Source organism: Longitalea arenae (genome assembly GCF_016924755.1).
Classification (GTDB): domain Bacteria; phylum Bacteroidota; class Bacteroidia; order Chitinophagales; family Chitinophagaceae; genus Niastella; species Niastella arenae.
Window position 1 is genome coordinate 115,343 of record NZ_JAFFJX010000005.1, and the last position, 115,343, is coordinate 230,685.

The 115,343-nt window shown below is 46.2% G+C and carries 86 protein-coding genes and 1 tRNA gene (2 of these 87 running past the window's edge); 54 read left to right on the plus strand and 33 right to left on the minus strand.

Annotated elements, in window-relative coordinates:
• Positions 1–2,176, plus strand: partial view of a putative LPS assembly protein LptD gene (locus JT717_RS13230; protein ID WP_205510957.1) — the 3' portion only. 587 nt of this gene lie to the left of the window's left edge; only the last 2,176 of its 2,763 coding nucleotides appear in the window; the start codon falls outside the window, past its left edge; it ends in the stop codon at positions 2,174–2,176.
• A gap of 83 nt (positions 2,177–2,259) precedes the next feature.
• On the opposite strand, the gene JT717_RS13235 is transcribed toward JT717_RS13230, so the two are convergent.
• Together JT717_RS13235 and ung are read right to left on the minus strand one after the other, a co-directional pair.
• On the minus strand, positions 2,260–3,003 hold the full coding sequence (locus tag JT717_RS13235) for a lysophospholipid acyltransferase family protein (protein WP_205510958.1): 744 nt from the start codon (positions 3,001–3,003) through the stop codon (positions 2,260–2,262).
• Positions 3,004–3,165: 162 nt separating this feature from the next.
• Positions 3,166–3,837 (minus strand): uracil-DNA glycosylase, encoded by a 672-nt coding sequence (gene ung / locus JT717_RS13240; RefSeq protein ID WP_205510959.1) that lies wholly within the window; start codon positions 3,835–3,837, stop codon positions 3,166–3,168.
• 165 nt (positions 3,838–4,002) lie between these two features.
• Here ung and JT717_RS13245 point away from each other — a divergent pair, with 165 nt between their 5' ends.
• The 13 genes from JT717_RS13245 (at position 4,003) to JT717_RS13305 (ending at position 26,271) form a co-directional block, all read left to right on the plus strand.
• Positions 4,003–4,578, plus strand: coding sequence for an RNA polymerase sigma factor (locus tag JT717_RS13245; protein WP_205510960.1), 576 nt, complete (start codon positions 4,003–4,005; stop codon positions 4,576–4,578).
• Between the two features lie 155 nt (positions 4,579–4,733).
• On the plus strand, positions 4,734–5,837 hold the full coding sequence (locus tag JT717_RS13250; protein ID WP_205510961.1) for a FecR family protein: 1,104 nt from the start codon (positions 4,734–4,736) through the stop codon (positions 5,835–5,837).
• 199 nt (positions 5,838–6,036) lie between these two features.
• On the plus strand, positions 6,037–9,531 hold the full coding sequence (locus JT717_RS13255) for a TonB-dependent receptor (RefSeq protein ID WP_205510962.1): 3,495 nt from the start codon (positions 6,037–6,039) through the stop codon (positions 9,529–9,531).
• A gap of 91 nt (positions 9,532–9,622) precedes the next feature.
• Positions 9,623–11,188 (plus strand): RagB/SusD family nutrient uptake outer membrane protein, encoded by a 1,566-nt coding sequence (locus JT717_RS13260; protein WP_205510963.1) that lies wholly within the window; start codon positions 9,623–9,625, stop codon positions 11,186–11,188.
• Positions 11,189–11,350: 162 nt separating this feature from the next.
• Positions 11,351–14,710, plus strand: a complete 3,360-nt coding sequence (locus JT717_RS13265; RefSeq protein WP_205510964.1) for a VCBS repeat-containing protein — start codon at positions 11,351–11,353, stop codon at positions 14,708–14,710.
• 158 nt (positions 14,711–14,868) lie between these two features.
• Entirely contained in the window at positions 14,869–15,471 is a 603-nt protein-coding gene (locus JT717_RS13270; RefSeq protein WP_205510965.1) for an RNA polymerase sigma factor, read from the plus strand.
• A gap of 97 nt (positions 15,472–15,568) precedes the next feature.
• Entirely contained in the window at positions 15,569–16,840 is a 1,272-nt protein-coding gene (locus JT717_RS13275; RefSeq protein ID WP_205510966.1) for a FecR family protein, read from the plus strand.
• Between the two features lie 82 nt (positions 16,841–16,922).
• Positions 16,923–20,243: a SusC/RagA family TonB-linked outer membrane protein gene (locus JT717_RS13280; protein ID WP_205510967.1), complete on the plus strand. Its 3,321-nt coding sequence runs from the start codon at positions 16,923–16,925 to the stop codon at positions 20,241–20,243.
• Between the two features lie 18 nt (positions 20,244–20,261).
• Entirely contained in the window at positions 20,262–21,551 is a 1,290-nt protein-coding gene (locus JT717_RS13285) for a RagB/SusD family nutrient uptake outer membrane protein (RefSeq protein WP_205510968.1), read from the plus strand.
• Positions 21,552–21,568: 17 nt separating this feature from the next.
• A complete protein-coding gene (locus tag JT717_RS13290; RefSeq protein WP_205510969.1) occupies positions 21,569–22,480 on the plus strand; it encodes a phosphodiester glycosidase family protein in 912 nt (303 codons plus the stop codon).
• Between the two features lie 20 nt (positions 22,481–22,500).
• A complete protein-coding gene (locus JT717_RS13295) occupies positions 22,501–23,820 on the plus strand; it encodes an IPT/TIG domain-containing protein (protein WP_205510970.1) in 1,320 nt (439 codons plus the stop codon).
• Between the two features lie 401 nt (positions 23,821–24,221).
• Positions 24,222–24,638, plus strand: a complete 417-nt coding sequence (locus JT717_RS28805) for a group I intron-associated PD-(D/E)XK endonuclease (RefSeq protein ID WP_205510971.1) — start codon at positions 24,222–24,224, stop codon at positions 24,636–24,638.
• Between the two features lie 460 nt (positions 24,639–25,098).
• Positions 25,099–26,271, plus strand: coding sequence for a DUF748 domain-containing protein (locus JT717_RS13305; RefSeq protein WP_205510972.1), 1,173 nt, complete (start codon positions 25,099–25,101; stop codon positions 26,269–26,271).
• 96 nt (positions 26,272–26,367) lie between these two features.
• On the opposite strand, the gene JT717_RS13310 is transcribed toward JT717_RS13305, so the two are convergent.
• Positions 26,368–27,360 carry a winged helix-turn-helix domain-containing protein gene (locus JT717_RS13310; protein WP_205510973.1) on the minus strand — a complete coding sequence of 331 codons (993 nt, stop codon included), beginning with the start codon at positions 27,358–27,360 and terminating at the stop codon, positions 26,368–26,370.
• 170 nt (positions 27,361–27,530) lie between these two features.
• On the opposite strand from JT717_RS13310, the gene JT717_RS13315 reads away from it, so the two are divergent.
• Positions 27,531–28,208, plus strand: coding sequence for a YceI family protein (locus JT717_RS13315; RefSeq protein ID WP_205510974.1), 678 nt, complete (start codon positions 27,531–27,533; stop codon positions 28,206–28,208).
• A gap of 103 nt (positions 28,209–28,311) precedes the next feature.
• Here JT717_RS13315 and ppnP read toward each other — a convergent pair whose 3' ends face one another.
• Together ppnP and JT717_RS13325 are read right to left on the minus strand one after the other, a co-directional pair.
• Complete coding sequence (gene ppnP / locus JT717_RS13320; protein WP_205510975.1) at positions 28,312–28,608, minus strand: pyrimidine/purine nucleoside phosphorylase; 297 nt, start codon at positions 28,606–28,608, stop codon at positions 28,312–28,314.
• Positions 28,609–28,748: 140 nt separating this feature from the next.
• Positions 28,749–31,148 (minus strand): ABC transporter permease, encoded by a 2,400-nt coding sequence (locus JT717_RS13325; RefSeq protein ID WP_205510976.1) that lies wholly within the window; start codon positions 31,146–31,148, stop codon positions 28,749–28,751.
• A gap of 237 nt (positions 31,149–31,385) precedes the next feature.
• Here JT717_RS13325 and JT717_RS13330 point away from each other — a divergent pair, with 237 nt between their 5' ends.
• Together JT717_RS13330 and JT717_RS13335 are read left to right on the plus strand one after the other, a co-directional pair.
• On the plus strand, positions 31,386–32,549 hold the full coding sequence (locus JT717_RS13330) for an alpha-hydroxy acid oxidase (RefSeq protein WP_205510977.1): 1,164 nt from the start codon (positions 31,386–31,388) through the stop codon (positions 32,547–32,549).
• Between the two features lie 478 nt (positions 32,550–33,027).
• Positions 33,028–34,359 carry an alpha-L-fucosidase gene (locus tag JT717_RS13335; RefSeq protein WP_205510978.1) on the plus strand — a complete coding sequence of 444 codons (1,332 nt, stop codon included), beginning with the start codon at positions 33,028–33,030 and terminating at the stop codon, positions 34,357–34,359.
• Here JT717_RS13335 and JT717_RS13340 read toward each other — a convergent pair.
• A complete protein-coding gene (locus JT717_RS13340; protein WP_205510979.1) occupies positions 34,356–35,237 on the minus strand; it encodes an AraC family transcriptional regulator in 882 nt (293 codons plus the stop codon). The two genes, JT717_RS13335 and JT717_RS13340, sit on opposite strands and share 4 nt — an antisense overlap.
• Positions 35,238–35,322: 85 nt before the next feature.
• Between JT717_RS13340 and JT717_RS13345 the strand changes: the two genes are divergently transcribed.
• Positions 35,323–36,339, plus strand: coding sequence for a quinone oxidoreductase family protein (locus tag JT717_RS13345; RefSeq protein WP_205510980.1), 1,017 nt, complete (start codon positions 35,323–35,325; stop codon positions 36,337–36,339).
• Between the two features lie 219 nt (positions 36,340–36,558).
• On the opposite strand, the gene JT717_RS13350 is transcribed toward JT717_RS13345, so the two are convergent.
• Entirely contained in the window at positions 36,559–37,173 is a 615-nt protein-coding gene (locus tag JT717_RS13350) for a hypothetical protein (protein WP_205510981.1), read from the minus strand.
• Between the two features lie 1,317 nt (positions 37,174–38,490).
• On the minus strand, positions 38,491–39,558 hold the full coding sequence (locus JT717_RS13355; RefSeq protein ID WP_205510982.1) for a Gfo/Idh/MocA family protein: 1,068 nt from the start codon (positions 39,556–39,558) through the stop codon (positions 38,491–38,493).
• 141 nt (positions 39,559–39,699) lie between these two features.
• Here JT717_RS13355 and JT717_RS13360 point away from each other — a divergent pair, with 141 nt between their 5' ends.
• The gene (locus JT717_RS13360; RefSeq protein WP_205510983.1) at positions 39,700–41,700 is read left to right on the plus strand and encodes an amidohydrolase family protein; all 2,001 of its coding nucleotides are present in this window, start codon (positions 39,700–39,702) and stop codon (positions 41,698–41,700) included.
• 61 nt (positions 41,701–41,761) lie between these two features.
• Here the strand turns inward: JT717_RS13360 and JT717_RS13365 are convergent, their stop codons facing one another.
• The 5 genes from JT717_RS13365 to JT717_RS13385 form a co-directional block, all read right to left on the minus strand.
• Complete coding sequence (locus JT717_RS13365) at positions 41,762–43,270, minus strand: glycoside hydrolase family 43 protein (protein ID WP_205510984.1); 1,509 nt, start codon at positions 43,268–43,270, stop codon at positions 41,762–41,764.
• A gap of 71 nt (positions 43,271–43,341) precedes the next feature.
• Positions 43,342–43,932 (minus strand): hypothetical protein, encoded by a 591-nt coding sequence (locus JT717_RS13370; protein ID WP_205510985.1) that lies wholly within the window; start codon positions 43,930–43,932, stop codon positions 43,342–43,344.
• Positions 43,933–44,070: 138 nt separating this feature from the next.
• Positions 44,071–46,884, minus strand: coding sequence for a SprB repeat-containing protein (locus JT717_RS13375; RefSeq protein WP_205510986.1), 2,814 nt, complete (start codon positions 46,882–46,884; stop codon positions 44,071–44,073).
• Between the two features lie 177 nt (positions 46,885–47,061).
• On the minus strand, positions 47,062–47,904 hold the full coding sequence (locus JT717_RS13380) for a polysaccharide lyase family 20 protein (protein ID WP_205510987.1): 843 nt from the start codon (positions 47,902–47,904) through the stop codon (positions 47,062–47,064).
• Between the two features lie 1,251 nt (positions 47,905–49,155).
• Entirely contained in the window at positions 49,156–49,551 is a 396-nt protein-coding gene (locus tag JT717_RS13385; protein WP_205510988.1) for a nuclear transport factor 2 family protein, read from the minus strand.
• Between the two features lie 243 nt (positions 49,552–49,794).
• On the opposite strand from JT717_RS13385, the gene JT717_RS13390 reads away from it, so the two are divergent.
• Positions 49,795–50,814 carry an AraC family transcriptional regulator gene (locus tag JT717_RS13390; protein WP_205510989.1) on the plus strand — a complete coding sequence of 340 codons (1,020 nt, stop codon included), beginning with the start codon at positions 49,795–49,797 and terminating at the stop codon, positions 50,812–50,814.
• 89 nt (positions 50,815–50,903) lie between these two features.
• Here the strand turns inward: JT717_RS13390 and JT717_RS13395 are convergent, their stop codons facing one another.
• Positions 50,904–51,353, minus strand: a complete 450-nt coding sequence (locus JT717_RS13395) for an SRPBCC family protein (RefSeq protein WP_205510990.1) — start codon at positions 51,351–51,353, stop codon at positions 50,904–50,906.
• 180 nt (positions 51,354–51,533) lie between these two features.
• A complete protein-coding gene (locus JT717_RS13400) occupies positions 51,534–51,926 on the minus strand; it encodes a DoxX family protein (protein WP_205510991.1) in 393 nt (130 codons plus the stop codon).
• 414 nt (positions 51,927–52,340) lie between these two features.
• On the opposite strand from JT717_RS13400, the gene JT717_RS13405 reads away from it, so the two are divergent.
• Together JT717_RS13405 and JT717_RS13410 are read left to right on the plus strand one after the other, a co-directional pair.
• Positions 52,341–52,748: a hypothetical protein gene (locus tag JT717_RS13405; protein ID WP_205510992.1), complete on the plus strand. Its 408-nt coding sequence runs from the start codon at positions 52,341–52,343 to the stop codon at positions 52,746–52,748.
• A 253-nt stretch (positions 52,749–53,001) separates the two neighbouring features.
• Positions 53,002–54,234 (plus strand): PQQ-dependent sugar dehydrogenase, encoded by a 1,233-nt coding sequence (locus JT717_RS13410; protein WP_205510993.1) that lies wholly within the window; start codon positions 53,002–53,004, stop codon positions 54,232–54,234.
• Between the two features lie 67 nt (positions 54,235–54,301).
• On the opposite strand, the gene JT717_RS13415 is transcribed toward JT717_RS13410, so the two are convergent.
• Both JT717_RS13415 and JT717_RS13420 read right to left on the minus strand, forming a co-directional pair.
• On the minus strand, positions 54,302–55,087 hold the full coding sequence (locus JT717_RS13415; protein ID WP_205510994.1) for a PI-PLC domain-containing protein: 786 nt from the start codon (positions 55,085–55,087) through the stop codon (positions 54,302–54,304).
• A gap of 201 nt (positions 55,088–55,288) precedes the next feature.
• Positions 55,289–56,404, minus strand: a complete 1,116-nt coding sequence (locus JT717_RS13420; RefSeq protein ID WP_205510995.1) for an AI-2E family transporter — start codon at positions 56,402–56,404, stop codon at positions 55,289–55,291.
• Between the two features lie 197 nt (positions 56,405–56,601).
• On the opposite strand from JT717_RS13420, the gene JT717_RS13425 reads away from it, so the two are divergent.
• Positions 56,602–57,423 carry an alpha/beta hydrolase gene (locus JT717_RS13425; protein WP_205510996.1) on the plus strand — a complete coding sequence of 274 codons (822 nt, stop codon included), beginning with the start codon at positions 56,602–56,604 and terminating at the stop codon, positions 57,421–57,423.
• Between the two features lie 2 nt (positions 57,424–57,425).
• Here JT717_RS13425 and JT717_RS13430 read toward each other — a convergent pair whose 3' ends face one another.
• Complete coding sequence (locus JT717_RS13430) at positions 57,426–59,375, minus strand: LTA synthase family protein (protein ID WP_205510997.1); 1,950 nt, start codon at positions 59,373–59,375, stop codon at positions 57,426–57,428.
• A 191-nt stretch (positions 59,376–59,566) separates the two neighbouring features.
• Positions 59,567–59,869, minus strand: coding sequence for a polyhydroxyalkanoic acid system family protein (locus JT717_RS13435; RefSeq protein ID WP_205510998.1), 303 nt, complete (start codon positions 59,867–59,869; stop codon positions 59,567–59,569).
• 263 nt (positions 59,870–60,132) lie between these two features.
• Here JT717_RS13435 and JT717_RS13440 point away from each other — a divergent pair, with 263 nt between their 5' ends.
• From JT717_RS13440 to JT717_RS13450, 3 genes are read left to right on the plus strand one after another with little or no spacing between them, the layout of a single operon-like run.
• Positions 60,133–60,864, plus strand: coding sequence for an ImuA family protein (locus JT717_RS13440; RefSeq protein WP_205510999.1), 732 nt, complete (start codon positions 60,133–60,135; stop codon positions 60,862–60,864).
• Between the two features lies 1 nt (position 60,865).
• The gene (locus tag JT717_RS13445; RefSeq protein ID WP_205511000.1) at positions 60,866–62,368 is read left to right on the plus strand and encodes a Y-family DNA polymerase; all 1,503 of its coding nucleotides are present in this window, start codon (positions 60,866–60,868) and stop codon (positions 62,366–62,368) included.
• Positions 62,369–62,382: 14 nt separating this feature from the next.
• Positions 62,383–65,562, plus strand: coding sequence for an error-prone DNA polymerase (locus tag JT717_RS13450; protein WP_205511001.1), 3,180 nt, complete (start codon positions 62,383–62,385; stop codon positions 65,560–65,562).
• 4 nt (positions 65,563–65,566) lie between these two features.
• Here the strand turns inward: JT717_RS13450 and JT717_RS13455 are convergent, their stop codons facing one another.
• Both JT717_RS13455 and JT717_RS13460 read right to left on the minus strand, forming a co-directional pair.
• Positions 65,567–67,165, minus strand: coding sequence for an alpha-amylase family glycosyl hydrolase (locus tag JT717_RS13455; protein ID WP_205511002.1), 1,599 nt, complete (start codon positions 67,163–67,165; stop codon positions 65,567–65,569).
• A gap of 24 nt (positions 67,166–67,189) precedes the next feature.
• Positions 67,190–68,683, minus strand: a complete 1,494-nt coding sequence (locus tag JT717_RS13460; protein WP_255552972.1) for an alpha-amylase — start codon at positions 68,681–68,683, stop codon at positions 67,190–67,192.
• 220 nt (positions 68,684–68,903) lie between these two features.
• Between JT717_RS13460 and JT717_RS13465 the strand changes: the two genes are divergently transcribed.
• The gene (locus JT717_RS13465; protein WP_205511004.1) at positions 68,904–69,797 is read left to right on the plus strand and encodes a bestrophin family protein; all 894 of its coding nucleotides are present in this window, start codon (positions 68,904–68,906) and stop codon (positions 69,795–69,797) included.
• Positions 69,798–69,878: 81 nt separating this feature from the next.
• Here the strand turns inward: JT717_RS13465 and JT717_RS13470 are convergent, their stop codons facing one another.
• The 6 genes from JT717_RS13470 to JT717_RS13495 form a co-directional block, all read right to left on the minus strand.
• Complete coding sequence (locus JT717_RS13470) at positions 69,879–70,523, minus strand: class I SAM-dependent methyltransferase (protein ID WP_205511005.1); 645 nt, start codon at positions 70,521–70,523, stop codon at positions 69,879–69,881.
• 125 nt (positions 70,524–70,648) lie between these two features.
• Positions 70,649–71,368 carry an SDR family oxidoreductase gene (locus tag JT717_RS13475; protein ID WP_205511006.1) on the minus strand — a complete coding sequence of 240 codons (720 nt, stop codon included), beginning with the start codon at positions 71,366–71,368 and terminating at the stop codon, positions 70,649–70,651.
• 92 nt (positions 71,369–71,460) lie between these two features.
• The gene (locus JT717_RS13480; RefSeq protein WP_205511007.1) at positions 71,461–72,390 is read right to left on the minus strand and encodes a helix-turn-helix domain-containing protein; all 930 of its coding nucleotides are present in this window, start codon (positions 72,388–72,390) and stop codon (positions 71,461–71,463) included.
• Between the two features lie 79 nt (positions 72,391–72,469).
• Positions 72,470–73,015, minus strand: a complete 546-nt coding sequence (locus JT717_RS13485) for a dihydrofolate reductase family protein (protein ID WP_205511008.1) — start codon at positions 73,013–73,015, stop codon at positions 72,470–72,472.
• 39 nt (positions 73,016–73,054) lie between these two features.
• Positions 73,055–74,092 (minus strand): aldo/keto reductase, encoded by a 1,038-nt coding sequence (locus JT717_RS13490; RefSeq protein WP_240348066.1) that lies wholly within the window; start codon positions 74,090–74,092, stop codon positions 73,055–73,057.
• 184 nt (positions 74,093–74,276) lie between these two features.
• Positions 74,277–76,382 carry a malectin domain-containing carbohydrate-binding protein gene (locus JT717_RS13495; protein ID WP_205511009.1) on the minus strand — a complete coding sequence of 702 codons (2,106 nt, stop codon included), beginning with the start codon at positions 76,380–76,382 and terminating at the stop codon, positions 74,277–74,279.
• Positions 76,383–76,779: 397 nt separating this feature from the next.
• Here JT717_RS13495 and JT717_RS13500 point away from each other — a divergent pair, with 397 nt between their 5' ends.
• Both JT717_RS13500 and trxA read left to right on the plus strand, forming a co-directional pair.
• A complete protein-coding gene (locus JT717_RS13500; protein ID WP_205511010.1) occupies positions 76,780–76,947 on the plus strand; it encodes a hypothetical protein in 168 nt (55 codons plus the stop codon).
• A gap of 71 nt (positions 76,948–77,018) precedes the next feature.
• Entirely contained in the window at positions 77,019–77,318 is a 300-nt protein-coding gene (gene trxA, locus JT717_RS13505; RefSeq protein ID WP_205511011.1) for a thioredoxin, read from the plus strand.
• A 96-nt stretch (positions 77,319–77,414) separates the two neighbouring features.
• Here the strand turns inward: trxA and JT717_RS13510 are convergent, their stop codons facing one another.
• Complete coding sequence (locus JT717_RS13510; protein ID WP_205511012.1) at positions 77,415–77,624, minus strand: hypothetical protein; 210 nt, start codon at positions 77,622–77,624, stop codon at positions 77,415–77,417.
• Between the two features lie 130 nt (positions 77,625–77,754).
• On the opposite strand from JT717_RS13510, the gene JT717_RS13515 reads away from it, so the two are divergent.
• From JT717_RS13515 to JT717_RS13525, 3 genes are all read left to right on the plus strand, one after another.
• Positions 77,755–78,423 (plus strand): FadR/GntR family transcriptional regulator, encoded by a 669-nt coding sequence (locus JT717_RS13515; RefSeq protein ID WP_205511013.1) that lies wholly within the window; start codon positions 77,755–77,757, stop codon positions 78,421–78,423.
• A 38-nt stretch (positions 78,424–78,461) separates the two neighbouring features.
• On the plus strand, positions 78,462–79,697 hold the full coding sequence (locus JT717_RS13520) for an MFS transporter (RefSeq protein ID WP_205511014.1): 1,236 nt from the start codon (positions 78,462–78,464) through the stop codon (positions 79,695–79,697).
• Positions 79,698–80,107: 410 nt separating this feature from the next.
• Positions 80,108–80,758: a GDSL-type esterase/lipase family protein gene (locus JT717_RS13525; RefSeq protein ID WP_205511015.1), complete on the plus strand. Its 651-nt coding sequence runs from the start codon at positions 80,108–80,110 to the stop codon at positions 80,756–80,758.
• Between the two features lie 52 nt (positions 80,759–80,810).
• On the opposite strand, the gene JT717_RS13530 is transcribed toward JT717_RS13525, so the two are convergent.
• From JT717_RS13530 to katG, 3 genes are all read right to left on the minus strand, one after another.
• The gene (locus JT717_RS13530) at positions 80,811–81,236 is read right to left on the minus strand and encodes a VOC family protein (RefSeq protein WP_205511016.1); all 426 of its coding nucleotides are present in this window, start codon (positions 81,234–81,236) and stop codon (positions 80,811–80,813) included.
• 74 nt (positions 81,237–81,310) lie between these two features.
• A complete protein-coding gene (locus JT717_RS13535; RefSeq protein ID WP_205511017.1) occupies positions 81,311–82,081 on the minus strand; it encodes a helix-turn-helix domain-containing protein in 771 nt (256 codons plus the stop codon).
• A gap of 115 nt (positions 82,082–82,196) precedes the next feature.
• Positions 82,197–84,473 carry a catalase/peroxidase HPI gene (katG, locus tag JT717_RS13540; protein WP_205511018.1) on the minus strand — a complete coding sequence of 759 codons (2,277 nt, stop codon included), beginning with the start codon at positions 84,471–84,473 and terminating at the stop codon, positions 82,197–82,199.
• Between the two features lie 173 nt (positions 84,474–84,646).
• On the opposite strand from katG, the gene JT717_RS13545 reads away from it, so the two are divergent.
• The 21 genes from JT717_RS13545 (at position 84,647) to JT717_RS13645 (ending at position 112,095) form a co-directional block, all read left to right on the plus strand.
• Positions 84,647–86,698 carry a kojibiose hydrolase gene (locus tag JT717_RS13545; protein WP_240348068.1) on the plus strand — a complete coding sequence of 684 codons (2,052 nt, stop codon included), beginning with the start codon at positions 84,647–84,649 and terminating at the stop codon, positions 86,696–86,698.
• A 454-nt stretch (positions 86,699–87,152) separates the two neighbouring features.
• Positions 87,153–87,365: a hypothetical protein gene (locus JT717_RS13550; protein ID WP_205511019.1), complete on the plus strand. Its 213-nt coding sequence runs from the start codon at positions 87,153–87,155 to the stop codon at positions 87,363–87,365.
• A 1,169-nt stretch (positions 87,366–88,534) separates the two neighbouring features.
• Positions 88,535–89,104, plus strand: a complete 570-nt coding sequence (locus tag JT717_RS13555) for a UpxY family transcription antiterminator (RefSeq protein ID WP_240348070.1) — start codon at positions 88,535–88,537, stop codon at positions 89,102–89,104.
• 17 nt (positions 89,105–89,121) lie between these two features.
• On the plus strand, positions 89,122–89,955 hold the full coding sequence (locus tag JT717_RS13560; RefSeq protein ID WP_369411703.1) for a polysaccharide biosynthesis/export family protein: 834 nt from the start codon (positions 89,122–89,124) through the stop codon (positions 89,953–89,955).
• A 2-nt stretch (positions 89,956–89,957) separates the two neighbouring features.
• Positions 89,958–92,345, plus strand: a complete 2,388-nt coding sequence (locus JT717_RS13565; protein ID WP_205511020.1) for a GumC family protein — start codon at positions 89,958–89,960, stop codon at positions 92,343–92,345.
• A gap of 24 nt (positions 92,346–92,369) precedes the next feature.
• A complete protein-coding gene (locus JT717_RS13570; protein ID WP_205511021.1) occupies positions 92,370–93,458 on the plus strand; it encodes an NAD-dependent epimerase in 1,089 nt (362 codons plus the stop codon).
• 10 nt (positions 93,459–93,468) lie between these two features.
• Complete coding sequence (locus JT717_RS13575; protein ID WP_205511022.1) at positions 93,469–95,064, plus strand: lipopolysaccharide biosynthesis protein; 1,596 nt, start codon at positions 93,469–93,471, stop codon at positions 95,062–95,064.
• A 12-nt stretch (positions 95,065–95,076) separates the two neighbouring features.
• Positions 95,077–96,207 (plus strand): glycosyltransferase family 4 protein, encoded by a 1,131-nt coding sequence (locus JT717_RS13580; RefSeq protein ID WP_205511023.1) that lies wholly within the window; start codon positions 95,077–95,079, stop codon positions 96,205–96,207.
• Positions 96,208–96,244: 37 nt separating this feature from the next.
• Positions 96,245–97,483, plus strand: coding sequence for an O-antigen ligase family protein (locus JT717_RS13585; RefSeq protein ID WP_205511024.1), 1,239 nt, complete (start codon positions 96,245–96,247; stop codon positions 97,481–97,483).
• A 31-nt stretch (positions 97,484–97,514) separates the two neighbouring features.
• A complete protein-coding gene (locus JT717_RS13590) occupies positions 97,515–98,687 on the plus strand; it encodes a glycosyltransferase family 4 protein (protein ID WP_205511025.1) in 1,173 nt (390 codons plus the stop codon).
• A gap of 9 nt (positions 98,688–98,696) precedes the next feature.
• Positions 98,697–99,887: a glycosyltransferase family 4 protein gene (locus tag JT717_RS13595; RefSeq protein WP_240348072.1), complete on the plus strand. Its 1,191-nt coding sequence runs from the start codon at positions 98,697–98,699 to the stop codon at positions 99,885–99,887.
• Positions 99,844–100,896, plus strand: coding sequence for a glycosyltransferase (locus JT717_RS13600; RefSeq protein WP_205511026.1), 1,053 nt, complete (start codon positions 99,844–99,846; stop codon positions 100,894–100,896). Before JT717_RS13595 ends, JT717_RS13600 begins: the two co-directional genes overlap by 44 nt.
• Before the next feature lie 22 nt (positions 100,897–100,918).
• On the plus strand, positions 100,919–101,899 hold the full coding sequence (locus JT717_RS13605; protein WP_205511027.1) for a polysaccharide deacetylase family protein: 981 nt from the start codon (positions 100,919–100,921) through the stop codon (positions 101,897–101,899).
• The gene (locus JT717_RS13610) at positions 101,896–102,915 is read left to right on the plus strand and encodes a DUF354 domain-containing protein (protein ID WP_205511028.1); all 1,020 of its coding nucleotides are present in this window, start codon (positions 101,896–101,898) and stop codon (positions 102,913–102,915) included. Before JT717_RS13605 ends, JT717_RS13610 begins: the two co-directional genes overlap by 4 nt.
• Before the next feature lie 5 nt (positions 102,916–102,920).
• On the plus strand, positions 102,921–104,228 hold the full coding sequence (locus tag JT717_RS13615) for a nucleotide sugar dehydrogenase (RefSeq protein ID WP_205511029.1): 1,308 nt from the start codon (positions 102,921–102,923) through the stop codon (positions 104,226–104,228).
• Between the two features lie 35 nt (positions 104,229–104,263).
• Positions 104,264–105,004, plus strand: a complete 741-nt coding sequence (locus JT717_RS13620) for a class I SAM-dependent methyltransferase (RefSeq protein WP_205511030.1) — start codon at positions 104,264–104,266, stop codon at positions 105,002–105,004.
• A 40-nt stretch (positions 105,005–105,044) separates the two neighbouring features.
• Complete coding sequence (locus JT717_RS13625; protein WP_205511031.1) at positions 105,045–106,421, plus strand: undecaprenyl-phosphate glucose phosphotransferase; 1,377 nt, start codon at positions 105,045–105,047, stop codon at positions 106,419–106,421.
• A gap of 39 nt (positions 106,422–106,460) precedes the next feature.
• Positions 106,461–107,483 (plus strand): NAD-dependent epimerase/dehydratase family protein, encoded by a 1,023-nt coding sequence (locus JT717_RS13630; RefSeq protein ID WP_205511032.1) that lies wholly within the window; start codon positions 106,461–106,463, stop codon positions 107,481–107,483.
• 16 nt (positions 107,484–107,499) lie between these two features.
• On the plus strand, positions 107,500–108,627 hold the full coding sequence (locus JT717_RS13635) for a DegT/DnrJ/EryC1/StrS family aminotransferase (protein ID WP_205511033.1): 1,128 nt from the start codon (positions 107,500–107,502) through the stop codon (positions 108,625–108,627).
• Complete coding sequence (locus JT717_RS13640; RefSeq protein ID WP_205511034.1) at positions 108,624–110,312, plus strand: GNAT family N-acetyltransferase; 1,689 nt, start codon at positions 108,624–108,626, stop codon at positions 110,310–110,312. The genes JT717_RS13635 and JT717_RS13640 overlap by 4 nt, the downstream gene beginning before the upstream one ends.
• Before the next feature lie 124 nt (positions 110,313–110,436).
• Complete coding sequence (locus JT717_RS13645) at positions 110,437–112,095, plus strand: GNAT family N-acetyltransferase (protein WP_205511035.1); 1,659 nt, start codon at positions 110,437–110,439, stop codon at positions 112,093–112,095.
• A 3-nt stretch (positions 112,096–112,098) separates the two neighbouring features.
• Here JT717_RS13645 and JT717_RS13650 read toward each other — a convergent pair whose 3' ends face one another.
• A complete protein-coding gene (locus JT717_RS13650) occupies positions 112,099–112,932 on the minus strand; it encodes a polysaccharide lyase family 20 protein (protein ID WP_205511036.1) in 834 nt (277 codons plus the stop codon).
• Positions 112,933–113,204: 272 nt separating this feature from the next.
• Positions 113,205–113,276: transfer RNA gene (locus JT717_RS13655), tRNA-Cys, on the minus strand.
• Positions 113,277–113,634: 358 nt separating this feature from the next.
• On the opposite strand from JT717_RS13655, the gene JT717_RS13660 reads away from it, so the two are divergent.
• A protein-coding gene (locus JT717_RS13660) for a carbamoyltransferase family protein (RefSeq protein ID WP_205511037.1) crosses the window boundary here: on the plus strand, positions 113,635–115,343 show its 5' portion. It continues 58 nt past the right edge of the window; 1,709 of the gene's 1,767 nt are visible here — the first part of the coding sequence; the start codon lies at positions 113,635–113,637; its stop codon lies beyond the right edge, outside the window.

A 115,343-nucleotide genomic window follows, 5' to 3' on the forward strand; every position in this document is an offset into this window, starting at 1 on the left:
CCAGCAGGGTGAGATGTATGTGCAGGGTGAAAAGGTAAAGAAGATCAATGAAAGGGATTTCTTTGCATACCGGTCGCAGTTCACTACCTGTAACCTCGATACGCCGCACTTTGCTTTCCGGGCCAACAAAATGAAAATGGTAAGCCAGAAGCTGGCGATCTCGGGGCCCATTCACCCGGAGTTTGAAGGCGTACCTGTTCCCATATATATTCCCTTTGGTTTCTTTCCCTTATCGCAAGGCCGTCATTCCGGTATCCTGCCCCCGCAGTTCTCTCAAAGTGAACAATTTGGTTTGGGCCTGGAAGGACTGGGCTATTATAAAGTGATCAATGAATATTTTGACGTGACCCTGCGTTCGAATTTGTATTCATACGGCGGTTATTCGTTGTTCTTAACACCTACCTACCGTAAACGCTACCGGTACAATGGAACCATGAACCTCTCGTACCAATCCTCAAGGATTTTATCAAGCGGCTCAAAGAATGAGTTCGACAATACCAAGACCTATAGTGTGAACTGGAGCCATTCGGTTGACAGCCGGGCAAGGCCGGGTCAAACTTTTTCGGCGAACGTGAATGTGGCTTCTACCCAATACAACCGGCTTATACCAAACAATCCTTCACTCAATTTTTCCAATACACTCACTTCGTCAATAGCCTACTCCAAAACCTGGGGTACAAAATATAACCTTACTGCCACCGCGAACCATAGCCAGAATAACCTGACGCGCGATATCAACCTGAGTTTGCCGAATATGTCCTTTACGGTAAACACTTTTTATCCCTTACAGCCGAAGGAATATGCCGGTGAATCGAAATGGTATCATAAACTGGGTATCGGGTTGAACAGTACCCTGGCCAACCAGGCAAGTTTTAAAGAGGAGAATTTCAGTTTCAGGACTTTGATCGATTCTTCGCAGTGGGGCGCACAGCACTCTGTGCCCATCCAGTTATCGTTGCCGCAACTGGGGCCTTTACAAATTGCACCGGGCATCAGTTACCAGGAGAAATGGTATCAGCGAAGAATGAAAAGAGAGTGGAACCCTAATACCTATAAACTGGATACCGTTGAAATGACGAAAGGATTATACCGGGCCAGCGATGTGTCATTCAGTTTAGGTATTAATACGGCCATTTTCGGGATGTTTGACAAATTTGGCAAGAACAGTCCGGTAGCAGCCATCCGCCACGTGATCAGGCCAACGGTTTCAGCCAGCTACCGGCCAGACATGGGCGCCAAGCACTACTATAATGTACAGGTGGATACTGCATTTGGAAAAAATCCGGGAGAAGGGCATTTCCAGCGCTTCTCGTATTTTGAAGGAAGCATTTATGGTCCGCCCTCCGAAGGAACTTTTGGCGGTATCAGCTTTGGTATCGATAATAATATAGAAGCCAAGGTGCGCTCGAAAAAAGATACTACGAACGGCGGCATTAAAAAGGTAAGGTTAATAGATGGTTTCGGTTTTACCAGCAGCTATAACTTTATGGCCGACTCCTTCAAGCTGGCGCCATTCAATCTCTATGTGCGCAGCACCCTGTTCGAAAAGATCAATATTACTGCCGGCGCTAACCTGGATCCTTACCAGGTAGATGCATTCGGTTACCGGGTCAATAAATACACCTGGCAAGGGGAGAAGTTCTCATTCAGTAAACTGGGCCGTATTACGAGTGGTAATATTGCCATTTCAACTTCATTCCAGAGCCAGGCAAAGGATAAAAAAGCAGCGCAGCAAAAAGAAGAGGCCCTGCGGGAACAGGGTATCATGACACCGGAAGAACAGCAGGCGCAATTGATGTATGCAAGGGCGAACCCGGCTGAATTTGCTGATTTCAATGTGCCCTGGTCGCTGAGCTTATCTTATTCCATGACCTTCACCCGGCAATTAAGGCCCGATTATACGGGGTGGGAAACAAATACCTATGCCAACCTCAGCTGGAACGGTGATTTCAACCTGACGCCCAAATGGAAGTTCGGCATGAACGGGTATTACGATATCAAGACCTCTGCCATACAAACCTTTACCATGTATATTTCCCGGGAGATGCACTGCTGGCAGTTAAGCATCAATGTAACCCCCGTAGGTTTATATCGTACCTTCAACTTTACGATCAGCCCGAAATCGGGTATCCTGCGCGACCTGCGGTTAAACAGAACCAGGTACTTCTATCAATAAGATTTCTGATTTCGAGATTTAGAGATTTTTATATGTTCAGCCCACTAATTAAATCTCAAAATCCCGGAATCGTAAATCTCGAATCATTTAGCATTATTGGTATAATGATCATACATTATTTGATACACTCTCTCTTTAAGCGTCTGCGTGGTGTCTCCTTGTTGAACCACAACTGGCGGCAGGAAATGCATTTCCATCTTATGCGGCAGCAGGAAGAAAGGTTTGCTGGCGGGTAATACTTTCCGGGTATTGAATATTAAGCTGGGAATAATGGCTTTGCCGCTGTCGAGCGCGAGGCGAAAAGCGCCATCGTGAAAAGACTTCAGCGGCTGATCGGTAAGGTTACGGGTGCCTTCAGGATACAGGCACATATGCAAACCCATATCCAGCACCTTGCGCATCTTCATATAACTTTCCTTGCGGCTCGCTTCGCTTTTTCGGTCTACCAGTACCGACCCGGTTGAATAGATCATCCCAAAGATGGGGATCTTCGCCATTTCAATTTTGGCAATGGTTTTATTCCCACCCGGAATAGCGGGATAGGAGATAGGTACGTCCATGAAGGAGTTATGGTTGCTGACGACAATATAAGTTTCACCGGGGACAAAATGGTTTCGTCCGCGTACTTTTAGCGGACAACCGATCAATGGCAGATAAATGCCCATCCATATGCGGGAAATAGCGGCAAAGCGCCGGGTCTTTTTGGGATCGCTGAACGGGTAGCTGAAAATAAGAAAGGGGATCAGCACTATTAATAAGGTAACCACAAATACCAGGGCCGCCCAGGCCGCACAAATTCTGCCTACTATTTCTTTGATGATTTTCATTCTAAATATTGCTTCGGTGTTCAAAGCGCAAGTTACAGGTTTCAGGTTACAGGTTAGAAGCGGTAAATGACAGCCTTGAGGCTCAACTGAAAGCTGAAAGCCTGGAACACCGCAGAGCGCGGCAAGTGCTGCAACTTTAACCTGAGACTGCCTTCCATACTTTTACAATGCCCAGTTAATTGGATCTATACCGTTTCTAACCAGGTATTCATTGGCTTTTGAAAAATGGCGGCAGCCGAAAAAGCCGGCATGGGCCGATAGCGGCGAGGGATGTGCCGATTTCAAAACCAGGTGTTTGGTCTCATCGATCAGCACCTGTTTCTCCTGCGCGAATTTTCCCCACAGGATGAAAACTACATGCGATTTCAATTCAGAGATCTTTTTAATGACATTATTGGTGAATTCTGCCCAACCGATCTGGGAATGGCTCATCGGTTCGGCAGCGCGTACAGTTAAGGAAGCATTCAGCAGCATTACGCCCTGTTCGGCCCATTTGGTGAGATTGCCGTGATTGGGAATGGGCACGCCCAGGTCGCACTGCAGTTCTTTAAAGATATTGACGAGAGAAGGAGGGGGCGGCACCCCATCTGCCACGGAGAAACAAAGCCCATGCGCCTGACCGGGCCCGTGATATGGGTCCTGGCCCAGGATCACCACTTTTACCTGGTCGAGCGGCGTTGTGTTAAAGGCATTAAAAATTTGAGGGCCCGGCGGGTAAATGGTCTTGCCCGCCATTTTTTCGGTCTTCAAAAAGGTAACGATATTTTGAAAATAGGATTTCGCAAATTCGGATTTTAACGCTGTCTTCCAGCTTTCCTCAATTTGTACGTCCATATTACATTTATTATTTGCGATAAAAATAAGGAAAGGGAACTTATTTGATATAGATAATTTACCTGTTATGTAACTGATACAGTTACTATAGGCTAATATTTTTTTTGCAAAGAATATCCAGGATGCCTTAATATTGTAAGCTTTGTAACCTATTCCTTACTGCTGATGTTGAATAATGACACACAGCTGGAAGCCAGCTGGCTGCAACGATTGCAACAAAACGATGAGCAGGCATTGGCTGCCATCATGCGAAAATATTATACCGCCCTGTACAATTATGGGGCACGCTTCACCAACGATGAGGCCCTCATAAAAGATTGTATCCAGGAGGTGTTTATCAGTTTGTGGCAAAGAAGGGAAAATGCCACTTCCATCTTATCTTCCCGTTATTATCTGCTGCGTGCTGTAAAGAACAGGGTGCTGAAATCATTGCATCAGCACAACCTGCACACCGGCTCCATGGAAGGAGAAGACGCCTATGATTTCTTACAGGAGTTTTCTGTAGAAAAGCTCATTATCGACCGGCAGATGTCGGAAGAACAGGCAACCATCCTGCGCAAGACCATGGCGCAATTATCGAAACGCCAGCATGAGCTCATCTATCTTAAATTTTATCAGCAGCTCGATCATGCGCAAATAGCCGGATTAATGAACCTGAGCCGGCAATCGGTCTATAATCTCCTGCACGAAACCATTCAGAAATTACGTAATCTGTGGCAGGCTGAGATCTTCAACCAGTAAGCCGCTGCCACTGCCATTTGCCAACTGCTGCTGCCATTTGCCAACTGCGAATTGCCAACTGCCGATCTCCGGGTTGTAAACTTTTTTTAAAAATTTATCCGATTTATACAGTAGAATTTGCCGGCAACCGGAACTTATAGGTATAACCGAGCTGTATGAAGGACTTCCGGCTTTATGATATAGCAGATTTTGTAATAGATGAAGACTTTATCCGCTGGGTACAGGAACAGCGTGAAGAAGATAACCTGTTCTGGAATACCTGGCTGCAACAACATCCCGACAAACACCTGGTAATTGCCACTGCCAGGCGTATCGTCAGTTCTATACAGTTCCAGGAGACCCCTATTAGCGCGCCGGAAGTGGAGCAGGAGATCACGCGCTTATTACATACGATCAATACCCAGCATCCGCAGGTTACACCGCGTACCGGCAGGCTTATTTCCTTTAAATGGTGGTATGCAGCGGCGGTATTGCTATTGAGTATAACAGGCCTATGGTACTTTTATTTTCGGAATAGCAGTGCCCAGCCTTTCGCATATGCTTCGATGGTGGCTTCCAAACATCTTATTGAGCATACCAATACTTCGGATCAGCCATTGGTATTGAGCCTGCCCGATGGGAGCCGCCTTACCCTTGCATCCAGAAGCCGCGTGAGTTATGCGCATACCTTTGGTTCCGACGATACCACCCGCTATGGTGCCAGCCGCGATGTGTATTTGCTGGGCGAGGCTTTTTTTGAAGTGACGAAAAACCCGAACAGGCCATTCCGCGTGTTTGCCAATGAAATAGTGACCAAGGTATTGGGCACCAGTTTTACGGTGCGGTCCTTTGAAAAAGACACCACCATCCAGGTTACCGTGCGAACGGGGAAAGTGAGTGTGTATGCTCAATCGGCAACAGTGGCTTCTGCCAAAATGAGTGAGATCATTTTAACGCCGAACCAGCAACTGTTATATGAAAGAACAGCGCAAAAGTTCCAGAAGGTTTTACTCAATAATCCCACCCCCATTTTACCACCGGGCGCTGGCCACACCCTGATCTATGATGATGCACCGCTCGATAAGGTCTTCAGCGACCTCAGTAAAGCGTATGGCATCAATATCGTTTTCGACAGTGAGCTATTGAAAAAATGCACGGTGACCGCCGACCTTACGAATGAGTCGTTCTACCAGCAATTGAACCTGATCTGCAGCGCCATTGATGCGCAGTATGAACTGATCGATGGGCAGGTGGTGATTGAATCGAACGGATGCCGCTAAGAGAAACCTATATAATTATTAATGATTGATAAACCCAGCAATATGATCAAGTTACCACCATAAAAGAACAGGCAAAAAAAGAGCCCCGATATTGTTCGCACCAATATCAGGGCTGCAGATGATTTGTCCTGCGGATCTTACGCAGCGGGACAAATATTGATTAAAACTGATTGCTTTAACCAACTAATAGTACAAAACTATGAAAAAAGTACTCGTTAACCAGTTAATCTACCGGTTTATGAGAATAGGATTGCTGCCATTACTATTGATCACCGGCTTTGCCGGCATGATGTATGCCCGCCCGGTACACGGGCAGGAAGTTCTGAATCAGCGAATTAACCTGGTTGCAGACAAAAAGGAAATGAAAACTGTACTCAGTGAGATCAGCCAGCTTGCTGATATAAAATTTGTGTACAGTTCGCAGCGCATACCGGCCAAACAAAAGATCTCCTTTGTAGCCCGGAACCAGCGCCTGGGTGATGTGCTGAACATTTTATTATCGCCTTTGAATATCCTGTATTTCGTATCAGGCAACCAGATCGTGCTGATGCGAAAGGGGGAGACCTACAATGTGGCGATGTTCCTGACCGATGATCCGCGCCAGCTTTTAATGGAAGAAGAAGCACCGGCGAAAACCATCACCGGCAAAGTAGTTAACGAAAACGGCGAACCGCTGAACGGTGTTTCCGTGCTGGTGCGGGGTACCAACAGAGGCACCAGCACCAATGAAAAAGGTGTTTTCGTGATCACCGCCGAAGTAGGGGAAACCCTCTCTTTCTCGATGGTGGGCTACCGCGAATATGCGGTGAAAGTAGGCGATGAAGACAATATCACCATCCGCCTGCAGGCCGAACAAACCAACATGAACGAAGTGATCATTGTGGGTTATGGTACGCAACGCCGGAGTACATTGACCGGCGCCATTGCTTCCGTGAACAACAAAACGATCAACGAACTGCCGGTGGCCAGCGTAGAGCAGGCGCTGCAGGGACGCGTAGCCGGACTTTCTGTAACCAATAACGGAACCCCGGGCACTTCACCACTCGTGCGTATCCGCGGCGTAAGTTCTATTAGTTTTGCTTCTGACCCATTGTATGTGATCGACGGATTTCCCACCGGTAATCTCATCCATTTCGACAGCCGCGATATTGAAACGGTAGAAGTATTGAAAGATGCCAGTGCTGCAGCGATCTATGGTTCAAGAGCTACCAATGGCGTCATCATCATCACTACCAAAAAAGGAAAGAAAGACAACAAACTGAAAGTACAGCTCGATTCATATATTGGCACCCAAAAGGCATGGAATACCCTTGACCTGCTGAATACAGAACAATACCTTCGGTATGAAAGAGCCCTGAACGGTGCTGCCAATATCGATCTTCCGCCTCGTTTGGAACCGGCTAATTTCAATCAGCCGATCTATAACGGCACTACACAAACCTATGCGCAAACGAATACCGACTGGCAGGATGCTTATTTTAAAAGCGGTATAATTACCCAGCATAACCTGGCTGTAAGCGGTGGCAATGACCTCTCGCGTTTTTATTCTTCAGCCGGTTATTTCAAACAGGATGGCATTGCGCAGGGCGTGTATTATGAAAGAGGCAATTTCAGGATCAATTCGGAGCACAGGATCAGCAAGGTATTCAGCTTTGGGGAGAATCTGTACACTGCTTATTCAAAGCAACGTTATGATGCTACAACCGATAACAGAACGCGACTGATGAATGTTATTCGCCAGTTGCCTTACATGCCCGTTTATGATCCTACCACACAAGGCGGTTTCAGAGACGCCGAGAACAGTGTAGATGGCGCCGACCCCACCAACCCGGTGATGGATGCAATACTACTAGGCAACTCCTATCGTAAGAACCTGAAGATCCTGGGTACTGCCTATGCCGAAGTGAATTTTACGCCCTGGCTTAAATTCAAATCCACTTTCGGGGTAGATCATGTGGCTCTTAACCAGCATAATTACGATCCCATTTTTAACAGTAAAGGAAGGTCGGCATCACTGGCTACGATAGCTGATGTGCGCACCAATTTCACTACATTATTATTTACCGAACAGCTTACGTTCGATAAGACCTTTGGCGACCACCATCTGGCGCTTACTGCCGTGTACGAACAGCAAACGACAAAGGCGTCTGGTTCACAGCAGGGCGGTAATCAAACTTCCAATGGTATTGAAACGCTGGTGGGTGCTATCAATGCATCGAGCTTTTCTACCCAAAGCGAAAATGAGCTGATCTCTTATGTAGGCCGCGTGAACTACGAGTTTGCCGGAAAATACCTGCTCAGTGCAGCCATCCGCCGCGATGGTTTAAGTGTTTGGGCGCCTGGTAATAAATTCGCAAATTTCCCATCGGCCTCTGTAGGCTGGCGGGTGAACCAGGAATCCTTCATGCAGGGTGTAAAGAATATCTCTGAACTGAAGATCAGGGCGGGCTATGGCGAAACCGGTTTAAATGGTATTGGCATCTTTGCCGCCTTGCCGAATTCGCAATTGCCCAACGATTATCCATGGCAGGCCGTGGTACTCCAGAATGGTGCTTTGTATCCATTCAATAATACCATCCCTACCGGCGGTAACGCTTCTTTTTATAATGCATTGGCTAACCCCGACCTGGAATGGGAAAAAACAAAACAATTGAATATAGGGGTAGATCTGGGATTGCTGGGTAACCGCATCAGTTTATCGGCCGATTATTATCGCCGGAAGACAGACAACCTGATGCTGAGCGTGCCAACACCTACTTCTTTCGGATTTGGCGGTGGTGGCGTACTGGCCAATGTAGGCTCTATGGAAAATAACGGCCTGGACCTGCAACTGACCTATAGCCAGAAGCAGCGCGAATTTAAATGGGATATCACCGGTAATATCAGTTTCATCAGTAACAAAGTGATCCATCTGAATACACCCAATGCTACTATCGATCAGGGTGGCGACCAGGATTTTGGCGGCGGGGCGCCCATAACCAGAACCATGGCGGGCCAACCGATCCAGTCTTACCTGGGTTATATAGTGGAAGGCATTTTCCAGACACAGGCAGAAGTAGATGCCAGTCCTTTCCAAACTACGGGTACCCGGCCTGGTGACCTGCGGTTCAAAGATATCAGCGGGCCCGATGGAAAACCCGATGGATTGATCACAGCTGACGACAGAACCTTTATTGGTAATTATCTGCCTGATTTTACCTACTCCGTAAACTTTTCGGGCACCTATAAGAACTTTGATGCATCCCTGTTCTTCCAGGGTGTACAGGGGAACAAGATCTTTAATGCCACCCGCATCATCACCGAAGGGATGGCCCGTTTATTCGGGGCTGGTACCGAAGTGTTGAATGCCTGGACGCCTTCCAACACCAATACCAATATTCCGAGGGCGATCAGCGGCGATCCGAACCAGAATGTTCGTCCATCTACACGATGGATCGAAGACGGATCCTATCTGCGGTTGAAGAATATTGTTATAGGATATACCGTTCCCGGTACTTTCCTGCAATCGGTGACCAAAGGAGCTGTAAGCAATATAAGAGTGTACATTTCATCACAGAACCTGTTAACCTTTACCAAATATAAAGGATGGGATCCTGAGATCGGGACAAAGAATACCACGCTTACCAATGGGATAGACTATGGACAGTATCCGGCTGCCCGTTCTTTCCAATTCGGTATCCAGGCAGGTTTTTAGGTCAATAGTGAATGACTCATTTGACTGATATGACCAATTTGACTTCTTTGACCGATTTGACTTCTTTGACTCATTTCAACAATTGCTTATTATGAAACGAACTACTTTTTATAAATACAGTGTTGCTATTGTACTGGTTTTACTGGGCATTATTGTAGCCTGTGAAAAAAGATTGGATAAGACCAATCCCAGTTATCCCGACCTGGGCAGCTATTTCAAGAACAGCGAAGAGCTGTTGCGCGGCACCAATTCCGTGTATTCCATTTATCATGGCGGATGGCTGGTAGGCCGCGAATGGTTCTTTGTAGAAGACCTGCGAAGCGATGAATTCGCAGCCGGTGGCGGTCAACTGGAAGTGCCCCGGGCGCAGATCCTGAACGGGAATACCACACCCGACAATGCGGTTATGGGTGATGTATGGAGAGGCTGGTATACCGTTATTCACCGGGCGAATACCGTTATAGCCAATGGTCCCAATGTAACCGATAATGCAGCCCTGCGCGACCGCTGTCTGGCCGAAGCCAAATTCTTCCGGGGCGTGGCCTATTTTGAATTATTGTATAAATGGGGACCCGTTCCCCTGTACCTGCAACCGGTTACTGCCGCCAACCAGTTTCAGCCAAGGGCACCCGAAGCAGAAGTATATAACCAGATCATCAGGGACCTGAAAGAGGCGGCAGCCGTTTTGCCATTATCATATGGTACAGAAGACCGCGGCAGGGCCACCAAAGGAGCAGCCAATGCCATGTTGGGCAGGGTATACATGCAGAAAGGAGATTATGACAGCGCCAAAACCGCCTTGCTGGCCGTGGTGAACTCCAATCAATACTCGATCAATATTCCTTATTTGAACAATTTCCTGGAAGAAACGGAATTCAATCCCGAATCGATCTTTGAAGCCGTGTATTTTCAGAATATTCCCAACCAGTTTAACTGGGGCGGAACCGGTGATGACCCCAGCCAGTCGCAGGGAACCGTGCGCAACCAGGAGTATTCGCCCATTGCCTGGCGTAATTTGATCCCCAGCAACAAATACCTGGAAGAGTTTGAAAAGACCAGCCAGGGCGCAGCCAAGACCGATCCGCGATTTAAAATGTCGGTCTATGAGACCGGCGACTTATTCAATAACAATGAATCGCAGATCACCGATGCCAATCAGAATGGCAACTCATCTGTTGTTCATGGGGTTCAACGCAAGATCAGCTGGCGTAAGTTCACCATCATTTATAAACATCCGGTGGCCGACCGTGCCGGTGGCGGAAATAATCAACGCATCATCCGCCTTGCTGAGGTCTTACTGATGCTGGCAGAATGTGAGAACGAGCTGGGTAATTTCAGCGCCGCCGTAGGATATTTGAATCAGGTACGCGACCGGCCGGGTGTTGAGATGCCGCATTATCCCACGGCACAGTTTCCAACCGGCAATAAACAACAGATCACCAGGGCCATTATGCATGAGAAAATGGTAGAGCTGGGTGGTGAGGAGATCCGTAACCGCGACATCATCCGCTGGCGGAAGAAAGGCTATTTTACAACGGATCCGCTACCTTACTTCAGGGCTAACCGCGATGAATTACTACCCATACCACAAGCAGAAATCGATAACAACCCCGAACTCGGTGCAAGGGGTATAGCCAGGCAAAACAGAGGATACTAAGTAAGAAGACCTGTAAGGTGTGCATTTAGAGCTAGCCAATGGGTAAGCTGATGCACACCTGACAGGTCTTCTTAAATTTGACCTGTCAGGTCTGTTAATCAACTGTCTCGGCCAACCTCTGAGACAGACCTTACAGGTCTATATAAAAAAATTAACACGCCTATGGGCTCACAAAAGCGCATTGCTTTTTGGTTACCGGTATTATATTCCTTCCTTACGTTCAACTGTACAACAAAGAAACAGGATGGCTTATTTACGTCACTGCCGGCAGCAGTTTCGAACATTGATTTTATTAACCAGGTGAATGAAACAGATTCTACCCATTCTTTTATCAATGAATTTGGCTACATGGGCGGGGGCGTTGGCATTGGAGATTTTAACAACGACGGATTAAAGGACATTTATTTTACCGGTAACCAGGTGAGTTCAAAGCTGTATATAAATAAAGGCAATAACCGCTTTGAAGATGTAACTGCAACAGCCGGATGCGGTACCAATACCTGGGCCACGGGGGTCAGTATTGTAGATATCAATAGCGATGGCTTCGATGATATTTATGTTTGTGTATTTGGAAAGAACCTGCTCGAGCGCGCGCCGAACCTGCTGTTCATCAATCAGCAGAATGGTACATTCAAAGAGTCGGCAGCCGCGTATGGACTGGCAGATACCAGTTACAGCACGCAGGCGGTCTTTGTAGATTACGACAAAGACGGCGACCTGGATATGTATCTCACCAATTACCTGCTGAGCGCGGCCAATGCCAATACCATTTACCCGCGAGACAAAAGCGGCCGCTCGCCGGCCAATGACCGCTTATACCGCAATGAAGGTGTAATCGCACAGGCGGGGCATCCGGTATTTACCGATGTAACGATGGCAGCGAATATCAGGGAAGACGGTTATGGATTAGGCGTTGTAGTAAGCGATCTCAATAATGACGGCTGGCCCGATATCTATGTGGCCAATGATTTTTTAACGAACGATGTATTGTGGTTGAACAACCGAAACGGAACGTTCACCAATTGTATTGCCCAAAGTATCCAACATCAAAGCTACTCAAGCATGGGCGCCGATGCGGCCGATCTGAACAATGACGGCTGGGCCGATGTAGTGACCCTGGATATGATGCCCGAGCACAATGAACGCCGCAAGCTGAGCTGGTCGGTGATGAACTATGAGCGGTACCAGGCAGAAAGGGCCTATGGCTATGAGCCGGAATATATGCGAAATATGTTGCAGCTTAACAATGGCATTATGAATAGGGGCGACAGTTCCATCCCTTTCTTCAGCGAGATCGGCCAAATGGCCGGCATCTCGAACACCGACTGGAGCTGGAGCGTACTCATGGCCGACTTTGATAACGACGGCTGGAAGGATCTGCATATTACCAATGGCATTGGACGCGATTTTATCAATGCCGATTTCCTCGAGTTCAGTTCCACTGTAATGGGCCGGATAACCGATCTGAAAGAACAAAGAAAACGGATCAATAAGAAACTCGAATCACTAGATCATGTAGAGCTGGGCAATTATTTATACCGCAACAATGGCAACTATACGTTTACCGATGTTTCGCAACAGGCCGGCGTTAATGAAGCGTCTATGTCGAACGGCGCGGCCTGGGCCGACCTGGATAATGATGGCGACCTCGACCTTGTAGTGAACAATATCAATAAAGAAGCATTTGTACTCATTAATAATACGAACGAAAAAGAGAAACCGCTCACCCAACACTTTCTTAGTATTGAATTAAAAGGGAAGGGGGCGAACCCGCATGCTTTCGGCGCGAAAGTAAAAGTGTATACAGGCCGGCAGGTGCAGGTGCAGGAGCAAAACCCGGTAAGGGGTTATTTCTCCACCAACGATACGAAACTACTCTTTGGTTTGGGTCAGTCTGCATATATCGATTCCATTGTTACCATTTGGCCCGACAATACATACCAGGTATTACGGCAGGTGACGGTGGATTCGTTATTGGTTATTAAACAACAGCCGGCAGGAGTATGGAATGAAATGGTCGCCTCAGACCAGCCGGCTGTTTTTTCCGATGTAACTCGGGCCACACAAATGTTTTACAAGCATGTGGAAAGTAATTATAACGACTTCGCGGTACAACGTTTGTTACCGCAAAAATTTTCGCAGTTGGGTCCGTATATAACGACGGCCGATATCAATCACGACGGCCTCACCGATCTGTTTGCAGGTGGGGCCTTTAATTATTCCGGCCAGTTATTCCTGCAAGAACCAAACGGAGCATTTACCGCGCAGGCGCTGACAGACAGTATAAAAATGGAAGAAGACCAGGATTGTATCTTCTTCGATGCCGATAATGATGGCGACCCCGACCTGCTGGTGACCAGTGGCAATGTCCAGGTAGATGAACATTCACCCTACAATGCGCCCCGTTTATACAGCAATGATGGCAAGGGCCATTTTACATTGCAAGCCAACGCTATTCCTGCAGCTGTTCGCATCATTGCCGGTTGCGTACAAAGCGGCGATTATGACAGCGATGGCGATGCCGATCTCTTTATCGGCAGCAGAGTGACCAACCGATACCCATTACCCGGGCGCAGTTATCTTTTGCGTAACGAGAAAGGCGTATTTACGGATGTTACCAGCACAGTATGCAGGGAGCTGGTGCAACCGGGGATGATCACAGCGGCTGTGTGGACAGACCTTGACAATGACCGTCAACCCGACCTGGTGATCGCAGGGGAGTGGATGCCGGTGCGGTTCTTTAAAAATGATCGCGGCCATTTACGCGAAGTGACGGCAGGTACCGGCCTGGGTAAGATGAGCGGCATGTGGCGAAGCCTCGCCGCTTCTGATATCGACCAGGATGGCGATATGGATCTGGTGGCAGGCAACCTTGGTTTAAATTGCGATTACCAGGTAAGCGACTCCACGCCCATGGAATTGTATGCAGCCGACCTGGATGGCAATGGCAGTATTGATCCCATTCCTTTTTATTATATAAAGGACCAGACAGGTGTTAAACGTTTATACCCCGGCATTAACCGGCGGCAGTTTGCCGACCAGGTGCCGGCCATTAAAAAGCAGTTCCTGCATCATGCAGACTATGCGAAAGCCGGTTTCAATGAGATCTTTAAAGGTAAAAAAGACAGTTTGCAGCGTTTTACCTGCACCGAAACGCGCAGTTGCTGGTTTGAAAATCAAGGTGGTGGACGTTTCCGGCCGCATTATTTGCCGCAGGAAGCGCAGTTTGCCCCAGTAAATGCTATATTGTGTGAGGATATTGACCAGGATGGCCTCACCGATCTGCTGCTGGCGGGAAATGAATATCAGAATGAAGTGATGACAGGGCGGTACGATGCCAGCTATGGTTGTTTTCTGAAAGGCATTACCCGGAAAAACTTTTCAGCCATACCGCCTGCACGTAGTGGCTTTTTGGTCCGGGGCGATGTGAAGGATATGGCCTTGATAAAACAGCGCAATGGAAACCGGCTGATCGTTATCGGGATAAACAACGACGCCTTGAAAGTCTTACAGGTGCGTTAAGCGCCCGTTGCCTTTGGCAGATTTTGCGCCTGTCCGCCATTAGCGGATGTAGCCTCTCGCCTTGCTCCTTCAGCATATTAAGTAAATATTAAGAACAATGCCTTGGAAGAAAACATAGAAAATAAAATTGATAACTTGCAGGAACAAGTAGCGGTTTATTGGAACATCATTTCTTGCATAACGATAAAGAATTATTGCGGCAAATAGCTGAGGGAGACCAGGATGCGTTTGCCAGACTCTATATTGCCTTCTACGATAAAGTGTATTCCGTGGCCCTGATGTACCTGAAAGTGCATGAACTGGCCGAAGACAGCGCCCAGCAGGTATTTTTACAACTTTGGGAAAAACGCAGCTCGCTGCTTGCTGTAAACGATCTGAATGCCTTTATTTTTATTACCGCCCGCAATCAAATCTTCAACAGCCTGCGCAAAAGCGCCCGGCACGAAACACACCGGCAGCTTATCACTGAACGTTTTTTACAGGAAACAGGCTCACCCGAAGATCTGCTGATCCTGAAGCAAAGAGCGGGAATAGTACAGGAGGTCATTGGCCGCCTGCCCGAACGTCAGCAGCAGGCTTTCCGCCTCAGCCGGGAAAGTGGCCTGCGGCACAAGGAAATAGCGGTCATTATGAAAGTTTCGGTGACCACCGTAAAAGAACATATTTCCAATGCCCTGCAACATATAAGAACTGCCTTATCGGTACGTAAAGACGAATTGTTGCTACTGCTTGTGTATCTGCTTGCTAACATGCCTGATTAACCACCCTTCCGATTTTCTTCAAATTTTTTTTTCGGCATACCTACCTTTTTTCAAGTCGCGTGTCTTTATATCTAAACAGAACCCTTTTCATTCAAACATGACTACAGAACGGTTCAAACACTTATTGCAGCAATACCTGTCACAGCAGATGACGGAAGCGGAATTGGAAGAATTCCTCGATGCCGCTGTTTTGCCTGAATTTGAACCGGTTCTCAAAGCGGCCCTCGAAAGAGATTGGCAGTCAACCCGGGTAGCGGGAAGCAGCAGGGAAGGGCAGGCCGAACAGTCCTTTGAAAACTTCAGGCAGTTGATCGGCCAGCAAGAGGGCGCAGCTGGTAAATACCGCCGCATGCAAACGGGACGCAGCAGCTGGTTGCGTTATGCCGCAGCCATCCTGATACTGGCAGGCGGTACCGCGACCTGGATGCTGGCGAAAAAAGCGCCTGAGCGTGAAGGGCAGCCGCCAATAACACAGCAAACAACGCCGATAGATATTGCCCCGGGCGGTAACAAGGCCATGCTTACTTTGAGCGATGGTTCTGTGATCGTTTTAGACAGTGCCGCCAATGGCACGCTGGCTGAACAAGGCAACGCAAAAATTGTAAAGTTGAATAATGGGCAATTGGTTTATGCGCAGGAAAACCAAGAGAGTGGTAACGCATTGACCCCGGCGCAGCGGGCAGGCATTGACCATTCACCAATGACCTTTAACACTTTGACCACTCCTCGTGGGGGACAATATCAGCTTACCCTGCCCGATGGTTCAAAAGTTTGGTTGAATGCGGCATCGAGTATAACCTATCCCACTTCATTTGCATCCAACGAAAGAGTAGTGACTGTTACCGGTGAGGTTTATTTTGAAGTGGCCAAACAGGCAACACGTCCCTTTATTGTAAAAAAAGGAAGTACCAGTGTCACTGTGCTGGGCACGCATTTCAATGTGAATGCGTATGAAGATGAAGTGAACTTAAAAGTGACCCTGCTCGAAGGAAGCGTGAAAGTCAATTCGGCAATTGACAATGGGCAATCGGCAATGGACCCTCGATTTGCAGCAATTTTAAAACCTGGCCAGCAGGCCATAGTTTCGGCACATTCACCATTGACCATTGACCATTCACCAAACGTAGATAAAGTAATGGCCTGGAAGAACGGCATCTTTAATTTTCATAAGGCCAGCCTGCAGGAAGTGATGCGGCAATTGTCGCGATGGTACAATGTGGATGTAGTGTATGAAAAAGGAGTTCCGAATATGGAATTCGGCGGCGAGATGGGCCGCGACCTTACTCTTGCACAGGTACTGCAGGGTTTTGAAGACATGGAAATTCATTTTAGAATAGAAGCCGGCAACCGGCTGATCGTTATGCCATAGGGAAATTACCCAGCCTATCCTTTTATTGTTTTTTTCTTCATCGAATTTATTGGTCCCAACATTTAACCGTAAATGTGCATTTATGAAGTTAACTGCTTTATTATTAGTCCTGTTTGGTTTACAGATAAGCTTAGCCGCGAGTCCGCAGACCATTACCTTTTCTGGTAAGGACGTCCCGCTTGAAAAGATCTTTGCCGAGGTGAAAACCCAAACCGGTTACCTGGTGATGTACAATTACAAAATGATCCGTAATGCACATCCTGTGACCATCACCGTGCACAATGAGCCCTTGCCTTCTTTTATGCAGCAGGTGCTCAACCGGCAATCGCTCGATTACAGCATCCTCAACAAGACCATCATCATCAAACGCAAACCCGAAGCACCCGACGTTTCGGTAATCAGGCAGGCGGCCCCTGAACAGCCACTACCCATAGATGTAAATGGAAAGGTGACCGATGAAAGCGGTGCACCGCTTTCGGGCGCTACCATTAAAGTAAAAGGCAGTAACCAGGTCACCAGTTCGGATGCCGCCGGAAATTTCAGTTTTAAAAATCTGAAGGCAGGTGCAGTGTTGGAGGTGTCGTATATAGGCCATATTACCCGCGAGATCAGGCTCGATGAAAAGAACAGCATGCCGGTGATCACGCTGCAAAAGGAAGATTCGAAATTGGGCGAGGTAGTGGTGATCGGTTACGGATTCCAAAAGCGCAGGGAAGTTTCGGCAGCCGTGGCATCGTTCAAACCAACGGAAGAGAACAGCCGGCCGGCATTGAGTGCCGATCAATTGATCCAGGGAAGAATGCCGGGTGTACAGGTGAGTGCCGGTTCAGGCAGTCCGGGCAGCTCTAACCGGGTATCGGTGCGGGGTATTGGTTCGCTCAGCGCTACCAACGAACCGCTGTATGTGATCGATGGAATTCCGGTGGTGCAGCAAAATGCGGCCCTCATTAATATGGGTGAGAACATGAACCCCCTGGCCTTGCTCAATCCCAATGATATTGAGTCGGTAGAAGTGTTGAAAGATGCGGCCTCTGCCGCCATCTATGGATCCAGAGCTACCAATGGCGTTATCATCATTACAACTAAGTCAGGACGCGCAGGTAAATCAAAATTCACGGTCGATTATACCACCGGCATTCAGAATGTGCCCAACCTGCATAAAGTAGAGATGGCCAGTTCTGAACAATACCTGCAGGTGATCAATGAAGCGATCGATAACTTCAATATGCAAAACAATTACCTGCCCGGCAGCACCAATTATATGCTGCGCAAAGAAAATCCCTACCCCGGCTTGCCGGATACCGACTGGATGGACCTTGTGTTGCGCACCGCCAGAACACAAAGCGTAGGCTTTTCCGTTACGAGCGGTACTGATAAGACAAAACTGTATATTTCCGGCAACTACCTCAACCAGGAAGGCGCTGTAAAAACACAAAAGTTTGAGCGGTATACCGGCAAGCTTAACCTCTCGCATAAGTTGAACAGCTGGCTGGAGTTTGGCGCCAATACCAATTTCAGTTATTCGAGAAATGACCGGGTGCCCGGTTCCAACCTGGGCTCTACGATCATGGCGCGTTCATTACCACAGCGGCCCTTTGACCGGCCTTATAAGCCCAATGGCGAATATTATGTGGGTGGAACCGAAGATCTGGTGTACCACAACCCGGTGCAGATCCTGAATGAAGAGAATACCTTCATCAATTCTTATCGCATGCTCGGCAACTTTTACGGCAGCCTGAACCTTGCGAAAGGTTTGGTGTTCAAATCCGCTTTTGGCGCCGATCTTACGTATACGGTAGATAATGTGCACTACAATGAAAAACATCCCTACGGAACCGGTGTAGGCAGTTTAACAGATGCCCGCCGCCTTGCTTCCAACCTGTTGTGGGAAAATACCCTCAACTACAACAAGACCTTCAATAAGCTTGAATTCGGCGCCCTCGCAGGTTACTCATATCAGAAGCTGAACAACTCAACTTCGTCGATCGAAGGGCGCGGTTTTCCATCACCCGCTTTCGATGTATTGTCGGTAGCTTCTGAAATTACCAGCGCATCTACCGGTCTTTCTGAAAGCGCCCTCTTGTCGCTGTTCGGCAGAACCAATTTCTCCTGGGATGGCAAATATTTGCTTGCGCTTTCATTGCGGGCCGATGGTTCCTCAAAATTCGCACCCAATAATCGCTGGGGTTATTTCCCCGCGGTATCGGCAGGCTGGAATATTTCCAACGAGAACTTCTGGAACTGGCAGCATACGCAGGCAAAGCTCAGGGCCAGTTATGGCGCCACGGGTAACCAGGATGGCATCAGCAGTTATGCCTACCAGGCACAAATGAGCGGCGGCATGAACTATGGCCTCAGCAGCGGGATTGGCGTAAGCACCAATGGCAATATGAACCTTACCTGGGAAACCGCCCGCCAGTTCGACATCGGTATCGACCTCAGCCTGCTGAAAGGTAAACTGAATTTCACCGCCGATTACTTCGTAAAGAACACCGACAATCTCTTATATAGCAAACCTGAACCGGCTACCAGCGGTTTCACCAGCATCATCAGCAATATTGGTTCTATGCGGAATACCGGATTTGAATTCCTTGTAGGCACCAACCTGAATATCGGTAAAGTACAGTGGTCATCCGATTTCAACATCTCTTTTATCAGGAATAAACTTACCTCGCTCATTGGCAACGACGCCTTATTGATAGGCGATAACCGCACCCTGAAAGTAGGCGAGGAAGTAGGCAGTCATTATCTGTATAAACAACTGGGCATTTACCAGGATGATAAAGACGTACCTGAACACTTTTATAAGAACGGCGTGAGGGCCGGAGATGTCATTTACGAAGACATCGACGATAACAAAGCGATCGATGTGAACGACCGGCAGATCGTGGGCTCTTCCAATCCCGACTTCTTTGGTGGTTGGAACAACAGCTTCCGCTATAAGAATTTTGATCTGAATATTTTCTTCACCTATTCTTCCGGTGCAGAAGTATATGCCAGCTACCGGCTCACGGTCGATCGACTCGGGAACAATTTCGCCAACATCACGGAAAGAGCGGTGAATGAAAGATGGACAGGACCAGGCACCAGCAACAGCACACCTAGAGCCATTTATGGTTCTACCTGGAATACGCAGAACTCATCGCGATTCATTGAAGACGGGTCCTTCATCCGCCTGCGTTCCCTTAACCTCGGGTATACATTACCGGCGAATGTCATCAGCCGCCTGAAAATGACCCGCGTGCGTATATACGCCCAGGCAGATAACCTGTTCCTGCTGACCAGGTATTCAGGTATGGATCCTGAAGTGACCAGCAATTTTGATCCCCAATTCATGGGGCAGGACAACCTGATCCTTCCGCAATTACGGGTGATCAATTTTGGCCTGAACATTAGTTTTTAAAAGTTAAATCGGAATACAATGAACCGGCATACACTTATAATATTCGTTTTTTGTGCGATCGCTTTTACCGGCTGTACGAAACTGGATTTTTATCCGCACTCAGCTGCCTCACCGGATAATGTATCAGAAAAAGACCTGGACCCATTAATGAAAGGAATGTATAATGCGGTGCAGAACTTTCCGGGCAGGGAATCTTATATCATGTACGACCTGGTAGGCGGTAATCTTACCGGCGCTTCCGGCGGTAATACGCTGGCCTTTATCAACAATATTCTGCGCACCGATTATTCACTGGTAAGGCAGGATTGGAATGGTTATTTCCGCGCTTTGTACCAGGTGAACAATGTGCTGCAGATCCTGGAGAAAATGCCTGATTCGGATAAAAAGACCCAGGTAGCCGGCGTAGCGCATTTTTTAAGAGCACATATCTACTATAACCTCACTACCCGCTGGGGCGATGTACCGCTGATAAAAGTTACCACCTCAGCGCTGGTCTCGCGCACGGCGCAGGCGGAGATCTGGCAATTCATAGAAGAGGAGTTGCTGGCCGCCATGAACCAGGCGCCTGCATTTATTGCCGGCTTGAATGGTGATTATTATCTGGCATCAAGAGAGGCGGCCCAGGCGCTTATGGCGCGCGTGAAACTGGCGCAGGGAAAAAACAGCGAAGCGGCTGAGTATGCAGAAAGACTTATCAGCTCGGGTTTATTTCAGCTCGACCGCTTTGAAAAAATATTCAGGAAGCAGGATAATAAGGAAGTGATCTTTGCATTTGAAAATCTGACCGAAGAATCCAGTATTACCCTCAGTACTTTATTTTATACCTACGCACACCCGGTGAAAGGGTCTTATGTGTACAAGCCCACAGACGAGGTAATGAACCTCTACGAAGCCGGCGATAATCGCAAGGCCATCTCGATAGACACCTATACAAATCTCAACGTGATCAACAAATACCCGAGCGGACAGGCTGGTACTGATCCGGTGATCATCATCCGGCTCGCTGAGATGTACCTGATCAGTGCGGAGGCGCAGGGCCTTAATGGACTGAACCGGCTGAATCAGTTGCGTGCTGCACGGAATTTGTCAGCGCTCAATCCGTCCTCACTGGAAGAATACCAGCAGGCAGTGGCGCTGGAAAGAAGGCGTGAGCTGTTGGCGGAAGGATTTCGCTGGTACGATCTCGTACGTACCGGCAGGGCCGTGAATGAGTTGGGCATAGAATGGTTCCGGCAGAAATTTCCCATTCCCGATTATGAAAGGCTGGTGAATGAAAACCTGGGCCAGAACGATGGTTATGTTTTTTAAAAGAAAAAAAGACACACATGCTGCTGAAAAATTATAAAGCATTTGCAATAGGATTATCGCTGCTCGGCTTTGTGGCCTGTAAAAAGGACGAGCCGGTGGAGACCATACTCGACAACAACCTGAGTGAAGTATCGAAAGCCCTGCTGGAGAAAACGCAATTGGTAGCCCGGGTTTTTACCGATACAGTGATCGAGGTACATCCCGGCGTACAAAGTACCGAAATACATTACCTCAGCCGCGAAGGGTATTCCATGCGCTTGTTTGTAATGCGGGTGGATATGAAACAACCCGGATTGGCATTGAAACCGATCACGCCATTCGGCGGTACCGGGTATGCACGGCAAACGGTTCCCGACATGCTGAAATACATTCAGGGCCCGAACAGTAAACCACTGTTTGCCGCCAATTCCGATTTCTTTAATGGCAATACCGGTGAACCCAGGGGTATTGTGTATTTGAATGGACAGGCAGTGCGCACTATCATTCCGGCTGCTGATTGGGGTTATTTCGGGGTGAGCAAGACCGGTCAGTTGATGCTGGGAGATTCATTGGATTATACACAAAGAAAAGGGGAGATCCTGCATGCGCTGGGCGGGCATCAACGCCTGGTAAGAAATAAGGTGCTGGAACCGCAAACCGACCAGACCATAGAACCGCGCACCTGCGTAGGGTTTACGGCAGACAATATCCTGTATTTTATGGTGGTGGATGGCCGCCGGTTCGATTATTCGAATGGCGCTACCTATCAAAAGCTCGGGCAAATGATGCTGGCCGTGGGTGCTGTAGAAGCCATCAACCTCGATGGAGGAGGTTCTTCAACCTATATGATCAACAATCCCCGCGGCAACATTATGCAGGTACGCAACTGGTCATCAGACGGCGCGCCGCGCGCAGTGGCCAATGGATGGAGTATTGTATCAACCAATTAAAACATCAGATCCTTAACTATATGATTGCAGTTAAAAGATATCAATGGCTGTTTCTGCTGCCCCTGTTAATTCTCGCAGCAGCCTGTGAAAAAGACAGCGATACGAATAATAATCCGGTGGATCCGGTGATCGTATCGGTATCACCAGAAAGCGGAACCGGCGCTACCATCGTGAGCATTTTAGGAAGAAATTTCAGTCCGGTCGCCGATGAGAATAAAGTACAGTTCAATGGACAGGACGCGATCGTGCTGGATGCCAGTAAGGGCGAGCTGAAAGTAGTGTCGCCTGCCAATGGGCAAACAGGCAAAATCACTATTACGGTCGGCGATGTTACCCTCGAAGGGCCTGTGTTTACATATAAGGAGCCGGCTAAGGAGTACATTGTGTCTACGGTGGCAGGCAATGGTACCGCAGGTTACCAGGATGCGGTAGGGCCCGACGCCCTGTTTGCGGCGCCTGAAGGCGTGTGCCTCGATGCGCAGGGTAATCTCATTGTTACCGATCGCACCAATAACCGCATCCGGAAGATTGCATTGAACGGAAGCGTTAGCACTATTGCCGGAACCGGCGAAAAAGCATTTGCCGATGGACCGGCAGCGGCGGCCAAGTTCAGTTTTCCCTGGCGTTCTGCCATCGACGCACAGGGCAATATTTATGTGGCCGACCGTGATAATCATAAGATCAGAAAAATAACACCCGATGGAACGGTGAGCACACTGGCAGGCAGCACGGCCGGATATGCAGATGGACAGGGAGTGGCCGCCAAGTTCAACCAGCCCCTGGATGTGGCCGTTGATGCCAATGGGAACGTGTATGTAGCTGATAACCTCAATCACCGTATCCGGAAGATCACGCCCGGCGGAGCAGTGAGCACGCTGGCGGGCAGTGCCAGTGGATATAAAGACGGTAGCGGTACGGCAGCCGCTTTTGCCAATCCATCAGGAATAGCCGTTGATGCAGCCGGTAATGTGTTGGTGGCCGACCGGTTGAACCACCGCATCAGGAAGATTAGCGCTGCCGGTGAGGTGAGCACCCTGGCAGGCGCCGGCACGGTAGGGGCGCTGGACGGCGATGCTACTGCCGCCAAATTCAACCAGCCTTATGGAATAGATGTAAACGCGAAAGGCGTAATTGTCGTGGGCGATCTTACGAATAATATGGTGCGGATGATTGATCAGGGCAAGGTGAGCACACTGGCGGGAACGGTGAGTGGTTTTACCGACGGAGTGGGGACGGCGGCCCGTTTTAACCAGCCGGTGGATGTGGCGATCGATGCAAACGGTACTGTGTACGTGGCTGACCTGGGCAATAACCGGGTACGGAAGATTGTGCCGATGTAGTGGGTGGTAGAACTGTCAAAAAGGGCCTTTTTAAAAGTGTATCCGGTTGACGGCGAGCCTGATTTCGGTGATAAATAGTGATTTCCTGAAGGTTATGGGGCTAAACCCGTTGAAATAGTTGAATGCGATAGGAGAAAATATCGATAAAAGACCTATTTTTGCGCTCCCGATGAAAGTCGGGAGGTGTGTTTTGAACCGGTAAGCAATTATTGGTTCAAAATAGGACCGGTAGCTCAGCTGGATAGAGCAGCTGCCTTCAAACTTAGGAGCCTTATAAGGGAAACGAAACCTTATAAGTGGATGCCACTATATCGGTGAAACCTTCCTGTACAATGCAGATGGCAATACCGAGGAAACTTGAAATCATCTGGTGAAAGGTAAATTCTGATGGTAATAGTTTCATGATTTATCATCATACCAAGAACAAAGGTGATTTAGGTGTTTTGAAGGTTAAACTGGACCTGTACCTGCAAGGATTTTTGATACTAGCACCTGAAACTGAGCATGCACCATTCGATGTAGTGATTTACAAAGATGGTGTTTTTAAGTCCGTTCAGGTTAAATTCAGAAATCTTAACAGAAATGGAGTTCTTCAGATCCCTTTTAGAAGTTGTTACAGCACTTCCAAAGGAGTAATGACAAAGCTTGTAAACAAGGCAGTTATTGACATTTATGCAGTGTATTGCCCACAAACAGATTCTTGTTATTATTTTGATCCAAAGCATTTCAACAGGTGTATAAGTTTAAGGGTAAAAACATCATTGAATAATCAGCAACAAGGAGTTTGGATAGCTGATGATTTCAAAAAGGTTCCGTAGAGACTACACGTGGCACACCTGAAATGGTGAAGATATAGTCCAGACCACAAATTCTGACGCGAGTCGGAAGCAGGGAAACCTGTAGCGGGTAAGCTAAGCAGCAGGTCATTGGTTCGAATCCAATCCGGTTCACAAGAAAGCTTCACTTAAAAAGTGGAGCTTTTTTTATGCCCGTACAAGAGCATTTGACTACGGATCAAGAAGTTCAATCAGTCAGCCGTGGCTCATGCACGGGAATCATCGTCCAATATACGTATTACAGCTATCGCCTGTTGAATGGCCCTTGCTCCCTTGCTGCCCCTGGTGTTCCCGGGATTTTACAAATGCCTTATTTATAGAATGCTGCAATTGGCTGCTGATCTCTGGTTGCTTCCTAATTGCTCCTTGTAACTGCCCGGCACAGGCTTTGAAAGTAGTTTTTGGTAAACCGCTAAGACCTGTTAATGAAAAACCACCCACCATGGCAAACACTCCCCAAAAATCACGAAAAAGGCGGAAACTGTTCATAATCCTGGGCAGTATATTGGTATTGCTGGTTGCCCTGCACCTCGTGCTTCCTTATTTTCTGTTGAAGTATGTGAACCGGCAACTCACGCTCATTGATGGTTACACAGGGCATGTTGATGATATTGATGTGGCTCTATACCGAGGTGCGTACACGATTAAATCGATCCATCTCGATAAAAAAAGTGGAAAGGTGCCGGTACCGTTTTTTAAAGCAGAGGTCATCGATCTTTCGGTTGAATGGAAGGCTCTGTTTAATGGACGGATCGTAGCTGAAATAGATGTGAACCGGCCTGTACTCAATTTCGTGAAAGGACCGAGCGCCGCGACTTCTCAAACGGATATTGACAAGGACTGGACGGTGGTGGTAGATAAATTAATCCCTTTCAAACTGAACCGGTTCACGATCAATGACGGAGAAATTCATTTTAAGGATTTTCATAGTAATCCTAAAGTAAATATCAAGGCGACCAACTTACAGGTAACGGCGCTGAACCTGACTAATGCAAAACATGTAAAGGAAAAACTTCCTTCAACCGTAACAGCCTCTGCCGCCGTTTATGACGGAGAGGCCAAACTGGCCATGAAGATCGATCCCCTCGCGCCTGAACCCACTTTTGATATGAATGCCCGCCTTACCACGTTGAACATAACCAAACTAAATGACTTTCTCCAGGCTTACGGAAATTTCGATGCAGAAAAAGGAACCATCAGCATGTACTGTGAGGCTGCTGCAAAAGATAAAAAAATTACAGGTTATGTGAAACCGATCATAAAAGACCTGAAAGTAGTAAGTTGGAAAGAGGATAAGGACAACCTGGGCAAACTTGCCTGGGAATCGGTCGTTGGCGCCGTCGCATGGCTTTTGAACAACAAACCGAAAGACCAGATTGCCACCCGGGCATCTTTTACTGGCAATATTGATAATCCGGATGTCAATCTATGGTCCATTATTGGCCAGTTGCTGCGCAATGCTTTTATCCAGGCATTGTTCCCTTCCCTTGAGAATTCGGTGAACCTGAATACTGTTGATAAAAAGGAAGAAAAGAAGGGACTTTTAGGTCGCATATTTGATGGTAAAGAAAATAAAGAAAAAGAGAGTGACAAGAAAGAAAAGAAAAAAAAGTAATATAGGCAGGTGTTGATCATGCATCTGCTACCAGTATTTTTTTGACCAGGGTCAACGATTTGCTTCGTCCGGGCAAATGGGGGAGCCTGACGATACTCAGCCCGCCTTTTGACCAATGACCAGCTTATACCCTTTGCCATGCTCATTCAGGATGCTTATGCGCGGATCCGCCTGCAACTTTTTCCGCAATTTCGAGACGAACATATCCAGGCTCCGGCCAACGATGACGCCTTCATCTTCCCACACTTCTTTCATCAACTTGTCACGATCAATCAATTCCTGCTGGGCATTGGCAAATACGTGTAACAGTTTGGCTTCTTTGGCTGTGAGCAGAATGATGGAAGAACCAGCTACCAGTTGCTGACTTTCCCGCAGGAAAAGGAGGTTACCAATAGCAATGCCTGATGACGCCGGAACTTCCTGTATAACTTCATCCGATGGCAGATCTGGTTGAATGTTTTGCGGTCCCGCACCATCCATCGTTATCCCGGTTGAGGCTTCCAGGGCTGGCATATTGCCTTGCCTGTCGGCAGTTCTTCTTTTTCTTATATACAATGCGCGGAATAATAAACTTACCAGAATAGCCATCAGGCTACCTGCCAGCAGGCCCTTTGAAAACGGGTAGGTGCCGGCAGCTTCGGTTTCTGTAAACCTGATCCGGATATTGTAACAGGATTTTTCCTGCCGGCGACCCAGGCAGGGTACTATATCGCGGGCACTGTTTTTATATATCCGGAATCCATAGACCACTTCGGCCGAAGGGGCGCAACGGATCACCTCCACGAGGTAACTGGAGGGAAGGCCGTTAGCCGCTACGACCCGGCGCACAGTAGCCACTAATGTATCGGTCAAAAAGGTAAAAGGCGCCGCAAACCGGATCAGGTATTCCTTGTTCGCCCTTTCCTCCACAGGGAGGATGCGGGAGGAGGAATCGCCGGCCTGTAACAGTAATTGGTGACCGATCTGCCGGATCACCAGCTTTTCAGTCGCCTGATCTGTAGTGGGCAGTGCAGCCCCGCCACGGATGGCATTCCAGCAAACGATGACTATAACGGCGGTGCCTATTGCCAGCAAGGCTTTCCAGCTCATACCTAAAATTACAGCATTCCCTGCGAGCTCCGGTGGCGCCAGCCAGATTTTACATTCGTTTACAAAGTTTTTACTAGGCTTTTACCACTCCAGCAAATGGACATTATAGGTTTGTATCAACAACGCGGGTTTCTTTTTTCCGCTTTCATCATCACATAAATCAACATCTTATGCGGTCAATCTTATTGTTCGTTTGCTTACCTCTGTGCCTGACCGGTGCCGTCGCCTGCCGGGATCGTTCAACGGCGGCTACCGCCCCTGCACCGGCTATTGCATTGCCGGCGCTTTCCTCCCCGGTGGGAAGTGTAGTGGGTTATTCCCTTGTTATACCAGAAAGTTTTATCAATTGGAAAGGTATGCATGTAATGGGAAGAAATGGTCATCAGGGCTATATCAAACCCCTGGCGGGCAACCTGGCTTTCGATGCCGACGGCAATATTGCAGGGGGCTATTTTGAACTCGATATGAATACAATTACCACTACCGACAAAAAAGACACTAGCAGCGATAACGGGCTGGTATCGCATCTGAAAGACCCCGACTTCTTTGATGTGAAGAAGCATCCCAGGGGCACGTTTCAATTAACCAAAGCAATTAAAGGCTCCAGCGATTCTTCTTATGATATTACCGGGCAGCTGACCTTGCGGGCCATTACAAAAGAGATCCATTTTCCGGCCACGATCGTCAAAAATGGGAATGATATTGTTGCCAAAGCGTCGCTTACAATAGACCGTACGAAATGGGGCATCACTTACAAGTCAGGCAGTGTATTGGCACTTGTGAAAGACGAGTTGCTGGAAGACAGGGTACCGGTGTCACTGGCTTTACGGTTTCAGCGGCAGCAGTAGGCTGTACAAATGACGAAGGGCTGCTCCAACCCGGGGCAGCCCTGTTATCATAGATGCGGTATTTTTTCATTCCGTAATAAGGCTTGGCCAGTAGCAGTATTTTTCAGCTATAGTAACAGATATAGGCTACATCCGTAGCACACATTACTTCAAATGATGTGTTTGCGGCTATTTCAAAACTATCACCTTGCTTGTGCGTGAGCCAGTCGCCGCCGCTCAGCTTTGTGCTCATGTCGCCGGAAATAACTACCATAGTTTCAAGAGAAGTGGTGTTAAATACATAATTCCCCTTTTTCATAACGCCAACTGTTGCTGGCCCTTTATCTGTTTCCATACCAAGGCTTTGCACTTTTCCATCAAAATATACATTGTGCGATACTTTGTCATTTGAGCTGCTCATACATTGTTTTATTAAACGTCATTGTTTTCTGGGGCTCTAAGTTAATTGATTCCCTCAGACCAGTGAAAACCGACGAAAAAAAATTGACACTTGACAGTGGCTATGTTGCAGCATGGATCTTTTACAAACCAGTTGAAAATTTATTCACTTCTCAGACTGTTTACCGGGTTGGCCACCGCCGCTTTTATGGCATGCGAGCTAATGGTAAGCAATGCAAACACAACAGCCGTTATACCTGCAATAACAAATGCCCACGCACTTACATGGATCCTGTAGCTGAATGACATGAGCCATTTATTCATGAGATACCAGGCAATGGGGGAAGCAATGAGGATGGAAATGAGCACCAGTTTAAGAAAATCGCCCGTTATCAATCTCGTAATGCCAGCTACACTCGCGCCCAGCACTTTGCGGATGCCTATTTCTTTTTTTCTTTGCTCGGCCATAAAAGCAGTTAATCCAAACAATCCTAAGCAGGCCACGAATATGGCTAAGATCGAAAACACGGTAGCTGTTCTTGCTGTATGCTGTTCAGACGCATACAGGTTCTGGATATGACTATCCAGAAATTCATAGTCAAAGCTTGCATTTGGCATATCTGCTTTAAACAGCTCCTGCATCTGCTCAATAAAATGGGGTAACTGTTGGGAGTTGTACCGGATCAACAAGGTTCTCTTCGCTTCCGGTGCTTTATTCATGGCATAATAAACATAGCCACCTACCTCGTTTTTGAGCGACTGGTAGTTAAAATCCTTTACCACCCCGACAATGATAGATTTATCAAGCATTTCGGTGTGAACATATTTCCCAACGGCATCCTGGGGAGTTTTGTAACCAAGGTATTTCAGCACGGTTTCGTTGATCAATATATAACAACTGGTATCGCTCGCAGCAAGGGTTAAAGGCAACGAACTTCCTGCCAGTAACTTCAGTTGCAGGGTCTTTACTATTGAACCATCTGTATTGCAGGTTTTCACGGGTAAGCCCTCCTTATCTGTGGATAGTTTTCTGATGCTTCTGCTGCTTTCCACATCACCGGGAATGGATTGAACTGCCGAAATACCTTCAACGCCGGCCATCCCGTATAGATCATTCGTAAGGGCAGCAACCTGTTGCTTATTTTGTGCTGCTTTTATGTTAACAGCAACTACGCCTTCCGGATTATATCCCAGGTCTTTATTCATGATATAGTTTATCTGCTGAAGGATGACAATGACCGAGATAATGAGGATAATGGAAGATGCAAACTGAAATACCACCAGCAACCGGCGGATGAAGTCCGCCACAGCGTGTTTTAACTTCAGTTTGTTCATTAAAACAAGCGGCGAAATGCGCGACATAGAATAAGCAGGATAACTTCCGGCAATGATGGTTACCATTAACCATGTTGCCAGTAAGCTTAATATAATAGGGGTGGAGAATAAGACTGAACGATTGACAACAATACCTGTGATATTTTGGAATATTGGTTGAGCTGCAAAAGCCAGGATATAGCCAATAACAATGGCAATCAATGAAAGTAAAGCCGTTTCTGCATAAAGAAGGGCAAGCAAATGGCGTTTATCTGCGCCTAAAACTTTGTTAACGCCTATTCCCTTTGCCCGTTTTTGTGAGCGTGCAGTCGCCAGGTTCATGTAATTAATACAAGCAATGATCAATACCAGCATCGATAAAAACAGCAATGCTTTTACTGTGCTGATATTGCCCATTCTGCTGGAATAGCCTTCACGTATATCTGCAGAATACAGGTGAATATCGGAAAGTGGCTGAAATATGAAATTGGTAAAATATTTATCTTCTTTTTCTACGCTTTTATCTATAAGACTTGTGGCCAATGCCTGTACCTGCTTTACATCTGCGCCAGCTTGCAACTGACAGTAAGTTTCATAACTGGCATTGCTCCAATAAACATCTTTGCCGGCCCATGAATCCATGATGTGATAGATCATGTCGCAATCAATGGTGCTATTAGCCGGCAGATCGGCATAAACACCCGAAACATACATGGTGTCATGATTATTTACGTAAATGATCTTTCCTGACGCCGGTTCTTTACCATACAATCTTTCCCTGGCTGATTGTGAAATAACTATTGAATTAGGTTGTGCAAACGCCGATTGTGCGCTGCCCTCATTAAATTTGATATCGAACATCTTAAAAACCGTTGAGTCGGCCATGTACAATCGCTTTTCCGTGAAGTTCCGGTTGTCGGTTTTTATCGAGACTTTGGCGCCAAAATCATGTTTGATAAGCCTGGTCATGGATTGTACCTGCGGAACGGATTGAACAATTGCAGGTCCAACTGCGTTGGGTACCTGCGCCCATACCTGGTAATTGTATTGTGCGGTAGCCTGCATGTTTACCCGGTAGATATTTGCTGCGTTTTTGTACATGCGGTCAAAACTCAGTTCGTAGGAAATGCAGGCAAACAGCGTAATACAGACATACATTCCGATACTTAGTCCGGCTATATTAAGTGAAGTGAAAAGCTTGTTGGCAACCATGTTACGCAAGGCTATTTTCAGATAATTCTTTATCATAATATTCATTGAGTAGTTAATGGCCCCTTACCGGCTGCAAGTACTGATCCCTTTCACAATCTGCTGCAAATCATTTCATTATTAATAATTCAAATTCAATTGTTGTCCGTTTTCGATACATTGTACTGTTCATTTTCGATTGCAGGCACTACTAATCGAACATAACAGAATGCCTATAGAGCAGGATGCCCTCTTCAACAAATGGACTATTTTTACGCATTTGAAATCAAACAGTCGATGAGTAAACAAGTTCCAGTAGTTAGGTATAACACCAGTTATCCTTCCATTGAAGATCTGCGCAACAAAGCCAGAAGAAAGATCCCAAAATTTGCCTTTGAATACCTCGATGGAGGATGTAATGAAGATGTGAATCTGCATAAAAATACGGCAGAGATCAGAGAGGTGGAACTGGCCCCATATTATTTGAGCAAACACAAAGGGTCGAGCCTTCAAACCGAATTGTTTGGTCATGTATACGATGCTCCCTTTGGTATTGCGCCTGTTGGGCTGCAGGGGCTCATCTGGCCCAATTCGCCGCAGATCCTTGCCAGGGCCGCAAAAGACCATAATATCCCCTTTATACTGAGCACAGTTACTACGGCCGATATTGAAACCATCAGCCAGATAACGGAAGGCCGGGCCTGGTACCAGTTGTATCATCCTGCCGAAGATGCAGTACGCGATGACATTTTAAAGCGGCTCGAAGCCGCTCAATATCCCGTGCTGGTGTTGCTGAGTGATGTGCCATCGTTCGGGTTCAGACCAAGAGATATTCGAAACGGGTTGGCCATGCCGCCCAGGATGACCCTGAGTAATATTCTTCAGATCATGACGCGGCCGGAGTGGGCATTAAAAACATTAAAATATGGTACACCTAATTTTGCCACACTGAAGCCCTATATGCCGAAAGGACTAAATATGAAACAGCTCGGGCTTTTCATGAATCGCACCTTTGCCGGCAGGCTGAATGCCGATAAAATAGCACCCATTCGTGATAAATGGAAAGGAAAAATTGTAGTTAAAGGAATTGCCACCGAAGCCGATACCGAAATGTGCATTAAGTTGGGCGTAGATGGCATCATAGTCTCTAATCACGGCGGCAGGCAGCTTGATGCGGGCCAGTCGGCTATAAAATCGATGCACCCGATCATCGATCGCTATAAAGGAAAAATAAAAATTATGATGGATAGTGGGCTGCGTTCAGGTCCGGATGTAGCGCGGGTAATGGCCAGTGGCGCCGATTTTACCTTTATGGGCCGGTCGTTTATGTACAGTGTGGCCGCACTTGGCGATGAGGGTGGTAACCATGTGATCGCTATGCTGAAAACACAATTGCAGCAGGTAATGGAGCAGATTTGTTGTGAGCAGATCTATGATTTGCCGAAGCATATTATTAGATAAAACCGTACCATTCCGGTTCACGAGTTGAAAAAGGCGTTCGTAAAGAATGCCTTTTTTGCGTTAGAGAACTAACCTTGATCGGCATCGATCGTTGCTAGGCCAAGCAATAGGTTGAGCACCGGATAGAGCAGCTTTTTACACTGAAATATCCCATACATCTTTCCACCTTTTGAACTCAGCAGGCGTTATCCAATAACGCGCAAAGTTACCCTCATGCAATGACATAAGTTCCGTCTCCACCGTCTCAACGAATTTGGCCCGATCATGTGAAGGTAATTGTAAGGACCTGTCATTTATTAAAGCTATGGCAATTTCTCGCCCAAGCGGTATTGAAATTATCCCTGTTATAGGACTCGGCCCATTTGTGCGACAATTTGTGTGGACTCGAAACAGCACCGAAAACCCATTTTTTTTCACGCAACCGTTTGCATTTTGAATGCACTCATGAACGCACGGATCCCGGCCTTATATTTACGCAATGAAGAAAATGCCCCTATTGCTTGCCCTTGGGCTGTTTGCTTTTGCCCCGGCAGTTTTTAGCCAAAAAAATATCGATCCCAAAGAAATTCGTGAAAAGATGCAGTGGTTTGCCGATGCCAAGCTGGGCATCTTCATTCATGCCGGAATTTATGCAGTTAATGGCATTGATGAGTCCTGGAGCTTTTATAACAAGAAGATCAGCTATGCAGATTACATGAAGCAACTAAACGGCTTCACGTTAAAAAAATACGATCCTGCTTTTTGGGCTAACCTCATCCATGAAAGCGGCGCCCGGTATGCTGTTGTTACCACCAAACACCACGATGGGGTGGCTATGTACGATACCCGCATGAACGCTCTCAGTATTGTAAAAAAAACACCGGCAAAACGGGATATGATCAAACCCTTGTTTGAAGAGTTACGGAAACACAACATCAAATGCGGAGCCTACTATTCGCTTATCGACTGGAGCGATTATAATTATCCCGCCTTTCTGAAAGACAGTGCCCGGTATGTAATATCGAAAGATTATGATCGCTGGAACCGCTTCCGTAATTTTTTTCAGGGTCAGATCAACGAGATAGCCACTATGTTCAATCCTGATCTCTGGTGGTTTGATGGAGATTGGGAACATAGTGCTGAAGAATGGGAATCACAGAAAGTAAGATCCATCATTCTGTCAGCTAATCCCAAAGCTATAATCAACGGTCGGCTCCAGGGCTATGGCGATTATGAAACGCCCGAACAGAATTTTCCGGTTACACGCCCTAACTATCACTGGTGGGAACTTTGCATGACCAGTAACGACAACTGGGGTTTCCACCATGACAACAACTGGAAAACTCCTTATGAGATAATCACCATTTTTGTAGACGCTGTCGCAAACGGAGGTAACCTGCTGCTCGATATAGGTCCTAAAGAAGATGGCACCATTCCGGATGAACAGGTTAATATTTTGAAGGAATTGGGCGCATGGAACAATAAACATGGCGAAGCCATTTTCAATACAGTAGGAGGGTTGCCTCAGGGACATTTTTATGGCCCTTCAACGCTTTCAAAAGATTCCACAACCTTATACTTGTTCCTGCACGGAAAAATGAATGGTCCGGTAATGATCAAGGGTCTTAAAAACAAAGTGGAAGAAGTGACTGTATTGGGCAGTGGAGCAAAGTTGCAATCGAAAGTAGTGGGAAAAATTTCCTGGAGCCCTGTGCCGGGACTGGTTTATATTGATGTACCCGCATCTGTTGCAGATAAGTATGTAACTGTATTAAAAGTGAAGCTCGATAAGCCGCTTAATTTATACAAGGGAAGCGGCGGTTTAAATTAATTAACATTTTGTGATACCCGCTTGCTATTCTTCCGGTATTCGAGCGGACTAACACCGCCGCTGTGCTTCCTGAACTGTTTGTTCAAATGGCTTTCGTCGGTAAAACCGAGTTCATCGGCGATCTGGCTTACGGTAAGCGTACTGTTCGCCAGCCGGTGCTGCACCAATTGTATCTTATATTGGCTTATATACTGTTGCAAACTTTCACCTGTAAGCTTTCTGAAATATTCACCCACATAGGTAGCCGACAGATTAAATGCTTTTGCGAGGTATGGGATACGTAGTTTATCGGGATCATTAATGTTTGCATGCACATGTAATAACATCCGGTTGATGAGTGGTTCCGGTTCGGGATCCTCGTTCGCCGTTAACTTTCCATCGGCCACATTGCGGGCAATTATATTCAGCACCATAGTTATAAAATGCTGCAGGTTCTCTTCATAATAAGATTGTTTTCTGTCATACTCCTGCACCATATTGTTGAGCAAAGCAGCAATCATTTGGCAGTCGGCTGATTCTTTGATCAATACCCGCTCAAAACGGTTATGATGGTAAAAAATATGTTCCAGCTGCCTTAGCCATGATGATATATGTTCACGGTCCTGCGCATTTTTGCATTTGCTTAGAAACACTTCTGAAAACCGGATGGAGCAAAACCGCGTAGGTGATTGCATTTCAAAGCCGCGGCAATCGAGTGGCGTAAACAGGAAAATGCTGCCCTTACTATAGGGGAAACGATTGCGGTTTACCACCCGCACCCCTTCACCTTCGAGAATTTGCACGATCTCAAAAAAATGATAGATCAACGGTCGCGATTGCCACTCTTCCATATCCGACACATACAACTCAAAGGGTCGTTGTAACATTTTTTGTTTCATAACCTGTAAAATTACAGAACAAACCTTTTATTATACCTGTTTGGGCCTTCGGGGCGCTGTTAATTTTGACGAGAAATATTTGACTATGCATGTAACTGAAAAAACGTCTCGGGCAGCCGGATCTGCAATGATAAATGCCGTCCGTGTTCACCAACATGGAGGGCCTGCTGCGCTGACTTATGAAAAAGTTTCTATCGGTGAACCCGGTCCGGGTGAAGTACGTGTGCGTAACAGGGCGGTAGGACTGAACTTCGTTGACATTTATTTCCGCAGCGGTGTGTATACGCCACCGGCGCTGCCATTCATCCCGGGCAATGAAGGGGCTGGCATAGTGGTGGCCGTGGGAGAAGGTGTAACAGATTTTGTACCAGGAGACAGAGTAGCGTATGTCATGACGCTGGGGGCTTATGCGGAAGAAAGCATTGTGCCGGCCCACTATATGGTTCAGCTTCCCGATGCCATTGATTTTGAAACGGGCGCTGCTATGCTCCTGAAGGGACTTACGGCACAATACCTGCTTCGGCGCACTTTCCCCGTGAAAGCAGGGCATACTGTTCTCATTCATGCGGCGGCGGGCGGGGTAGGGCTTATTCTTACGCAATGGGCGAAACATCTGGGCGCTATTGTGATTGGAACAACAGGTTCGCCGGAAAAAGCGGAGCTGGCTTTAAAGAATGGCTGTGATTTTGTGATCGATTATCGGAAGGAAGATTTTGCCAAACGGGTGAAGGAAATTACGAATGGCGAAGGCTGTCATGTCATTTATGACGGCATTGGCAAAGCAACTTTTCCTTCTTCGCTCGATTGTCTTCGCCCTTTCGGTTATTTTGTTAGTTATGGTTCTGCTTCAGGCGCCATTGAGCCGTTCGATATTATGCTGTTGATGAAGAAAGGCTCCGTATACGCCACCTGGCAATTGTTGTTCGATCACCTGGCAAAACGGGAAGATGTGCTTGCCATGAGCAGGGAGCTTTTTGAAGTTGTTGCAAGCGGCGCTGTAAAAATTCCTATCCATACGCGCTTACCGCTGACCGAAGTGATAGAAGCGCACCGGCGGCTGGAAGCCAGGGAAACAACCGGAGCAACGGTACTGGTGCTGTAGGTACACAGCTAGATATATTCACTTTGGACGCACGATTTACCAAACGACTGACATGTTTCCGGGAGCAGCTGCCTGGCTTATAGTTGGATGCTAAATACGATTTTTCAGCATCAGTAATGTACAATAAAAAACAACCAGCTCTCTGCAGAAGAGCCGGTTGTTGGTTGGCTATGCAGGATCCTAAAGAAATGGCATCACTGCTGCTCGAGTGGGCTCACCTTACTGGATCACCCTCGAAACAAGTCCGGAGTATACCGCTTGTTTACCCTTGCCGATAGCGATCACGCGGAACCAGTATTTAGCGATAGACCTCAGGTTGGTGAAAGTGTTCTCGCTTTCAGTAATGGTTTCACTTGTCCATTTGCTATCAGCGGTGATCGGGTCGGGCGTACATTCGTGAATGTATGCCTTGGCGCCGGTCACCTTTTTAATACGGGTAGTTGCCTGCCCCGGTGGGCCGATCTCTACATCCAATTGCTCGATAGGAGCAAGTATCTGTGATACGGTTTTTGTGCCGCTAAGATCGAACCCACTGCTTAATAGCATGGTATTATCCCCGTTACTGGTTGCTGTAATATAGTCGGCCAGATTATCCATCATCCCGCTCAACAGGGCTTTTTTGTCGTTTTTTGCGGATGACAGGGTTCTGTCGTTCCTGCCTGCTATTGATACAGCCATTTGAAAGTCTTGAAAAGCCTTCTCCACGTCTGCTAATGCAGGTTTTGGATCGGGGAAATAAGAATTCCCTTTAAGGCTTTCCTTTACGCGGTTACATATCTTAAGCAGATAAGTATCGCTGCATTTTCTATGCGAACGCTTGATCCTGAGTTTCATAAACCAGAAGTTTAAAGAGTTAAGAATACTTGTTTCGAACAGTGCTACAAAAAAGAGCCTTTACCCCTTCATTGGCCAATGAAAGTGTGCCCAGGCAGGTGAAGCCTGGTGAGACAAATGAACCCCGGTTTATTGGGATGCACTTGTTGGGTCAATTGTACTTATTACAAATGGGAGTTGCATTTGCGTCCATCGCATCCTGGTTTCCGCTTGGGCGGTTGGCAGTTGCAATGGTTACCGGTTGCAAGCTGCTACTTCATCTTTGGAGCGGGAACGGTAATGAACCTGGTCAATTGTAAGTATACCTCTGTTTGGTTATACATCATTGTTTATTCGTTCAATCGATTGACAAGTCAAATGTAGGGTGCCCGGATGAAATCTGTATACATGGTGGCCATTTTGGCCAATTTGGCCATCTTATTTCGTTTTGGCGTCTTTATCGCGTTTGTTTAATTACGTCGCTTTCTTCGCTTATTCATATCGATCGGTTATATGGCACAGTTTGTTTCGTTCAATACAAATATAACTTGCTACCTCTGTGCAATCCAAATGGCGTAACATTGAGTGTGGTCTGATCTGGTCTAATGTGGTCTGATTTTGTACAAATAGTTCTTTTTAGATCAACGTTTTTGAAAATTGTCAAGAGGTTTTGATGGAATAAGAAAGTAACGATAGTGCGGTACTGTTCCGTTTGTCTTAGCGCAAACCGTTGAATGACCGGAATTCGTTGGTATTTGACATTACTATCAAATATATGGCCTCCGCCTATTCGGCATTTGACAACTCCAACCAAAGGATTGCTTCAACCAGTCAGAAATTGACATCGCCGGTCAAATTAAAGCGTCAGCCAGTAGGAGAGAAGCCTCCGCCAATCAGCGCTTGCCCCGCCCTGGCAGGATTCGTGTTTCGCCGGTTGGGCGAATGACTCCGAAAATTGGATTAACGGTTCCGCTCATCCATTCAATGCTCTCTCCAAACTGGTTGAAGGGCCATCCCATCGAGCATAAGCTATCGCCGATCGGGAGCAAGCTATTTCTAAATAGCGGAAGGCCAACTCCCCGCAGGATATGGCTTATTTCCTGGGGGAGAAATGGTCATCTCAACGGGTTGACGCAGAGAACCGATTTGAAATGTCAAAAACCAATTTGTCCTAAACTATATTTCCATCGGAATGCGGGATTTCTATGGGAGAAATATGATTTGAAAGATTGGGACATCCAAAAATCGTTCGGCGCTTTCATCTCCCCGATGAGCGTTTTTTTCATATTGTATGGCCCTTTTAAAAATCGAACACGAATGACCGCGATTAGGAAATGCCTACAACACGACCCGTTTTCCCTCCCTGGCCGACCGTTTTGCCGCTTCCAGTATTCTTACTACAATAATGTTGTTCTCCAGGGATGAAAGATCATTGCCGGGCTGTACCTTACCATGCAGTACATCCGACAGGTACTGCAAGTTATCCGTATATACAGGTTGTTGCTGGGGAACGGAATCATAACTGTTCTTCAATCTTTGTTGAAGCGTATTCGGATTTAACGCATGCAAATACCCGCTGGTACCAAAGACTTCCCAGTCTTTAATACTGAATGGCCAGTTCCAGGATGCTTCAATAATACCGGTGGCATGGCCATAATCCAGTACGATCGTCGCATCGTCATCTACTTTCGGATAAATGTGCGGTTTGATCTGATGCGTAACTGCGGTCACCGCAACAGGCGCCTTCCCCTTCATTAACCAGGTCATCAGGTTAGCGCCATAACAGCCAAAGTCAGTAATCGCCCCGCCGCCATTTTTCACGGGATCGGTTAGCCACTGTAAGAATTCCTTGCTGCAACCGATCTCTTTCGGGCCTTCATGGCCATCGTGCACCACCATTCTTCTTACATCGCCAATACGGTTCGATTGTACCAGCTGATACAATTGCTGGTTGCTGGCATACCAGGTGGTCTCATAATTTGTCAATACGTGAATATTGTATTTGTGCGCCAGTTCGGCCATTCGATTAGCCTGTGCTACGGTGGTAGCCAATGGTTTTTCCACCATTACCGAAATGCCTTTGGGCGCAGAGGCTTCTACTACATCTATATGCTGATACACGGGGTTGTAAGCGAGCACAGCATCTGGACGGATCTTTTGCAACATCACCACAAGAGAAGGGTAGAAGATCGAATCGGGCAGTTGGAATCTCCTTTTATATCTACCGATCAGAATGGTATCGGCTTCAGCAATGCCCAGAATGATCACTTTGCCGTTCTTGTACTGGTGCATCAGCCCCAATGCATGGTCGTGGCTAAGACCGGCTACGCCTACTTTCAGCGGCTGCTGACTTATTACAGGCAACATAAATGCAAGTGCAGTCAGTGTGAGGAATGTCTTTTTCATATCGTTCAATGTTCGGAATATGATAAATAAAATTAAAGTTTTAGCAGATAAGCTTCATTCTTCGCCTGTATTTGTTGTAGTTCATCATGCGATTTTTGCTGCCGGGCCGCTTACATATCTCGATTTGCGTATCTTTAATACATGACAAAGAATACCTTATCCATCATCTGCTCTTTGCTCTCTCTTTTACCTTGCGTAGCCCAACAGTCGACTCCCGTTTCATCAGACAGCGGGGTTTTTATATTACACAAGTTTCAGCAAGCCATAGGACGTGAAGTATACCACCTTACCAAATCGAATGGTATTACTCAATATGATGTCGATTTTAGATTTGTCGACCGGGGCAGTCCTGTTCCGCTCACCGCCAGCATCCGCGTAAATGCCGGCGGTGAACCGATGTCTTTTTTGATGAAAGGAAAGACCTCGCGCTTTTCACAGGTGCACGATTCCGTTAGCATTACCGGTCAGCAGGCATTTGTCCGTACAGCCGATACCTCTTTCCGGCAAGCTCTATTGCCGAATACTTTTACCATCGAAGGGTATTCTCCGGCTACCGTTCAGCAGTTGCTGTTAAAGTACTGGATGCGAAAGAAACAACCCGCCACAATTCATACACTTCCTGCCGGCTCACTGCAAATCCGCCGCGAAGGCATCGACACCTTAACCGTGAACGGAAAAGACGTTATTCTTAACCGGCTGGGCATCCGCGGCCTGATCTGGGGCAGTGAAATGGTATGGACCGATCAGCAGGGTGATCTTGTATGCATTCTCACCATCGATGCGGAAGGAGATAAAACGGAGATGGTTCGGGAAGCCTATGTTTCCCTGCTGCCCTCTTTCATCGCTTTGGGCGCTCAATACGGCATGGCCGCTTTTGCCGCTTCCGTACAAGGGAATAAACGGTCGGCACAGATGCTCGCCATAAAGGGCGGCCAGTTAATCGATGTGGAGAAAGGCATAGTTGTTCCCAACGACATGCTGCTGATCAAAGACGGCAAAATTGCTCACATCGGCAAGCACCAAACCCTGCCTCCCAACATACGGGTCGTCGATGCCGGGGGAAAAACTATTGTGCCCGGCCTTTGGGATATGCACGCCCATTTTCAACAAACGGAATGGGGGCCGGCCTATCTTGCCGCCGGCGTAACCACCGTGCGCGATTGTGGCAATGAACTGGATTTTATTACGGCAACGAAAAAAGCGATCGACAGCGGCAAAGGCGTAGGCCCTCGTATCTTAATGGCCGGCATCATCGACGGCAAGGGGCCGATAGCGCTTGGGATCATCCAGGCCGATACACCGTCGGCTGCTATCAAAGCCGTTAACCATTATAAATCCCTGGGTTTCGATCAGATCAAAATATATAGTTCCGTAAAACCGGCGATCGTCAAAGTGATCTGCGATGAAGCACACCGCCTTGGGCTTACTGTTACCGGACATGTCCCACGCGGCATGAACCTTCGGGCAGCTGTTGACTCGGGTATGGATATGGTGAACCATCTGCCTTTTTTGATCGACCTGATGAAAGCTGATAAATACCGGAATGTTGATTTTAATGATGCGGCGACCCAGGCAGCTATCGATTTTGTCATACAGCATCGCACGGTAATAGACCCCACTATCGGCGTTTATACCCTCGCAACCCGGAATATTAAGGAAGATGTTTCCAGGATGGAACCGGCTTTTTATACCTTGCCGCTTACCCTGCAGATCCAGTTTAAAAGTATGGGCTTGGATCCGGCCACTGCAGCGTTGTATAAACCTGCGCTTAAAAGTATGGGCATATTGGTCAATAAGCTGTATAAAGCAGGTGTACCCATTGTAGCCGGCACCGATATGGGTTTCCCTGGTTACAGTGTGGCCCGTGAGTTGGAACTGTATGTAGAGGGTGGCCTCACGGCTGCCGAGGCGCTTAAAACAGCTACGATTATTCCCGCCCAGGTCATGGGCAGGAGTACCGTATCCGGCTCTATTGCAGCTGGCAAACAGGCCGACCTCTTTATCGTGGACGGCAACCCGCTTACCAATATCAGCGACCTGCGTAATGTAGAAGTAGTGATCAAGGACGGCCAGTTGTATGACCCGCAGGTATTGCACCGGTTAGTTGAATTCAGCAGTAAGAAAGCTAAACCAAAAAATTGACACAAAAACCATCTCGCTTTGAAAGGCAGGCCTGTCAAATTTTAAATGTCAATGATCCTTGTTACCGGTTGATCAGTTCGAAGCTGGAGAATGCCGCATGTTGATCCGGAGCTCCTTTAAAATGCAAACCAGGCCGCGGACTTCGGTCCCATTGTGGCAAAAAGCCCAGGTCTTGTTTTATGCCTGAACCAATTTGCTGCCAGCCGGCTTCGGCCTGCTTGTAAAAGACTTCACAGCTAAGGTCGGGTTTCATGGTGAGCTTTAATTGCACAGGAACACCGGCCTTTATATCTTTAGTAGCCAAGATTGTTCTTTTATCGTCATTCACCATCCAGAATTCTACTTTATTGCCGATAGCGCCTATTCCTATGGCTGCTTTCGCATCCCCATAAAATACCAATCCTTTAAGTGCTTCATTGCTGTTTACTACTGTAGTGGTAACATCAAAATCATGGCTAACCGGCCGCACCGTCAATGCCACACCTGTTTTATTACTTTCTTTGAAGGTTCCAGACAGGTAGAACGCCCCTTTTTGCTGTTTTACAACGGGCGTGCTGTTGCGGAAATCCCATTGCCAGTAATGCCCTGCCTGCTTTTCCTTAAATGTGGTAGCAATATTGTTAGGGTTGGTATTGCTTGTTGCCTGAGTTACCAGGGAAGGCCAATCATTTTCATTTCTCCAATCCAATACTGCCAGCATTCCCTCCCGGCCGGTGAACACATTGCTTTCTTTGTTGTAGGCATGGTGAATGTAGATGTGTTTACCATCGTCCTGCTTTACAAATGTTCCATGTCCCGGGCATTTCCAGGCTTCATTGGATGCTAAAATAGGATTCTGGTTATAGTCTTCGTATGGACCTGTAAAGCTCTTTGATCTGGCCACCCGTACATTATAACTGCAACCACTGCCACAACAATTACCTGCAGAATAGAACAGGTAGTAATAGTCGCCGTTTTTCACAATACTCTGACCTTCCATTCCGATACGGTTATTATCTTTCAATAAGGAGAACACTTCACCCTCCAGCTTTAAACCATCCGCAGACAGCCTGCTGCCGAGAATTTCGATCGGACGGTCATCAAGGCCATAGGCTTTAAAAGTGATAAATAATTGTCCGTTGTCGTTATAAACAAATGCATCGATCGCTTCTTTCCCATAGCTTACAATAACGCCCTGGTCTTTGAATCCCCGGTCAGGATATTTTGAGGTAGCAACGCCTATACAGGAGATATTGTCAGCTTTCCGGCGGGCGGTATAATAAATGTAATACGTGTTATTATGGAAATAATACTCAGGCGCCCAAAAAGACCCGGAGGCCCATTCAGGTGTTTTGTCAAAAACATAACCGGTCTGTTCCCAATGCCGCAGATCTTTCGAGGTATAGATGGGAAAGTGCGGCGCCCATTCAGACGAAGTTCCGGTGGCATAATAGCTACCCTTTGTTTTAATGGCCGATGGATCGGCAAAATCGCCGGCAATAAAAGCGCCGGAGCCGGCTTGCGCCTGCAAGGTTTTAAATGAGGGAATGAAAAAAATGCCTATCAATAAACTGACGAAATGATATTTCATCTTTTAAAAATAAGCTTTTTGAACGATGGTTCTTATTTTTCAATTGTACAGGTGACCTTATCTATGTAGCATCAATTACCCTCATACCCGAACAGCACATGTTCGCGGTTCACTTCAAAGCCTTTCAATTTGGCGGCTAAAAGGGATTTGTGCAGTGCTTTAGAAATGAGAATTTCATCAACACCGAAATACATTAAAAACAGGTCGAGTTCAAACAGGCTCTTATCGTTCAGAAAAATTTTCCTGCAGAATATTCTTCCGGGATTTGTGTCATCCAATAGCTGTCCTGCGAGGTCCTTTGCATTTGTAGCCCGGAACTCCTTAGTGGTTTCATTCAGAAAATCATATTTACTGAAAACGGTCTTTTCATAATGTATGGCAGTTTCATAATCTTTTGTGGGATTGAGCCAAATGTAATCCATGACCTTATCCTTATGCTCGATCTTCACCTGGTACACTTCATGATCCGGTTGAATGTTAAATGTCGAAATGACCTCATATGCTTTTGGACTGATGAGTAATCCCCTTGCCCGGATACAGGATTGCGAAACAAAATCAGTTGCAACAGTCCGCGGATCCATTCTAAGGATAAATCTTTCAGGCGCTTTATTACCTTTTTTATTGCTGAGTTGCATCAAAGGATCAAATTCTATAGGTATCATACTGGCAAAAATTTGGGGGTAGATATTCCTGGTATGAGTATGGGGCATCCCTGAATGAATGATTAAATATTCTTTTTCCATAGTTAAAGCTGGCAATAAAAATAGTGCTATAATACGTATTTTCAGCCACACCCTCATCTACCACTTCACCACCTGCACGGCCGCCTGTTTGCCATTCTCCATATACCGCACGAAATAACTGCCATTCGCCAGGCCGGTGGTGGGTAAGAGCGTTGACGTGCTGCCTGCTGCTACCGGCCGGCTCATCAGCACCCTGCCATCGATGGTAGTGAGCTGTACATGGGCCGCTTTCCACACGGCGCTATGGTTCACCCGGATCTCGCTGTTGCCGGTAATTAACCGGGGAGTTACTGTCAACATCGGTTCACCGGCGGCATTCACCGTTACAATGGTGCTGTACCGGCTGCTGCCATCTTTATCTGCCATCAATAAGCGATAATAAAGTTTGCCGGTAGGAGCCTGCTGATCTACCGTTGTATAAATGCCCGGTTTAGTGCCAGTGGCCATTATCCGATGTAAAGCGGTAAAATGCCGGCCATCGGTGCTTCTTTCTACAATAAAATGACTGGCGTTTTGTTCATTGGCCGTCTTCCATTGCAATACGACTTTATCATTTTGCCTGTTACAGCTGAAGTGCAGCAAATGTATTGGTAACGGCAACATCACTGAGCAATAATTTACCTGTACGGTGCTGCTCTTACTGTCGGTGCAGCCGTTGATATTGCTGGCAACCGTTATGGTATAGCGGCCTGTATCGGCGTCATTGACCGCATTCAGGGCAAGGGTATTGCCAGGAACAATACTACCATCCGGCCGTTGCCAGCTATAGCTATAATAAGCATTGCCCGGTAATGTAAGCGTGAGGGGCGTTCCCTGGCATGCCGTGCCCTGTACATTTATAGCAGGTACAGCCAGTGAATCTATTGAGATATTGCGTGAATAACTGTTGCCGCAGGCATCTGCCATTAACACATTGTAGGTGCCTGCAGGCAGGTTACTAAATACTGGGCTTGCCTGGGAGGCCCGGGTTACCGGTCCGCCGTTGATCATGTATTGATAAGGCGCTACGCCGGCGCTGCTATCGGGCAGCATGGCCATCGTTCTGTTGCTGCCGCAAACAGCCACGGCTGCGGGCAACGATGCGAAGGTGGGCTGGGTATAAGGCAGTACCGTAAAGCGCTGTGTAATAGTGTCTGCGGTATAAGCGCTCATGCCTTTTAAATGTCTGACCGAGTTCTGATATTCAATATCTGAATACAGATATTGGAGGGTATACGTACCGGGTGGAACATTCAGCATAGAATCGGTCGTTTCCGATGTATTAAGGTATCTCCAATAACCGCGTTCCGAAACGGAAACCATTGCATGTCCCAATTGAAGCGCGCCGATATTGGTGTTGGCGGTATACACGATCCGGTTGTCATCAACGCATCCTTTTTTAAGGGTGGCAGCCAGGGTGGAATGCCGTAAATCACTGCTGTCGATGGTAATGCTGACACTGTCTTTATTACCACAGGTATCCAATGCATAGATCTTATAATTGCCGGCTGTCAGATAATTTATGAACAGACTGGTATATGCAAAAGGGATATCAGATAAAGTGTCGGGGTAGCTATAATGGTGCACCGTACCGTCTTTGAACGTGACCGAGGGCGGACCGGATTCTATTATTACATGGCCGTAAAATGCATTAAAGATAACCAGATGCAGTGCCGTTGTGCCTTCCTTGTTCGTGTAGGCGGGCACAAGTCCGGCACTTGCAATATCGATCGGGGGTACCTGCTCCCAGTCAAAGTAGATGGAATCTTTTTGACAACAATCTTCTCTTACCAGTTTATAGCCATTGCCTGCCGGGTATCCCTCGAAGGTTGAATTATTGGTTTGCGTGATCAAATGCGCCCCGCCGGGATCGTATAAGCTGTACGTCACCGTGGCACAATGCAATATAGATGGGTCGGTTCGCGACGGATTGTTATCGCCTTCATCAAAGGTATACCTGTACTGACCTCCACAGCCCGACAATTGAATGAATTGCTTCCACATATCGAGGGGAGTAAAATAGCCCCAGGTGGAACCGCTGGCGCCGCAATTATTAGCCGCGTCTATTGTCCAGCTTTCCATGCTATATGGTGTGTGGTGAAACCTGAAATAAAAAGTATCCAGCAGGTAACCAGAACTGTTCTTCGGAGTAGAAGCGTCCAGGGTATGGGTTATGGTAACATTATTGGGCAAGGTAAAAGTAACAGTATATGGATAACGGTAATGACCGTAGGTAAATGGGCGGATATAATAAGGAAGGTAGAAGGAGTCGCAATCGATGTAACGGAAACGTTGATAGCTGACCTCAAACGGTGCATTGTCTCCCTGTATAATGGATACCGTGCGTGTTTGAAAGTTTCCACAGGAATCGGTTACCTGGTAGGTATAATTGCCTGCGGGCAGGTTATTGAACACATTGCTGGTTTGTACGGGCACAGTTACCGGGGAAGGGGCAATCAATGCATAAGTGAAAGGACCACGCCCGCCGGTTACCATGATATCCAGCTGGCCATCCTGTTCACCGGGACAGGAGGTATTGGTGATATACGCACTTACGTTCGGCGTGCCATAGGATCCGGCAATCGTAAAATTCCGTACAACCGATGTATTGCAATTATCCGTTATGCGTACGGTGTAGTAGCCGGCAGCTAATGATTCGAAGATGTTTGATGATTGTGGCGGTGGTTGTACGGGTCCATGCGTGATAGTATATACATAGGGGGCCGTACCACCGCTTACTGTAATAGTGGCCGAACCAGACGACTGGCAACGGCTTTCCGTGGTAGCTACATTGGATATGGTTAAGGGAATGGCTGCGGGGCACTGCGCTTTGCCGCGGAATGTGGTGCATAACAAAATTCCCGCTAGCAAGGCTGGTACGAGATATCGCATAGGACGGAAAGGATATTTAGCGGCTATAAACGGTTAGTAATGACCGCTTATTGAAGACAGCCAGATAGAAATATTATCTTAATATGACCGCTAAAGCATAGTATACTAAAAAGAGCCCTTCCGTTTACCGGAAGGGCTATGTATAATTGAGGTTTTGTTCTGTCAGCAGCCTGCTTATTACATCGGCGCCATCACGGAATAGCTGGCGTATTCATCGCCCATTTTTACGTCATCAAAGTAAATGACTCTTTTGTTGGTAGCCGATGTACGGCTGCCATTCCAGTATGATTTGTAGATCCCGAATTTCCAGAAAGGCAGGTGAAAGCTACCATTGAGCGGATAGCTGTTAGCACCCGTGTAATTCACGATCAGCGCACCATCGCGCCAGATCTCCACCACACCGTCTGACCCCGCTGTATGGTTCACATGCATTACATATGAATGCCATCTGTCTTTATCGAGCGGCCCCATATCGATCCAGGTTTTGGCAAGCACCCGCAGGTACAGCCGGTCATTTTTTATCCGCAGGCAAAGTGCCGGAGTAGCGCCGCCGCCCTGGTGCCATTGGGTGATCACTTCCTCGGTGGCATCTGGTGCATATTCAGCGCTGGGAATATACATGGCATAAGAATACCAGCGGTTGCTGCTTGTTGCGATGGGAAAAGTGATCTCGGCTCTTGTTCCGCCTTGTACTTCGGGGTCATTCTCTCTTAATTCGAAGCGAATTGAATTGGTACCACTAAAGCGTTGGTCGGCAGAAGGTGTAATTGAATGGGGGGCTGCTGCCTGCAATTTTGCATACGTATTATTAAACCAGATCCCATCGGCATTCTCCTGCCAAAGTACATTGCCAATAGCTTTGATAGAGACCTGTTCGGTCATAGTATTGTCTATATCGCTTTCAATGGGAGCTGTCACAGCTTCTTTTCTGCAAGAGTATAAAGACGCTACTAATAAGGGAAGGGCCAGCAGTTGCTTGTTCTTAAATAATTTGCCTGAATTACGCATGGATGTCTTCATTTGAGTTTTTTAATTAATTGTTTAAATAGAGCATCTCGCTTTGCTTCGTGGTCAGCGGATGGACAAAGAATTCCCTGTCGCATCACAAGCCTTTTTTTTAAGCTGTGATCCGTTAACCGCGAAGGCATTTCATTACTGTTTCAGTTTACTTTTTCGTTGTATGGCGTACTTGAAGTACACGATACATCCTGGTGCACAACTGTAAACACGGCACACCGGTACGACGCTTACTTTTGATGATTAGCTACAGGTACGACTTTAACCAAATAACAACCTTGTGTTATTATGCTTTCTATTAGTCGGATAGATTGGCTTCCAATACTGCACGGGATAAAATAGCTTAAGCTGTAGAAGTTTCACAAGGGACAATAGGGCAGGGTTTACTAACTCGGTGTTAGTATCATGTTGTTTTTTAACAATACTCTTGCAATGATAATTCAACTATACGTTCTCTTCCAGCTGCCTGATCAAAATAGCAGCACCATTCCATTTGCCGTAAAACAGCCCTCAAACAGTTTTGAATAGTTTCAATACTGTTTCGGCCAGTTGAGCACTGTCTTCTGACAACCTAAAATCAATCTTTGTGTAAATGGAACTTTTCGGGCATGCTGAAATAAGTGTCTGGCATGCATTTCACCGGTGTTGGCACGGATTCCTTTTGTTTAACGCCCGGTTGAGATCTTTTGGCTGCGATAGGTGACGCACCCGGGAAGAATTGACTCAAAATGATGTTTCGCATAGGTCCTTTGTTTTTCTAAAGAGTATTTGTGCCTAGGTTGACAATTATGGTGCCTTAAAAGCCAGGGAAAAGAAGCAAATGAGCTCCGTCAGTAAATTTGGGTAAGGGTTGATAAGGGTTTCTGCTTACTGAAGTACATAAAACAGCCGTTTAAGCGGAGATAAAATAAGCGTAACAAAAACCACAAGCCTTGAGGAGAAAATGAGGAATGAATGCAGCACTGCCAAATTGAGTGTTTGTATTACAATTAAATGACTGCTCCTCTGCCGGCAAGCGCTGTGTAGGTTACAGCGCTAACCAGATCGGCCAGCGCAGCGCTAAGTAGTACAGATGCGAATTGTTCAGGACAAATGCAATTTTTCATGGTATTTTAATCAGCATGAGCAGACCAATTTATTGCTAGCTGCAAAGACAAAACATCTTCACGTCGTAAGTAACAAAGCCGCGTAGATCAAATGATGTACGCGGCTTTTAACAAATTAATACCAGAAATGAAATGCGGTATGGGTGTCTTATGACCAAAATGCGTTCTCTGCCGCTATATCGGAAGTAAACACTTTAGCGCTTACGATCTCGCCATTGTTGACGGTATAAACATCTATATTCTCTACATCGAGTGTAGTGCCATCCGCTTTAGACGCCTGCCATTGCAGCAGGCAGGCTACTTCATTTCCGTTGACGGTAACTGATTTAATATTCGTTAAGCGCAGGCTGTTTCCCGATAGCTCAAACATTTTTCCTACCATGCCAAAAACTTCGGCTGATGAATTTTTGATCCCTGATACCAGATTATCACCCGGTTGCTCCCAGCGAATATGGGGGCTCAAAAGCGCAGCAAGTTGTCCGTTATTACCGGTTTGAACAGCAGTCAGAAATTCGGTCACAATTGTTTTTGCCTGATTTTCCATATTAAACGTTTTTGAAATGATGAATCGATTTTTGTTTTATGATCAAAGTTTGTTTGTTCGTTTGACGGTTCAAAGGTGGGAAGAAAAGTACGGATCGTTGTTACCATTTGACGACCATGACTTGTCATATCGCGCCATTTTGCGTTTTTGCCATTTTGCGACAATATGTATACCTTTCGCGCCAATACCTGATTTATCTCCCCGTAAGCGCTTACCTTAGTGCTGTTATTATTATCTATAAGCATGGAAACGCCTGCAACTAACTTTATACTGGGCCTTTTGGCTTATGCCGCACAACGGGATCTGAGACCGGATCAACTTTGTAAGCTGGCTCATATCGATGCAGCCTGGTTAACTGCCGCCAATAAGCGGCCTTTGTCGGAAAAACAGGTAAACGATCTTTGGCTGAATGTGCTGCACCTTAGTCAGGACGCCCGGTTCGGTTTACACCTTGGCGAATCACTGCAACTGGCTGCGCTGGGAATAGTAGGCGAGATCATTAAAAGCAGCACGACAGTGGGCGAAGCAGTAACGAATGCTGCAGGGTTGGTAGAACATGTGACCGATTGGTTCAATATGACCGTCACCAGGAACAGTAGATCATTTACCATACAGATCAATCCATTGAAGGCAGACTGGAAGTCTTCTGTTCCCGCAGTTCAAATGCTGGATGTATTGATGGTCCTGACCATCCACGAGTTGGATGGGCTGTTATTGCATAAGATCACCCCGTTATCGGTGAGCTACATGCCTGATATTTCGAACCCCGAAGAATATGAACGCGTGTTTCGCTGCAAGCCTGTAGCTAAAAGCAGGAAAAACGCCATCAGCTTTGACAGCTCCTTTTGGGCCGAACCGATCATCACGGCGAATTACGAGCTACAGCATTTTTTGAAAGAGAAAATGACTGCTGTATTGCATACGGTGAAAAGGAAGGAGCGGTTGTCGGATAAGATCTACCGTTATCTTATCACCAATGCCTACCTCGGCATAGTGTCGCTGGAGGAAACGGCTGCTAATTTTCATATGAGTCCGCGCACCCTGCAACGCCGGCTGAAAGAAGAAGCGGTCAATTTTCAGCAGCTTGCCGACAATGCCCGCCAGTATCTCGCTGTACAAACACTTAAGCAGGGAAAATATACCGTGAAGGAAATAGCCTATATGATGGGGTATAATGAATTGAGCGCGTTTTCAAGAGCCTTTAAACGCTGGACAGGCAAGAGCCCTGAAAGCTACCGGTTAAAATATAGCGCAAGCTCTTAAAGCACACCAACTGCGCACAGGATATAAAAGCCGCGTACAACGAATGATGTACGCGGCTTTCCTTTTATTGGGATCTGGCAGCACCTGCATTATGCGTCGGGGATCTCGGGCTCTACTAATTTGGCCAGCTTTTCCAAAGACTCCTGCCAGCCTAAATAACACATTTCAGCAGGTATAGCAGCAGGAATACCTTCCTGGTTGATCTTTATTTCTGTACCAGCGATCGTTTTCCGAAGCGAAACAGTGGTGATGATCTCTCCCGGCAGGTTAGGATCGTCGAATGTATCGGTGTATTTCAAATACTCATTAGGTTTCAGCTCCAGGTAGCTTCCGCCGAATGAATGGCTATTGCCGGTTGTAAAGTTCATGAATGACATCTTAAAAGTGCCACCCGTTTTTACATTCATTTCGTGAACGGTGCAAAGGAACCCATAAGGAGGCAACCAGGATGCAATGGCAGGCGCTTCGGTAAAGGCGCGGTATACTTTTTCAGGTGATGCTTTAAGCATCCGGTGTAGCGAAACAGCATTGTTCGACATAAGATTTGTTTTTGATCCTACTCGTTTGGCTTTTCGGTTCCGCCCGTTTTTTGAGTGGTCGCTGCTCCACTTACTATTGTTTTATGCTGGAACAAAAATAAAACGGACAGCGGTATCCGAGCGGGGGTGTTTGCGCCAATATAAGGGCAGTTTGTGACTATTTGGAAACGTGAAGGATCGTCAGACCCGGTCGATGGCAAATTTACCCGGTCCGGTAAACAGCAATAACACCGCACCAAAGAACATAGCCAGGGCAGGCGTCATGGTTTCTACTGAATCATTCCGGTGAACAACGATCACGGCAACGAGAAAATTAATGATCAGCAATAAAGATGCGATCCGCGTCATCCAGCCCACAAGCAGCAATAGTGCGGCTATCAGTTGTGCATATACGGAGAGAATGGCAGCGATGACCGGTAAGGGAAAATGGAATGCTGCCAAAAAGCGGCTGAACTCGATCATCCTTTCCCAACTGAGTACGTTATCAACAACTCCGTACAGAATGCGGAGGCTGATAAACAATCTGAATATGCAAATACCCAGGTCTGCATGTTGTTTAAACCAGCTGTTCATTGGCAATTTTTTATTATTGAATCGTTAGCGTTAACAGTAGTGGTATTGTAAAAGAAGAAGGTTCCAGCAATTTACAATCCTCCCAGGGTTTCAAATATAGGATTTTTGGAGAGGAGGTGGCTGTACTATAAAGCACGCTTACATTATATAAATGGCTCTTTAAAAAAATAATAACAGGCGTTCGTTTGTTATAACTATTTGCAACAATTGCCGAATAAATTATAGTTTTTTACCCTGTTTTTTTAGTCTTGGACATCATGTTGTTTATTTTATGAAATCCGCTTCCAGAGCGGATTTTAACATTTAATACGGGGTTTTAGTATCCTAAAAATGCCCTTGAGTTGATTTCCATAGGCTCAAAACCCGCGCTATGTTTGCATCATCAAACGCAACAAACTCTTAAAACATACAATTATGAAAACTGATTCGAGGAATTACGGAAAATTAGCTATCGTAGCGCTGGCTTTTACCCTGGCTTTTACTACTCCTTCAATGGCTAATGATGGCGGAAAAGGTGATCATAAATCTGAATTGAAGTTCATTGGGAACGTAGACAATCAACCGGTATTCGAATTGAACCTGGACAATAAAGTGGAAGACGAATATACAGTGATCTTCCGCGATGAAAATGGTAATGTACTGTTTAATGATACATTCAAAGGCGCTGGTCTTACCAAAAAGTTCTTATTGAAATCAGATGAGCTCGGTGATGCCGCCCTGAAGGTAACGGTAAGATCTAAAAAAGGCAATACTACTGAAGTGTATTCTATCAATAGAAGTCATAGTTACGTTGAAGAAACACAAGTTAACAAGGTTAAATAAGAAGCTATTCAGTCAATATCCTACATTAGTGTTTTATAGGCGCCCCGTTCACCGGGGCGCTTTTTTGTGTATTTATAGAACCTTGAAAGTAGATACGCAGTACAAAAGATCAAAATTATCCCTAATGTGTCCGCGTCCGTTACACTTTCACGATCACGGGCAGGTGAATAATTTTTTTTGATAAAGCAGCTATCTGGAACGATTTTTTAGCGGGTAACAGCACTCTAATTATCCACCACAAAAATGAAGTTTCATGAAATCTGTTTCCTGGTTTATCACCCTTGCAGTTGCATTGACCGTGTTGAATGGCTGCTCCAAGGATGATAAAGACAAAAAACCTGAGTCGCCCTCTACAGGCAAACCTGTGGAGACCAATCCTCCCAATACCAATTACCCACCCGCATTTGCCGGTCAAACGCGGGTAAATGGTGTGAAGACTGCTGCTGCCTACCAGGCAACCGTTCTAACGTCTGCACTGGCCGCTCCCTGGGGCATCACCAGCCTGCCCGATGGTCGTTTACTGATCACCGAAAAAGCCGGCAGGATGCGTATTGTTACCAACACGGGCCAGGTGGGTAATCCCATTACCGGCATTCCTGCGGTGAATGCTTCTGGTCAGGGTGGTTTGTTAGGTCTTTGTATCGACCCGCAGTTTACCTCGAACAGAATGGTATACTGGGTGTTCGCTGAAAACGTCAGCGGCGGTACCGTTACCGCAGTCGCCAAAGGCCGGCTGGCCGACAATGAGGCCAGCATAGAAAATGCTACCGTGATCTATCGCGCCAATCCACCATTTAATGGCAACCTGCATTACGGCGGCCGTATTCTTTTTGACAATACCGGTCACCTGATCGTGAGCACCGGCGAACGTTCCAGTTTAACCACACGCTCCCTGGCACAGTCGGTTACGGCTGCATTGGGAAAAATAATCCGCATAACCACCAGCGGAAGCCCGGCGCCCGGAAATCCAGGCTTCAGTCAATCAGGTGCGTTGCCGGAATTATACAGCATCGGTCATAGAAACCCACAGGGAATAGCCATACACCCCAAAACCGGTGATCTTTGGGAGAGTGAACACGGTCCACGCGGCGGCGATGAGATCAACCGCGTGCAGGCAGGCGCTAATTATGGCTGGCCGGTAATTACCTATGGCATCGAGTATAGCGGACAGCCCATTGGTAACCCACCCATACAGCAGCAGAACGGTATGGAGCAACCGGTGTATTACTGGGATCCGGTTATTTCACCCAGCGGTATGACCTTTTACAAAGGCAACCGGATCCCTGAATGGGAAAACGATCTTTTTATCGGTGCATTAAGCGGTACGCATATCGCACGCCTGGTGATCGAAGATAATAAGGTAGTAGGGGAGGAAAGATTACTGGCAAGCGAAAATCAACGTTTCCGGGATATTACGCAGGGAAAGGATGAAGCCCTGTATGCCATAACCGACGGCGGCCGCTTATATAAGATCGATAAGCAATAAACAAGACGGATACCATGAATAAACGATGCCATCCGCTCGAGCGGATGGCATCGTTGTTTTATAAAGATTATGATTGCCTTACTCCATTCTTTTTTAAGAACTCCGCAAGGGCTTTAATGCTGTCTGTGTTAATATAATCAACCCCCAGTTCTATGAGCTTTTTCCAGCCTTCAATGAAATCAGGCGTATTCCACAATCTTATTTCTTTGCCTAAAGCATGGCCTTTGTCCACCGCCTTCTTTAATTTTTCCCAGTCATTCTCCGGCAAGGGTTCGTGCCCGTTCCATTTAGAATAATTAATGAAGTTCTCGCCCAGCAAAGCGATGCGGGAAAGGGCTTCCTTGCTGTAATTGGCGCTTAATAAACCATCGAACCACAGAAAAGAAGGATAAGAACCATAGGTAGTATGATGGGGTTTACTGCCGGTTACCAATATAGTCAGGGACGGACATTTTGTAACGGCCGGGTATTTCATAAACAGATCTATCAGCTTATTGATGGTGGTAATGGCTTCCGTTTTTACGTCGAGCATTAATATCAGCTTCCTTGTTGTATCGGCATATACATAACCGCCGTTCTTTTGAATGATGTCTGCCAATGGGCTCAGATACAGATTTTCAAAGGTGCGGTTTTGTGCTACATCCTTTATCGTATGCGCCACATACAGCTCATTGTCGTTCAGGCTTAGATATACATCTACTTCAATGGAGCCGTACTGCAGGTTATATGCCGAATAAAAAGGAGCCGATTGTTGGTAGTCATTGTGTGAATGCGCATTGGCCGTGGTATAAACAGCAGGTTGGGCATACACATGCAAACATGGTAGCAGGAAGCAAAGCAATAGGGTTTTCATACGAATGTATGTAAGGGTTTAATTAAGTGCTTTTCTCAGGAATTGATCTCCAGGGGCTATAATGGTTGGCTGATAGTGTAAAACAAATAAAGAAAAATTAAGTGAGAAATGCAAGGTTTTTACAGATTCTCTGCAAAAGGAAGGCGTTTTCCGCTGATAATCATACAGCTTAAAATGTTTTAATAACCTTTTTCGTTTGGGTCACTTCTTTTTTTTCAGGGCAGCCGCTGCGTTTTTAAAAAAGGTCTTTACTTTCTTTTTAACTCCTGTGTCCTCTTTTTTCTCATTGCCGATGAGGTAAGCATAGGGTTTAAGCGGGGGCACATGCTCGCAGATGATTTTGGTGATGCCTAACATCGGTATGGCCAGTACCATTCCGGGAATGCCCCATAGTACTTCTCCGGCAACCAATCCTATAATGGTAAACAATGGATTGATCTGCACCTCGGCGCCTACGATCAAAGGCTCCAGCAGGTATGATTGAATAAACTGTACAAGTACGTAGGTAACAAGAATACCGATCAATACATTGGAACCTCCGCCCTGTACAAGCGACATACTTAAGGTGAGCGCTGTTCCTATGAGGTTGCCCACAAAGGGCACTATTTCAAGTAAACCGCAAATGATGGCGAAGAACAAAGCATTTTTAACGCCGGCAATGGTAAACCCGATGGTATACATGATCCACAGGCAAACGATCATCAAAAAAAGACCGGTTAAGTATTGCTGCGAAACTTTCTGTGCTTCATTCACTGTCTTCAGCGCATCTTCAGCGCGCGCTGGCGGCACCATTTTAACAATAAAGCCTTTCAGCTTTCTGCGGAAAAAAAGAAAAAGGAAAATATACACGAGGGTCAACACGGCGTTTGTCAGAAAGCCGAATAAACCGGTCAAAAAACCAGTCACGAATGAACCGGTTTTACCGGAGCCGGATGATTGTTGCTTTTCAATTAATTGTTTTTGCTTCTCCTGTGAAATGTTGAACACCTGTTCTATATACTGGCGAACGCTATTATATTTTTTAGTAACCTGTTGTTCCAATTTGGCGCTATCCTGGCCGATACTGGCCATTTGCAGGCTGGTAAATAAAATGATCCCCGCAAAAAAAGCCACTAATGTGAACATGGCAAGCAGGATCGCCAGCACATGAGGGACCTTCTTTTTTTGCAGCCATTTAACCAGTGGCAGGAGCAGCATTGCCAGGAGGCCTGCAAATGTCAATGGCATTAAGAAGGGTTTGGCATAGACCAGGATCACCACTATCAGCGCGGCGATGCCTAAAGCAAGTGTGGGTTTTAATAATTGCCTGGTGGTCATACTTAGCCTATAGAAATAATTATACCTATGGGCTTCAATGCTTTGAGGGCGATGTTCCCTTTCCCTGCAGCTAACCGTTATCTGTTCTGCATTCGTTTGTGGAAGAATGTCTACAGGTAAATGTTTAGCTTTCAATTGAACGAATGTGGTAATATTGTTCCCGGTTAACAAAAGCTGGGATATATAAAAACATTCGAATGAAATTATTACCATTCCTCCTTCTTTTCCATGTAACCTGCCTGCAGGCACAGCAAACTTATGTAACTGAAAAAGATATCAGCTATTATCCTGCATCGGTTGCCAATAAGGATGCCTATATGAATAGCCAATGTAAACTGGATCTTTACTATCCTAAAGGTGCAAAGAACTTTGCCACCATCCTGTGGTTGCATGGGGGTGGTATTACGGGTGGAAAAAAAGAAATACCCGCAGCCCTGATGGAGAAAGGGTATGCGGTGGTGGGGGTAGCTTACCGTTTGTCGCCAAAGGTAAAAGCCCCGGCCTATATTGAAGATGCCGCAGCGGCCCTTGCCTGGGTATATCAGCATATTCAAAGCTATGGTGGTAATAAGCGGCTGATCTTCGTATCCGGTCATTCAGCAGGCGCCTACCTGGGAACGATGATCACCCTGGATAAAAAATATTTGAAGCATTATGAGATCGATGCCGACAGTATTGCCGGTCTAATTCCTTTCAGCGGCCAGGCGATCACGCATTTTACTATCCGCAATGAACGAGGCATCAAGGGTACACAACCGGTTATCGATGAATATGCACCTTTATATCATGTCCGGAACAATGCACCGCCCATGCTGCTGATTACCGGCGACCGCGAAAAGGAACTGCTGGGGCGATATGAAGAAAACGCCTATTTATGGCGCATGATGAAACTGGCCGGCCATACCAAAACAAGATTATATGAACTGGATGGGTTTGATCATGGTGGTATGGCACAGCCTGCCTTTCCCTTATTGCTTAAAGAAGTGGCTGCCATCAGCAAGGAGCATATGAAGCAGTAAGCTTATTCTTTCAACCCTCCGTGTTTATACAGGTAATAAGCCGTTTGATAAGAAGCCACGGCATGTTTCAACAGGTTTTGATCAATGCTTTTTTGGGGCACGAGCTCATCTGTTTGTTTATGCCATTGATAGGTGGCATTTTTTTGTTGCGGACTTAAGACCGCCAGTTTGTCGGGCAGCAGATAACCCAGTTTTTGATAGGTGGCCACCCATGCTCTTGGCTGGTAACCTGGCAACAGCACGTTTTGTCCATACCAGTTGCTTTCATATTGCCAGTTGAGTAATCCAAATAAAGTGGCGAACAGATCGATCTGGGAGCAATGCTGGTCAATAATGCGGCCGTCTTTTGCCAGATTGTAGATGATACAGGGAATATGGTATTTTGATACATTGATCTCATTCTTGCCGGCGCTGCTGGCGCAATGATCCGCCACAAATATGATGACCGTATTATTGAACCAGGGGGCTGATTGTATCTTCTTCAGAAATTGTCCAATGGCATAATCTGTATATTCCACTGCACCTTCTCTGCCTGAACCGGAGGGAATGGCCACTTTCCCGGAAGGGTAGGTATAAGGCTTATGATTGGAGGTGGTCATTACAAAATCAAAAAAAGGTTGATGATGTTGGTATTTCCGGTCAGCATCGCGAATAACCGCATTGTACAGGTCTTCATCACAGATACCCCAGGCATTCTCAAAGTGGATCTCCTCTTTTGGGATCACGGCGCGTTTGGCGTGTATGGCTTCATCAGGGATCATACGCCCGCCTTTGTCGCAGATATCGAAGCCGTTGTTGCCAAAATAATTATTCATATTATCGAAGTAGCCATCGCCGCCATAGAAAAAAGTACTTTGGTAACCGGCTTTTCTGAAGATGCTGCTTACGGTAAACAGGCTATCATTATCGGTCCTGCGCACAATGCTGTTGCCGGGCGTTGGTGGCACACACAAAGTTAATGCTTCCATACCGCGCACGGTGCGGGTGCCTGTTGCATACATGTTGGTGAAGAGGATACTTTTGTCGGCCAGGGAATCCAGTACAGGTGTAATGCCTTGTGTATTCCCGAAATGTTGCATAAAATCGGCGCTGAAGCTTTCGATGGTCACGAGGATCACATTGGGCCTTTGTGCTGTACCCGGATTATTAATACGGCGGCGAATGCTATACCCATTGGATACAAATTGCGTTAGCTCGTCTGTCAGATCTGTTCTTACGGTCTGAAAAACCTTTTCTTCGTTTTCTTTTGCATAAAAATCATAATAGTTCAGCTCATTACTTTTGAAGGCGGCAAAAAAAGAAAAAATGCCAGCTTTTGCTAATTCATTCTGGTAGTGATTTGGACTGGTATCGGCCCAGCTGTTTGACATAAAGCAGGCTGCGATCGCTGCGGCCAGTAAACTGCCTGTGATGATGAGCCGGTGTTTTACCGGGGTAAAAGCCTTGAAACTATCGTAAAAAATGTTTCGTTGATAGAACAAGAATAAGACCAGTACCGTGAGGGCTACCATGGCGCTGATCAACCAGGGGAGGGGATAAGACTGGTTGATATTATTGATCACTTCGAAAGTGTATACCAGGTAATCAACCGCAATAAAATTGAAACGGCTTTCAAATTCATCCCAGAAAGCAAACTCCGCAAAAAAGGCGAACAGGACAATGAGCACAACCAGGAAAGAGCCGGTATACGTTATTACTTTGTTAATGGCAGACCTGTTCCATTTTTCCGGCAGCAGTAACAGGTAAACCCCATAAGCGCTCGTGAAAAACAAGGCAACCGCGGTATCGTATAGCAGTCCCTTGCCCAGGATCAGAGGTATGGCCAGGACGGTGGTGATGCTGGCTTTATGGAAGTAAAGCCCCAGGAAGATAAGCCTGGTAAGCAATGAAATAATAAGGAAGAACACGATGAAGCTGAAGAGGACCGAGTACCGGGTTTTGAAAAGTCGCATAGTTTCTTAAAATGTCAAAACAACACGGCGATTCTGAAAAAAATCTGAAGTGGCCCCAATACTACATGTTACCAATGGCTATGCTATAATGCCGTTAACTGGCTGATCGTGCCTGAATCTTTTTCACGGTAGACTCTTCCCGGACAAACTGGTGCGCTTTCCAGCATCACATATTTAACATAAGCTCCACTTTATGCAAGCAAGGCCTTTGCTTTTTCTGTAATTATAGATGCAATTTGTCCTTTAAACAACGCTACTGCAAAAGGCAGGTCTGAATCCAGTTGCACTTCATTTTCCCTTACCTGGATAGTGCCAGCAATATTAAAACCCTTGGCAGAAAAGCTGAAATCGCCGTTCGGGCCATTCCAGTTCTCCTGTACATTGGTCACTGTGCCTTTTTGTTCTTCCTGTAAACGGCCCAGCAATTGTTTTATGCGGCTCAATGCTTCTTCCTGGGTTTGTGCATGTGGTATATTCAAAGATAATTTCGACATATTATATTGATTGATAAGATTATGATAATCGGCACAAATGTATAACATCTGTCCTTTAGTTTTTTCTTTTACAATTCCTGCCAAAAGTATCAATTGATGACAAAAAAGTACAGGATGTAATTTTCTAAGTACGATGTATCCTTTTTTTGTTATGTCAGCAATTTATATTCCAATAGTTTATCGTCACCATTATGTATTATTCATTCTTTCTGCCTATTGCCTTTAGTATAGAATGCTAAGTATTTTAGTAGGTTTGCTTTTGCATGAATCAACCAAATTCCGATATAATCCGGCAGCTTCAGCATGAGATCTTACCGCTCCAGGGCTATAGATCTGCATGGGGAGAATCGTTTATAAAAATTGATCTCGGCCCTGTGAATGCCGCATTCCCGAATGCCCGTTTCCCGGTGGGTGCAATCCATGAATTTATGGTGAACAGTCCGGAAGAAAAGGCGGCAACATCAGGATTCATCGCTGCTATCCTTTCCTTTTTAATGCAGCGCGAAGGAGTGGTGTTATGGATCAGTGCAGGCCGGAACATCTTCCCACCCGCGCTTGCCTTTTTTAATATCGATCCGCACCGCATCATTTTTATTGATCTGCATAATCAAAAGCAGGTAAGCTGGGCGGTGGAAGAAGCATTGAAACTACAGGGGCTCGCAGCTGTGATCGGCGACCTCCGTGAACTTGATTTTACGGCAAGCAGGCGTTTACAACTGGCGGTAGAAAAAAGCCGGGTCACCGGATTCCTGCTGAATGCCAGTAGAAACAACAGCAATACCAACGCCTCTCTATGTCGCTGGCAAATATCGCCGGTGCCCAGTATACCCATCGATGAGCTGCCAGGACTTGGTTATCCATGTTGGCAAGTGAAGCTCTTAAAAGTTCGGAATGGCCGGCCAGGTTCCTGGGAGATCGCCTGGATGAACAAACAGTTCGTTGCTAAGCATAATACCCGGATAATGATTCCTGAATGGCACAAAAAAACAGGGTGATATGAAAAAGCGTTTTGTGGCTCTGTGGTTCCATCACCTGGAAACAGATTGGTTTATTGTACGTCAACCTGCATTACAAACGGTTCCTTTTGTGCTTGCTGTGAAAGACCATGGCCGGCTGGTAATTACAGCCGCCAGCAACCCGGCAGAAGAGCAGGGCATCAAAAAAGGAATGGTAGTAGCAGACGCCCGCATGCTGCTGCCTTCCCTGGAAGTGCTGGACCATATCCCTGGCCTATATGAAAAATTATTGGGCAAACTGGCGGAATGGTGTATCCGCTTTTCTCCCTATGTGGCTATCGATGCGCCGGATGGACTTATCTTCGACGCTTCAGGATGTGCTCATTTATGGGGTGGAGATATAGATTACCTGTCAACCATTATAAAGCGGCTGCATGGCCGCGGTTATCAGCTGCGGGTTGGCATGGCCGATACCATTGGCGCTGCCTGGGCCATTGCACGCTATGGAAGATCATCGCCGGTTATTGAGCCGGATATGCAATCGACCGCATTGCTGCCATTGCCGCCCGCTTCCCTGCGCATTGAACAGGAACTGGTGGAACGGTTCTATAAATTAGGTTTACATCAAATACAGGACTTTATCAGTATGCCGCGTTCTTCGCTGCGGCGGCGTTTCGGCCAGGCTTTTTTGCAAAGACTGCACCAGGCCCTTGGTATGGAGCCCGAATATATGCAGCCGGTTCAACCGGTAGAACTTTACCAGGAGCGCTTGCCCTGCCTGGAACCCATTGTTACCCGTTCCGGCATTGAGATCGCATTACAACAGCTATTGGAAAAATTATGTAAGCGGCTCGAGCAGGAAGAAAAAGGCATCAGGACCCTGCGCCTGCATTGCCACCGGGTAGATGATGCCATTATAACAATAAGCATTGGTACTAATTTCCCTTCCCGCCATGGTGAGCACCTCTTTAAATTATTTGAGAACAAACTGCCCACTATTGAACCTGCATTAGGGATTGAACTATTTGTACTGGAAGCGGTAAAAGTAGAAAATCATGTTCCCATCCAGGAAAAGTTATGGGAAAAGCGCAACGGCTTGCAGGATACCCGCCTCGCGGAGTTGTTAGATCGCTTCACCGACCGTTTTGGCGCCAATTGTTTTCACCGGTACCTGCCTGATGCGCATTACTGGCCTGAACGAAGCATACGATTGTCAACTTCATTGCAGGAACCGCCAACTAACAACTGGCGAATGGATCTGCCAAGGCCCATACATGTACTTGCCCATCCACAACCTATACAGGTTACAGCGCCCATTCCGGATTACCCACCTATGTTATTCCGGTATAAAGGCCGGTTGCATAAGATCGTAAAGGCCGATGGGCCGGAACGGATTGAGCAGGAATGGTGGCTGACAGCAGGCGAGCACCGCGATTATTATTGTGTGGAAGACGAGGCGGGACAAAGGTTCTGGCTGTTCAGGAGTGGTCATTACGATGCGGAAAAAATGGTTGGTTGGTTCCTGCATGGATTTTTTGCATGATATAAACAGGTGTTATGGAGTATACAGAACTACAGGTAACCAGCAACTTTAGTTTTTTACGGGGCGCCAGTCATCCGGAAGAAATAATGGAGCATGCGGCGGCTTTAGGGTATAAACAAATTGCCATTACCGATCGCAATACGCTGGCCGGCATCGTACGGGCGCATGCAGCCGCTAAAAAAGCAGGCCTACGGTTGATCATTGGTTGCCGGCTCGACCTCCAGGATGGCCCATCCCTCCTGGCTTATCCAACCGATGCTGCTGCCTATTCCAGGCTTTGCCAGTTATTGAGCCGGGGTAACCTGCGTGCTGAAAAAGGAGAATGCCATTTAAATAAAACGGATGTATATGAACTGTCAGCGGGTTTGCAGTTTATTGTTGTGCCGCCCGATGCCCTGAATGAGCAGTTCCGGTTTGATGATGCGTTTATAGCAGCACTGCATGAGTACAAACAGGAAATAAAAGACCAGCTATACATCGCTCTTTCCCGCCGCTATTATGCACATGATGCAAAATATATGGTGAGGCTGGCACAACTATCCAGGGAGGTAGGGGCGCCAATGGTAGCCGTGAATGATGTGCACTATCATGAACCCGGGCGGCGCGAGCTCCAGGATATTGTTACCTGCATCCGTGAGAAATGTACGATCTATACAGCTGGTTTCCGCTTACACGCAAATGCAGAGCGCTACCTGAAACCAGCAATCGAAATGATGCGGCTGTTCAGGCAATTCCCGGATGCTATTGAGAATACGGAAAAGATAGCCAGGACCTGTACCTTCAGTCTCGACTCCCTGAAATACGAATATCCGCAGGAGATCACCAGTGAAGGCCGCACGCCGCAGGAAGAATTAACGCTGCTAAGCTGGCAGGGCGCGCATGAACGTTTTGGTGAGACCATCCCTGAAAAAACAGTAGCTGCCATAAAATATGAGCTCGCCTTCATTGAGCAGATGAAGTATGCTTCCTATTTCTTAACGGTATATGATATAGTTCGATTTGCGCGCTCAAAACAGATCCTGTGCCAGGGCAGGGGTTCTGCCGCCAATTCAACAGTTTGTTATTGTTTGGGCATCACGAGTGTAAACCCTACGAAATTCGATCTCTTGTTTGAACGGTTTATCAGTACCGCCCGCAATGAGCCGCCCGATATTGATGTTGATTTCGAACATGAGCGCAGGGAAGAAGTGATCCAGTATGTGTATGAAAAGTATGGGCGCGACCGGGCCGCCATTGTAGCCACGGTTACCCAGCAACATCAGAAAGGCGCCTTACGCGATGTAGCCAGGGCCATGGGCATTTCTGTGGATACCATCAACCAGTTATCCGGTTCCATCTGGGATTCCATCACAGAACGGATTGACCATAAAACACTCCTGCAGCAGGGCCTTGATCCGGGGGATCAACATTTGCTGAAAGTGTTGCAGCTCACCAATCAATTCATGGGTTTTCCGCGGCAGCTGGGCCAGCATACGGGCGGCTTTGTTATTACCAAAGGCAAATTGACAGATCTCTGTCCCGTGCTCAATGCCCGGATGGAAAACCGTACCTGCATAGAATGGAATAAAGACGATATAGATGCATTGGGATTTATGAAAGTGGATGTACTTGCATTAGGCATGCTGACCTGTATTCGTAAAGCATTTGATCTGGCTAAACGGCATTATAACCTCGATTGTACACTGGCCAATATTCCGCAGGATGATCCGGCGGTGTATGAAATGATCTCCCGCGCCGATACCATCGGTGTATTCCAGATAGAAAGCCGGGCGCAGCAAAGCATGTTGCCGCGGTTAAAACCCAAAACATTTTATGACCTGGTCATAGAAGTGGCCATTGTTCGTCCGGGCCCCATACAGGGCGATATGGTGCATCCTTACCTGCGCCGCCGCAATGGGGAAGAACCGGTTGTGTATCCATCTAAAGAACTGGAGGAAATATTAGGACGTACTTTAGGCGTTCCTTTATTCCAGGAACAGGCCATGAAGATCGCCATTGTAGCAGCGGGTTTTACCCCGGCAGAAGCAGATGGATTGCGCAGGAGCATGGCTACATTCAAGTCGCAGGGGATGATCACCCGGTTCCAGGAAAAACTGGTCAAAGGAATGACTGAAAGAGGGTATCCGATGGAATTTGCACAAAGGGTATTTAAACAGCTGGAGGGTTTTGGATCTTATGGTTTCCCCGAAAGCCATGCCGCCAGTTTTGCATTGCTGGTATACGTGAGCAGCTGGCTGAAATGTTATTATCCGGATGTGTTTGCATGTGCATTATTGAATAGCATGCCGATGGGGTTTTACCAACCGGCACAGATCGTCATAGATGCAAAAAACCATGGGGTAGTTGTAAGACCGGTGGATATAAATCATTCCGGTTGGGATAATTCCCTCGAAGAGCCCGATGGCAAATACCGCGCTTTGCGTATCGGTTTCAGGCAAATAAAGGGAATGCGCAGGGAAGATATAGAAGTATTGGTGAGTAAGCGAAATACTGGTTTTACAAGTATTCATGGGCTGCGGGATACCGGATTGTCGCAAAGCTGTCTGGAAATGCTGGCCGATGCAGATGCTTTCCGGTCACTGGGGCTCGACCGGCGCCAGGCCTTATGGGAGCTTTCGGCAAAGGACAGTTCCATTGAACTGTTCAGGGGACAGCCACCTGCGGAAGCAAAAGAAGAACAGGTGCAATTGCCTGCCATGAGTGAAGGGGAACATGTGGTACAGGATTATGCGTCGGTATCGCTTTCATTGAAAGCCCATCCCGTAAGTTTTATCCGCGAAAAACTGGAGCAGTTACATATTACACCGGTCAATCAGCTCGCTTCAATGAAAGATGGCGACCTCGTTAAAGTATCAGGCCTGGTATTGGTACGCCAGCGGCCGGGAACCGCCAGTGGGGTTTGTTTTATGACCATTGAAGATGAAACGGGTTGGGCAAACCTGGTGATCTTTCAAAACCTCTTCGATCTGTACCGCAAAGAGATCCTGCAATCGCGGTTGATCATGGTGGAAGGTAAACTGCAAATCGAAGGCGATGTGATCCATATAATTGTTTCTGCCTGTTATAATTTTTCCAGGCTGTTAAAACATTTGACTGCCTCGCAAAAAGAGCAGGCTGCATTATTGACCCTCTCGCGGGGCGATGAAAGACCTGCGCCTGCAAAACTATTTGGTGAAGCAAGGAATTTCAAATAAGCCTTTAATGCAAACGTACCAGTATACCCTCATCTCCCCCTAAACTTATGGCCCCTTTCACAAAACTGCCTTCCAGCTCGGCGTGTGTCGAGATCTCGATTTTTCCATGTACCGGCATCTGCGGCTCAAAATAACAAACGCCATGGCTCAGGTTCAGCACAATGAGAAAACGCTGTTCCTGGTATTCCCGCAGATAAGCGATCATTTTCTGATCGGTGTACAGCGGTTTGTAGCTGCCGATCATTAAAGCCGGGTGTTCCTGGCGGAAATGAATGAGCCGGCGATAAAAATTAAGTATGGAACTTTCATCCTGTTGCAGCAGATTGACATTCTGGCCTTGAAAATTTCTGGATACCCTTAGCCAGGGTTTGGCTGTTGAAAAACCGGCATGCTGACTATTATCCCACTGCATAGGCGTACGCTCGGGGTCCCTGCTTAAATATTTTCCCGGCATATTCAAACCCTGCGGGTCCTGCACTTCATCGAGTGGTATGGGAACATCCTGCATACCGATCTCATCACCGTAATAGAGGGTTGGCGTACCGCGCAGGGTTAACAACAACAAGGCGGCCACCCGGGCCTGCTGCAGTCCGATGCGGCTGGCTATGCGCGATTGATCATGATTGCCAAGCACCCAGTTTGGCCAACCGTTGGCCGGCAATGCCCCTTCATAGGCATCTATGGCCGATGAGATCTGCTGTGCATCCCAGGGCAAACTGATCAGCTGAAAATTGAAAGGTAAATGAGCACCTTTGTTGTCGCCGATCCCATAATACACCACCAATTGCTCGATAGGCAAATAAATCTCACCGATCATTACTCTTTCATCATAGGCATCCAGTAAGCCGCGCATTTGCTGAACAATTGTATGCACCTCGGGCTGATCGGTAGAATACACGGGCAGGAGCTTACTGTAATCCGGCATATGTTCCCTGAATTCAGGGTTATGCGGATTGTCACGCAATTGGGCATCTTTGATCATATGCCACATCACGTCCACCCTGAAACCATCCACGCCTTTATCGAGCCAGAAACGCATCACATCGAACATGGCCTTCTGCACTTCCGGGTTGCGCCAGTTCAGGTCAGGCTGCTTTGTAAGGAATGCATGGTAATAATACTGCCCGGTGTGTTCGTCCCATTCCCAGGCAGGGCCACCAAAAACCGAGAGCCAGTTATTTGGCGGATGTCCATCTTTTGCATCTTCCCAGATATACCAGTCGCGTTTTGGATTGCTGCGGGAAGAACGGGATTCCAGGAACCAGGGATGTTCATCAGAACTATGGTTTGGCACCAGGTCAAGGATCAGTTTCATGCCGCGCTGATGCACTTCATGAAGCAGTTCATCAAAATCTTCCATACCGCCAAACAGGGGATGGATCCCTTTATAATCTGAAATATCATAGCCGAAATCAGCCATTGGAGAGGGATACACAGGGGAGACCCAGACGGCCGTTATACCCAGCCATTTCAGATAATCCAATCTTTGCGTGATCCCTTTCAGATCGCCTACGCCATCTCCATTACTATCCTGAAAAGAGCGGGGATATACCTGGTAAATGATCCCTGTCTGCCACCATAAATGCTGTGCTGCCTGTTCCATGAAATGTAGTTTAAATAGGAATATTTAGTGGGGCTGCCCATGCTGCACCCAAACAGATACCGACCCCGGGCTTACGGGAAATTCAGCCCATCCATTATCACCGATCCTGATCTGCGCCGGATGGTTGCCAAGGAGGTCGCTAAAAAGCCGGCCTGCATGCGAAGCGCCTATTTCCATCGATTTCGCAGTGGCGTCGCCGTTGGTAAGTATAACGGCGCATCCCGATCGCGGATGCGCGGCATCTCCCTCCCTTGTCCAACCGATACAATTGGGATCATCGAAATAATCACGCTGAAGGCCATAAGCATAACGTTGCCGTCCGATGAGCAGTTTATCGAGGTTCGCGCACTTTTCCAGCCAGATCTCATGCTCATTGCCATCGGGCCCTTTGTTGAAATAGTGACCGCCGTAGAGGTCTCCGTAGAACACACAGGGATAACCTTTATCACGCAGCAGGATCAGCGCGTACGCCAGCGGTTTGAACCAGCTTTGAACCGTAGCCTCGAGCAGTTCAAGCGGCTGCGTATCGTGATTGCTGACAATGGTCACTGCAAGCTCCGGCTTTTTCTCCAGGATGCAGTTGTTAAGCACCTGCCGCAGATCATAGTCTTTACCCTGGTTGGATGCCGTGAATAAGTTATTGTGCAGGGGTGCATCGAACAAGGCTATACGCGCACCGGTTGCTTCCATGAATTGCATCATGATCGACAGGTCTTCCGGTGCCCAGTATTCGCCGACGGCAAAAAGGTCCTGTTTCAGGTTTCGCATAAAATCGAGCCACTCGGCAATGAAACCGGGTGTCATATGCTTCACTGCATCCAGCCTGACGCCCGCAAAGGGTGCTTCCTGCAAAAACCAGGCGCCCCAGTTCCTTAGCTCTTCCCTCACGTAGGGATTGCGAAACTCGATATCTGCACCCATAAGATAGTCATAGTTCCCTTTTTCCCGGGCCACCACCGGTTGCCAGCCGACTCCATATTCATTCACGATGGTATAAATGGCTTGTTCATTCAGATTGTCGGCATAGTCTACACCCGAAAAGCAACGGTGATCCCAGATAAATTGGGAATATTTGCCCTTACGGCCGGGAAAGGTAAAGCGGGTATACGCTTCGATCTCGATAGGTTCACCCATCAACTCTTTCCGGTTTTCAGGATTAACGCGGTAAACCTTGATCTTTTCTTTTTCGTCGGCGCCCGATTTGTGGTTCAATACAACATCAGCGTAAACGCCAATATTTTTTTCATTCAGTGTGCGGATGGCATTCTGCAACTCCGCTTTGGTACCATACCTTGTGCGCACCGAACCCTTTTGATCGAATTCACCCAGATCATAGAGATCGTAGGCGTCATAGCCGCTTGCATTGGCACCTTCACTTCCTTTACTGGCAGGTGGCAACCAAACGGCGGTTATCCCGAGATCTTTCAGTTCCGAAGCCTTTTCGCATGCATGATTCCACAAGCTTCCGTCTGCCGGATAGTGTGCGTAGAAGAATTGCATCATCGTTCCGTTTACCATCGCTGTTCTTTAGGGGGTATTAATAGAAGTCAGTTATGCAAAAGATAAGCCATCACAGGCCTGGCTTACTGTAACAGGTGTGAAATATTAACACGGTCATGCCAGGAATGATATATCAGGCTGTCAGAAAATAAGAAAATTTTTCAGCATCCTGCCGTTCCTGACGACCCCGGCCCATACTTTGCAATGCGCACACTCAGGTCCTTTAAAAACTACTGGTATGCTTGTAGAGAACAAATTTCCTTTAGGTTACATGGTAAAAAAGGTATGGTTCGACCTGACCATGGTTGTACTGGTGGGCCTTTGCGCTCATTTTATCAGTCAGCGATATGAGAACCTTTTACCTGAGATCCCACTTAACATTCCCATCTTTTTGGGTACCGCAATATCCGTTTTGCTATCTTTTAAAATGAACCAGTCGTACGACCGCTGGTGGGAAGCCAGGAAGATCTGGGGCTCTATTGTGAACGATTCCCGCAACCTGGTCATTCAATTACAAACATTTTTGAGCAGAAAACATGGGGCATTCATCCGGACGATCGCTTACCGGCAAATTGCGTGGTGTTATTGTCTCGGACAATCATTGCGGGGTTTATCACCGTTAGAAAATATGCATGCGTATTTAAGTAAAGAGGATATAGAGGTCTTAAAAGCGCATAATAACAAGCCGCTTGCCATTGTGCAGCTCAATGCACGGGACCTGCAGCAGGTGAAAGAAGCAGGTGAAGTGGATGTGTATTGTTATGTTGAACTTAACAATACGCTTTCTTCCCTTGTAGATTATATGGGCATGGCCGAAAGGATCAATAATACGGTGTTCCCGGTCACATACAGGTACTACCTGCATCTCATTATCTATATTTTCGTGGTCACTTTATCCATTGCCCTGGAAGATGTGAACGCTTTGTTCAAGCTGCCGCTCCTGGTGCTTATTTGCGGCTGTTTTTTCCTGATAGAAAAAAGCGCTTATCACTTACAGGATCCGTTTCGTAACCGGCCCAGCGATACGCCGGTGACTTCCATTGCCCGCACCATCGAAATAAATATCCGGCAACTGCTGGGCGAAAGCAAAGTGCCTGCACCGATGGTAGCCAAAAGCTTTTATGTGACATAGGATAGTGCGGCTCGTCTTACATCGCCTTCGAGATGATGTATATGATGTTGGACCGGCGGGATAATAGCCGGAGTTTTTCGGTCAGCTGCCATCGTTCTGTAAACGCAGTAAGCTGATGGGGGTGTGCTGCTGTAAATGATAAATATTCATTTCATATTGTTCGCTGATCCAGGGTAAGAGCTTTTCAATAAAAGGTTTGGCCATGAGCCGTTGGGGTGTGGTTAAGAGAACAATTGTTCCCTGTTGCAGGAATCGTTGCAAGACCCTGTAAAGCTGGTCAAACTGGCCGGGGTCGTAATTGATATCACTTAGCAGCAATACATCTGCAGTGAGATTGGCAGGCAAATGGTTCCAGTTCAGTAAGCGGCAGCTGACATTCAAGCGTTGTAAATGTTCAGCAGACCTCGCCATGGTGGCAACGGCTTCTTCCTGGTAGTCGCTGCAACAGACAGTTTTTGCATAGCGGGCAGCCACAAAAGAGGGAAGGCCCAAGCCGGCAGCCAGCTCCAGCACATCTTTGTTTTGGAACAGTTCGGGGTGCTCGTGAATAAAATCAGCCATGGCCAATGCCGCAGGCCAAAGCTTGGTCCAATGAGGAAAAGACACTTGTACTTCTTCCTGCTTTTGCTGCAGGTACTTGTCCTGTACTTCCTGTGCATTGGGCACAAAAAGGTCTATATTATAACCTGGTCTTTCCAGGTGCTGTAATTCCAGTGATACTGACATGCATGTTGCGTAAACCGCTAAAGTAAACGATTTTTTTCTGGCTTTTCATAGAAGCAAAAAAGCCATTCCTGCTGCTGGGCAGCATGGAATGGCTTCTGATCATTAGTACTAAACGAGATTAAGTATTATGGATGTAATTTGGCAAATTCCTTTTTCAATTCTTCAGCGCCTATTTTCACCCGGTCGGCACTGCTGCCATAACTGAGCTCTGTCTTGCCTTGCGCCAATTGCTCAAATATGCTTTCGATGAATGGACCAACAGCCGGTGCATGATCATGCAGGCCTTTGCCGCCGAGGTCGGTATTCAATGCCGGTGGCACAATTTCCACTACGTTGATGTTGCGGTCTTTTAAGAGATAGCGGAGCGAGTGGGTAAATGATCTGAAGAAAGCTTTTGTAGCCGAATACACGGGCACTTTCGCAAAAGGCGAAATGGCCAGTCCGGAAGTTACATTCATAATCGTATCCAATGCAGGCAGTTTCATGAACAGCGATATGAGGTGCAGGGGCGCTTCAATATTGATAGCGATCTCCTGCCGGGCCCGGGTAAAAAAGTTTTCATCTGTGGGCGACATCCAGTTTTGAATACCGGCATTGTTCACGAGTACATTCAGATCATTGTGTTCGGCAGCCACCCATTGGTACAGGGCTTCTCTTTCAGCCACATTTTCCAGGTCGCATTTTCTGGTAATTACAGCCGGATGGCGGGCGGTTAATTCCTGTAATACATCTTCCCGCCGCCCACAAACGATCACGGTATGTTTTTCTTTTAATAAGCGTTCAACAATGCCCAGTCCGATACCGGATGCGCCACCGGTCACAAGTATTTTACTATTAGGTTTCATGTTCAGGTATTTTTTACTTCATTAATTGAAGTGTAAAGGTAGCAGGGAGCGGAGTGGGGAATTTGCAAACAACAATCCAATATTTGCAAAAATCAAACCTTATCTAATTGTTCGCGGAAGGGGTTTGGCGAAAGGCCGGTATGTTTACGGAAGAAATTGCTGAAATGCGCCAGCTCTTCAAAACCCAGACACCAGGCGATCTCAGAGATATTCCAGTTGGTATGCCGCAGCAGGATCTTCGCTTCCTGCAGCACCCGCTGGCTAATGATCTCGCTGGTGGTTTTGCCCGTTGATTCTTTTAATGCCTTATTTAAATAATTGACATGAACTGATAACCTGTCGGCATATTCGCCCGGCGTGCGCAGTTCCAGTTGCTGGTATAAGGTTTCAATGGGGAATTGCCTTTCGAGCAGTTCAATGAACAATGAAGCAACACGGTCAGCCGCGGTATGAGCGGTTGGCAGGGTAGAAGCGGGTTGTAACTTTTGTCCGTAATGGATCAATTCCATCAGGTAATTGCGCAACAGATCGTATTTATAGGCGTAGTCGGAAGCCAGTTCTTTCATCATCTTTTCAAAGATGTAAGCTATTTCCGCATATTCTTCATTGGTGAGCTGAAAGACCGGGTAACCGCCGGGTTTAAAAATAGGCAGTTCATCCAGTACGATGCCGTTTTTGGCCGATGTAAAATAGGTATCGGTAAAAATGCAGAAAAAGCCTTTCTGATTATCGTTTTGCGGAACATAGTGATAGGGAATGCGCGGTGTACCAAACAGGAGAGCGCATTTTTCAATTTCAATCACTTTATCGGCATATTCCACATGGTTACGCCCGTTTATCAAACTGATCTTATAATAATTCCGCCGGTTATAGGGCATAACGCCTTTAGTAGCGCGAACCCGGGCAATGAACTCATCGATCCTGAACACATTAAAATGGCCTACCGCTTTATCAATGCCGTCGGGCATATTGGCGGAAATGCTTTTATAAAACGCTGCCAGGGTCTTTACTTCTTTGGCCATATACCGGGAATTTGCAAAAATCAAATATACATAAAGTTTCTGACGGCGCTATGGGCTATGGCTGTGGCGGTATTCCGGCTTATTGGATCGGTTCGTAAATAAGCTGCACCACACCCGATTTGAAGGTGTTGGCTTTGAGCAATCTTAATGCTAACCGTTCCTGAAGATCTTCAAATAAGGGTTTGCCGGTGCCCAACACGGTTGGATGAACGGATAATCTATATACATCAATAAGCCCTAATTGAATAAAGGTTTTGATGAGTTTTGCGCCACCGTATAACCAGATATCTTTTCCGCCCTGTTTTTTGATCTCATTTACCTCAGTGGCAATATCAGCACTGATGTAAGTGGCTTTGCCGCCCTCTTTGTCCTGGGCGGAAAAAACATACTTTTTTTTGGCGTGGATCGCTTCCCAGATCGCTTGTTCTGCAAGAGGCGCATTACTGGCTGGCTGATAATTGCCCCAGGCATCATAACTTACCCTGCCATAAAAAATGGTGTCGATACCAGATAAAAAGCCATTAAAGTCCATATCCTCATCCATGATACACCAGTCAATTTCACCTTTGGGGCCTTCTATAAATCCATCCAGGGTCACTGCCAGGTCTAAAATTACTTTTTTCATGCCGTTTATTATTTGTGAGGTATTTAATAAGTGGGTATATCACAGGCAGGTATACGCTGCACTGATCAATCCTTTTGAGCGCAGGGTCTGCCAGAATGCAGCGGGGATGCCGGCATTCACCAGGTCCACATTTTGTTTCACCCTCGCCGGGTTGGTCGTGTTGAGGGCCAGGCTGCCTACTCCGGGCGCACTGAGGCTGAAACGGGCGCAGGCTTCCGCCGGCTTTACCTTAAACTGGTTGCATATCTCAAAGAACTGCTCGCGCCAGGCAAAGATCGCTTTGTTCTCTTCGGTATCTGGGTGGATCAGCTTATAATCGTAATGGGTACCCCCCATTAAAAAGCCTGCATGAAAAATGGCTGAATTGATAATGTACACGCCTTTGTTTTTTAACTCTTCCATAAAGGCCAGCAACTCTGCGGGATGATAGTGGATGGTCATGCTGTTCGCGATCATTACCCAGTCGAACTCAACATCCGCCGCAATTTTTTGTATAATGCGCCAGTTCTTGGCGCCCACCCCAATGGCCTGTACTTTTCCCGCCGCTTTAAGCTCGCTCAAAGCTTTGTAGGCATCGAGGATATCCTGGTACAGCTTTTTTTCTTCCGTTGCATTGGCGGCGGTAGCGAGGTATTCATCAGGATCATGTACAGAAACCATCTGTGGATTGTATCCACCCAGCAATTCATTACCCTGTTCATAACATTCAATGATGCCGGTATAACTTATTTTTTGTACGGCATCGTACTGCAGGTTTTTCCATACACCCGGTTCAAAGCTTGGTTCCGGGGTGGTAAGCGGCACCCGGTACCAGCCCAGTTTATTACTGATGACCACAGCTTGTTGCGGAACCTGCAGGGTGCGCAAACAGCGGCCGATGGTTTCCAATGCCAGTCCGGCGCCATATTTTCCGGCAGAATCAAATACCGCCGGTACGGCAGATTGCGTTACACTTTCTTGTACGATCTGGAGTTTGATCTCATCATCGAGTGCGGTAAACAGATTTCCCAATCCACTTGTGCCGAATATGACCTTCGGTAAATGCAAACCCATTGCTGCCAGTTTATTGTGCGCCATTAATATTCAGGTGTTTTATTTCTATTAAGCGATGTGCCCAATCCTTTTTTGCGAAAATACGGCTCGGCGTGCAATAAAAAAGTTTCCTGGCAAAATGCATTGATAAAAATCACCTTTGAATACGTAGGAGAACTGGCTATATAAACTAAAAAGGGTGAGCTGTTATCTGGCTCACCCTTTCTCTTTACCGCTTCAACAATTTGATCACTTCATTCGTTTTCGATCCCTTTATTTTCAGGAAATACAGGCCCGGCTTCAGCGCCAGTGGCGAAAGGTTCAGCGGTTTCAAATTACCGCCGGTAAAAGGATGTCTGGCTTTATACAGTAATGTGCCTGATTCGCTCAGCAGTTGTACTTCTACATCCTCATTGCTGAATGTACTGCCAGTCAGTCCTCTCTTTTGAATATACAATTGGTTTTGTAATGGGATGGGAAAGGCAAGCAGGCGGTTATTGCCAGTCACCGGTGCTTCGGTTTGGCTTAGTAACTGCCGGGCGGCTGAATGGGCAGCAGATTGTACAATGGCAATGCCATTGATCTGCGGATTACCTGTTACGGCTGCAAAATCAAGATCGAGCACCCCATCATTCACCGTCACTAAAATAATTTCTTTATGCGCATTGCGATAGCCGGCAGCTGCGTAAATATCGAAATTATCGAGGCGAACAGCGCCTTCAGCGCGCACATCAAATACCCGTAGTCCGGAAGCCTGGTTCGTGTTCTCGGCAAAGTACAAGCGCACTTCATAGGTTCCATTGCTTACTGGAAAATTATAGCTTACCTGGGTTCCACCGAAAGAGGCATAGCGGTTCGTGCTGAAGATTTGTGAGGGCGCATCCGTGGTATTCGTTCCATTCCATGGCTGGTCGCTGCCCGTAGTATAATTGGAAGAAGCAGGATTGAGCCAGGGACAGGGATCTGTTTGTTTATCTTTGTGCCAGGCAATAGGCGTGCCGGGCACTTCAAGGCCACCTGCATTAACGCGATATAACACAGTGTCTGCCGGTGCACCCTGGAATTCATAAGCGCCCGCATCATAAGCAGCTACTGGTCGGGTCAGGTTCTCAAAATCGAAGGGGATAGTAAATCCGGTAGGATTCACCCCCGCATTTATAGCCACTGAACCCGGCAGCAGATCATAATTACCAGCAGCGGCGTTTTCAAAATTAAATGGTGCTGCAGTCGTTCTGATCACATTGCCGCTGACGACCATGGTGCCGCTCATTCTGTCGAATGCCGTATCGGTGGCCGTACGTACAATGGCATTGTTTTGAATGTAGGCGGTGCTGGCAACGGTTGGGTCAAAGCGGATGACCGGCTGGGTATTGCTGCCCATCAAAATGGTGTTGTTTACGTAATAGAAATTTTTTCCGGCTTCGGAGGTGGGGTGACCGCTGTAAATGGCCATCTCACCGGGATTAACGATCACATTATTGTACACATAAACATTTCCCACGCCCAGGACCGTTATGCCATTCGCCAATGGGTCTTCTATATAGTTATTGTAAAATGAGCCGGAGAAACCATTTCCCAATTGTACGCCGCTGCGCTGGTTGGTTAAATTTAAAAGGCCGGGATCAATAACCCGGTTATTATAGATCCTGGCTTTTCCCGAATACGTGCATCCTACCTGTATGCCTTCGCGGCCGGTACGTTCGGTGATATTGTCATAGAGTTCCAGGGTGTCGATGTCATGTTGATTGCCATCTACAGCCCAGTTGAACTGTCCTATATAAAAACCCTCTCCGGTCCGCTGGTCATGCATGTAATTATGGTGGAATCTTACATTGCGCATCACAAAGGGGCCCCGGCCGGAATTATCTGTTTTAGCCATAATGCCGGCGAAGCCGGAGTTTTTGATCTCGATATGATCTACTTCAAAATTGGTGCTCTGGGCTTCCAGCTGCATACCCTGTGCAGCGCTGTCTACTACAATACCATACTGGTCGCTGCTGCCGGTGCCGGTGATGCGGAAATATTTCGACCCCTGGAATTTGATGCCGTAAGAGAGACCGGAAGCCAGCCTGAAGGTGACCTTTCCACCGCAATTGATAAATACAATGGGATTGTTGTGCGAACCAGTCACGTTGGTGATCAACAGATTTCTGGTACGGATACCTGCCTCCAGGCATACTGTATCACCCGGCTGTACCGAGGATGCATTGAAAGATTGCTGCGTAAGGGGGATGGTAACAGCGCAATTACAGTTCTGCGCATACGCCGTTCCAGTACACAGCAAACCAGCCAGCAAGGTTATGCCGGCATTTCTCCACGTAAATTTCCTTGACATAGAAGTTGATTTATTAATGAAAAATAATAAAGCGATCGACCGGGTAGGAACCGATGGAGTGTTATAAGGTTACCAGGAATGACATTGAAAATTTGAGCGTAGCGGGAATTGCCTTGCGGCAGAGCGAACACATAAAATCTTATGCCTGTACCAGCGCTCCGGCGTTTGCTAACCAGGAAGCATAAGTGTTGGAAATAATGTATAATTAAGAGCCAAGATAATTTATAACACTTAAATTTTTGATATCAATGTTTACGCGCTGCCTTGCACAAATTCACTGTTACCCATATCCCACCGGCCAGGTAAAAGCTTTCCCAATCTGGCGCGTCTGTAGGGCCCTAAAAAAATATGGTGAACTGTTTTAAATTTCGTAACTTATGTATATAAATTTCAGTTTATGAAAAGAATTGTGGTGGTCATAATACTAATTGCCTTTATAGGGGCGGTTGCTTTTGCCAGGCTGAGCCGGACAAACAGAACTGATAAAGAAAAAGCGCCTGTTAAGCAGGAGCAAAAGAGCGAAAAGAAAAAAGAATACAAGCGACACTGTATGTTCTCTTACTAAACAAAAACAGTAAAGAGCAGGGTGCACCTGCTCTTTTAATATCAGTGCCTGGATCAATAAATGATAGATATATGAATGAGAATTTGCAAACTATCCTTAATGACAGTAAACCCGTATTGGTAGATTTTTTTGCGGAATGGTGCGGTCCCTGTAAAATGCAGGCCCCCGTGCTTAAAGAAGTAAAATCTGAAGTAGGGGATAAGGTGCGGATCATCAAGATCGATGTGGACAGATCGCCGGCAATTGCCCAGCAATACCAGATCAGCGGGGTGCCTACCCTGATCCTGTTCAGGAATGGCCAGCCCGTTTGGCGGCAGTCGGGACTTGCTTCCAGAAAGCAGCTGGTTGATCTGTTACAGCAACATGTTTAAAACGGTGGAGTGGGGACTGCCTGCGGAGCTTACCAAAGGAGCTTTTTTTAGTGCAGCAAACCCCCACATATATGATATTGTGTTAATAAATTCTCCTTACAGAGTTGGTGATGGAAACGCTGAATGCGTAAGCCGCCAAAGGCGGGGCAGGTGTAAAACACAGAACTGCGAACGGGTAACCGGCAACCGGTAACTGGCAACCGGTAACTGGTAACCGGAACCTTCACCGTTATATCCTGCAAAAGAATGACAACCATGATCATCCGTTGCAGGCGTATTCGACAGATACCTTATTGAGTGCATCATATAATATGACGTATAAAAGAACATCCCGCTGACCGCTTCTCCGGCAAATTAAACGTCATTAAAACAAATTAATTCAGCAAATATTTCAGAATCACCAGCACGCCTTATATCTTTGCAATCATCTGATGATATGATGACTAATATGATTCCCCGCAGGTCACTGGCTGATGAAGTAGCTGCCCAATTGCAACAGCAGATCACCCTTGGAAAATTCAAAACCGGGGAGCAATTGCCAATTGAGCCGGAATTGATGAAGAGCTTTGGGGTAGGGCGTTCTACCATCCGGGAGGCCATCAAGATACTGGTAAACTCGGGTCTCCTGCGCGTTCAGCAGGGACTGGGCACCTTTGTAGAAGGCGCTGACGGCATTAAAGAACCTTTGCCTCAGCGGCTGAAGCGAGCCGCCTTTAAAGACCTGGATGAAGTGCGGCAACTGATAGAAATGAAGATCGCTGAAAAAGCAGCCGCCAACCGTACCCAACAGGACCTGAAAGAGATCCGCCACTGGCTGGCGGCACGAAAGAAAGCAGCTACTGAAAACCTGTTGCTGGAAAGTATTGAGGCCGATATCCGGTTTCACACCGCCATTGCAGTAGCCTCCAAAAATGAGATCCTGGCCGACCTTTACAAAACATTCTCATTGCAAATAAAAAAGGGCTTCTTAACCATTTTTACAGACACTACTGATTTCCGGGAAACACAAAACCTGCATGAACAATTGTTGAAAAGCATTGAAGCTAAAGACACCAAAAAAGCCTGGAACACAGCTGCAAAAATTATAGGACATACTGCTCAGTAAAAAAATTTGTATTTAAACATCAGATGATCTGACTAATTATGATGAAAACAACCAATTCCACCGCAGTTGTCGATCCCAAAACATTGGCGCAAACTACTGTATACTCTATCCTGTTCACTATCAGCTTTACCCATCTGTTAAACGATATGTTGCAGTCGGTTATCCCGGCCATCTATCCGCTGCTGAAGGACGATTTTCATTTGTCGTTCACTGAGATCGGGCTGATCACTTTTACCTTCCAGCTTACGGCTTCATTGCTGCAGCCTTTTGTAGGACACTATACCGACAAAACACCGCGCCCTTATTCGTTGGCCATCGGCATGAGCTTTTCATTAACAGGGCTTATTTTATTGGCATTTGCCTCCAGCTTTTTAGCAATACTGGTTGCTGTAAGTTTGATCGGTATGGGATCGTCTGTGTTTCATCCTGAATCTTCCCGGGTGGCGCATCTGGCTTCCGGCGGTAAAAAAGGACTGGCGCAATCTATTTTCCAGTTAGGCGGAAATGCCGGCGCAGCAATAGGGCCTTTACTGGCAGCCCTGATCGTTGTTCCTTATGGTCAATTCAATATCATCTGGTTTGCCTTCATAGCGATATTAGGCATCGTTGTGCTGCTTAAAGTAGGAACCTGGTATAAAGGCCATTTAGCAACAAAGAGCAGGAACAGGCCGGTTGCCCTACCGGCTTCGCATAAGGCATTATCGAAGGCAAAAGTCATCACTTCTTTGGGCATCCTGTTGGTGCTCATCTTCTCCAAGTATTTTTATATGGCCAGCATGAGCAGCTATTTCACTTTTTATCTGATCGACAAATTCCATGTAACGGTACAGCAGTCGCAGATCTATCTGTTCATCTTCCTGGCATCTGTAGCCGCCGGTACTTTATTGGGCGGCGCCCTGGGCGACCGTTTTGGACGGAAATATATTATCTGGATCTCTATTTTGGGCGCGGCGCCATTTACCTTACTGTTGCCTTATGCCAATCTGTTTTGGTGTGGTGTGCTTTCAGTCATTATTGGGCTTATCATTTCCTCTGCGTTCTCTGCCATTTTAGTGTATGCAACAGAACTGGTGCCTGGAAAAGTAGGGATGATCGCCGGATTGTTCTTTGGTTTTGCCTTTGGGATGGGCGGGCTTGGTTCAGCCGTATTGGGAAAACTGGCTGATATAACCAGCGTAGGTTATGTCTTTAAAGTTTGCGCATTCCTGCCGCTGATCGGTATTGTCACCGGTTTTCTGCCGGATATTGAACAGCGAAAAATGTCAAAAGCATAACACAAATGGATCTAAGCAATTTAGTGAACCCGCTTGCAGAGCGGGTTTTTTTGTGGTAAGCTGGTCGATGGCAGTGGGCATATTACATTATATTATGGTGCCTGGTATACAGTTGTATACGATTGCACGTGGCCGGCATCTTGCACAGTTATTGCCATGCTTATTGCTAAATCTTCACGAATATCAGAAATATGATTTGATGAATGTCAAATATGCTACTTTTGAAAGGACTATTAACAATAATTGCAAAGCAGGTTCCAAAAATGAATTTTTGCGCTTAAGTTCAAAAATCCTGCTGTTCGACCAACAAGGAAAGCGCCGCTGTAGCCTGCGTTTTATTTCATCCAATCTATAAATGTGATCAATCAACTGCTGAAGCGCTATTTTTGCTATTGAACCATACCGTTTCTATGCAAAAGACATTATTGTTAAGTCTGGGTATATTGTTATGCGCTATCATACAAGCGCAGCCGGCCGCAAAGTTTGAAAGTGAAATTAAGAAGTTTGAAAAGGCGGACAGCATTACTCCTCCGGCTAAACAGCAGGTGCTTTTTATCGGCAGTTCATCCTTCCGGCTCTGGAACGATTTTTCGCAACGCTTTAAAGGCTATGCGGTCATCAATCGTGGATTCGGCGGGGCAGAACTTGCTGATGTCACCCGCTATGCGCGCCGGATCTTAATTCCCTATCGCCCTTCGAAAGTATTTATCTATGCCGGTGAAAACGATATTGGCCATGATCAGTCCGCCGAAGCCGTCTTTAAGCGTTTTTTGGAATTGTTCGAGCTGTTATCGGCCGAATTGCCCGACACCCGGTTTTACTTTATTTCTGTAAAACCCAGCCCCAGCCGTCTAAAATACAAAAGCCAGCTGGAGGACTTCAATAAAAAAGTGAATGCGTTTATTAAAGAACGCTCCTGTAACTGGACCTTCATTGATGTGTATCATCCGATGCTGGCGGAAGACGGTTCGCCGAAAGCCGATATCTTCCGGCCCGATAAACTGCACATGAACAGCAAGGGCTACGATATCTGGGAAAAATTAATTAAGAAACATATGTAACTGCATATGCTGAAAGGGCTGGCCTTATGGCCAGCCCCGGCGTTATGTCGCTTTATGCGTTTTTCAATTTCTCTATATCGAATTTTTTCATCTTCATATACACCTGGATCACATTTTGTGCTTTGGCGGGGTCGCTTAAGAGCTTCGGTAAAATGGTTGGCACAATTTGCCAGCTCACGCCAAACTGATCTTTTAGCCAACCGCACTGGCTTTCAGTGCCGCCATTCGCCGTTAATTTTTCCCAGTAATAATCGATCTCTTCCTGCGTTTCGCAATCCACCACAAAAGATACAGCTTCATTGAATTTAAAATGCGGGCCCCCATTCAATCCCATAAATTTCTTGCCATTCAGTTCGAAGGTGACCACCATTTGATTGTCGGCAATGATCTTTGAATTTTTAAATACGGAACAATAGAAGTTGGCGGCGGCCTGTGCCTGTCCATCGAACCAGAGGCAGGGATAAATTTGATTAGTCATGATCTTTGTTTTTTGCTTTATTGATAACACAAAGTAACAGCCCCTGAAAAACCGGAAATAGAACAAAGCCGACATTATTCGACCTGGCCGAATTTCAGGTATTCTTTGGGTGTAATACCGGTGAATTCTTTAAAACTGCGGATAAAATGGCTTTGATCGGCATAACCATGGGCAAAAGCGATATCGGTAAGCTTGTTGAACCGCCGGTTGTTAAGCTGCTGAAAGGCATTATTGAACTGCCAAATGCGCCTGAACAGGCTAGGCGCCACCCCAATGTTCCTTTCAAACAGCCGTTGAAAGCTGCGCTCAGTAATATACAATTCCTTCTGTACTTTGATAAGGGCATCCTTGCTGGCATTTTGCACAATGGCCTGGGTGGCGAACCGGATCAGTTTTGAATCGACCGTTGATTTTGTGATCAGGCTGAACACGTACTCGTTCAGCAGGTCAAGCATTGCAGATGTGGTGGTGGCGTTCAATAATCGTTCCTGTAACTGACCGGTTTTGGATGCCGGCAACAGATTAAGATCAATGGGGTTGTCGGTCAGCTCCCGCGCAGAAACGCCAAATAAGGCAAATAACGCAAACGGCTTAAAGAAATAGGCGATCAACGTAAAGTTGTCGCGGATGGTGAGTGTTTCGGGGAAAACGGTTTGGCCAAACAGCGTGAGGTTATTGGTGTTATTCTTGATAAGTCCGCGGGCCGTTTGAAACAGCAGGGTAGGCGCTCCATTGGCATATAATGGCAGCGTAAATGGATTGGTGACCAGTACATCTTCAATGACCAGGATCCTGTCCACATAATTACTGATCTTTTCGCATGGTACAAGGTTACTCACTTTCATTGTTCTTGCTTTGACCAGGTGGCGCCAAAGATAAGACTAAAAAAGCAGGCCTTATAAAAAGCAAAACGTTCCGGCAGGCACCGGAACGTTTTTATTATACACACATCTGGTAATGTTATATATCGAATCTGTCGAGGTTCATCACTTTGTTCCATGCAGCTACAAAGTCTTTCACAAATTTCTCTTTGCCATCGGCGCTGGCGTATACTTCTGCAATGACCCTAAGTTCTGCATTGGAACCAAAGACCAGGTCAGCACGGGAAGCTGTCCATTTAGGCTGTCCGGTTTTACGGTCGCTGCCCAGGTACAATTCCTTGTCTTCCGAAACCGCTTTCCAGGCGGTGCTCATATCGAGCAGGTTAACAAAGAAATCGTTGGTCAACACGCCGGGGCGGCTCGTGAATACGCCGTTCTTGGAACCATCGAAATTGGTGTTCAATACGCGCATGCCACCCACCAACACGGTCAGCTCAGGTGCTGTAAGCGTGAGCAGGTGCGCCTTATCGATCAGCAACGCTTCAGTAGCAACGGGCAGTTTTGCGCTGCGGTAGTTGCGGAAGCCATCGGCAACGGGTTCCAGGAAGCCCATCGATTCCACATCGGTTTGCTCCTGCGAAGCATCCATACGGCCAGGTGTAAACGGAACGCTGATCTCATGTCCGGCATCTTTGGCTGCCTTTTCAACAGCAGCGCAGCCAGCCAGTACGATCAGGTCAGCCAGTGACAGTTTTTTACCACCCGATTGAGCACCGTTAAATTCTTTTTGAATGCTTTCCAGTTTGCCCAATACTTTCTGCAACTGGGGCGGATTGTTTACCGGCCAGTCTTTTTGCGGGGCCAGCCGAATACGGGCGCCATTGGCGCCGCCGCGTTTGTCGGTACCACGGAAGGTAGAAGCCGAAGCCCAGGCAGTGAAAACGAGTGCTGAAACGCTTAATCCGGATCCCAGTATTTTCGCCTTCAGATCAGCAATATCTTTATCATCGATCAAATCATGGTCAAGAGCCGGGATGGGGTCCTGCCAAAGCAGTTCCTCCTGCGGCACGTCGGGGCCCAGGTAACGGGCGCGGGGGCCCATATCGCGGTGCGTTAATTTAAACCAGGCACGGGCAAAGGCATCTGCAAAAGCATCCGGATCTTCCAGAAAGCGCCTGGATATTTTTTCGTATACAGGATCAAAGCGTAAAGACAGATCGGTTGTAAGCATCGTGGGTAAACGCTTTTTAGAACCATCAAATGCATCGGGAATGATGTTCTCTGCATTTTTTGCTACCCACTGGTGTGCACCGCCCGGACTTTTAGTTAATTCCCATTCGAAAGCAAACAGGTTCTCGAAGAAGTTATTGCTCCATTTAGTAGGTGTTTTGGTCCAGGTTACTTCGAGGCCGCTGGTAATGGTATCAGCACCTTTACCGGATCCAAAACTATTGCTCCAGCCCAGGCCCTGCAGTTCCAGGTCTGCAGCTTCCGGTTCTTTGCCTACATGTATATCAGCAGGAGCGGCGCCATGGGTTTTACCAAAGCTGTGCCCGCCTGCAATGAGGGCCACTGTTTCTTCATCGTTCATAGCCATCCGGCCGAATGTATCACGAATATCTTTAGCGGCAGCAAGAGGGTCAGGATTACCGTCGGGGCCTTCCGGGTTCACATAGATCAAACCCATTTGTACGGCAGCCAAAGGTTTTTCCAGGTTGCGGCTATGGATCTTGCCATCTGCATCGTCATCTGAAGAAACCACGCCATGCTCTTTAGGTACACCAGGTGAGCCATGCGCATACCGGATGTCGCCACCCAGCCAGGTGTTTTCAGAACCCCAATACACATCTTCATCTGGTTCCCAGGCATCCACCCGGCCGCCGGCAAAGCCGAATGTTTTAAAGCCCATTGATTCCAGCGCCACATTACCCGTGAGGATCATGAGATCGGCCCAGGATATTTTATTGCCATATTTCTGTTTGATCGGCCAAAGCAGCCTGCGCGCTTTGTCGAGACTCACGTTATCGGGCCAGCTGTTCAGCGGAGCAAAACGTTGTTGACCCGAACCACCGCCGCCACGGCCATCAAATACGCGATAGGTACCGGCACTATGCCAGGCCATACGTACGAACAGCGGACCATAGTGACCAAAATCGGCCGGCCACCATTCCTGTGAATCGGTCATGAGTGCATGCAAATCTTTTTTTACTGCTTCCAGGTCAAGGCTTTTGAAAGCTTCGGCATAATTGAAATCCTTTCCCAGCGGGTTCGATTTCTCTGAATGCTGCCGAAGGATACTTACCTTCAGCTGGTTAGGCCACCAGTCGCGGTTGCGGGTACCACCACCGGCCACATTTTGCTTCAGGCTGCCATTATGAAAGGGACACTTACTGATGTCGTTAGATCCTTTTTCCATTTTATAAGTTGTTTATGGTATTTAGTGAACAATCCCTGCAGTATGTATGCAGGGTGGTAAAATTAGGCTTTTGAGTACATAATTATAATCAATTGCTTCTATAATTCAATAGCTAAAATCTATGATGCAGAATTGCTTATATTCGGTTACACAATTTAACTGTATTGGCCATCATGAAACATGCCCTCACCATTATTAATTGGCTATTCTTTGCCGATTGCTGCTTTTCCCAGGATCCCTGGAAAATTTCCGCCCCGTCCATTGATCCATCCAATTATTACGGGATTACTATTGCCAATGGAATGATCGGGATTGTATCATCGCCCGAGCCGTTTAAAGTAAAAGATATAGTGCTGGCCGGCGCATATGATCTGTACGGGCGCGGGCGGGTAAGTAATTTCCTGCGCAGCTTCAACCTGCTGAACATGCATCTGGACATTGACGGCCGGCGAATCGATGCTAAAAGTATCACCGGCTTTAGCCAGGAGCTCGATATGCGGCGGGCGGCCTTTACCGCTTCTTTTGATCATGGCGATAAAGCTACCATCAGTTATACATATTATTCATTGCGCCATCTGCCTTACACCGTTCTCATGGATGTAAACATCACTGCCAGAAAAGATATTGCCATCACCGGCGCCAGCGTAATGGAAGCGCCCGATGCGTTGAAAGACGTACAGAACTATTACAATGAGATCGACCGGCCGCATGTGGTGCTTAGTTTGCTTACATCAACCGCCAGATCGCCCACCGGCAAATTACTGATGTGCGCCTCCAACACTTTCTTATTTGATGAAGAACATGGGCATGAGCCTCGGGTCATTCATGAAATGTGGGACAACAATATGCACCTGATGAAATTTTCAAAACAGCTGAAAGCCGGGGAGCGCTATCATTTTTCCATAGCAGGTTCTACCATCACTTCCGCCCATCACGACGATCCGTTGAATGCGGCTGAGCGCCTCACCATATTTGCAAAACTGGAAGGGCGGAACCGGCTCCTTCAATGGCATCAAAAAGCATGGGATAGTTTATGGCGAAGCGATATTGTGATCGATGGCGATGCACAGGCGCAACAGGATGTGCACAGTATGTTGTATCACCTGTATTCTTTTGTTCGGGAAGGAACGGCTAATTCCCCTTCGCCCATGGGGTTGAGCGGACTGGGGTATAATGGCCATGTATTCTGGGATGCGGAATTATGGATGTATCCTGCTTTGCTGGTATTGCATCCTCCGTTGGCCAAAAGCATGATGGAATACAGGTACCAACGACTGGAAGCTGCCAAACGAAACGCATTTACCAACGGATTTAAAGGCGCCATGTATCCCTGGGAGAGTGCTGAGACCGGCGTGGAGGAAACGCCGGTATGGGCATTGAGCGGACCTTTCGAGCACCATATCACCGCTGATGTGGCTATTGCCGCCTGGAATTATTATGCCGTAACACAGGATAAAGAATGGCTCCGCGAAAAAGGCTATCCTATACTTTCCGCCACGGCCGATTTCTGGACAAGCCGGGTGGAAAGAAATGGTGCCGGCCGGTATGATATAAACAATGTGGTAGCAGCCGATGAATGGGCCGAGAATGTAGATAATAATGCTTTTACCAATGCCGCAGCCAAAGCCAATTTACAATATGCCACCCAGGCTGCTACCGTGCTGGGCATACAACCCAACCCTGACTGGATGCAGGTGGCCAACAATATTCCCATATTAAAAATGACCGACGGCGTTACGCAGGAACATGCTACTTACAAAGGCGAGGGCATTAAACAGGCCGATGTGAATTTACTGGCCTATCCCTTAAAAGAGATCACTGATCCCAGGCAGATCAGAAAAGACCTTGCGTATTATGAAACCCGGGTGCCCCAGGAAGGCACGCCTGCCATGACCCAGGCTGTTTTTGCCTTGCTGTATGCCCGGCTGGGCGACAGCAGTAAAGCCTTTCATTGGTTTAAAGATGCGTATCTGCCGAATCTAAATCCGCCATTCCGGGTGATAGCCGAAACCAAAGGCGGTACCAACCCTTATTTTGCAACCGGTGCAGGCGGCGTGTTGCAGGCGGTATTAATGGGCTTCGGTGGACTGGAGATCACCGCAAAAGGAATTATCCAGGGCAGATCTGTTTTACCGGCAAACTGGAACAAGTTGACGATCACCGGCGTTGGGGTGGGGAAGAAGACCTATACCCGGAAGGGAATAAATAATGGAGCGCCTGAATGAATGCAGCCCGCCTCGGTTAATGTAAAACAACAGGCAATAAAAAATCCTATACCAGTATACATTTCCACATTGGAAAGTAAACTATGGGTAAACCGATGGGCAGATTGAAACTTCTTTACTAACAGTTTATACCATCGATCGCATGAGCGGCATGGCGCCCGACGGGTAGCGCACCCGGTCTGTTGTAAAAGTTCGGGCGGTGCTTGCGGGGTGGCTGGGGTAACCAACGGCCTTGCCCATCCCGAAGTTGAACCAACAACTTTCAATTTTTCATTTGATTGTGAATACCTTAATGGAAAAGCCTTACTGGTAGGGTTCTTGTAGCGGTTACACATATTTTCTATCGTTACAGGAAAGCTTGTGGATGCACATCCATTTTTCGGGGAATGTAGAACCACAGATGAGGAATGTTCACGGTGGCATAATTTTTCATACATGAATAGAAAGTTTGACTATGGACAAAAGGGATTTAAAAAAGGATTTAAACAAAGACCGTCAGCAGCTTGAAGAAGAAAAGGATAATACTGTTTCGCAACCCGATCCTGAAACACTTCACAAAACAGATCCTCAGGAGAATATGAAGGGGCCCGTTAGTTCCCTGGTGAACAAGGCGAAGGATAGTGCTGAGGAAAACGATGAAGAAGACAATAGGGATAAAGATGAATAAAGCGTTCAGACAGTAGTTGTTCTAAATACACATAATATAAAAAAGGGCTATCAAAATTTGATAGCTTTTTTTACCGGCAGTTCAAACAAACAAAGCACAGCTATAATATAGTACCTCATTTAAACAAATTAACGATGGCACAAATGTTACATTTTGAAGTATCATACAGCAAAATACCTTCGGTGGATTTGAATTTCACTGGTGAATTGATCGCGGAAAAGTTTTTATTGAAAACGTGCATTATTGAAGAAAAAACGTTACAATTGTAGCCTGAATTATTTGGTGGTATTAAATAAATATCTTTAATTTTGAGTGATATTCATGAGCGGTAAGTTCAATATAATTAATACCACAGCGCTTGTCGAATGAGTGTAATAAGTTGATTCCTGTTGATGTCATTCTTTTCTTTCGTGCTTATTTTTCTATCCAATTATTCTTGCTAATACTTTCATCCATTATCCAAACATAGTGATGTCGGAAATGTCTAAATCTCATTAATACGGGATTATGATTGGCGGAGCCCTTGTTTGAGCAGGACCTTTTGTGTAAGAGCCAGTGAAGCGTTGATGAAAACCGGGTAGTCTTAAAAAAAATCTTTGTGTTTATAACGAGTATTCTCTTATCCTCTTTCGGTCCCCTTATTCTTTCATAATGTTAACCTTTAGTAGCTAAATCCAGCATAATGGGATTTTGATTGGCGGAGCCGTAAGTGCGAGTGTAGCAATGAAGCCATAATGTAAAGGTTAATGAATTGGTTAAGCGCTCTGTTGCCCTGGAAAGCAACCGGTTTAAAAATTAGTTCGTAAACACATTAAAACAACCAATTCTGATTATTACTGACTCCCTGATATTGTAATAATTGAAAAAAAACAACCAGCGATTTTCTTTTTATTCCGTATACCTTACTCTATTGAATAAAACAGACTCCATTCAATTAGTTCTTTAGTTTCATTCTTCTTTCGTTTCTACATCCATTATTCATGGTAATTCTTTCTCTATCCATTATCCAATTACACTATTTCGTTTACGGCTAAACCCGTAATGGATTTTCATGACCGGAGCCAGCCCTGTACGAATGAAAGCGCAATAGCCAATGTAATGGCTACACGAAAACCTGCCCCTGTTTATAGCGTATGTTTTTACTTAATCCAAAACTAAATCATGGGATTATGATGGGCGAAGCCTTTGCACACAAAAAAGAAGATCCGAAAGCAGTAAAGAAATGGTATGCTGTATATACACATGCCAAATGGGAAAAGAAAGTTGCCTCCTTATTTACCCGCAAGAACATTGAAAATTATTGTCCCCTCAACCGCGTGCTGCGTCAATGGAGCGACCGCAAAAAAATTGTGTATGAACCCTTGTTTACCTGTTATGTATTTGCCCGCGTAACGGAGAAAGAGCGAATAAGTGTATTGCAAACGGATGGCGTTCTCAATTATGTTACCTGGCAGGGTAAACCGGCTGTTATCCGCGACTCTGAAATAGAGGTGATCAAAAATTTCCTGCTCGAACACAGCAATGTAAGACTCGAGAAAATTGATGTGGACGTAAATGACAGGGTGCGCATTAAATGCGGCCTGTTCATGGAACAGGAGGGGTTGGTAATGGAAGTACTCGGTAAAACAGTGCGGGTTTGCTTGCCAACGCTCGGATATGCCATGCTGGCCGAAATACCAAAGTCGCACGTTGAGGTGGTAGACAGCAAAGCGAGGGGAGATGAACATTTAATTTCCTAATTAATATATATATTACCGTGAAGTCACTGCACCCAAAAAACAAAACCTTAATTCACAGCAAGCCGCCGGGGCGGCTGTTCAATGAAACCTGGCTATGGATGGTACTGCTGGCCGGCGTCTTATGTGCATCCTGTACGAACACAAAGAAAGTGGTATACTTTAATGGTATCAGCGACACAGAGATCAGTAATGCCATTGACAATCTGGAGCCTGTTATTCAAAAGAACGATCTGCTTAGTATTACTGTAAGCAGTCCGAATGCAACCGCCAGCCAGCCTTTCAATACAGCAGTAACAGTATCTACCCAGGCGATAGGATACACCTCCACCCAGGCAACCGGCTACCTCGTTGACCAGGATGGTTTTATCGACATGCCGATGCTGGGCAGGATCAAAGCGGCCGGTTTAACTAAAAAAGGCCTGAAAGAAAGTATTACAAAGGTTATTACCGACAACAAATACCTCTTGTATCCGGTAGTGACCGTTCGTTACCTGAATTTTAAAGTAACGGTGCTCGGCGAAGTTGCCAAACCGATGGTGATCAATGTGCCTGACGAAAAGATCAACATTCTCGAAGCATTGGGCTTTGCAGGAGATATGACCGTGTATGCGCGGCGTGATAATGTTACTTTGATCAGGGAAGAAAAAGGATCGAGGATCGTTAAAAGGCTTGACCTCAATTCAGGCAACTTGTTATCCTCGCCCTACTATTACCTCAAGTCGAATGATATTCTTTACGTAGAACCCAATAAACAGAAAGTTGCCACTGCTGGTAACACCCGAATTTGGCTGCCGGCTATTTTGAGTGCTCTTTCACTGGCAGTTGTGATTATTGATCGATTAACAAGGTAGATATGCAAACTAACAAAAAATCAGGCAATGAAATGAACATCGTTTCAGTTGCCATCAACTGGTACCTGCCATACTGGCCATTGTTCGTTCTGTTGATCATTATTGGCCTTGCAGGCGCATGGGCTTATCTCAAGTATTATGCTACTCCTGTTTATGAAACGTATGCGACCATCATGGTAAAAGACGAAAAGAAGGGAGTGGATGAATCAGGTGTACTGGAAGCCCTTCAGATCTATCCCACAAAGAACATTGTTGAAAATGAAATGGAGGTCATTCACTCCAGGAAGTTGATGGAAAAGGTGGTGGACCAACTACAGTTGTATGCGCCCATCTATGAAGCCCCTTATAAAGGGAAAATGAAAGCTACTTCTGCTTACACGAGTTCGCCTATTACTATTTCTGTAAAAGATCCCCAGGAACTGAAAGAAACGGGCGAGCTGGATGTGCCTATTTCAGTTACTTATTATAACGACAATAATGCCGGGGAATTTAAGGGCCTTTACACAGGAAAGCCCAAGGAAGTAGTTATTGATGGCAAAGTGTATCCATTGGAAAAATGGTGCTCGACCCCATATGGTGAGCTGAAATTTGATTACAACGAACGGCTGGCGGAACCGGCAAAGGGGCCATTGTTCTTCCGCCTGTATAAACCAAAAAATATAGCGCCCAGTTTCATCAGCAATCTGGAAGTTCGCGCGGCCAGTAAGTTATCTACCACCATCACGCTGGTATTCAAAGATGAAGTGCCTCAGCGCGGGGAAGATATTTTGAACAAATTACTGGTAGCTTATAACCTCTTATCGATAGAAGAAAAGAAGGGAACTGCTTTTAATACGCTCGAGTTCATAGAAAGCCGGTTAATAAAAGTTGAAAGGGAACTGGACTCTATCGAGAATAAGATCCAATCGTTCAGAACCAGAGAAGATGTGGTGGATCTTAGCCAGCAAAGCAAACAGTATCTGGATAATGTGGGCAGCAACGACCGTAAGATCGCCGATCTGAGCATGCAGTTGGCTGCTTTGGACGAGATGGAACGTTATGTTAAATCCAACAAAAACAATGCAGACGATGTGCCTGCCGCAGTGGGTATCAACGATCCGCTATTGAGTGACCTGATGCAGAAATTATATAATGCCAAAGTCGAATACGGTAAGCTGATGAATACAACTGCCGAGAACAATCCATTCGCTTTAGCAGTTGCCAAGGAAATTGAACAAACGCGCCCGCTCATTCTTGAGAAATTAAGATCACACCGGATCAACCTGGAAGCCAGCAAAAAAGACCTTACCGCCATTAGCGGTAACTATAATTCCATGCTGCGGTCCATTCCCCAGAAAGAAAGGGACCTGATGAATATCAGTCGTGAGCAGGTGATAAAGAAGAGTATCTATAATTACCTCCTCGAAAAAAGGGAGCAAACGGCGCTGGCCAGTTCATCTGCCGTTTCCGACAGCAAGATCATCGATTATGCAAAGTCGAACCTTACGCCCGTAAGTCCGAAGAAGTCGCTGGTTTATTTTGCGGTGCTGGCCGGTGCTATCGGTTTGGCCATCGGGTTGGTATCAGCCCGCGAAATGCTGAACAAGAAGATCCTGTTCCGCTCTGAAATAGAATCTCTCACTTCGGTTCCGGTGATCGCAGAACTTGCGGCCAATAAAGAAAATGAATCCCTGATCAAGTCGGGCTCCAAAGTATCAGTGGTAGCAGAACAGTTCAGGCACCTGCGGGCCGCCATCGGATTGATCGGCCGGCAAAAAGAAATGAAAGTGAAGCGGATCCTGATAACCTCCAGCATTTCTTCAGAAGGAAAGACCTATATAAGCACCAACCTGGCCAGAAGCCTGGCCCTGGCGGGCAATAAAGTGGTGTTGGTTGACCTCGACATCCGCAAGCCAAAAACATCTACGATCATGGGTGTGGTTGATAAACCAGGTGTAGCCGATTTCCTGGAAGGAACAAAAGAGCCGGAAGAGATCATCGGCAGCAGCATGGATTCGAATTTATACATTGTGAGCGCCGGCAGCGGCATAGATAATGCCAGGGAGCAGATATTGAGTGGCCGGTTGAGTGTTCTGCTGAACTACCTCAATGCCAATTTCGATTATGTGATCCTGGATGCCTCACCCATTGACCCGGTATCTGATTCTTATGTATTGTCTGATTACTGCGATATAACCCTGTTTGTAATGCGGCATGGACGCACACCTAAAGCCATGGTGCAGATCCTTGACAATAACAGCAAATTCAAGGCACTGAAAAATCCGCATATCGTCTTTAATGGCATCCGCTCGAGGGGCATTAAAGGTATGTATGGTTACAGCTATGGTTATGGCTATGAAAACGTATACCGCGAAAAGCCGAGCAGGAAATCAAAATTGCAACGGGTATAATATTCTATTTCCAAAAAAACAGGTATGAAAATATTGGTTACAGGAAGCGCGGGTTTTATTGGTTACTTTCTTACCAAAAAACTCCTGGAACGGGGCGACGAAGTGGTAGGTCTTGATAATATCAATGATTATTACGACGTGAATTTAAAGTATGCCCGTTTGGCTCAGAATGGTATCGATAGAACCGGTATTGAATGGAATGTAGCAGTACAAAGCCATAAATACCTTAATTACCGGTTTGTTAAAATGAACCTGGAAGACAAAAAGAACATCCAGCGGCTTTTCAAAAAAGAAAAATTCGATATGGTGGCGCACCTGGCTGCACAGGCAGGGGTACGAAATTCCATCAATAACCCGGATGTATATATTCAGTCGAATGTCGCCGGCTTCCTCAATATTTTAGAGGCCTGCAGGCACAATAACATCCGCCACCTGGTATATGCAAGCTCTTCAAGTGTATATGGTTTAAATGAACAGATGCCTTTTTCTGTTAAACATTGCACCAATCACCCGGTTTCAATATATGCCGCTACCAAGAAGTCGAATGAGCTGATGGCCCATGCATACAGCTACCTCTTCAATATGCCCACCACAGGTATGCGCTTTTTCACCGTGTACGGTCCCTGGGGCCGCCCCGATATGGCCTATTATCTTTTTGCAGATGCCATTATGAAAGAACAGCCCATCGTGGTGTTCAATGAGGGCAAAATGAAAAGGGATTTTACATATATCGACGACGTGGTGGATGGTATTGTACATGTATTGGATCAGCCGGCTACGCCGGCTTCCTCATGGAGTGGGCTCAGCCCTGATCCTTCCTGCTCACCGGCGCCCTACCGCGTTTATAATATCGGCAACGACAGTCCCGTGGAGCTAATTGATTTTATTGCGGAGATAGAAAAGAACTGCGGTAAAAAAGCAATTATTGAAATGAAAGAGCAGGAGCGAAGCGATGTGTTAACCACCTGGGCAGATATAAACGAACTGGTAAACAATTTTTACTACAGGCCTAACACGCCGATACAGACCGGATTAAGCAAATTCATTCAATGGTTCAGGGAATACTATGCATTTGAGCAGTTGGAAATGAACCAGGTTAACACCATTTATTAATAACGCTGCAATGATTGAAAAACCGATAATAAGTAAACCCTCTGAAGATCTTGGAATTAATGGAGGAAAGCGCAGGGAGAACCTGAAGCAACGTGCCTATCTGAATACATTATCCAGTGTGATAGATTATACAGCAAACCGGCTCTCCGGTTTGCTTGTTAACCCATTTATCATTACCGGGTTGGGAACTTCTTTATTTGGCATCTGGCAAATGTTAGGTCAGTTTACCGGTTACGTAAACATTGCCGATACAAGGTCGTCGCAGGTGCTCAAATGGACGGTTGCACAAAAGAAGGACGTGGCTACGGTAGAGGAACTCAGAAGTGATGCTGGTGCCGCTTTTGTCGTTATGTTATTTGTAATGCCGGTGATTTTGATCGCTGGCAGTATTATCGCCTGGTACGCCCCCTATATAACCCATGCCGATAAAGCGCATTATACGCTGGTGCGTATTACCTGCTCACTGCTCATCTTTTCAATCCTCGTTTTTAAGTTCTTTGAATTGTTCGAAGCAGTACTCCGCGGAATGAACCTTACTTTCAAACGCATGGGTTTCCGGGCAGGCATCGTGCTCCTGGGTGGCGGATTAAAAGTACTCGCATTGATCGGAGGCTGGGGCCTGATAGGTCTCGCTGGCGTACACCTGGTAGAAAGTTTACTGATCGGTCTTTCGTTTTATATAGTGGTGAAAAGAAATGTAGACTGGTTCGGCTTCAGAATGCCTACCCGTTCGAATGTATTCCGGTTTGGTAAATTAAGCGCCTGGTACCTGGCCGACTCAGGCGCCAATATGGTAAATACCAATAGCGATAAACTTTTACTGGGTATTGTGGCTGGTCCGGTTACCGTAGCCTATTACTCCCTCACGAAATTTATCCCTGCCGCATTACAGGGGCTGATCAACCGGCTGATCCTGGGCATTATGCCCGGCATAGGAAAGCTGCTTGGCCTGAAGGAATATGATAAAGTAAAAAGCGTAAGAAAAAATATAAACCGCATCTCCCTGCTGCTGACAACGGCCTTTGGAACGACCATTATTATTTTCAATCAGTCGTTTCTGAGTGCCTGGGTAGGAAATGACCATTTTGCCGGTCATACGGCCAATGCGCTGATCATGCTCATGACCATCCAGGACACCTTCGTACGAAACGATGCCTGTATCATCAGCGCTACCCTTGATATCAAAAAGAAGGTATTTCTTACCCTTATCGCAGGCGCTTTGTTCGCCGCCTTCGGAATTGTACTGGCGAATAAGATGGGTATTGCCGGTCTTTGCATCAGCATGATGATAAGCAGGTTGTTCCTGTTTCTCGGGCAACGGAAAATACTTTCTGACCTCATGAAAACCGAGGCGCAGCCGGCTATGGCGGTGAGCTACCGGCCATTGATAACTGCCCTTTTAATGCTTGGGGCGGCCATTTGGCTCGCGACTGCTGCCGGCACAATGGGCATTTATCAAATGATCGTATTGGCGCCTGTTGCCTTTGTAAGTTCTCTGGTGCTGTTTTACATGATCGGACTGAGCCGCGGAGACCGGCTGGAATTCCGGCATATAATCGCTTCCATAAAATTCTTCAAATCGGATACTGGCTTCAGCAAAAATTAAAACCTTATACAAATGAAGATGTTGTTTGTGGCCCCTCGTTTTCATACCAACCAGGTGCAGTTGATAAAGAAGCTCCTGGAAGAAAAGCATGAAGTTACATTTCATGTAGCCAACATAGGACCAACCGAAGACCATAGTCTCATAACACCAGTCACATTTAAACAAAGCAAGCTGTCGGTACTCACCGAAAAGATCTTTGGAAAAGGCGCATCTACCAGAAAAAATTATTTCCCCAATCCATGGAGGTACTGGCAGGTTTTTAAACAATTGAATCCTGAAATGGTAGTGATCCGTGATCCCTATAAATTGTTTTCCCTGATGGCCGCCCTGTATGCGAAGATGACAAAAGCCAGGATCGTGTTTTATACCCAGGAGAATTTATACCGCTCCAGATCATGGCGCTTGCGGTTAAAACAAAAATTGACCATTCGCTTCTTTAAGGCAGCCTGGATGACCCCGATAAAAAGCAACAACTCCGGGAATAACAATGCGCTGAAGTATATGTATTATGTGCCACTGCCTGTGGCGGTAACTGCTGAGGAAAAATTCAATAACCACATAGCAAACGAAGGGCCAAAAATATTAATGGTGGGTAAATATCACCAGGAACGAAAAAAACACCTTTTGTTTATACGGGCACTCAGCAAATTGAAGAACCAGTACCGGTTTACCGCAACGATCGTTGGCGAATGTGCAACAGCCGCGCAGCAACTTAACCTGAATACAATTAAGCAGGAGGTAGACAGCCTGAAAATGACTGGTTTGATCGACTTTAAACAGAATGTGCCTTATCATAAAATGGCCGACCTCTATGCCGCCCATGACATTTTTGTACTGCCGGCCATTAATGAACAATATGGCGTATCGGTGAATGAAGCAATGGGCTATGGCCTGCCGGTGATTTGCACGGATACCTGCGGCGCTAAATTCAATATAACCAATGGGCAGAACGGATTTGTTGTAAAGTCGGATAACCTCGATGACCTCGCTGCCTCGTTGGAAAAACTTATTTCCGATTATCAGAAATTAAGTCAGATGCGGGCGCAGTCACTGCAATACGCCCGGGAAAATTTGAGCGTCGATACCTTTTATTCGAAGTTTACCCAATTGACCAGGGAGCGTTTTTCAATCGCGATGAGCTAGTCCCTGTATCATTTAACCACAAAAAGGGGAAGCCTTAATGACACCGTTTTTTTTATTTCTTCAGTTTGTATGCTTTTATGGACTTGGCATTTATGTGATACTTAAAAAAGGCGAGTTAAGTATTTTTTATCTGCCTGCCTTGTTCTTTGTAGAAAAGATCGTTGGTACGCTTAGTCCGGCTTTTTTGTATTACGGCCTTATAAGTTTTATTGTACTGTTACTTGTTGTAAAAAATGCTTCTTTATTCCGGAATAATATCTTTTCCTTCCTGTTGATCGTATATTTTTTTGCTTTATTGACCCAGGCAGAGAACCTGACCCTGATAAGGCCCTTCTTCTTCTCTGTTATCTGGTTGTTTTTGCTGATTGCGGTAATTCCCTCCATTTATGCAAAATATAGCAGGGAAGAGATCTTTAAAGAATTGTGTAATGCCTGTTTCCTGATCCTGATACTGTTTATAGCCAATGCCCTCGTATCAACAGTATATAAGTTCTCGCCCATGGGCATGTATGGTATCACAAAAGGCATCATGTATGGCAATCTTTGGGCGGCTGCGTTCAATACCTTGTCTACGGCATTATTTGTAGTTTTTTTAAAAGGGGTCACCGAACGCAGGCACATGTATGTTATTCTCACCGTCGTTTCCATGTTTTTTATTATGCTCACGTTACGGCGGACAGTTATGGCCCTGAGCGCTTTCGGCATCGTTGTGGGTATGTTAACATTAATGACCCAAAAGAAGGCCAAGATGGTATTTGTAATGATGAGTTTGATCGTTTTAACCGGTTACATCATTTATACCAATACAGATTTTATGCAGGAGTTCAACGAACGCGTTGAGCTGCGTAAACTCGATGACCGGGCACTGGCCGAAGAAAAACGATTCATAGAATATGACTTACTGTACAACGATATGTTCGTGTACAATGCATATAGCCCCTGGTTTGGGTTTGGTCTGTTCAACAGCGCCGGCAATTATGGTAATGGTTTTCTGGGCGACAGAAGCCTGCATGGCGATATTCCTAATTTACTCCATTCAAGCGGATTGATCGGTGTGCTGCTGTACCTGCTGATGATTGGCACCGCATTCGCCCAGGCGATCAAAGCTTCAAAGCAATACATTGATAAATTAATAATTCTTTTTTGTTCAGGGTCCTTCCTGGTTTATACGGTTACCGGCCGCTACACCGAGATAGCTTCAACATTGTTGTTATTTCTCGTACTGATGATCCCTTTAGCGAAAGATGAGCCGCCTGCGGAAGAGACAGAAGTGTAATTGATTCTTATCTAACAAACTACTTACAACGATGGCCAGATTTTTATTTTACGACGACAAGCTCATCAATCTTATGATGCAGGAAGAAAAGCCTTGTGGTGGTTCAGCCGTTCAATCGTTTGCATGGATGATGGGGCTGCTGGAGGAAGGGCAGGAGGTATATGTAATGACCAATTCGCCCGGGAACAAATCACTTAAGGAAGAGTGCAGCAAGATCAAACTGGTTCCTATGTATGAACCCAACAAAGGACTGCGCTGGCTGCGCTGGCTTTATTACCGCCTGCCACATACCTATAAGGGTATAAAAGCAGCGAAGCCCGATTATCTGTATGTTGGTATTCCTGCATGGACCTCTTTCTTCCTGGGCATCATTTGCCGGATGTTGAAAATTAAACTGATCCACCGCATCTCCAGCGACATCCAGTTGGATAAACGTTTTCGAAAAGATAATTCCGCCATCCATCAGTTCCTGTTAAACCAGGGCTTCCGGCTTTCTCACCATATCTTATGTCAGAACAATTATCAGTTGATGATGGTCGGAAAAAAATTTCCCGATAAATCGGCTATAAAGATCTCCAACCCTTTTTATGTAAAAAGCCAGGAGCCTGTTGACCAGAGTTCACGGCGCTATATAGCCTGGGTAGGTATTTACCGCTACCCGAAGAACCTGAAAATGTTATTTGAGATAGCCAGCATTTTGAGAAACGAGCGGTTTGTCATAGCGGGGAAAGAAAGCGCAAAAACGGATACGGAGACCAGTTATTACCTGGAAAAATTAAAACATTTACCGAACGTGTCCTTTTGCGGATACCTGCAACGTGACCAGGTTATGCCCTTTATTGCGAATGCCAGGTTTTTATTGAACACATCGCGCTATGAAGGCTTCAGTAATACGTTTCTGGAAGCACTGTCTGTGGGAACGCCGATCTTATCAGGCGTGAATGTAAATCCGGATTCCATTATTTCGAGGTATAATCTTGGCATCATTTACAATGATGTGTTCGATCTGTGCAAACAATATGCTTCCATAACTCCTGAACTGTACCAGCTGATGTCGGATAATGCAAGATCCTATGTGGCGCACAACCATGGCTACAAATTGATGGCCAGGAACCTGCTCAGGTATTTGTCAGAAATGGATCGAATACCCTATCGAAGTAATAACCGCCTGATAAAACTGACCGATCAGGCTACACATGCATAATTCAATAGTATGATGCTTCATAATCAAAAAACCCGTATTGTCTTTTTTATCGGCAGTTTAAAAGGGGGGGGCAAGGAACGCCGATTAATTGAACTGCTTACTTACCTGAATCAAAAAAGTAACTATGAGTTGAAGGTAGTAGTGACCGGTACGGAAATAGATTATTCCGCTTTTTATAAACTGAATATTCAGTACGAGGTCATTACGAAGAGATGGAAAAAGAACGACCCTACGGTGGTCTTTAAGTTCTATAAAATATGTCAGCAGTTCAGACCACATCTTATTCATACCTGGGGACGCATGCAGTCGTTCTATGCGCTGCCTGCGGTTATTGGCAGAAAGATCCCGCTGGTGAACGGACAGATCACCTCAGCGCCGCCCGGAGCAGGAAAGTGGTCGTTCAAAAAGATGATCGACCTCATCAATTTCAGTTTTTCAACGGTGATCCTTTCCAATTCACGGGCTGGTATAGAGGCTTTCAAACCTCCGCCGGCCAAGGCGAAAGTGATCTATAACGGTATCAACCCGAACCGTTTCGAAAATCTGCCCGATCCGGCGGAGGTGCGTGCAAAGTACGGGATTGCAACACCATTTACCGTAATAATGGTGGCTACATTTTCAAACAATAAGGATTACCCTTTATTCTTCAGGGTAGCGGAACTGATTACCCGGGTGCGAAAAGACATTACGTTTATTGCTGCGGGTGATAATTGCGATGATGATTCGGTAAGGGAACCGTACTATAAGCTGGCGCGCCAGAACCCGAATATTCTGCTTACCGGACGCGTGAGGGATGTGGAAGCGCTGGTAAACACTTGCACTATCGGCGTTCTTTTTTCCAATAGGGCAGTGCACGGCGAAGGGATCTCCAATTCGATTGTTGAATATATGGGCCTTGGCAAACCGGTGGTTGCAAATGATGCCGGCGGCACAAAAGAAATAGTACATAACAATGTAAACGGTTACCTGGTAACCCGGCAAACCGAAGAGGAAATTGCCGGATTGATCACTGAGCTAATTGATAACCCTGAAAAATGTTCAGCCTTTGGGAAAGTGAGCAGGAAGATCATTGACGAGTCATTCTCCCTTGATAAAATGGGAAAAGCCTTCGAACAAACCTATCAGGATATTCTGGCCAATGAAAATATTATAATTTATGAAAGTGCTATTCGTGAGCAGCGGCAACAGCAAAGAGTTTGATATCATACCTTTTATTAAAGAGCAGGGCGAATCCCTGAAGCTCGAGGGCATTGAAGTGGATTATTATCCGGTTCATGGAAAAGGTTTAAAGGGATACATAAAATCCGGCTTTCTTCTTCGCAAAATGCTGAAGAAAAAACATTATGACCTGATCCATGCGCATTTCACCTATTCAGGGTGGACCGCCCTGATCGGTGCAGGATGGAAGATTCCCGTGGTGTTATCCTTAATGGGCAGCGATGCCAACGGCGAATACAAAGGAGAGAAAAAGGTAGTGCTAAGCAGCCGGGTATCGTCTTTAATGACCTGGTTGATCCAGCCATTTGTAAAAGCGATCATCTCCAAATCTGCCAATATTGAGCAATCGGTTTACCTGAAACGTAAGTCATACATTATACCCAATGGGGTGAATATGCAAAAGTTCTGTCCGCCTGTGATGAATGGCCATAGTGACAAACCTGCAACAGATCGGAAAACGAAAGTTTTGTTCCTGGGCAATAAGAACAAACCCGGAAAGAATTTTCCGCTGGTAGAGGCTGCCATGCAGCATTTGGAATGGCAGAATGTGGAGCTGGTATGTCCTTTTCCCGTAGCGCATAATGATGTGCCGAAGTACTTAAATGAGGCAGATGTGCTGGTTTTCCCTTCGTATATGGAAGGATCTCCCAATGTAATTAAAGAAGCCATGGCGTGTAATTGCCCGATCGTATCAACCGATGTTGGCGATGTAAGCTGGGTGTTTGGAAAAACAAAAGGATGTTATCTGGCTTCTTTTGATCCGGCCGATTTTGCAGAAAAATTGAAAGAGGCCATCCGCTTTTCACAGACCAGGGGCAGAACCAAAGGGCGCCAACGCATTGTGAATCTCAGCCTCGATATGGAAACAGTGGCTAAGCGAATTCATGCTGTATATAGAAAATGTTTAACCAAAACTAAGTCATATCCATTTCCCGAAACAAATTATCACGCCCCCGTTCAAACTGAGTTGATTGGAAACAATAGTCAATAAACCCCCAAAATGACGCGATCGTATGAGAAAAAGTTTGAGAAACTTGGTGTGCCAGGTCGTAGCGCATTCATTTATCCTTACAGGCGTTGTGAGGTATGCAACCAGGAAAGCGCTAAACTCAAAATGTATTTTGTCCCTGTATTTTCACAAACCTTCGAAAGCTGAATTTGAATGGTGCATTCAGTGGCTCAAAAAAAATGGCTTCCGGTTTATTAGTCTCGATGATGTTGAAAGAGTAAAGAATGGGGAGATCCCCTTTCCAAAAGGATCGGTACTGCTTACGGTAGACGATGGCTGGCGGTCGAACGTGCCCAATGTAGTGGAAGTTGCCATCAGGCATGAAGTACCTGTAACCATTTTTGTGTCTACATCGCCGGTTGAAGAAGGCGCTTACTGGTGGTCCTATGTGCACCAGGCTAAACAAAAAGGTTTAATTCCATATACCAAGTACGAATTGAAAAAAATGCCCGAGCAAACAAGGGTTGGTATTTTACAGGAAATTAAAAAGAAGGTCAATCCCGGCAGGGATGCTATGACGGTTGACGAGGTTAAAACCATTTCTGCATATCCTTATATAACCATCGGCGCCCATACGCATACCCATCCGATCCTGATCAACTGCAATCAGAAACAGATCTATGAAGAATTGAAGATTTCCCGGCAAAAGCTGGAGTCGTGGATAGGAAAGGAAGTAGATTATTTTGCTTACCCCAACGGCGATTACAGCACAAGGGAAGCACAAATATTAAAGAACCTGAAGTACCGGCTGGCTTTTTCTTCCGATCCCAAATACCTGACACCCGAGTCGCTTCGGAACAGTTTCACCCTGCCGCGCTTCGGTTTTCTGGAAGGCGCTTCTACCGCAGAGAATATCTGCCGCATGATAGGCATCTGGCAACCATTAATGATGAAGTTGTCGCGCTTTCCTTACTTAAAACCGAAGAAAAACAACAAAGAAATTATTCAGGAAAGTATGCCTAAAGGAGGCCCTAGTCCAGCATGAAGATCCTATTTGATATCAAACATCCCGCCCAGCTGAATCTTTTCAAAGGGCTTACCAGTGAGTTACGCGATGAAAACTGGGAAGTAACCATTTGTTACCTCCAGCGCGGCAAACTGCCTAATATTATTAAGCTGGAATACCCTGGCTTCAATACCATTCCGGTGGGAAGCAGTAAGGGAACCAAATGGTCAATACTCTGGGATGGCAATATTAAACGGACTCTTGCTTTTCTGAAACTTATCAGAAAAGAGAAATACAATATTTGTGTAGCGGCCAGCAGTATTCCATTAGCGATGGCCTGTAAACTGGCGGGTATTCCGTTGATCCAGTTTTATGATGATCCCGAAAGAAAGCAGGTGAATTCGATCAATGCGAGGCTGAGCACGCAATTGTTTTTTCCGCCGATTGTGGAGAAGAGTAAAAAAGTATCCGTTTTTAATTGCCTGAAAGAGTGGAGTTATTTAAGTCCCAGCCGCCTGCGGCCCGATGAGAAAGCGCTTCAGCCATACGGGCTTGTGCCGCACGAATATATTTTCGTTCGAGAGGTAAGTAATAAATCATTTAACTACTATAACCAGCAGGATGGCATCATCAGTGGTTTTGCGGGGCAGATAGATCCCTCGGCCAAAGTTTTGTTATCGCTTGAAGATAAAAGTTATGCAAACAGGTATCCTGCCCACTGGACCATTTTGCAGGAACCGGTAAAAGATATTCATTCCCTCATTTATTATTCCAAACTGGTCATTTCATCGGGCGACAGTATGGCCAGGGAGGGCGCCATGCTGGGCCTGCCAAGTGTGTACTGCGGAATCAGAAAGATGAAAGCAAATGAATTGCTGATGCAATTGGGCATACTGCAACACCTGCCCGGTGACAGCGCAGTTCCTTTTATAAACATGATCATTGGAAAAGAATTTGACCGGGAAAAACAAAACAGCGTCAGGAAACAACTGCTTGAACAATGGGATGACATGACTGCATTCATGAAAAAGCAGATTAACCGTTATAAAACCTAGAAACAATGAAAATTTCAATTTTTGGCCTCGGATATGTTGGATGCGTCAGCGTCGGCTGCCTGGCAAAGAACGGGCATGAGATCATAGGGGTTGATGTAAGTGAATTCAAGGTTGATCTTATTAACAGAGGTTTACCCACCATTCAGGAAAAAGACATTGACAGCATTATTCGGGAAGGTTATGAAAAGGGCAGCATTTCAGCCACTACCTGCGCTGAAGAGGCAGTTCATAATACAGATCTGAGTATTATCTGTGTAGGTACTCCTCCCACTGCGAATGGCCATTTAAATCTTTCGTACATCTACAAAACGGCAGAACAGATAGGAAAGGCCCTGCGGGAGAAGGATAGCTTTCATACAGTGGTGATCCGCAGTACGGTAATGCCCGGCACCAATAAAAAATATGGCGAGATCATTGAAGAATTTTCAGGCAAAAAAAGGGGAACCGGGTTTTCAGTGGTATCAAATCCTGAGTTCTTACGCGAAGGATCCGCTGTACATGACTATTACCATCCGGCAATAACCGTAATAGGAGGTGATCATACCGGCGCTCTGGAAAAAGTAGCTTCTTTGTACCGTTGCCTGGATGCGCCCATTGAAATAACCGATGTGAAAGTGGCCGAAATCATCAAGTATATAAATAATTCCTTTCATGCGCTCAAAATTGCTTTTTCGAATGAGGTAGGCAATATCTGCAAAGCCTTACAGATCGATCCGTTTAAGGTGATGGATTTGTTTTGCAAGGATACCCGCCTGAATATTTCTCCGGCCTATTTGAAACCAGGTTTCGCTTACGGCGGCTCCTGTCTTCCCAAGGATCTGAAAGGCCTGGTAACCCTGGGACACGACAATTACCTGGATACACCGGTGCTGGCAATGATCCATTCTTCGAATGAGCAGCATCAGAAGAAAGCGTTTGAGTTGGTGCATAATACAGGAAAGCGGAACATTTGCCTTGTTGGACTGAGCTTTAAGGAAGGAACCGATGACCTGCGTTACAGCCCATATGTTGAACTGGCCGAAACATTGATCGGCAAGGGATACCGGTTGACGATTTATGATGAGAACGTTATTCTGTCAAAACTGGTGGGCGCCAATAAAGCGTATATCAATGAAAGGCTGCCCCATTTATCTGAGCATATCAGTAATAACCTCGAAACAGCGATCGCTGACAACGAGGTCGTAATTATAAGTCATAAGAATTTCGATGCCAAACACTACCGGCATTTGCTGAAAGAGAAAACAGCCATAATAGACCTGGCCAGAATTCATGGCCTCGAAGAGTTGCCCAACTATGAAGGGATCTGCTGGTAGGGGCATTTTCTCGATCATTTTCTAAAGTATCTAGCATGACACCGAAGGTTGCAGACCACTTCTTTGACATTGTGGTCAAAAAAAAACTTTACTCGAGTAAGGGTAATCTTAAGTTTCATCTCAATGGTCTTTTCGATCACGTAGATCTGTCGCAAAAAGAAGTATTGGATATCGGAGGAGGCAAGGGACTGCTGTCGTTGTATGCGGCAGTGAAAGGAGCCAGGAAAGTAGTATGTCTTGAACCGGAACTGGATGGCTCAAGAAACGGGATGATATCAGGGTATCAGGAGCTGCGAAACGAATTACCGGAGTCGTTACCGGTAGAATTGCTCCCGGTCACATTACAGGATTACCTGCAGAAAGCAGGTTCCGAAAAATATGATGTGGTAGTGCTGAATAATTCAATTAACCATCTCGATGAAGAAGCATGTATTCACCTGCGTGACAGCGATTCCAGTTACAGGACCTATGTGACCATTTTTAAAAACCTGTCACAGATCATGAAGAAAGGCGGTGTGTTAATTGCCACCGATTGTTCCTGTAAGAACTTCTTCAACGATATCCATGTAAAAAATTTTATGGTGCCTACCATTGAATGGCATAAACACCAGGCACCCGATACCTGGATAGCGGTATTAAAAGATGCGGGTTTCAAAAATCCAAAAGTGAAATGGTCCTCGCTTAACCGGCTCAGAGGCCCGGGAAGGCTCTTAATGGGTAATTATTTCATGGCATACCTGACGAAAAGCTATTTTCAGTTGACTATGGAAAAGTAAAACAGATTGAATTTATTAACCTTTTAAAGAGATCGTGGTTATGTCTGGTCAAAAACAGAAACGTGAGCTTTCAAGCCTGGCAGTTGATCTATTCCCACTCATTTTTGTATTTCTGGCAGTACTGTATTGCTTCAGGGATTTCAGGTTTTCTAAAAGAGATTGGATCGTTTTATCGGTTTTTATTATCATTTGGTGCTTGTTTGAATACCTCAGAAAACACCGTTATTCAGATCTGTCCACGAAATGGAAGAAACGGATCTCGAGCCATGTAAAGACCTACGTTACGCTTATAATACTGCAGTTCGTAGTGCTCTTATATTTACCGGTTCCGATGGTTTTCTGGAAACAGGTGATCACTATGACATTCGGCACTTTTGCGCTGGACTTCCTCATCAGTTTCCTTATCATTGACAGATTGTTCAGGGATGCAGGGAACCAGAAATTTGTGCTGGTCGCAGGCACCGGAAATAAAGCCAAAATAGTGGAGGACGAAGTGTTAACAAGTCATAACCATGGCTACCAGTTGAAAGGATTTATAAGTTGCGATAACCAGGATGTGTGCATGATAGAGAGTCAAAAGGTGTTGGGGGATCTCGATAATATTAACCAGTACCTGCAGAGCAATGACATTGACGAAATTGTAATTGCTTTGCCCGACGATCAGAAGAACAATATCCAAAAGGTTTTATCAGTTGCCGATTATCATGGCATCCGGGTAAAATACGTACTCGATTACCATGAGTTGTTCGGCAGCCATTATAAGATCACGCGGTTTGGACAGGTGGATGCGGTGAACATCCGTGAAATGCCTTGTGACGGAAGGTATGCCCGGCTGGTAAAGAACTGTTTCGACAAGGTATTTGCCATCATAGCGCTTATTTTTTTACTGCCGCTGTTCGTGGTGGTTAGTATCCTGATCAAGCTTGAATCGCCCGGGCCGGTATTTTATTGCCCCGTGCGCATAGGAAAAGGAGGCAGGCCTTTCAAAGTGTACAAGTTCAGAAGCATGCGGCAAAACGATGATTCTGCATGCGGAGTGCACTCTACGCAGGTAAACGATCCCCGCATAACCCGCGTGGGACGGTTCATTAGAAAATACAGTATTGATGAATTGCCCCAGTTCATTAATGTTTTGTTGGGCAGTATGAGTGTGGTAGGACCGCGTCCGCACAGAAGATACCTTAATCGCCAGCTGCAGGAGAACGTATATCATTACATGCTGCGGCAATATGTAAAGCCCGGTATAACTGGCTGGGCGCAGGTGAATGGCTGGCGGGGACCTACTGATACTGAAGAACAGAAAAGACAACGTACCCTGCACGACCTCTGGTATATCGAGAACTGGTCATTCGCACTCGACATGAAGATCATTTTCCTTACCATTTATAGCGCAAAAGCGCATAAAGCGGCTTTTTAAGACAGCCTACTTTATTAACTCCACCTAAAAAAGTGTGTTATGCAATTCACATCCGCACAATTTGAAATGATATCCAGCGCTGCATTCCTTGTAACAGGAGGTGCCGGCTTTATAGGATCGCATATTGCCGAATGTTTATTGAGTGCCGGCGCCCGCAAGGTACGCGTACTCGATAACCTGTCCACAGGCCATTTCCGCAATGTGGCGCCTTTTGCCAATCATCCCCGGTTCGAATTCAGACGGGGCGATATCCGTGACATGGATACATGTAAAACAGCCTGTCAGGGAATGGATTACATATTTCATCTGGCTGCGGGCGGAACTGCGTATAGCTTTAACACATCAGATTTTTTGAACCTGCTGGTTGTTGCTCATGAGGCAAGGGTAAAACGGCTTGTATATGCATCAGGCCCACCCGTATCTGATAACAACCGGGCGTCAAAAGCCGGTAATGCGTTTTCGCCCGACGCCAGCAGGTATATCAATGAATTGTATGCGGAAGTGTTTGCCCGGCACTACGGAATGGAAACCATTGGCTTGCGATATGGGAATGTGTATGGGCAACGGCAGTCCCTGAAAAGCGAATATGCAGCCATGATACCCAATCTGGTGATGCAGCTCAGCAGGCATGAATCGCCTGACATGGAAAATGCGGGCGCCAGATGCCATGATTTCAATTATATAGATGATATAGTGCAGGCCAACCTCCTTGCCATGCTTACCACTGATCCCCAGGCCGTTAACCAGGTTTATAATATAGCGGCCGAAGAAAAAACGTCATTGTTTCAATTAGCTGTATATTTGAGAGAATTGCTTAGTGCATTTGATGAACAAATAGGTCTTATAGAGATTGGTGGTGCCGGGCTGGATGAACAGGAAACGCATTCGCCTGATGTAGATGCAGTTAATGAAAAGGCGCTGTTGGGCTATAAACCCAGGATCTCCCTGCAGAACGGTCTGCTGAAATCAGTCAGCTGGTATTGGGCTTACCTGCCGCAATTTTCAGGTGAAACAGCGGAAAAAAAGCAACGGGAGCTTTCTGCATCCACCATTTCTGTATGATTTAAAAAAACATCAAATGTATTACGCACGCCGACTTTCGATCTGGCCAACCCTGCCACTCAATGTACATTTCCGGCAAATATCCAACTGGCAGCCTTTTCCGTTAAACGTTGAAGGGTGCCGGGTATATTCCAGGGCACGCCATGCTATCTGGAACGCCTGCAGAACCCTGGGCTTAGGCAACGACGATGTGGTGCTGGTGCCGGATTATCATCATGGATGTGAAATTGAGGCGCTACTGCAGGCAGGTGTAAAAATCCGATATTATGAAGTGACTGAATTGTTGGAGCCCGACCCCCAAAAACTGGATGACATGCTCACCCCGGATGTTAAAGTTCTATACCTCATCCATTATCTTGGTTTTCCTCAGGATGCCTTCCGTTGGCGCCAATGGTGCGATGAACGGGGGCTTTTGCTGTTTGAGGATGCAGCTCAGGCATTTCTTGCTGAAATAGATAACAGGCCCGTTGGTACTTTCGGGCATGCGGGCGTTTTTTGCCTGTATAAAACCTACGGTATTCCCGATGGTGGAGCGGTGGTTACCAATATTCCGCCTGCTTTGCCAAAATCGAAATATCCATCAGGCAGATGGGGTGTTTTGAAACGCCATGTCAACTGGATTGCAGAACGTTCGGCAGTGATCGGGTCGATCCATCTATATGTAAAACCCATGATGAAAAAGTTAAAGAAAAAGAGCCACAATCCCCATAAGGAGTTTGACCTGGGCGACCCATTCACGCTGGCATCTTCTTTAACAATGCGTCTGCTGCCAAGACTGGTTGACCAGTCAACAGCCCGGCGGCGGAGAGAAAATTATAAATTCCTATTGGAACATCACCGGCATTTGGTGCCGCGGCCGTTTCAAACATTGCCCGAAGGCGCCTCTCCATTTGCTTTCCCGGTTGAAGTGGATGATGCAGATGAAGTGCTTAAAAAACTGCGGCGTTATGGAGTGGAGGGATTGCTCTTTTGGCGAAATGCCCATCCATCTTTACCGGTAGATGACTTTCCAAATAGCAAGGCGTTCCGGAACCGGGTATTCGCAGTGCCGGTTCACCAGGAACTGACCGCCTCTGAGTTGATGCAGGTGACAGAAGCATTGCACAGAGCGACAACAAAACAACTTAACCCTATAACCCCATGATCGCAACAGCAACCAAAGAAAAAACAGTAACAGCATTTACTTCTACACCTGCAGGCGCACCCGAATTAGTGATGGGTGAAGATGTTCTGAACCTGCTTAAAGATCCCGGATTCCTCGAAAAGTGGAACCAACTATACCATAGCTGCCCCTGGGCAACGGTATTTCAAAGCCCATCCTTTGTTGCCACCTGGTACCAGTTCTATGAAAAAGAGTTTCTGCCCATCCTGGTGAAAACCGAATATGCAGGCAAACTTACGGGACTGCTTACCTTAACGAAAGGAAAAAACGGACTGATAACCGGCGCCGGTACCAACCAGGCCGAGTACCAGGTATGGCTTACAGATGGTGATTTGGACGAAACCTTTATCAAGGGTGCTTTGAAGGCCGTTACCAAACAATTTCCAAAGAATAAGATCTTTCTTAAGTATATACCTGCCGGCACTTCATTACACTTTGCGAAGGAAGATGTTGCATGGAAACAGCGCTGTGTTGTAATGCCAAACCGGCAACCTTTAATGGTAATTAATGATGAACATTTAACCAGCGAACTCAAAAAGAAGAACCGGCGCGAAAAAGTGAACCGGATGAAAAGGCAGGGAGAGCTTATATTTGAGCGGATCACCGATTATGCCACCTTTGCTTCGGTCTTTGATGAACTGGCCACACAGAACGATTTCAGAAAAGGGGCCATGTACAACAAAATGGCTTTTAAGAACGACCGCTTCAGAAAACCGTTTTTTCTGTCACTGTTCGAAAAGAATGTGCTGCATGTAACATTATTAAAGATCAATGATAAAATAATTGCCTCCAATGTAGGCATGGGAAACAGCCGGCAGCTGCATCTTCAGGGCATTAATTCCTTTGATGCGGCATATGCCAAACATTCGCCGGGAATCATTCATTTTTTGATGCTCGGGAAAATGCTGGCACAGGAAGGGGTGCAGATCTTCGACCTTACTCCGGGGGCCGATGCCTATAAGGATATACTGGCGACTGAGCACACAGTTGCTTATACCCTGAGCATAGGAAGTAAATACTACGGTCTTAAAAGCCGCATGAGCTTCCGGGTGAACCGTTATTTAAAAAAGGCAACTGTTCTGGTTGGTCTCGAGCCTGAAAAATTAAAGAAAAGAAAACAGCGTCTTGCTCAGTACCGGCAAACATTGATGAATGTAGGCAGGCAGGGATTCTCTGCAGGGGTTTCCTTTTTGGCCGCCAAATGGAAGAAGCCCGGCAAGACAATGAAATATTGGATTGTAGAAAAGAATGCTGCAGTCCCCGGCAATGTAGATCTTAGAAAAGACGATCTGAACAACCTGATGAATTATGACCCCCGCGATGTAAGGAACAGCCAGCAGGAATTCCTGTCAAATGCTATGCGGCGATTTGAAGAAGGGGGGCATTGTTATACCTGGGCTGAAAATGGACGGTTATTGGGTTGCGCCTGGGTCACTAACCAGCCATCATCTCCAGCTGATCATAATATTGAAGGTATAACGGAAGGGACTATTGTTACCTTGTCTAACGTGTATTGCCATCCTAAAGCACAGCAGCAATTTCCCGTTTTTTTACGATCAATAGCTAATGAACTGGCGGTTGATAATCTTCACGACAAATTTTATATAGTTACAGACAGCAATGACGATCTGTTATTTACAAAGGCCGGATTTCAGCGACTTAAGTAATCAAACCTTAAACGTAAACGGAAACTATTAAAATTAATGTATGAATATTGCAGCTAATCCAAAAACTGGGTTATTGGAAAGTGCGTTGCCAGAATTCAGGACAACTTCTTTTATCAATTCCCATATGAGGCCCCGTGACGGTTATTCTATTGAGGTGATGACCGGTGAGGCTGTACTTTCTTTGCTCTCGAACGACCCCGATTTTCAACAAAGCTGGGACCAGTTATTTGAATCCTGTCCCTGGGCTACCATTTTTCAAAGCCGGAAATTTGTGACCGCCTGGTATGAAAGTTATAAAAATCAACATCTGCCCATTCTTCTTACAGGAGTAGAAGGAGGGCAGCTGAAAGGACTGCTGCCGATGGCTTTATTAAACAGTGCTGTTAATGACGGCCAGGTTCCTGCAAAAGGCGGCCGTATTACAGGAGCAGGTCATTATGAAGCGGAATACCAGGTATGGCTGGCAGGTGCAGCAGATGGAGATGTATTTATTAAAAAAGCGATGGCCGAATTAACGAAGCGATTTGGCGGTCATACCATTTCATTCAGGTTCCTGCCCCCCGGAACGCCGTTCGATTGGGCGAAAAACGATAAGCAATGGCGTGGGGTTAGCATTATACAGTCGTTTGACCGGCCTATCATAAATTTGAGAGATCCGGAGGTAGAAAGATCACTCCGGCGCAGAAAGCATTTTAAACATAAACTTAACCGCGTTAAAAAATTAGGCGATTTTCGTTTCGAGGTGGTAGATGATCTGGAAACATTTGAGCACAGCCTCAATGACATGGCAGAACAATACGATTTCCGGCAAAGCGCCATGTTCAATAAATATCCTTTCAAAGAAGATCCCGATAAGAAAAAATTCCTGCTGGAAATGTTCCGCCAGCAAATGCTTCATGTAACCGTAATGCGGGTGAATGGAAAAATAATGGCGGCAGTTGTATTGGTGGTGGGTGGAAACTGGGCACATCTGGCGGGCATTAATTGTCATGCGCCTTTTTACGCCCGTATGTATTCTCCGGGATTTTTACATTTTATACTACTGGCTAAACAGTTGTCAGACGAACGAGTGCCGTATTTTGATCTTTCACCAGGTTATGATTCTTATAAAGATGACCTTGCCAATCTGCACGATGATGTACATGAACTGGTGATCAGTAATAATGCAAAATTCCGCTTAAAGCGCAAATTCAAGCGGTGGCTGCATGCCCGCCTGGTAGCCTGGAAGATGAGACCAATGACGGTCGAATTAAAAATAAAGTGGTTTGCTTATATGGCAAAACATCTGAGCGTTGGGTATGCTCTTAAACAAGTGGCTAAAAAGCTGGAGCGGAAAAAGACGCAACAGCTTTTCCTGGTAAAAAGTTATGCGTTACCGGAAGGAGCAGTAATACCACTGCAGAAAGACAATCTGCAAGACCTGATGCAATATGAATTCAGTAAAGGCAGCAGTGCGGCAAAATGGGAATTCCTTGCGAATGCTATGCGCCGCCTGGAAACCGGGCAACATTGTTATACCTGGATCGAAAACGGCCGGTTGATGGCCAGTGTCTGGTTCAGCCATGCAGAAAGTTTTACAGATGAGGTGAATAACAGCCAGGCGACTGACAGGAAGATGATCATTAAGGGGTTTTATTACCATCCTGCTGCAAAAAGCCGGTTACCACATTTTGTTAATAATGTAATTGATACCGCTGTAAACAAAGAGAACAGATATCACTTTCAGGCAGAAGATGGATTGTTTGTAAACGCGCTGGCAGCAGCGGGGTCACGCATCGAATAGAGATCAGGGCTTAGGCCCTGTTTTATCCGGTCCCATATCAGCAAAGGAAGCGCGTTCATTGCCTAATTTAATATCGTCCAGGTAAAGCACTCTTTTATGGGTGTTTGTAGGCAGTGATTTATTCCAGGCCGATTTATAAATTCCCAGCTTCCATTTGGGTGTATGGAAATCACCGCTGTTGAGCTCATACATATTCGCGCCTTTATAGTTTACGACCGGGGCGCCATTGCGCCAGATCTCAACCAGTCCATCCGGTTCGGCGGAATGTATTACATGGATCACATAATACTGCCATTTATTCTTTTCAACGGGGCCCATTTCAATCACTTTTTTGCCCTTGATGCGGGGATTTATCCGGAGCCTTAGCTGGTTGTTCTTTGTTCTGATGCACAGTGAAGGAGTAGCTTTTCCGCCCTGGTGCCATTGGCTGATCACTTCATCGCTGCTGTCTGTATCGAAACCTTCTTTTGGAAAGTACACGGCGAATGCATACCAACGCTCCAGGCTGCTTTTAGAATCAGGGCCGGGAAATAATATTTCGGATCTTGTTCCATTATTGGTTTCCGGGTCATCGTCCCTTAATTCGAAACGAGCAGCTTTTTTGCCGGTATACACAGGGCGATCGACTATTTGTAAGGCGTAATCGGTGGCTGTTTGTTTGGTTAAAAAGGAGGGAAGCGGATCCTTGTCTTCGAAATCGAGTTGGTAAAGTATAGGGGAGCGTTGTTTCGTAACGGCCGAAGGACCGGCATTAGCAGGAAGCTTTTCTTTATGGCTGTAAAGCATGGTACCCCATAGTAACAGCAACGTAAGTATTATTTGTTCTTTCCGGTTCACAGTCAACTGATTTAGTTTGGCGCTTTTCCCGTGTCGTTTTTATACGGTAATTTCTGATCATGAAGTTACCAATTATCTACAAGTATTGACGGGCTTTGCATGCGTGAGTTTAAAAAAAGCCTTTCTTATACATCGAGGGGATTTATGTTGCGGCGGTGACAACTTGCTATCAAAAGCATACCGGTATTTTACATGCGTATTTCGGCAGAAGTAATCGGTTATTATTGATCGTGTAAATGAAAAAGGACCGCATTAAGCGGTCCCTGGGTCAGAGGTTCCGAACAGATTTGAACTGCTGTAAGAGGTTATGCAAACCTCTGCCTAACCAACTCGGCCACGGAACCATAATTAAAGATCGGTAATAAAGTAAATGTACAAAAATATTCAATAAATAAAATTAAATATTCCCTTTTGAAAAAGTATGACAGAGATCATCTTTATTGCGGTTCCCAACTGCTGTTACACTATGTTTATGCTATTACTATTGACAATACCCGGTAGTACTGATCATATCTATCTCGCTCGGGATCCATAGCATGCATCTCACAATTACCAGTAATGTTTTTTATTGAAATGATTTTGAACAGGAAATTTTAAAATGAATATATTCATCCTTATATTAGTGTACAATTTTCTGTTCCCTTTTTAAAGGCGTCTTGTTACTTATCTGTATTACTTACCACATCTACCTAAAATAAGCTTATGAACATTCTTGGAATCAACTTTTATTATCATGACTCCACGGCCTGTATTGTGTCAGACGGAGCTCTTGTTGTTGCAATTGAAGAAGAACGGCTCACAAGGAAAAAGCACACCGTCGATTTTCCCGTTCAAGCCATTAATAAATGTATGGAGGCAGCAAGGTTAACGCCGGCTGACATTGATTATATTGCTGTATCTGTAGACCCCGCATTGTGTTTGGGAAAAAAGCTTTTTTATGGCATGAAGAACCTGTCGCACGGCCGTAAATTCATTTGGCAGGAACTGATGATGAATTTGTTCTGGAAGCGCAAGCGTTTAAAAAATTGGTATGGAAGTTTTTTCAAAAATGCTCATAAGCCGCCGGTTCATTTTATTCCTCATCACCTCTCACATGTCGTAGGTACTTTTTTGATCTCACCATACGAAAGCGCTGCGCTCTTGTCTGTTGACGGTTCGGGGGAATGGGCGACCACCTTTATGGGAAAGGCAAAAGATTGCAATTATACCTGTTTCAGACAGGACTATTTTCCAATGTCTCTGGGATCAGTATATGAAGCGGTCACCCAATTCTGCGGTTTCATTCCCAACTACGATGAGGGAAAAACGATGGGGCTTGCACCTTTAGGCAATCCACAAAAGTTTTATGATAAAGTCTCCAAGACCTTTTGGATCAACGACGATCTTTCTATTGGCGTAGATCTTAGTTATTTCAAGTACCAGTACTATAGTCCGGTGCGGTACAGTTCCAAATTCGTTGAGGTTTTCGGGAAACCCCGCAATAAAGACAAACGAGCCCCATTCGAACAGCATCACCTCGACATTGCCGCTGCCTTTCAGCTTCATTTGGAAGAATGCATGCTTACACTGACCCGTGGGTTGCATAAAAAAACAGGAGAAGATTACCTGGTTCTTGCCGGAGGCGTTGCGCTCAACAGTGTTGCCAATGGCCGCATCGTTCGGGAAAGTGGTTTTAAAGACATTTACCTGATGCCTGCGGCAGGCGATAACGGTACAGCACTTGGGGCTGCTTATTATTTATATAATTGTATACTGAAAAACAAACGCGGTTTTGTACATACAGATCCGTATGTGGGGCCTGGTTATAGTAACAAGGAAATTGAAATTATTATCAAATCCTGCAAATTGTCGGCAAACTATTATTTCAATATAGAAGAGAAAACGGCTGAAATTCTTAATGAAGGGAAAATCGTAGGGTGGTACCAGGGTGGCATGGAGATCGGGCCCCGTTCGCTTGGTAACCGCAGTATCCTGGCCAATCCAACCCTCAAACACATGAAAGATAAGGTGAATGCAGAAGTGAAACACCGGGAGGCATTCCGCCCCTTTGCACCCTCTTGTCCGATAGAAGATGTTCCAAAATACTTTGAACAGCATGTAGCCGATCCCTTTATGCTGAAAGTATGCAATGTGTTGCCTGACAAACGCGAAGTGGTTCCCGCAATTACGCATGTAGACGGAACGGCTCGTTTGCAAACTATTCATTCGGAAACCAATAACAGGTTTCATACCCTGCTGAAAGAGTTTGAGAAACTGAGCGGTGTTCCCGTTTTGCTGAATACGAGTTTCAACGTGATGGGCGAACCGATCGTAGAATCACCGTATGATGCAATCCGATGCTTTTTTACTACCGGATTGGATGTATTGGTGCTGGGAAATTTTATTATTGAAAAAAACAGCTTCAGCAGCCA

What these genes read in the sequence shown, in the direction of transcription:
- JT717_RS13295 (WP_205510970.1), top strand. Translation starts at nt 22,501, where the DNA reads ATGATTGCAGTTAAAAGATATCAATGGCTGTTTCTGCTGCCCCTGTTA.
- JT717_RS13620 (WP_205511030.1), top strand. Translation starts at nt 104,264, where the DNA reads ATGACACCGAAGGTTGCAGACCACTTCTTTGACATTGTGGTCAAAAAA.
- JT717_RS13375 (WP_205510986.1), bottom strand. Translation starts at nt 46,884, where the DNA reads ATGCGATATCTCGTACCAGCCTTGCTAGCGGGAATTTTGTTATGCACC.
- trxA (WP_205511011.1), top strand. Translation starts at nt 77,019, where the DNA reads ATGAATGAGAATTTGCAAACTATCCTTAATGACAGTAAACCCGTATTG.
- JT717_RS13550 (WP_205511019.1), top strand. Translation starts at nt 87,153, where the DNA reads ATGGACAAAAGGGATTTAAAAAAGGATTTAAACAAAGACCGTCAGCAG.
- JT717_RS13570 (WP_205511021.1), top strand. Translation starts at nt 92,370, where the DNA reads ATGAAAATATTGGTTACAGGAAGCGCGGGTTTTATTGGTTACTTTCTT.
- JT717_RS13610 (WP_205511028.1), top strand. Translation starts at nt 101,896, where the DNA reads ATGAAGATCCTATTTGATATCAAACATCCCGCCCAGCTGAATCTTTTC.
- JT717_RS13470 (WP_205511005.1), bottom strand. Translation starts at nt 70,523, where the DNA reads ATGTCAGTATCACTGGAATTACAGCACCTGGAAAGACCAGGTTATAAT.
- JT717_RS13545 (WP_240348068.1), top strand. Translation starts at nt 84,647, where the DNA reads ATGAAACATGCCCTCACCATTATTAATTGGCTATTCTTTGCCGATTGC.
- JT717_RS13535 (WP_205511017.1), bottom strand. Translation starts at nt 82,081, where the DNA reads ATGAAAGTGAGTAACCTTGTACCATGCGAAAAGATCAGTAATTATGTG.
- JT717_RS13245 (WP_205510960.1), top strand. Translation starts at nt 4,003, where the DNA reads ATGTTGAATAATGACACACAGCTGGAAGCCAGCTGGCTGCAACGATTG.
- JT717_RS13495 (WP_205511009.1), bottom strand. Translation starts at nt 76,382, where the DNA reads ATGTCAAGGAAATTTACGTGGAGAAATGCCGGCATAACCTTGCTGGCT.
- JT717_RS13365 (WP_205510984.1), bottom strand. Translation starts at nt 43,270, where the DNA reads ATGAAATATCATTTCGTCAGTTTATTGATAGGCATTTTTTTCATTCCC.
- JT717_RS13345 (WP_205510980.1), top strand. Translation starts at nt 35,323, where the DNA reads ATGCATGTAACTGAAAAAACGTCTCGGGCAGCCGGATCTGCAATGATA.
- JT717_RS13385 (WP_205510988.1), bottom strand. Translation starts at nt 49,551, where the DNA reads ATGGAAAATCAGGCAAAAACAATTGTGACCGAATTTCTGACTGCTGTT.
- JT717_RS13635 (WP_205511033.1), top strand. Translation starts at nt 107,500, where the DNA reads ATGTATTACGCACGCCGACTTTCGATCTGGCCAACCCTGCCACTCAAT.
- JT717_RS13630 (WP_205511032.1), top strand. Translation starts at nt 106,461, where the DNA reads ATGCAATTCACATCCGCACAATTTGAAATGATATCCAGCGCTGCATTC.
- JT717_RS13380 (WP_205510987.1), bottom strand. Translation starts at nt 47,904, where the DNA reads ATGAAGACATCCATGCGTAATTCAGGCAAATTATTTAAGAACAAGCAA.
- JT717_RS13530 (WP_205511016.1), bottom strand. Translation starts at nt 81,236, where the DNA reads ATGACTAATCAAATTTATCCCTGCCTCTGGTTCGATGGACAGGCACAG.
- ppnP (WP_205510975.1), bottom strand. Translation starts at nt 28,608, where the DNA reads ATGAGCAGCTCAAATGACAAAGTATCGCACAATGTATATTTTGATGGA.
- JT717_RS13445 (WP_205511000.1), top strand. Translation starts at nt 60,866, where the DNA reads ATGAAAAAGCGTTTTGTGGCTCTGTGGTTCCATCACCTGGAAACAGAT.
- JT717_RS13640 (WP_205511034.1), top strand. Translation starts at nt 108,624, where the DNA reads ATGATCGCAACAGCAACCAAAGAAAAAACAGTAACAGCATTTACTTCT.
- JT717_RS13510 (WP_205511012.1), bottom strand. Translation starts at nt 77,624, where the DNA reads ATGATGCACTCAATAAGGTATCTGTCGAATACGCCTGCAACGGATGAT.
- JT717_RS13425 (WP_205510996.1), top strand. Translation starts at nt 56,602, where the DNA reads ATGAAATTATTACCATTCCTCCTTCTTTTCCATGTAACCTGCCTGCAG.
- JT717_RS13420 (WP_205510995.1), bottom strand. Translation starts at nt 56,404, where the DNA reads ATGACCACCAGGCAATTATTAAAACCCACACTTGCTTTAGGCATCGCC.
- JT717_RS13430 (WP_205510997.1), bottom strand. Translation starts at nt 59,375, where the DNA reads ATGCGACTTTTCAAAACCCGGTACTCGGTCCTCTTCAGCTTCATCGTG.
- JT717_RS13305 (WP_205510972.1), top strand. Translation starts at nt 25,099, where the DNA reads ATGGCAAACACTCCCCAAAAATCACGAAAAAGGCGGAAACTGTTCATA.
- JT717_RS13405 (WP_205510992.1), top strand. Translation starts at nt 52,341, where the DNA reads ATGAAAACTGATTCGAGGAATTACGGAAAATTAGCTATCGTAGCGCTG.
- JT717_RS13515 (WP_205511013.1), top strand. Translation starts at nt 77,755, where the DNA reads ATGATGACTAATATGATTCCCCGCAGGTCACTGGCTGATGAAGTAGCT.
- JT717_RS13585 (WP_205511024.1), top strand. Translation starts at nt 96,245, where the DNA reads ATGACACCGTTTTTTTTATTTCTTCAGTTTGTATGCTTTTATGGACTT.
- JT717_RS13265 (WP_205510964.1), top strand. Translation starts at nt 11,351, where the DNA reads ATGGGCTCACAAAAGCGCATTGCTTTTTGGTTACCGGTATTATATTCC.
- JT717_RS13355 (WP_205510982.1), bottom strand. Translation starts at nt 39,558, where the DNA reads ATGAAAAAGACATTCCTCACACTGACTGCACTTGCATTTATGTTGCCT.
- JT717_RS13410 (WP_205510993.1), top strand. Translation starts at nt 53,002, where the DNA reads ATGAAATCTGTTTCCTGGTTTATCACCCTTGCAGTTGCATTGACCGTG.
- JT717_RS13275 (WP_205510966.1), top strand. Translation starts at nt 15,569, where the DNA reads ATGACTACAGAACGGTTCAAACACTTATTGCAGCAATACCTGTCACAG.
- JT717_RS13605 (WP_205511027.1), top strand. Translation starts at nt 100,919, where the DNA reads ATGAGAAAAAGTTTGAGAAACTTGGTGTGCCAGGTCGTAGCGCATTCA.
- JT717_RS13360 (WP_205510983.1), top strand. Translation starts at nt 39,700, where the DNA reads ATGACAAAGAATACCTTATCCATCATCTGCTCTTTGCTCTCTCTTTTA.
- JT717_RS13555 (WP_240348070.1), top strand. Translation starts at nt 88,535, where the DNA reads ATGATGGGCGAAGCCTTTGCACACAAAAAAGAAGATCCGAAAGCAGTA.
- JT717_RS13440 (WP_205510999.1), top strand. Translation starts at nt 60,133, where the DNA reads ATGAATCAACCAAATTCCGATATAATCCGGCAGCTTCAGCATGAGATC.
- JT717_RS13600 (WP_205511026.1), top strand. Translation starts at nt 99,844, where the DNA reads ATGAAAGTGCTATTCGTGAGCAGCGGCAACAGCAAAGAGTTTGATATC.
- JT717_RS13565 (WP_205511020.1), top strand. Translation starts at nt 89,958, where the DNA reads ATGCAAACTAACAAAAAATCAGGCAATGAAATGAACATCGTTTCAGTT.
- JT717_RS13590 (WP_205511025.1), top strand. Translation starts at nt 97,515, where the DNA reads ATGGCCAGATTTTTATTTTACGACGACAAGCTCATCAATCTTATGATG.
- JT717_RS13580 (WP_205511023.1), top strand. Translation starts at nt 95,077, where the DNA reads ATGAAGATGTTGTTTGTGGCCCCTCGTTTTCATACCAACCAGGTGCAG.
- JT717_RS13455 (WP_205511002.1), bottom strand. Translation starts at nt 67,165, where the DNA reads ATGGAACAGGCAGCACAGCATTTATGGTGGCAGACAGGGATCATTTAC.
- JT717_RS13480 (WP_205511007.1), bottom strand. Translation starts at nt 72,390, where the DNA reads ATGGCCAAAGAAGTAAAGACCCTGGCAGCGTTTTATAAAAGCATTTCC.
- JT717_RS13255 (WP_205510962.1), top strand. Translation starts at nt 6,037, where the DNA reads ATGAAAAAAGTACTCGTTAACCAGTTAATCTACCGGTTTATGAGAATA.
- JT717_RS13335 (WP_205510978.1), top strand. Translation starts at nt 33,028, where the DNA reads ATGAAGAAAATGCCCCTATTGCTTGCCCTTGGGCTGTTTGCTTTTGCC.
- JT717_RS13500 (WP_205511010.1), top strand. Translation starts at nt 76,780, where the DNA reads ATGAAAAGAATTGTGGTGGTCATAATACTAATTGCCTTTATAGGGGCG.
- JT717_RS13460 (WP_255552972.1), bottom strand. Translation starts at nt 68,683, where the DNA reads ATGGTAAACGGAACGATGATGCAATTCTTCTACGCACACTATCCGGCA.
- JT717_RS13625 (WP_205511031.1), top strand. Translation starts at nt 105,045, where the DNA reads ATGTCTGGTCAAAAACAGAAACGTGAGCTTTCAAGCCTGGCAGTTGAT.
- JT717_RS13250 (WP_205510961.1), top strand. Translation starts at nt 4,734, where the DNA reads ATGAAGGACTTCCGGCTTTATGATATAGCAGATTTTGTAATAGATGAA.
- JT717_RS13310 (WP_205510973.1), bottom strand. Translation starts at nt 27,360, where the DNA reads ATGAGCTGGAAAGCCTTGCTGGCAATAGGCACCGCCGTTATAGTCATC.
- JT717_RS13415 (WP_205510994.1), bottom strand. Translation starts at nt 55,087, where the DNA reads ATGAAAACCCTATTGCTTTGCTTCCTGCTACCATGTTTGCATGTGTAT.
- JT717_RS13400 (WP_205510991.1), bottom strand. Translation starts at nt 51,926, where the DNA reads ATGAACAGCTGGTTTAAACAACATGCAGACCTGGGTATTTGCATATTC.
- JT717_RS13465 (WP_205511004.1), top strand. Translation starts at nt 68,904, where the DNA reads ATGCTTGTAGAGAACAAATTTCCTTTAGGTTACATGGTAAAAAAGGTA.
- JT717_RS13525 (WP_205511015.1), top strand. Translation starts at nt 80,108, where the DNA reads ATGCAAAAGACATTATTGTTAAGTCTGGGTATATTGTTATGCGCTATC.
- JT717_RS13575 (WP_205511022.1), top strand. Translation starts at nt 93,469, where the DNA reads ATGATTGAAAAACCGATAATAAGTAAACCCTCTGAAGATCTTGGAATT.
- JT717_RS13485 (WP_205511008.1), bottom strand. Translation starts at nt 73,015, where the DNA reads ATGAAAAAAGTAATTTTAGACCTGGCAGTGACCCTGGATGGATTTATA.
- JT717_RS28805 (WP_205510971.1), top strand. Translation starts at nt 24,222, where the DNA reads ATGATTTATCATCATACCAAGAACAAAGGTGATTTAGGTGTTTTGAAG.
- JT717_RS13390 (WP_205510989.1), top strand. Translation starts at nt 49,795, where the DNA reads ATGGAAACGCCTGCAACTAACTTTATACTGGGCCTTTTGGCTTATGCC.
- JT717_RS13315 (WP_205510974.1), top strand. Translation starts at nt 27,531, where the DNA reads ATGCGGTCAATCTTATTGTTCGTTTGCTTACCTCTGTGCCTGACCGGT.
- JT717_RS13395 (WP_205510990.1), bottom strand. Translation starts at nt 51,353, where the DNA reads ATGTCGAACAATGCTGTTTCGCTACACCGGATGCTTAAAGCATCACCT.
- JT717_RS13350 (WP_205510981.1), bottom strand. Translation starts at nt 37,173, where the DNA reads ATGAAACTCAGGATCAAGCGTTCGCATAGAAAATGCAGCGATACTTAT.
- JT717_RS13370 (WP_205510985.1), bottom strand. Translation starts at nt 43,932, where the DNA reads ATGATACCTATAGAATTTGATCCTTTGATGCAACTCAGCAATAAAAAA.
- JT717_RS13290 (WP_205510969.1), top strand. Translation starts at nt 21,569, where the DNA reads ATGCTGCTGAAAAATTATAAAGCATTTGCAATAGGATTATCGCTGCTC.
- JT717_RS13450 (WP_205511001.1), top strand. Translation starts at nt 62,383, where the DNA reads ATGGAGTATACAGAACTACAGGTAACCAGCAACTTTAGTTTTTTACGG.
- JT717_RS13325 (WP_205510976.1), bottom strand. Translation starts at nt 31,148, where the DNA reads ATGATAAAGAATTATCTGAAAATAGCCTTGCGTAACATGGTTGCCAAC.
- JT717_RS13490 (WP_240348066.1), bottom strand. Translation starts at nt 74,092, where the DNA reads ATGGCGCACAATAAACTGGCAGCAATGGGTTTGCATTTACCGAAGGTC.
- JT717_RS13340 (WP_205510979.1), bottom strand. Translation starts at nt 35,237, where the DNA reads ATGAAACAAAAAATGTTACAACGACCCTTTGAGTTGTATGTGTCGGAT.
- JT717_RS13235 (WP_205510958.1), bottom strand. Translation starts at nt 3,003, where the DNA reads ATGAAAATCATCAAAGAAATAGTAGGCAGAATTTGTGCGGCCTGGGCG.
- JT717_RS13615 (WP_205511029.1), top strand. Translation starts at nt 102,921, where the DNA reads ATGAAAATTTCAATTTTTGGCCTCGGATATGTTGGATGCGTCAGCGTC.
- JT717_RS13520 (WP_205511014.1), top strand. Translation starts at nt 78,462, where the DNA reads ATGATGAAAACAACCAATTCCACCGCAGTTGTCGATCCCAAAACATTG.
- JT717_RS13260 (WP_205510963.1), top strand. Translation starts at nt 9,623, where the DNA reads ATGAAACGAACTACTTTTTATAAATACAGTGTTGCTATTGTACTGGTT.
- katG (WP_205511018.1), bottom strand. Translation starts at nt 84,473, where the DNA reads ATGGAAAAAGGATCTAACGACATCAGTAAGTGTCCCTTTCATAATGGC.
- JT717_RS13475 (WP_205511006.1), bottom strand. Translation starts at nt 71,368, where the DNA reads ATGAAACCTAATAGTAAAATACTTGTGACCGGTGGCGCATCCGGTATC.
- JT717_RS13435 (WP_205510998.1), bottom strand. Translation starts at nt 59,869, where the DNA reads ATGTCGAAATTATCTTTGAATATACCACATGCACAAACCCAGGAAGAA.
- JT717_RS13645 (WP_205511035.1), top strand. Translation starts at nt 110,437, where the DNA reads ATGAGGCCCCGTGACGGTTATTCTATTGAGGTGATGACCGGTGAGGCT.
- JT717_RS13330 (WP_205510977.1), top strand. Translation starts at nt 31,386, where the DNA reads ATGAGTAAACAAGTTCCAGTAGTTAGGTATAACACCAGTTATCCTTCC.
- JT717_RS13595 (WP_240348072.1), top strand. Translation starts at nt 98,697, where the DNA reads ATGATGCTTCATAATCAAAAAACCCGTATTGTCTTTTTTATCGGCAGT.
- JT717_RS13280 (WP_205510967.1), top strand. Translation starts at nt 16,923, where the DNA reads ATGAAGTTAACTGCTTTATTATTAGTCCTGTTTGGTTTACAGATAAGC.
- ung (WP_205510959.1), bottom strand. Translation starts at nt 3,837, where the DNA reads ATGGACGTACAAATTGAGGAAAGCTGGAAGACAGCGTTAAAATCCGAA.
- JT717_RS13285 (WP_205510968.1), top strand. Translation starts at nt 20,262, where the DNA reads ATGAACCGGCATACACTTATAATATTCGTTTTTTGTGCGATCGCTTTT.